Genomic DNA, 115,343 nt, shown 5'->3' with positions numbered 1-115,343 from the left:
ATTTCGATCTCGAAGCTGTCATCCACTTCTGGCGACACAAATACCGACGAAAACGAAGTATGGCGACGGTTGCCCGAATCAAAGGGTGACTTGCGAACCAGCCGGTGAACCCCGGTTTCGGTACGCAACCAGCCATAGGCGTAGTCGCCTTCAAAGTGAATGGTCGCACTCTTGATACCGGCGACTTCACCTTCCTGCAGTTCGACGATCTCGGCCTTGAAACCGCGCCGCTCGCCCCAGCGCAGGAACATGCGCAGCAACATATTCGCCCAGTCCTGGGCTTCTGTGCCGCCCGAGCCCGCCTGGATGTCGAGATAGGCGTTATTCTCATCCATTTCACCGGAGAACATGCGGCGAAACTCGAGTTTCTGCAGGTCCTGCTCAAGCCCGTCGAGCTCAGCACGGACATCATCGGCTGCCTGTTCGTCTTCTTCTTCGGCAGCCATTTCGATCAGTTCTTCGGCATCGTCCAGACCTTCTGTCAGCTTGTTGATGGTGCTGACAATCAATTCAAGGTTTGACCGTTCCTTACCCAAATTCTGAGCCCGCTCAGGGTCTTCCCAGACTTTCGGGTCTTCCATTTCACGCTCTACTTCGACCAGCCGCTCACTCCGCTGATCGTAGTCAAAGATACCCCCTAAGCGACTCAGTGCGCTCCCGGAGGTCTTTAATGGTGGTCATGATCGGGTTAATTTCCATGTTTCATCCGTTCTTTGGTGAGCAAAAATAAGAGTGTCTGGCGCGCGATCGTTCGCGGGCTCTGCAGGCGGAGCATTTTACCGGAGATTGCGTATGAAATCAGCTGGTGTCAGGCCGGTTCGATATAGTCAATCAACAGCTGTAACTGGGTCCGGCCCCGAAAGGTATTCGCATCAGGTTTGTAGACAACACGGGCACCAGTCAGCGTAAAGTCGCTAACCTCCGCGCCGGTGTTGAACGCAATGCCATCAATCACATCGCCACCGCTGCGGGATTTCAGAACCAGCTTGAGATGGCGCTCACCGACGATACGCTGGGAGATGACATCAAACTCGCCATCGAACGATGGCTCAGGAAAGTGCTGGCCCCAGGGCCCCGAGCGGCGCAGCACCAGCGCAGTGTCCAGCGTCAGCTCATCGGCCGCGAGTGGGCCATCAGTGGTAATAACCGCCTCCAGCGCCTCCTCGGTGATGCTCTCCCGGACAACCACATCAAAGGCATCGGCAAACGTCTGGAAATCCGCAGCTGAAATGGTCATACCGGCTGCCATCGCGTGACCACCGAACTTGTGGAGCAGTCCCGGGTGCCGGGCAGCCACTGCCGCCAGCACATCGCGGATGTGCAGACCGGGAATCGAGCGGGCTGAGCCCTTGAGCATTTCACCACCCTCATCCGGTGCAAAAGCGATGACCGGGCGATGGGTCTGCTCACGAATCCGGGCCGCAAGAATACCGATCACGCCCTGGTGCCAGTCTGCATCGAACAGTGCCAGCCCCCATGGCAATCCGGCCTGATCCAGCGAAAGTGATGCCAGGAGCTCCTGTGCCTGCTCCTTCATACCGGTTTCAATTGTTCGGCGTTCGCGGTTCATATGGTCGAGCTCGACAGCCAATCGGCGAGCCTCGTCGGGATTATCGGCCAGCAAACAGGCAATCCCGACACTCATATCATCCAGCCGGCCGGCAGCATTCAGGCGCGGCCCGACAACAAACCCGAGATCGGTCGCGCTGATACGGGTGTGGTCACGACCGGCAACATCCAGCAGGGCGAGAATACCAGGCCTGGCTTCGCCTTTGCGGATTCGGCGCAGTCCCTGTTCAACAAAGATTCGGTTGTTCTGATCCAGCGGCACCACGTCTGCAACGGTTCCCAACGCGACCAGATCCAGCAGGCAGCCGAGATTGGGCCCTTTGCCCTCAAACTTGCCCTGCTCCGAAAGGTAGCGCCTAAGCGCCGTCAAAACGTAGAACATCACACCAACGCCAGCCGCATTCTTGCTCAGAAACGGACAGCCGTTCTGGTTTGGATTCACAATCGCATCAGCGGCAGGCAGCGTCTCGCCGGGTAAGTGATGATCAGTGACCACAACCCGAATCCCCAGCCGCCGGGCGGCATCAACGCCCTCGTTCGCTGCAATCCCGTTGTCGACCGTGATCAGCAGGTCAGGTACCGCATCGTCTGCTTCGAGCCGGTCAATAATACCGGCCGTGAGGCCGTAACCGTCCGAGAAACGGCTTGGCACCCGAAAATCCAGATACCGTGCCCCCATCATCTGAAGCCCCAGCATGGCGACCGTCGTACTGGTTGCGCCGTCAGCATCAAAGTCACCGAGAATCAGAATTTTTTGCTGCTTTTCAATGGCGTCAGCGATCAGTTCAACTGCGCGATCAATCCCCCGCAGGTCGAACGGTGACGCAAGGTGTTGCAGGGTGTAGGCGAGTTCCGCGTCGGATTCAACGCCTCGGGCAGCGTACAAGCGGCGCAGCAGCGGCGGCAGGGATTGCCCCCAGTTGGCGGAGTTTGCCGACAAGGAACGCCGGATGATTTTTCGTGGCGTCATAAGCTATCAGCATTCAGGCAGGTGGTGAATCAATGCGGCCCGCACCATCCAATTCCGGTGCGGACCTGGTGCTTCATACTCTATTCAACGTCAGCTGTTTTTCCAGTGCGAGAGAATAAAGTTCTGGACAGTCGCAAGGTCATCATCAAGCACTGTGTAGCGCTCTTCACGGTCGAACAGATCCGCCAGGTGAAGCGGCAGCTCAGGCTCTACGCTGACCCCGGATTTTTTTACAGCATCAGGGAACTTTGCAGGATGAGCCGTGCCCAGCGTAATCATCGGCACTGTTTTGTCGCGACGGCAACTGCGGGCAGCGTTCACCCCAATCGCAGTGTGCGGATCCAACAGGTATTCGTTTTTCTCGAACACGTCACTGATCGTCTGACAGGTAGCGTCGTCATCTACCGCCGCGCTATCGAACAGCTTGCGCGCCGCCTTCCAGCGATAGTCTTCAATACTCACCGGCTCGTTTTGTGAGCGCTCCAGCAGATCACGCACCGCCGCACCGTCACGACCATGGAGATCGAACAACAGACGCTCGAAGTTACTGGAGACCATGATGTCCATACTCGGAGACAAGGTGTGCTCCAGCTTGTGCTGCTCGTAGCGATTGCCGCTCATAAAGCGGTGCAGAATGTCGTTGCGGTTGGTCGCAATGACCAGCTGACTGATCGGCAGCCCCATACCGCGGGCAAGGTAACCTGCAAAAATATCGCCGAAGTTGCCGGTCGGTACCGAGAACGCCATGCTGCGATCCGGACCGCCCAACGCCAGCGATGCGTGAAAATAATAAACGATCTGAGCCATGATCCGGGCCCAGTTTATAGAATTGACTGCTACCAGCTGCGTCTTGCCGTCAAGGAAGGACTGATCGCCAAAGCTGGCTTTGACCATCCGCTGACAATCATCAAAGTTACCCTTGATGGCGAGGTTGTGAATATTATCGCCCTGCACAGTCGTCATCTGGCGACGCTGCACCTCAGACACACGTTCATGAGGATGCAGTATAAAGATGTCAACGTGCTCGCACCGACGGCAGCCTTCGATCGCTGCCGACCCGGTATCACCTGAAGTGGCTCCCATGATGACAACATGCTGCTTGCGCTTCTCAAGCACATAGTCGAGCAGACGTCCCAGCAGTTGCAGCGCAAAGTCCTTGAACGCCAGCGTCGGGCCCCGAAACAACTCCATCACCCATTCGTTGCTGTCCAACTGCACCAGCGGCGCTACTGACTGATGAGCAAACTCGCTGTAGGTGTCTTCAAGCATCGCGCGGAAGTCATCAGCGGGGATCGCATCATCCACAAACGGGTACATGACGTTAAACGCGAGTTCGCTATAGGAAAGGCCGCGCCAGCTACGAATTTCTTCGAGACTGAACTTGGGAAGTGACTCGGGCACATAAAGGCCGCCGTCAGGCGCCAGGCCGGTCAGCAGTACATCCTCAAATCCCAATGAAGGCGCGTCACCCCGGGTGCTGATATATCTCACAATGATGTCCTGTCTGGGGTTTACCGGCAGAACCGGTCAAACCCTGTTTCGTTCAACCTACAGCAAAGAATGCTGTATCAATTAAAGTTTTCTGCCCGAATCCGCACAACTTTATTCTGGATATCAGACAATGCTTCAAGGTCTGCAATTGCACGGTTGATTTGCCGCTCCTGAACCGTATGAGTCAGGATAATGACGGGAATAGTGCCGCCTTCAAGCTCGGATTCTTTCTGCATGATGGATTCGATGTTAATGCCATGCTCGCTCATGATCGATGCAACCTTGGCCAAAACACCCGGGCGATCCAGCGCCTGAATGCGCAGGTAATAGGCAGACTGGATATCATCCATCGGCAATACGTTGAGGTCTTCCAGAGATGCCGGCTCAAAACCCAGATAGGGCACGCGCTGCAGGCTTTGATGGGCCACACTGCGGGCTACGTCAACAATATCCGCAATCACCGCAGATGCCGTCGCTTCATCACCTGCGCCAGGGCCGTAATACATGGTCTGACCCACTGCATCCCCGTCCACAAGCACCGCATTCAACACGCCATCGACCTGCGCGATCAAGTGGCTTCTGGGAACCAGCGTGGGATGGACCCGAAGCTCAATGCCACTCTCACGGCGACGGGCGATACCCAGATGCTTGATGCGGTAACCCAGAAGCTCGGCATGCGCGATATCGTAAGGCGTAATCTCGGAAATACCTTCAGTGTAAGCACGTTCAAACTGTAGCGGTACACCAAAGCTTGTAGACGCGAGAATCGTCAGCTTGTGCGCCGCATCGATACCTTCCACATCAAATGTAGGGTCCGCTTCCGCGTAACCCAGTTCCTGAGCTTCTTTGAGCACCTCGGCGAATTCCCGACCGGCACGCATCTCAGTCAATATATAGTTGCCGGTACCGTTGATGATGCCGGCAACACAGTCGATACGGTTAGCAGACATGCCTTCACGAATCGCTTTGATGACGGGAATACCGCCGGCAACACCTGCCTCAAATGCGACGATAACGCCCTTTTCTGCCGCCGCCTCAAAGATCTCGTTCCCGTGGACGGCAATCAGCGCCTTGTTGGCGGTCACGACATGTTTGCCGTTGTTGATCGCAGTCAGAACCAGCTCACGTGCTACGTCGTAGCCACCGATCAATTCAATAACGATATCAACTTCGGGATCATTGACGACATCGAAAACATCAAGTGAGAACGGAATATCACCCAGATCGATGTCATCACGCTGGCGCCGTGAGGCAATGCGGGCAATCTGAATCCGGCAACCAGCGCGACCGGCAATCATTTCACCATTGCGCATCAGTACGTTATAGGTGCCACCACCCACTGTTCCCAATCCGCAGATTCCGACTTTGACCTCTTTCAAGCTACCACCCCTGATCCTGATGAATTCCATGCGCGCCGCCACGAAGAAAACGGGCGCCAGCGCGGCATATTATAACGATTAGCCCCCGAAAAAAACGGCTCGGGGCCTATCCTGTGAAGTTCGGATAGTCCGCGAGCCGTTTTTATGGAAGCCACCCGCTTATTCCGGGCGGCAACTTGCTGAAATAAAAGACTGTTCTTTTGGCTTTACAATATACCCATGCCTTTAGCCAGATCATCCGCCGGGACATACCCTCTGACCATGTGGCCATCATCCAGAATAATGGCTGGCGTACCCGTCACACCCAAACGACCGCCCAGCGCAAACTGGTCAGCAATCGGGTTTTCACAACTCTTCGCAGGCACCTGAACCCCCTGCTTGGCGTTGTCCATTGCGCCCTGGCGATCATCGGAGCACCAAACCGCAATATACTTCTTGAACGAGGGAGTTCCCGGCCCGGAGCGCGGATAACCAAGGTAATTCACCTGGACACCCAACTCGTTCAGACGCGGTACATCTTCGTGAAGCTTGCGGCAGTAAGGGCAGTCGATGTCAGTAAATACATAGATCTGTGCCTTTACATCGCCCTCAGGTACATAGCTGATCATATCTTTGCGATCTACATCAGCGAGCGCCTTGACGCGCTGAGCGGCGCGATCAGATTCGGTGACATTGGCAACACCCTTATCCGAAATCTGATAGAGATCGCCCACCAGGAAAAACTCGCCACTCTGCGTGGTATAGATCATGTCTTTGTTGTTCGTCGTTACCTTGTAGAGCCCCGAGGTACCCGCAGGGCTGACATCCAAGATTTCCAATCCGGGGACAGAGCTTGTCAGACGCGACTTGATGGCCGAGACCGGATCCGCCTTGTCAGGCTCCGCAGCAGAGGCTCCAGCCGCAGCCATACTCATTAGCAGACAGGCCAGAACGCCCCTGACCCCAAAAGACTGATTGAACTTACTGAACATATTGACTAGATCCCTGGAAACGGTGGCTCATTAAGAACCCGATGGACAACAGATATGATTGACAACCATACCGACTCAAAGTTCAGCGAGCCAGTCACTTTCGACAAGCCGCTAATCGCCGCAGCAAACACCTATCCCCGCGGGTGGTGCTCTCCGTGCAATGACTGCAGACGCTGCCGGGCAACATGGGTATAAATCTGGGTAGTCGATAGGTCAGAGTGCCCCAGCAACATCTGCACGACCCTCAAATCTGCGCCATGATTCAGCAGATGCGTAGCAAACGCATGTCTCAGTGTATGAGGCGACAACTTTTTACGAATGCCTGCCCTCGAGGCGTAGAGCTTTATCCGGTACCAGAATGTCTGACGTGTCATTGGTAACGTGCGATTACCCGGAAAAAGCGCATCTGACGGCCGATTCTTCAACAACTCATTTCGCGCATCCTGCATGTACGCAATCAACCAGTCCAGCGCCTCCTCACCCATCGGCACCAGACGCTCCTTTCCACCCTTACCGGTAATGCGTACTACGCCCTGCCGCAAGTTAACCTGATCTACAGTCAACCCCACCAATTCCGACACCCGCAACCCACAACCATACACAATTTCGAGCATGGCGCGATCGCGCAGCTCGATTGGTAGCGCTGTATCCGGCTCTGCGAGCAACAAGTCGATATCCGACTCGGTCAAAGCGTCGGGAAGGCGACGGGGCTGGTTCGGGCTATCAATACGCAAGGTCGGATCTTCAGCAATTATGGCCTCACGCATCAGGTAACGATAAAACCGCCGCAGACCTGACAACCGGCGGGCTGCCGTAGACGCTTTTAGTCCGGTCGCCATGCCCTGAGATATCCAGCCCAGAATATCGGCCCGCTTCGCATGCTGAAGAAGCGGCTTATTCGGGCGCGCTTCCAGCCAGAGCGACAAATGCTTGAGATCGCTTTCATAAGCTGAACGAGTGCGATCACCCAAACCAAATTCAAGCCATAACGCGTCACTGAAACGACGCACAAGTATCTCATCCTGCTGCCGAAATGCCGCCATTTACGCCCGCCTCAACGCAGAAAGGCAGCCTGAAGAGGCTGCCTTTCCGAAGGTACTACTCATTACTTGACTGACCCTGCTGCGTGCAACAAACAACACGCTGCGGGCTTGTTCAGCCCAGTTTTTCCTTGATACGTGCTGCCTTACCGGACAGGTCACGCAGGTAGTACAGTTTGGCCTGACGCACATCACCGCGACGTTTCACAGCCAGGCTGTCGATCAGCTTGCTGTGAGTCTGGAATGTACGCTCAACGCCCACACCGTAAGATACTTTACGTACGGTGAAAGACGAGTTCATGCCACGGTTACGCTTACCAATTACAACGCCTTCGAACGCCTGCAGGCGCTCACGGTTGCCTTCAGTTACACGCACCTGAATTACTACGGTGTCACCTGGACCAAACTCCGGGATTTCCCGGGTCATTTGTTCCGATTCAATCTGACTGATGATGTTGTTCTTGCCGCTCATCGTTAGCTCCTGATACCCAATCTTTCAATGCCCTGTTGACCCAGAGGCACCCGGTTCATTCAAAATTTGGTCTAATAGCTCGCGCTCTTCGCCCGTTAAATCCCGCTTATCCAGCAGGTCGGGGCGCCGCTCCCAGGTTCGTCTCAACGACTGTTTTAGCCGCCAACGCCGGATCTGTTCGTGATGCCCACCTAAAAGGACGTCCGGTACTGTTTGCCCCTCGTAAACTTCGGGACGGGTGTAATGCGGACAGTCCAGTAATCCGTCAGCGAACGAGTCCTGCTCCGCTGACTGCGCGTGGCCCAGTGCACCTGGAATGAAACGTGTTACCGCATCAATCACAGCCATTGCAGCCAGCTCGCCTCCGGATAAAACAAAATCACCCAGAGACACTTCGCGATCAACTTCCGTAGAAATCAAACGCTCGTCTACCCCCTCATAACGACCGGCAACCAGCACCAACCGCTCTGACCCTGCGAGCTCTTCAACCAGATCCTGATTGAGTGGCTCTCCCTGGGGAGACAGGTAAACCACCGTAGCGACCCCTCCAGCAGCAGCCTTAGCTGCATGGATAGCATCGCGTAACGGTTGAATTTTCATCAACATGCCAGGGCCGCCACCGTAGGGGCGATCATCGACAGTGCGATGGCGGTCGTGCGTGAAATCCCGGGGATTCCAATGCTCAACCTTCAACAAACCATCCCGAACCGCTCTGCCGGTAACACCGTACTCAAGCACGGCATCAAACATGTCAGGAAAAAGGGAAATCGCTCCGATCCACACGAATCAGAACTCCAGATCCCAATCTGCCACGATCAAACCAGCATCCACATCGACCTTAGTGATAACTTCATCAGGGCGATACGGCAACAGACGCTCACGATCGTCCAGCGATCCAGCAACCGGTTTTACAACGAGCACGTCATTGGAGCCGGTTTCAAGCAGCTGCTTGACAACACCCAGAAGCTGTCCGTCCGGTGTTTCCACCCTCAGGCCTTCCAGCTGATGCCAGTAATACTCACCTTCAGGTAATTCAGGAAAGCTGTCCCGCGAAACCAGAATATCGAAGCCACAAAACGTTCGGGCCAGATCGCGATCATTCACCCCTTTCAGGCGAACCACAATCCCCGGACCATGACGACGACTTTCCTCTACTTCGACGCTGACCTGCTTACCATTCTGATTTATCCGCCAATGCGGATAATTCATAATACCTTCAATGGGGTCAGTAAAAGAGTAGACCTTGAGCCATCCCTTAACCCCAAAAACCGAGGTGATGCGGCCAATCACAGTTTCCTGCGAACTATCTGCCATACGATCGCCCCGGTCAGTGCAATACAGCTAACGCTGTGTTTACTTAGCCGCTTCTTGCAGCAGCTTAGCAACACGATCACTTGTTTGTGCGCCCTGGTTTACCCAGTGCTGCACGCGCTCCTGATCAACGCGCAGACGCTCTTCCTGACCACGGGCAACCGGGTTGAAAAAACCTACACGCTCAATAAAACGACCGTTACGAGCCTTGCGGCTGTCGGTGACTGTCATATGGTAGAACGGGCGCTTCTTGGAGCCACCACGAGCCAAACGGATTGTTACCATTTCGACTAATATCCTGTCTGTTGTACGAACTTTGTGTGACCCACGCCAACCACGTCTGCGGCTTGCGTGAAGACCCATACTCGAAAGGGGCGCTATTCTAGTCTAATTCCCCGCCAATGAAAACAGCAGTGACAGCTAATTATCACCAATAGCGATTGCGACTTTTACATACGGCCAAATGGTGGCATACCTCCGCCACCCCCGCCGGGAGGCATCATACCCTGCATGCCTCTCATCATGCCGGCCATTCCACCTTTTTTACCCAGCTTCTTCATCATCTTCTGCATTTGCTTGTGCTGCTTCAACAGACGATTTACATCCTGGATCTGGGTACCTGAACCGCCTGCTATCCGGCGCTTCCGGGCATTATTGATAACATCAGGGTAGCGACGTTCCTTCGGCGTCATCGAACAAATAATGGCCTCAAGCTGCCCCATGCTTTTGTCGTTGACCTGCTGCTGGGCGGCCTGTGCCATTTGCCCCATGCCAGGCAACTTGTCCATCAACCCACCAATACCGCCCATATTCTTCATCTGCTGAAGCTGGTCGCGGAAGTCTTCGAGATCAAAGCTTTTGCCTTTCTTGATCTTCTGGGTGAGTTTGTCTGCCTTCTTTTTATCAATGTTACGCTCAGCTTCCTCTATAAGAGAAAGCACGTCGCCCATACCAAGGATCCGCGATGCCAGTCGATCAGGATGGAATGACTCCAACGCATCGGTCTTCTCGCCCACCCCCATGAACTTGATCGGCTTCCCGGTGATGTGGCGCACAGAAAGCGCCGCACCGCCACGGGCATCACCGTCAGTCTTGGTGAGTACGACACCGGTCAACGTCAGCGCATCATTAAATGCCTTGGCGGTATTCGCCGCATCCTGCCCCGTCATGGCATCCACAACAAACAGGGTCTCGACCGGCTTGACTGCCGCCTGCAAACGGCCGATTTCGCCCATCATCTGCTCGTCAACATGCAAACGACCGGCGGTATCGAGGATCACGACATCAATATGCTTCTTGCGGGCCGCGTCGATCGCACCTTCAGCGATGGCAACCGGGTCCTGATCTGTCGAGCTGGGATGAAACAGAACACCGACATCTTCAGCCAGAGTCTCAAGCTGTCGTATCGCAGCCGGCCGATAAATATCAGCACTGACCACCATCACCGATTTTTTGCGACGCTCCTTCAGATGGCGCGCCAGTTTGGCTACGGTTGTCGTCTTACCCGCACCCTGCAGACCTGCCATCATCACAACGGCGGGTGGCTGCACGGCCAGGTTGAGCTCTTCATTTGCCGAGCCCATCACCCGGACCAACTCGTCCTGGACGACCTTCACAAACACCTGACCCGGTGTCAGGCTGCGCTTCACTTCCTGCCCTACGGCACGAACGCGAACGCTCTCGATAAACCCTTTCACTACCGGGAGCGCAACATCCGCTTCAAGTAGCGCCTTACGCACTTCGCGCAAAGTGTCTTTAATATTGTCATCCGTCAGCTTGGCCTGGCCCGAAATTTTGCGAAGGCTGCCGGAGAGTCGGTCGGTCAGATTCTCAAACATGGTGATCCGTCATTCTCTGTAGAAGATGCATGGATACGAACAGGGCCGCAAAACGGGTGCTCGCAGGCCCTCAAAGATTGATTCCGGTTGCACAATCCGCCCATTATAACCAGACTGTCGCTCTGACACGAACAACCGAACAATTATTGGACACACAGACGCTTCATGGGCACGCTCATCCTCGCGGTTACCACGCTTTTCCTTTATAGCCTCGGCACTGCGCTGCAGACACTGGTATTTCGCGGCAGGATCAAACAAAACCATAGTCTCACATCACTGATTGGCATTCTTGCTCTGGTATCACACGGCACATTGATCTGGACAATCATCCCAGAGCCGTCGACTTTGAACTTTGGTTTTTTCCCCGCGTCGCTGCTCATTTCCTGGTTCGTTGTCCTGTTCCTGGTTATTCTGAACAACTTCAAACCGATTCAATTTCTGTTCCTGGCAATTTACCCATTAGCCGCCATAACGGTCGTGTTTGTTCTCGCTTTTCACTCTCCCCCTCATTACGTGTCACAACACAATTGGGGGATGCTGGCTCACATTGCTCTATCCATCACAGCTTATAGCCTTTTTACGCTCGCCTCGGTGCAGGCACTGCTGGTTCACATGCAGAACAGACAACTCAAGCGAAACTACAACAGCATGGTGGTGCGTAACCTGCCGCCACTGCAAACAATGGAATCACTGCTGTTTGAGCTACTCTGGGCCGGCGTCATTGTCCTGACGCTCGCCATTATTACGGGCGCCGTTTTTGTACACGATCTTTTTGCCCAGGACCTGGCCCATAAAAGCCTGTTTTCAATCATGTCCTGGCTTGTGTTTTCCGGGCTTCTGGTCGGCCATTACACGCTGGGGTGGCGCGGACTCACCGCCAGTCGATGGACCCTTGCGGGCTGCGCCCTGCTGATGCTGGGCTACTACGGCAGCAAATTCGTACTCGAGCTGATTTTCCACCGGGTATGACGGAAACCGCCAAACTGTCATCCAGCGCTTGACAGGCCTGACCCCAACCCCCTATTTTCAGCACTCTAACCTAGGCAACACAAGGACACTCCTGCTTGAACGAAGCACCGCTTACGGCGCTTTTCATACTGCTCGCCATTCTGATTGTCATGTCAGCGTTTTTCTCCAGCTCGGAAACGGGCATGATGACCCTGAACCGATATCGGCTTAAGCACCTTGCCAAAACTGGCCACCGCGGAGCCAAACGGGCAAACGATCTCCTGCAGCGCACAGATCAGCTGATTGGCGTTATTCTGATTGGCAATAACTTTGTCAACATCCTCGCCTCATCAATCGCCACCGTCATCGCGATTCGCTTGTGGGGTGATGCCGGCATTGCTATAGCAACAGTGCTGCTCACCATTGTGATCCTGATTTTTGCCGAAGTAACACCAAAAACTCTGGCCGCCCTGTTCCCGGAGCGCATCGCATTTCCCGCCAGCTATATATTGCGCCCTCTTCTGAAACTGCTTTATCCGATGGTCTGGTTCGTCAACCTGTTTACCGGGATGATCCTCAAACTTCTGGGCATTTCCGCCAAAGACGCTGCCTCGGACCACCTCAGCCGGGAAGAGCTCCGCACACTGGTAAACGAAGCGGGCGCCCTGATTCCACGCAAGCACAAAGACATGCTGGTCAGCATTCTCGATCTGGAAAATGTCACGGTTAACGACATCATGGTGCCGCGCAATGAGGTCGTCGGGGTTGATCTAGACGATGATATGGAAACGATTATCCGCCAGATGCGCAGCAGCCAGCACACCCGGCTTCCGGTATTCAAAGGGGACATAAACAACATTCAGGGCATCCTTCACCTGCGCAACACGTCAAAGCTTCTAATGCAGGATGAAATCAATAAAGCCATGATCATGCAGCTCTGCCGCGAACCCTACTTTATCCCGGAAAGCACACCACTCCACCTGCAGCTGATCAACTTCCAGAAGGCCAAGCGCCGGATCGGCATTGTGGTAGACGAATACGGAGATGTACTGGGCATCGCTACTCTGGAAGACATTCTCGAAGAAATTGTTGGCGACTTTACAACCGATTATGCTGCGACCAGCCCCGATATTATTCCGCAGGAAGACGGAACCTATATTATCGATGGCTCGACACACATTCGCGCCATCAACAAACTGCTCGGCTGGAAGCTACCGACTGACGGCCCCAAGACCCTTAACGGGCTGATCACCGAGACACTTGAAACCATTCCCGAGAACAACGTCTGCCTCAAGGTCAAAGGCGTAAGAATCGAAGTTCTCCAGATCAAGGATAACGTTGTCAAAGCCGCGACAGTGCACCCACCCGCCAGGCGCCACATCCTCCGGACCGGCAACTGAGTGAGCACTACATCGTAGACGATATGGTTATATAAAAGACGCTTCTAGTTCGATCAAAATTTAACCGATTACTTGACCCTCCGGAGGCAATGCCACAACACTGAGCCTGATTTACAAAAACAATAATCAGGAGTTGTATCCATGAGTCTAGGCCACACGATGGGATTGTTTACCCGCCCCGATCAGGAGTGGGAAGCCATACGCAACGATTCAGAAACCTTGAGCAGGATTTATATCGGCCACATCTTTCTTCTGGCCCTCGTACCTGCATTAGCCGGCTTTTACGGCACCACTCAGGTCGGCTGGCAGGTTGGCGATGGGCAGATTATTCGCCTGACAACAGCAAGCGCCTTGCAACTCTGTGGGCTGTTCTACGCCGCAATGCTGGTTGGCATATACATCCTCGGGCGGTTCATTGATTTCTTCGCCGCCACTTATGGCGTTCAGGAAGACAACCCCAGAGGCGTTGTCCTCGCCGCCTATACAGCAACACCTATCTTTTTGCTGGGCGTCATCGCCGCCTATCCCAATATCTGGATCAACATGCTTGTTGGTCTGGTCGCCGTATCCTATGCCGTTTACCTGCTCTACGAAGGACTCCCCATTCTGATGAAAATCCCGGAAGATCGCGGATTCATGTTCGCATCGTCGGTATTAACTGTCGGTCTCGTGATGCTTGTAGCACTGTTTGCCATCAGCGTTGTAATCTGGAGCGCTGGGGTTGGCCCCGTCTATGTGAGCTGAATTGCACACCATTCCCTTCCAAAAGCCCGGCCAGGCTGCCTTCAGCGCACAACCTGGCCGGGCTTTACAATGCCAAACAGCCCCCCCGACCATCGACGCAAACTTCATCGAGTCGACGTTATATTTTGTTAATCTCGGGGCGATTTCATACCCTTTGGCATTAAAAATGTTTATGCTCAATTTATGAACGCCCCGAAACTTTTTTGGGCCGACAGTCCTTTGTATCCGTATAACGTTTTACGCTCTATAATCCTTGTAATACGCGATATTCAGAAATCAAAACGATAACCATAAAGAAATTCGCTCGGTCATGTATCCGGTTGAGGCGCAATAGGAGTCGGCCATGAACAAGCAGTCCGGCATACATTATCTCCACGAGCACAAAGGCTTGGGGAAGGGTGTGGCTGTGCCCAAGGAAATCAGCAAGATCAGGGATACTGTCGTTGCCGGATTGGGTGATCTGCTTCAGGGTGCCTTTGACGCCGTTGACGACTCGCTGTTCGAACTTGCCAACAATGCGCGCAGCAACAACGAACAAAACCGCTACTTCGAAGCAATGCGCGAAATCCGGATCAAGCGCAAAGGCATCGAAAAGCACTTTCAGACCTCTGTTGGCCACCTATTCGTAACACCACCGCGCTCAACCTCTCCCGAAGTCGTGGATCACAGCACAACTACCGCTGAAACGCTGTCGCTGATCCAGAACGATGAGCTTGAAGAGCAGGTTGCCCTCAATGCCATGATCACAAAGTCCCGCGCCTACTTTCAGGGACCGTTGATCCAGCTGCAGGCTCGCTTTAGTGCCATTTACCCCAATGCCAGCGACGAAGAACCAGTCAATCCGCTGGCGCCCGAGCATCTGTGCAGCGCCTTTGTTGAGGCTGCTCAGGCACTGGAAATCCAGATTCGCGAAAGACTGATTGTTCTCAAGCAGTTTGATCGCTACGTCGTGTCCAATCTTGGCATGCTGTTGGACGAAGCCAACCGCATCCTGATTCAGGCCGGCATCATTCCGAACTTCCGGTTCCATGGCAAAACGACGAGCGGCACGCCAGTCGCGGAGCCCGGGAGCGATAAAGCGAATACTCCGGCCTCGGAAGCACCGCTCCAAGAGAGCCCCGAGAGTGGAGCCAACCGCGACAACGCTATTTTCGAGCAAATCCGGAACATGCTCGCAGAGCAGCGTGGCGGTGGCGGCCAGCCGCGCTCCGCCAACCCCAATGTTCATATCGTTGGCGGTGCAGAGTTATTCCAGCTGCTGGCGAATATTCCCCATGAACCCCAACTTTCCGGCTCGGACAACCTCAGCAAAGGCGAGCCAATCGTTGTCGACCTTCATGAAGTTGTTGAGCACCTGCTTGCCCAGCGAAAGAACCAGGACGGAAAAACACCGGCATTGAACGAGGCGGATGAAGATCTGATCAACCTCGTATCGATGTTGTTTGAATTCATCCTTGACGACTACAACCTGTCGGCGCCGATTCAGGTGCTGATCAGCCGACTTCAGATACCGATTCTGAAAGTCGTTATCAAGGACAAGTCTTTCTTCAGTCGGGCCACCCATCCTGCCCGTAAGTTACTCAACGGGCTCGCCCGTGCCGGCATTGGCTGGAGTGAAAGCGACGAAAAATCCCGCGACAAGCTCTACGAGCAGATTCACAACATCGTGCTGAGAATTCTTAACGAGTTCGACGGTGACATTACGCTCTTTGAGCAGCTCAACGACGAGTTCGATCAGTTTCTGGCGCGGGAAAATCGGAAATCAACGTTGGTTGAACAACGCACCAGAGAATCGGAGCGCGGTCGTATTAAATCTCAGAAGGCGCAGGAAACCGTCGATAAACTCCTGCAGGAAAAACTCGCACGCCACAGCATTCCGGACACTATCCGCAACATCCTGATCAACGGGTGGAGTCGGGTCATGTTCCTGTCATACCTGCGCAACGACGTTGAACATCGGTGGAATCAATCCGTCCGCGTTGTCGATGACCTGATCTGGTGCCTCCACCCTCATCTTGAGGATGATGAACGAGATCAGTGGGTACGTGTTGTACCCGGGCTATTGAAAGCGCTGCGATCAGGCCTGGAGGAAGTGTCCTACAACTCCACAGGCCTGGACACGATGATGAGCGATCTCAAGCATGAGCTCACTGAAGCGTTCAGGGCTCACGCGCTGGCAGAGGCAAGGGAAACCCCTCGCGAGGAGCCACCCGCGCCTGCCACCCAGACCGATGAACAGATTCTGGCAGAACAAAGCCCGACAGCGGTCGAGCGCCAGCAGGAAATCGAGGATGCGGCGACTGCCGAGTACGTCAACAAGATTGATGGCATCGCAATCGGTCAGTGGGTTGAGTTCAACCTGGTCAACGGCTCACGTTTCCGCTGCAAGCTTTCGGCAATTATCGACGAGGCGGACTGCTTTGTTTTCGTTAACCGGATGGGCCTGAAAGTCATTGAGAAGGCCCGCATTGAACTGGCCCACGAAATGCGCAGAGGGCGACTGACAATCCTCGAACAGGGCGCATTAATTGACCGGGCTCTCGACGCTGTCGTCGGCAGCTTGCGGCGCAATACCGGATAAGCTAGCCTCAGTCACCGACTCAGATGTGACTTGGGAATTGCATGTCGTCCAACGGCTACACGAATGGTCAGCCGAAGTCCTACAGGCTGGCCGTTGCTTTTTCGTTCGCCCTACTCCTGCATACGCTTATTCTGGCCGGGATTATAGGCCTATTGCCCCGTATGCCGGAAAAGCCGACGACTGAAACCGTCAACTTCACCCTTGTGCGTCACGGCAACGCTATTGAAAGCGCTGCCAGCAGCCCCAGCAAGGCAGCCCCCACCTACACCCCCCAGCAGATTGACGAGATTTTAAAGCCTACCGGCGCCACTCCGGAATCGAATTCAGTCTCCGTGGTGACAAGACAAAGCCCCGACAAGCAGCCGACTCCCGCTCCCCGGAAGCCAACGCCGCCCCGTACCAACAAATCGGATACGGCGAATCGCGATAACAACACTGACGCTAACCATATCCCCCGTCAATCGGCCCAACCAGCGCCTGCCAGCACACCCAGCAAGCAGGCCATCGCGGCACAAGCTTCACGCAAAGGCAGCCCGGATGCTCCTGCAACCGCGGAGCACGATAAGAACGCCAACCAGGTCACCAAACCGGCACCTGATCCCTATATTGAAACCTTGTGGCGATACATCAGCAATGAAATACACAGCCGCCCGGTACGCTCGATCAGAGAGCTAAAAACCGTCAGAACTGTGCGACTTGAGTTGTATTTGATGGAAAGCGGTGTGCTGAGACAGGTCGACATAATCGAAAGCTCTGGCAAGCCTTCGCTGGACAGGGCCGCAACGCGTAGCGCCTTGGCCGCAAGCCCCTATCCCGAGCCACCGGAGTCCGCCAGGGATAAGGGGTATCGCTTTCAGGTTGAGCTGAGGTTTACTCCGCTCAACCTGAAATGATCGGGACGATCAGGAGTCGGCATTCTCCTGCTTGGGTGCCGCCGCCTTGATCATATCCGCCAGCTCACCGGATTCTGACATCTCGAGAACAATGTCGCATCCACCCACCAGCTCACCGTTGATATACAGCTGTGGATAGGTCGGCCAGTTTGAATAGGCCTTGAGCCCATCGCGCAATTCCTGATTATCCAGAATGTTGACGAAAGCAAACCGCTCGCCGCACGCCATAACAGCCTGCACTGTTTTCGCTGAAAAACCGCACTGAGGCGCCTGAGGCGACCCCTTCATGTACAGGATGATCGGATTGTCCTGCAACTGGCTTTTGATCGTTTCGTTGATATCCATACAGAGTCGTACCTCGCTATCAGGCCGATGATCACACCGGCGTATCGATTAACCGAATAGCGTTATTGTACACAGCAACCGGAAACCTGACCATGTCACTCAGGTATCTCGCCCCGGAATACCGCACCTCCACTGCCAACCCCTTCAAATTGGGCGTCATTGTCAATATCAGCGATTACCGATACTATGATCGACCTGCTTACTGCGGGCTCTATGACTCGATCCTGATTCGCTCACCTACCCGGTGTGGTCTGTTCCACGAACCGGATGTTGCTATTTTCTGAGCCGAACCAATCTGCCGACTCCGCTCCGCATACGCCCTGAATTATTTTAATGCACGGAAAAGCAACCATGCCTGTTAGACATTTCCTGACCCTCACAGATCTTTCTCCTGAAGAGCTTGATCAACTGATCGATAACGCCATTGCCCTGAAAAAGGGCTGGCGTGCTGGCGAAGTCCGGGATTCACTCAAGAATCGCGTTTTGGCGATGATCTTCGAAAAGTCTTCGACCCGCACTCGCGTATCGTTCGAAGCCGGGATGGCACAACTGGGCGGGGCCGCTCTCTTCCTGTCTCCCAAGGATACCCAGCTCGGTCGCGGTGAGCCCATCGAAGACACGTCACGCGTGATCTCCCGCATGGCAGATGCAGTGATGATCCGCACCTTCGATCACGAGACAGTGGAGCGATTCGCGAGCGTTGCTGCGACACCGGTTATTAATGCATTGACGGACGACTATCATCCCTGCCAGCTGCTGGCAGACATGCAGACCTTTCGCGAACATCGCGGCAGCATTCGCGGCGCGACCGTGACCTGGGTCGGCGATGGCAACAACATGTGCGCATCTTATATCAACGCTGCCCAGCAGTTTGATTTCAACCTGCGCATTGCCTGCCCGGAAGGTTACGAACCGGCCAAGGCGCTGCTGGACGACAACAGCGAGCGTGTAACCGTCATCAGAAGCCCCGAGGAGGCGGCTCGCGGCGCCGACATGCTGGTAACGGATGTCTGGGCATCGATGGGCCAGGAAGACGAACAGAAGGCACGAGCAAAGGATTTTGCTCCCTATCAGATCAATCCCGAACTCATGTCTTTGGCGCACGCAGACGCCTTGTTCATGCACTGCCTGCCGGCACACCGTGGTGAAGAAATTTCACAGCATATGCTTGAGCATGCAAGCTCTGTCGTCTGGGACGAGGCGGAAAACCGCCTGCATGCGCAGAAGGCCCTGCTCGAATTCCTGATCATCGGAGCATAGAAAGATGACTGTGACGCCGCCGATTTCCGAGAACGCATGGCTGCTCAACGTCAACAACCTGGAGTGCGGCTACGGTGGCGATCCGGTCATCAAAGGCGTCAGTTTCGCACTGGGCCAGGGTGACATTGGTTGCCTGCTGGGCCCGAGCGGCTGCGGCAAGAGCACGATTCTCAGGGCTATCGCCGGATTCCAGTCACTGCAGGGGGGCGACATCCAGCTCAATGGACACGTGGTCAGCGTACCCGGGCGAGCCGTGCCACCGGAGAAACGCAAAATCGGCATGGTCTTCCAGGACTATGCCCTTTTCCCGCACTTGAGCGTCGCCGACAACATCGGCTTCGGCCTGAAAGGCATGGACAAAGAGCAGCGCACCCAAAAGGTCGCCGACTTGCTTGATCTCGTACACCTGCAGGACCTCGCCAACCAGTATCCGCATGAACTGTCGGGCGGCCAGCAACAGCGCGTTGCGCTGGCTCGGGCCCTGGCCCCGGAACCCACGCTCATTCTGTTGGACGAACCCTTTTCGAACCTGGATGCTGATCTGAGAAGGCGATTGAGTCTTGACGTCAGGGACATTCTGAAGACGCTGGGCATTAGCGCGATTCTGGTGACGCACGATCAGCAGGAAGCCTTCGCGATGTGCGATCAGGTTGCCGTCTTACGCGACGGTACCGTCCAGCAATGGGATGAGCCGTATAATCTTTACCACGAACCGGCCAATCGCTTTGTCGCGGGATTCATTGGCCAGGGCGGGTTCGTGAAGGGCAAAACACTGGGTCCGGAAACGATTGAATCCGAACTTGGTGTCATTCGGGGTAATCGTGCCTACCCGTGGCCCGACGGCACACTGGTGGATGTCCTGATCCGGCCCGACGACGTTGTTCACGATGCAACATCATCCCTGCAACCCAAAGTCATCGAGAAAACCTTCGCCGGCACTTCGACACTCTACCGTTTTCGGCTCTCGTCCGAGACCGAGTTTGAGGCTCTTTTTAGAAGTCACCTGGATTTCAGGCTGGGAGAACAGGTGCCGGTTCGGATAGAAGCCGATCACCTGATAGCGTTCGAACGCAGCTGACACCCCCTATCAAGCCACCCTCGACCTAATTATGGCTAGTTGTGGCAAATGCGCTCCACTGCATCCAGCCAGCCCGCATAGAGCGATTCCCGCAGTGCGGGCGCCATCTCTGGAGAGAAGGCGCGCTCCCGCGCCCACAACTCGGCAATCTCACTGGTGCTTTCATAGATTCCCAACTGCAGGCCTGCGAGATAAGACGCGCCCAATGCCGTGGTTTCAGTCACTTTCGGGCGATCGACCCGCACACTCAGAATGTCTGCCAGAAACTGCATTACCCAGTCATTGACTGCCATGCCACCATCGACTCGCAACTCATTCAGCGGCGCACCATCGTTCTGGATAGCCCTCACCAGATCTTTGGTCTGATAACAGACCGACTGGAGACCGGCGGTGACGATTTCGGCGATGCCGGTGTCACGGGTCAAACCCAGGATTGCCCCGCGTGCATGAGGATCCCAGTGCGGCGCCCCCAAACCGGTAAAGGCAGGCACCAGATAGACCGCATTTTCAACACCAACCGTCTCGGCCAGCGACAGTGATTCGCTGGCGTGAGTGATCAGTTTCAAGCCATCCCGTAACCACTGCATCGCGGCACCCGCCACGAAGATGCTTCCTTCAATGGCATAGCAGGGCTTGCCGTTGAGTCGGTAAGCAACGGTGGTGAGCAATCTATTCTCTGAACGCAGCGGCGCATCACCAGTATTGAGAATCAGGAAGCAGCCCGTTCCGTAAGTGCTCTTGGCCATGCCGGGCTCGAAACACGCCTGACCGATGAGCGCCGCCTGCTGATCCCCCGCGATACCGGCAACAGGAAGCGGCGCCCCCAAAAGATCTGCGTCCACCTCGCCAAAATCGGCAGCCGAGTCGAGCACTTCTGGCAGCAAAGCAGGCGGAACCCGAAACAGCTTGAGCAGGTCGTCGTCCCATGTCTGGCTGTGTATATTGAACAGTGCCGTCCGCGATGCATTGGTGGCATCAGTACGATGAACTTTGCCGCCGGTAAGATGCCAGAGCAGCCAACTATCGACCGTACCAAATGCAAGCTCACCCGCTTCGGCCCGCTGCCGGGCCCCCTCAACCTGGTCCAGAATCCAGGCAATTTTGGTAGCGGAGAAATATGGATCAATCAGCAGACCGGTTTTTTCGACAACCGTGTTTTCCAGCCCCCGGTTTTTTAGCTGGGTACAGACAGGCGCTGTGCGACGGTCCTGCCAGACAATGGCCCGATGAATAGGTTTACCGGTTGCCCTATCCCAGATAATCGTGGTTTCACGCTGATTGGTAATACCCACGCCACTTATCTGCTCCGCCTTGAGGCCCGAATCAGCAATCACCCGACGACAGACTTCAAGGGTGCTCTCCCAGATTTCCTCCGGCTCATGCTCGACCCAGCCATCCTGGGGGAAGAACTGTCTGAACTCTTGCTGGGCAACCGCCACTACCTCGCCGGAGCGCCTGAATATCATAGCTCGAGAGCTGGTCGTTCCCTGATCAATAGCAAGCAAATAGACAGACATGTAACCCTCTTCCTTATTGTGACCGGTCTTGCGCGCCGTCGTTTATTTTCGTAAAGGAAAATTATAGTGATCCCGAACCACAAGTAAAACCGCTTATTCCAGTATTGTGATTAAAATTGCACCCGCCGCACTCCAAACACGCCCGCGATATAACTAATGCAGGCCTTCAAGGCCCCAGCACCCGTGCCCAGCCAAAGCCAACGACCTGACAGGGTTTGCGGCGGATGACTGAATATTCGCATGTGAACTACGCATTGAAAAATGTTCAAAAATAGCGCTAAAATTGCCCACATACTTTCGAGTTCGAACATAGAGGCCGCTTCAGCCATGGAATCCTCCCCGTTAACCAGTACACCCGCAACCGTCGATCTCATGATTATTGGCGGTGGAATAAACGGGACCGGTATTGCAGCCGACGCAGCGGGTCGCGGCTTGCGCGTCGCACTTTGCGAACAGGGCGACCTGGGTGGCGCAACGTCCTCGGCCAGCAGCAAACTGGTACACGGCGGCCTGCGCTACCTCGAACATTACGAGTTCCGGCTAGTGAAGGAGGCTCTGGCTGAGCGGGAGGTACTGCTAAGTCTGGCACCGCATCTGGTCAGGCCGCTGCGCTTTACCATGCCGCACCTGCGCCACCTGCGTCCTGGCTGGATGATCCGGACAGGATTGTTTCTATATGACCACCTTGCTGCTCGCGTGACGCTGCCTGGCGCATCAACCCGACGCTTTAACGTCAACAGCCCGCTAAAGCCCTCTATCAAGAAAGGCTACGCTTACTCGGACTGCTGGGTGGATGACGCCCGACTGGTCATTGCCAACGCCCAGCAAGCTCGCCTGAAAGGCGCAAAAATAATGCGCAGCACCCGCTGTATCTCGGCGGCTCGCTGTGATGACAACCGTCTCTGGAAAATCACGCTTGAATCAGCTCAGGGGCAGCAGGAAACCGTGTTCGCTCGCAGCCTCGTCAATGCATCAGGCCCATGGGCAGCGAAGATCTTCGGGCAGACAATCGACCAACCATCACCGCATGGCGTGCGCCTGATCAAGGGCAGCCACATGATCGTGCCCCGATTTCACGATGCGCCGGGGGCCTTCATTCTCCAGAATACGGATCGCCGCATCGTGTTCGTATTACCCTACGAGGACGACTTCCAACTGATTGGCACAACCGACAAGGAATTTAACGGCGATCCGGCAACTGTCGCGATTGATGATGACGAAATCGACTATCTGCTTGATGTAGTGAACAATCATTTTGTTCACCAGCTTCAACGTGATGATATTGTCAGCACCTATTCTGGTGTCAGACCGCTGCTGGACGATGAATCCACGGATCCCGCAGCGATAACCCGTGACTACACTATCAGCGTACTGGGAAGCGACCAGGAGGCACCGCTGATCAGTATTTTTGGCGGCAAGATCACAACCTACCGCAAACTTGCCGAAGCCGCCGTCAACAAACTCACGGACTGGTTCCCCTCAATGGGCTCGTCAACCACACGCCAGACGCCACTTCCCGGGGCAACCCGCGCTCTGACATCCCAGCCAGCCATAGCCGAGGTGCTCCAGAGCGCCTATCCGGCGTTGTCATCCAAGCTGAGGGATCGTTTGGCGCGCACTTATGGCATCAACGCCATACAGATGCTAGGAAGCTGTCGCACTGATGCAGATCTGGGCGTCCATTTCGGAGGTACCCTGCACGCAAGGGAAGTGGATTACCTGATAGCGGAAGAATGGGCGGAGTCGACAGACGATGTACTCTGGCGCAGAACCAAGCAGGGGCTGCGACTCTCGGCCAGACAGGTTGAGCAGCTGGCTGACTACATACGTGACCAACGGGCCGGCGCCACTGTGCCCGAAGCGATGAACCGTGCCGTAGCGTCCTGAATCGCACTCCCGGCTCAAACCAGTAGCTGAAAAAGCCATAAAAAAAGGGGCCCAAAAGCGGCCCCTCAAATATTGACGAATGAAACAAGGAAAGTTCGTAAGAACTACAACCTCTAAGTAGTCATCCCTTACGCTTTCGAGTATCGGCCAGCCACCGACGCTATTCAGTGGTGCTTCTGTACCAGTTTGTTACAACGCGTGAGGCCGGGGGAACGGGTTCACAAAAGCGGTCCGGGCTATTGCGGCTGCCGGCGCGGCCAGACCAGACTGAACTCTGCACCACCCAGCGCCTCACTGCGGGTCACAAAAGCCTGACCACCATGCCAGTACAGAATACGCCGTACGATAGAGAGCCCGAGACCATAGCCGCCTGAAGTGCGGGTTCGGCTGTCATCAAGTCGGGCAAACGCGGTAAACACCTTTTCCCAGTCGCCGTCGGGAATGCCCGGGCCGTCATCTTCAACATCAATGCGGCAGGTTTGCGCATCCAACTGGCACTTAACCCGCACCTGGCCATTGGCATAACGCCCCGCATTGCCGACCAGATTCTGGATTGCCCGGTGAATGTAACGCGGCTCGGCATCAGAAAGAGACCACTCTTCGTAGCCTTCACAAAACTGCGCCGAGAATGCCATATCCGGGCGTAATCGCTGCTGCTCCTCAACGACTTGCCGCACGATATCCGGCACGCTGATCTCCTGAAACGACATAATCGGACCGCCCTGCTCTAAACGGGCGTACGTCAGTATTTCATCGATCAGCTCATCCAGCTCCTGTATATCGCCGTCGATTCCGGCCAGTTGCTTGTTCATTGAGGCTTCATCCGGACAATCCTCAATCATCTGCACGCCAAAGCGAATGCGGGCGACAGGTGTTCTGAGTTCATGGGAGACAGCGTGTATCATTTCGCGCTGAATCTCGACCAGCCGCTGGATATGCTCTGCCATGCTGTTAAACGACTTGCCAAGCCTGCGCACCAGAGTGCCGCGACTGGTATCGACTCGCGCATCCAGTTCTCCGCGGGCAATCCGGATAGCGACTGACTCCACAGCCCTCAGGTTGCGATCGACGTCGCGCAACAACAGGAACAGGAAGAACCCGGCAATACTGGCTGCAAGCACAAACACCAGCAGGAGCACCGGCCAGGACAGGGGGTTAAATGGCGCCGGGTATCTCACCTCAACGACTGTGCCATCATTTAAACGCAGGTAAACCCGGGCTCGCTCGCCTGCATCCCTGTGAACGTAGGCCATGCCACGTTCGACCAGACGTTCGAGGGTGGGCGTTTCAAGTGACTCGGACCCTTCATCGACAAAACTGATAGTGGCGCCCAGCTCGCGACCGAGACTGTCCATACCGGCAGGTCGTTCATCAGGCAACAAAGGGTTCAGGTGGGTGAGAATGATCAGTGCCGAGACCTCGCCGATGTCCCGGTACAGATCCTGGAAGGTCACATCAATGATATTGCCTGTCTCGGAAAGACGCCGGACCCGGACGCCCAGCCCCTGAACCTCAGCCACAGCCTGACCATAGGCAAGACGCTCATGATCCACAGACTCAGGATCGTTGTGATCGCCGGGCCGTAGCTCCATATCGTAAAGAGCGCTCAACCAAGGATAGCTAACCAACGGGTTGGGGGCCGAGGCCAGCCAATCCATCAACGGCGTTGCGAACCGCTCATTCCAGTGGCGCTCACGAACAGCGTTCACCCCGGTAAACAGACCGGCACACAAAGCCAGAATGAGCAGCGTCACCAGTAACAGGCGACCAAACATTTTCAGGAAGGGAGTTAGCGGCATACGGCCTTTCCGGGAGGCATAAAGCGCCTGCCCGGATCACGCCCGGGGCAGGACACAAGATGCAGTTTACGCTTGCTCAGGCTTCCTTGACGAACAGGTAACCCTTGCTGCGCACAGTTTTGATGCGACGGGGGTGAACCGGATCATCACCGATTTTCGGTCGAATTCTGGATACCCGAACGTCGATCGAGCGATCCTGGCCATCATATTCAATGCCACGCAGTGCCGTGAAGATTTCCTCGCGGCTAAGCACCCGTCCGGCACTGGACGCCAGCAACCACAGCAAATCAAACTCGGCGCTGGTCAGATCAATGCTTGCCTCATTGAGCCAGGCTTCACGCATGGACCGGTCGACCACCAGATCATTGAATTGCAGACGAACCGGTTCCTCAGTCGGCCCTGATTCGGCATCGTCCTGACTCTTGTCGTTGACGCGTCGGAGCAGTGCGCGAATCCGTGCGAGAAGCACTCTCGGACGTACCGGCTTGGAAATATAATCATCGGCGCCCATCTCGAGCCCCAATACCTGATCCAGATCGTCAGTGCGTGCCGTCAGCATCAGGATCGGTCCCTGATAGAACGGGCGTGCCCGCCGACAGATCGAAAGACCGTCTTCGCCCGGTAACATAAGATCCAGCACGACAATATCGGGCTGTTCTTTACGAATGCGCTCTACAGCATGCGCCCCATTGGCTTCTACGGAGACAATAAGACCGTTGCTTTCAAGATATTCTCGCGTCAAATCTGCCAAACGCTCATCATCTTCAACAATCAGTACCCGGCAACTCTCATTTGTTGGTTCCACGCCGCTCATCTCTGCTTTTGTTATTTCCGTTTACAGCCAAACCGCCATCGGGTTCGCCTCGCCCAGTGTTGCTGCTGGCGTCTTTAAGGAAAGCAACCTTGCTTTCAACGCTCGCCAGATACCCCTACTAGATACCACAAGCTACGCCATGTAACAGCAAGTATACATGCTGTTCAGAAAAATACATGGAACCACCGCGATGTAACAAGTCGTGACACGCATTCAATTCGGCGAATGTGTCACAGGGACGTCACCTTTTGTTCATTCATCTGCAATGCCGGCTTCATAGGCTCGTCGGGAAAAGGTCATAAAGAGATACCCGACATGCCAGCTGAAAAAGCCCGTTCGTTGACTGCAAGCCGTCGCCTGAATGCGACGATCACACGTGACGCCAGCGCCGTTGAGGCCGCTCAAAAACTGCGTTATCAGGTATTTTCCGAAGAGTACGACTCCGACCTGGGCACCACCATTCCCGGTATCGACATCGACCACTACGACGCCCACTGCGATCACCTGATCGTGACAGACGAGGCGAGCGGAACACTTGTCGCCACCTCGCGGGTATTGCACCAACGTGACGCCGCGCGGGCCGGCGGCTTTTACTCAAAAAACGAATTTGATCTAAGGCTGCTTGAACAACTTCCAGGTCAGATCGCAGAGCTGGGGCGCACTTGCGTACACCCGGACTACCGCAATGGTGCGACTATCAGCTTCCTGTGGTCGTCAGTGGCGGAATATCTCGTGCGCGAGAAAGTCGACTACATGATCGGCTGCGCCAGCATCGGGATGGCCGATGGCGGACTGAAAGCCTGGCGAATTACCCAACAGTTGCAGCAGCGGTATCTCACTGACAGCGACCGCAGAGTTTTCCCCCGCAGAGCCCTTCCCCATCTGACTCACCTGTCGGCCGGCGCAGAATCATCGGTGGATATTCCGCCGCTGATCAAAGCGTATATGCGACTTGGTGCCGAGGTTTGCGGTGAGCCCTGTTGGGATCCGGAATTTCGATGCGCTGATTTGCTTGTCCTGCTTGAGGTCAAGCGACTGGCCCGCCGATACACTCGTCACTTCATGCGCCCCAACACCGCTGCAGCGACCGGGACCGCATCATGCTAATGCGTCAATGCCGTCTTATCAGCCGCCTGGCACTTTTCGGATTTGCCTTGTTGATCTGCAGCTTGATCGCCGGTGCAGTCTCGATTATCGAGTGGTTGATCCGACGGGATATCGACCGAACGCCCTTCGCCCGCTTCTGCTTCGCAACAGCCGCGCACTGCCTTGGATTCCGGGTGCATCAACAGGGTCGTGTGGAGCAAGGCCCTGTGTTGCTGGTCAGCAACCATATCTCCTGGTCGGATATCCCCATTCTGGGTGGCGTGGTGAAATTGCGCTTTCTGTCCAAAATCGAAGTCAGAAACTGGCCCGTCATCGGTTGGCTTGCCGCGCAGGCCGGCACCCTGTTTATCCGCAGGGGCGGAGGACAGGCCCGTATGACACGCGACACAATCGCTGAGACGCTGGCGTCAGGTCAGTCGGTACTGGTATTTCCGGAAGGTACCACCAGCGTTGGCATAACAGTGCTGCCATTTCATAGCAGGCTGCTGAGCGCTGCGCAGGAGGCAGGCGTGCCCATTCAGCCAATCAGCATCGGCTACCGCCGAAGTGGCCACCCCGACCATCTGGCCCCATTCATAGGCGACGATATTTTCCAGTCTCACCTGTTGCGCTTACTCAGGGAGCCAGCAGTTGAAGTGATTGTTACGATGCACGCCCCAGTCAGGATTCGCACAGAGGATGACCTGAGCAGCGTCACCTGCCGAATCCAGCAGACCATTCAACAGGGCCTGAGTGCAATTCATAGTTCGGCAGATGACCGGTCAGGCAAGCCTGCCGAACCTGCCGGCATTCATGTGGGCGACACCTGACCTGTCAGATTTGCAGCGGGCGGCCTTCGGCAATCTCGTCATCGGTTGCCGGACGCTTGTCGACAATCTCCAGATCAAAGTACAGGGTAAACCCTGCCAGCGGGTGGTTGGCATCCACTTTGACCAGGTTGCCATCAATCGAAACGACCTGCACAACCTGTGCTTCATCGCCACTGTTGGTCTGGAATTTCATGCCCGGTTTGAGATCTTCCACCTCGGCAAATGCCGATCGGGGCACTTTGCGGATCAATGCAGGGTCCGGTTCGCCGTAGGCCATCTCCGCCGGCACAGTCACTTCGAGGCAATCGCCGATTCCACGATTCCTGACCGCTTCTTCAATCCCCTGAATCACGTTGCCCGCGCCCTGGAGAAAGCACAGCGGCTCGCCGCCATCGGACGCGTCAACGACCTCTCCTGCACGATTTTTGAGGCGGTAATGTACGGTGTAAACCGATGAGCGTTCCATGTAATCAAACCTGTTCTAATGTGTTGATGCGGCATTCTTCAGGTGCGGCTTCCCCGCAATGCATGAACCAATAGCCGATGGTCCAGTTTTTCCCGTAAACCCTCGGGGTCTGCCAGCGACATACGCTCAAGCAAGGCGGTCTGATGGTCGTCAGCAGGCGCTTCTCGCAATGCTTTCCACACCGTCGCCAGTTTGCCTTGCCACGTGCTGGTTGCGGCCTTGAGGCCTTTCAGGGCTTTCGCCAGCACCAGCTCATCGTCTGTAAAATCACAACCAAACGGAAAAGAAGCAAAGGCATCAGCAGTGCCTGCAGACGCCAGCGCGGTGCGCACAGTATCCGGCGTATTCTGCTGCCATTGTGCCGGCAACCGGAAAGAGGCCGCCACTTTACCCGCTTTCTGCGCCTGTTTCAGCAGCCCCGGCTGGAAGCGCGCATCTGCAATGCGAATCAACGCCAGATACACTTCCTGGTCACTCTTGCCGCGAAGATCGGCGATGCCATACTCGGTAATCACCACGTCACGCAGATGCCGCGGAATCGTGCAGTGCCCATAGCTGAAAATAATATTCGACTCAGCCGCCTTCCCGGATTTGCGCGTACTGCGAAGCGCAATAATCGAGCGAGCCCGCGGCAACTCATGGGCCATGGCGACAAAATTGTATTGCCCCCCTACCCCGCTGACGACTCGCCCGTCGTCCAGACCGTCGGAGACTATCGAACCGTCCAGCGTGCACATCATCGCCGAATTAATGAAACGACTTTCCTTTCGCTGGGCAGCTTTGAGGCGCTGATTACCAAAACGGTGATCGTAGAGATCGTTGATAAAATTTACACTCGTCATGCAGATACGCGCAGCATCTTCTTGAGGCAGATTGCGCAACTGCTCATAAAAACTGTCAGGGCCGATGTAGAAGCCTCCGTGCAACACCACGCCACCGGTAAGCTGCTTACCCAAAGCGACAGTCGATATAGCGCTGCGGGCGTCTTCCTTGTCCAGGTCAGGGTCCAGCGAATAATCATTAATGGTCAGCCGCCCCCCCTTGAACTGCACGTTAGACCGGAGAATGCCGTATTGTTTGAGCCACTGGATGTCCCTCGCCCGCAGCGGAGAATCGATCAACTCCTGCTCCCGCAATACATCCAGCGTTTCGATGCTGACGTCCGACCCGATTCGCCCGGCATTGATCAACTCCTGCAAGTCGACATCGGCGAACACCTGACGCTTGAGCACTCCGCCATTAAGTAGATGAATGAAGCCATCCACCATCATTTCACTGCTGCCGTACAGTCCCTCGCTGAACGCTTCGGTCCCGCCCCATTCCGTGACTACCGGAAAGCGCTCGGCTACCTGCAAGTGGTCGAACACCGCCTTGTACTGGCGGTTCGCCCGATGCCGTAACAAGGTGCAATTGACCACTGCGGCTCCCAGGGAGCCAATTCCCACCTGAAGGGTACCGCCGTCCCTGATCAACGTACTGGCGTAAAACCCGATCAAGTGATCGGCGGCTGAAATAGGCTGCGATGGCACCGGGAACAACGGGTAATCATCTGCAGGCGATTGGAGCAGAATATCAAACGCCGTTGCCGGTACGACGGCATCATTCCCCATGTAAGGTAGCTGCCGGTTGAGCTCCCCCACCAAAGCAACCGGCACCCCTGAAGCCTCCAGTGCCTGCAGTTTGGGAACAAGATCCAGCGACAGGTCAGGGTTGCAGCTGAGACTGAAGGTTTCACCGGAACCTGAAGGATCCGGCGCCACCATCTGGGCGACAACATTGACACCCAGCGCCATCAGATCCCGAACCGCATGAGTGTAATTGGTGCAGACATAATGTTGCTGTTGCAGAGGGTTGTTGAGATAGGCACCCGCCTGAAAAAAGAATTCGGAAACTTTGACGTTCGGCGGCAATTTTCCGTTAACGGCATCCCGCGCATAGTTCAGCTCAGGTACATCCCCAAACACGCGCTCAGCAAACGGCTCCATAAAACGTCGCTCAAGAGACCCCTTACCTTGCGGTGCCAAGGGCGAGAGCGCCGTCACAATGTGCAGATTCAGACCGGGGTCTTGCTGAGCCCGGCGATAGAGCGCGTTGATGATCCGCACCGGCTTACCTAACCCCAGAGGCAGACCGAGGGTTATATCCTGGCCCACCCGTGCAATGATTGCGTCTATACAGGCATCCGTTTTGGAGAGCGTAATCGGGCTCTTCGCCATAGCATTGAACTCCTTGAATCAAGACCGGTATCCGGGATCAGTCAGCATCACCTGGCCGGAAATGATCACATGTGACGGTCAGCGGAACAACGGGAAAACAATGACGGTTGCAGCAAGGTGCTGTAGATGAGCCGGGTATTCTGGGGTTTTATAGGGGATACAGGGCTGTTAATGCAGGGTGGCGCGGAGAAATCAGGCAAAACGCGGCAGGATCAAAAATCCCATTTCAGGTTCAGGCATGCGCCATCTTCAATCAACGCGACACCGTGATCAGCACGAACAGTTTCATAGGCATAGCGCCTTTTGTCGTCCTGGTCTTCGCTCAGTTGCCAGCGAAGCAAGCGCGAGCCCACATCGGCGAGCGTATCAGCAGTATCCTGCTCAAAGTCACCGGACATGGCATTCTGCAGCGTATACAGGTCGGACGTTTCTTCAGTTGACCGGATCTCAGCATGTTCAGCTGCATCCGCCCGGACCACAAAAGCGATCGAGTTCAGCGCAAGCAGGATGAGGAAGATACGAACGACCATAACGGGAAACTCAAAACGTCGAAAAATTAATCACATTGGGTAGACGTTAGTCTATCAGCCGAAAATCGCAAGAATGTGAAGCAGGCCGCACTCTGCCGGCTTTCCGCCAAGAGTGCCTATGTTTTTTGTCAATAAACGGTCAACTTATGTTTCAGTTCTTATCTTTGATCTCCTGACGTTTTTCGCCAGAGCGCTGATCCAGCCAGTCAGCACTGATCCGCCAGGTATTCTCTGGTGCGCTGGCACCGGCAAAAACCCCCGCGTGACCACCCGGTACCACACAGAATTCCCGGTCTTCAGATGAGACGATATCCAACACTTTATGGGCAGACGGGATTCTTACAATCCTGTCCGTGTCACCGGCAAACGCCAGAATCGCGCAATGAATGTTATCAAAGGATGCATTCGAACCACCCAGTTTGAAATTGCCCCGCGCCATGCTGTTGTTGAGCGCCATGTGAACCACCATGCCCTTAATGGTTTCACCCGGGTAATCCACCATCTCGTTAAACCACTTTTGCATGGTGCTGTGCACCTTCACATACTCCCGATCCCACATATTGATCGCCAATTCCAGCGAGCTGACAGCACTGCCGATCGGGTTAGTCAGCTTGAACGCCAATGAGTTAAACCACCCCGGCACATGAAAATAGCGGGCCGGTAAATCCATCAATGAAAAATTGAGTACTTCCGACACCACCCTTGCCGGCCGGTAGATCGCAGACAAAAAGCCACCCGCGATGCCCATCTGATGCATATCCACAGGGCTGGCAACCGTTACCATATTGCGAATATGACGATCCTGGCTGACTGCGGCGTACATCAACGCCAGCAATCCCCCCATGCAGTACGCAAAAACTGACACATCCTGCTGGCCGCTGCGCTCCCTGACTGCAGTCAGGGCAGCAGGCATCCAGTCGAGCACGTAGGTTTCCAGTGAAAGATCACTATGGTCCGCAGTCACCTCTCCCCAATCGATCAGATAGACATCAAACCCCCGCGCCAGAAAATATCGCACGACCGATCGCTGGGGCAGCAGATCAAAGATCATCGACGTCGCGGCCAACGGCGGCACCAGAATCAGCGGCACAGGATGCCGGTCAGGTGCAACCGACATGGGTTCGGTGCCGACTGTGATTTCATCCACTTCCAACGGGTAATAGTGACGGACGCTCATAATGCCGTCGGCGTATATGACGTCGTAGGGCGAGCGATTGGAAACGTTGAAGTGATCCGAATACAGGCGCCGCTCCGCCGCGTTGATCGCTGCAGAAAAAAGCTTGCCAGTAAAACTGCCGGGGTTACGGGAACCGAACACCTTGGATGGCCTTTTATTGTTTGAACATTTAACCGACCGGACGCATTACGCCCGGAGCCGAGCCGCTATGGGCATGGGTATGTGAACTCACCATGCAAGGTTTCAATCGCCTTGAGCACGTCGTCCGACAAGGTAATTTCGGCCGACCCGATATTTTCTTCAAGTTGGGCTATGGAGGTCGCGCCAATGATATTACTGGTCACAAAGCCACGGCTATTGATGTACGCCAGCGCCATCTGAGCCAAAGACAATCCATTCTGCGCAGCAAGGTCTGCATACGCCTGGGTGGCGTCATCCGCACGTTGGGAATTATATCGCTGGAAGCGCTCGAACAATGTAATCCGGGCACCTTCGGGCCGTTTGCCTCCCAGATATTTGCCTGACAATACACCAAATGCCAGCGGCGAATATGCCAGCAGGCCGACCGCTTCGCGATGGGCTATCTCAGCCAGCCCGACTTCAAATGATCGATTCAGCAGATTATAGGGATTCTGGATGCTGGCAATCCGCGGCCAGCCACGCGCCTCGGCAAGCTGGAGATAACGCATGGTGCCCCAGGGAGTCTCATTGGACAGGCCGATGTGTCGAATCTTGCCCTCTTCTACCAGTTCCGCCAGAGCGGATAGTGTGTCTTCAATCGGGGTTGCGGCTTCGTTTTCATTGTGACGATAACCCAGCTGACCGAAGAAGTTGGTGCTCCGATCCGGCCAGTGAACCTGGTAGAGATCAATATAATCGGTTTGCAGACGCTTCAGGCTGCTCTCGACGGCTTCCCGGATATGCTCCCGCGTCAGTCTCGGCCCGTTGCGCAGATAAGTCAGGCCATTGCCCGGGCCGGCGACCTTTGATGCAATCACCAGATCATCACGGCGGCCCCTTCTGGCCAGCCAGTTGCCGAGGTAAGTTTCCGTCAGCCCCTGGGTCTCTGCCTTTGGCGGCACCGGATACATCTCCGCTGCATCAATAAAGTTGATCCCTGCCGACGTTGCGCAATCCAGCTGACTGAAGGCGTCTGACTCGCTGTTCTGCTGCCCCCAGGTCATGGTGCCGAGGCAAATAAGGCTGACATCGATATCCGTGCGACCCAACTTACGTTTTTGCATTACTTCGTCCTCATTCCATCGGAGCGCCTGGCGCATTGTTCAAGGGATTGTCACGGCACTGTCGTGCCACTTCTACTTTTGAATTTCATATTGAGCAACACAGTAATGCCCTCAACACCTGAAGGCCACAGCACATCAACGGGCACACCTGCCGGCCATAACGGCTTATGAGGCATCCATCCAGGCGCGATTACCTGTCTCCCGGGGAACCAACTGTAAGCTGCGCCAGAACTGTATCTCGGTAACCTCAGCATCATCTTTACCTCTGCCCTGACGCGCCTATGCAAGGCCCGTTGCGACAGCGGGGTTATGGCGTAGATACCCAAGTTTTACATCACGCTCATAACTTCCGGCAAACACTACCCTTTTGTTTTCATATAACACCTTCCTCGGCGCTATGTCTGTGCGGCGCGAGACCTGCAAACATCTGGGAGCTCCCGACCAAAGCTACTGCACAGACTGCCAGTCCCATCCAGATCACTTCACACAAGACTGCGGCGTATCGAAATGGATAACAACCAGCGAGGAATCATCGCCGGACTGATAGCCGCACTCGTCCTTTCCATACTGATGATCGTCACGGACATGATGCCGGATTTAAACCTTATAGCCCTGCTGGCCGACAAGCTCGGTTCTGGACGCTGTCTTTGCCAGACCAGTCACCGTTGGCGAGTGGTCTCACATTCCAACAAATCTTTCCAACGGCTGAGGGTGGTTTGAGCGTCCGCATGGACGCCACAAAAGTGAGCCTGCCTATCAAGAGCCCTAAAACGTAAGATAGCGCTGGAGGGAATACTCCAGGCTGCATGCGTTAATCACTGCGCTGTTGGGCCGATCGCAGCGTTTTGGGTAGAGCCAGTCCCTACTCTTCTCCTGATTTCCTCCTCGATAACCCAGAGCCGGTCCTGTCCCCAGCAGCTGACAGGGCCGTAACGGAAGCTGGGAACGCCCCAAAGACCACACTCGTACATTGCCCTGCGATTGCCTTCTGCCCATTCGCGCCAGCTATCATCATTCAGCAGGGTTTTCGCTTTCTGCCAGTCAAGGCCGGCCCGCTCAACAATCACCTTCAGGCCGGCATCGGTCTCTGAACGAATGCCTTCGGCGTTGACTGCCCGAGCATAATGGATCATGTAGTCAACCTCACGGTCCATTGAACGGGCATATTCGAACAATGCGTAGCAACGCTCTACGCCGGGCCCCAGAGGGTCAGCAACAAACCCGTAGGGAATGCCCAGTTTGTCAGCTTCTCTTTTTGTGTCGTGAAAGATGTACCATTTCTTGGCGTCAGGCACGGATTGCCCGCGCATCAGCATCGGTAGAACCGGCCGAAGCCGAAGAGGGATATTCCAGGCATCGGCCAGCTGGGCCGCACGCTCCAGACCGAGATACGAATAAGGACTGCGGATCGAGAAAAACACCTCCAGAGAGGTCGCGGTGCCCGGGTGATTACCGGGAAGCTCGATGACATTGCGGGCCAGATCCGCCCAGGTACGGGTGAAGACGATGGCACCAGCAGCATCTTGTTTCAGCCCCTGACGGATAAGGTTTCTCTCGAGATGGTCCAGTCGATCCACGCCCCAGAACCACTCGCCCAGGTGCCAGACCATGCTGCCCTGATAGTGCCCAAGCTGTCGGAGCAATACCTCATTCCAGGACAATGCAGCGTCATCAGGCGTACCGGCCTCTGTTTCACCGGTTGCTGAGTGCCAGAGCTGTTCAAACACGCCAAGCGCAGTTGTCAGTGCATCTGGAGCTTTCTCAGCAGACAGTAGCCGCGCGGCAGCCGATGCCAGCTCAGTTTCAGAGGGCGCCGTTGACCGGTCGGGGGGCGTGAACTCATAGAGGTTTGCAAGCCTTGTGGCATCCTGCTGGGCCCAGGCTCGCCAGAGTGCCGGCTCAGGAAACATGTCATCATCCAATCGCAACACCGTATGGAGTCGAAACCGCACCCGGTAGCTTTTCTGAAGTTCGATGAGAGCTCGCAACAGGGGAAGACCGAAAGGATCGCGAGGGTTAATGAAAACCAGTGCCAGGTCCTGCTCTCCCCTGATCCTGGCGCGAGCGTTGTGGATGGCGTATTGCAGAGCATATCGAGGTGCACTGGACAGGGCGCGGGCGAACCATGGCATAAGGTCCGCTTTTTCCGGGCGACGCATGACAGCATCCTTTTGTTGTTATCGATTCAATTGAAGCCAACGGGCCAGCCGTGAACCAGGGTGGCGGCTGATTGACCAGGGCAACCATATCATGGCGACAAGAACCGCTACGCCCGCCAGTACTGTCAGCACTGGATTCAGTTTGAATGTGTGGCCCAGACCTGCAAACACCAGGGTCATCGGCAACATACCGATCAGGGTTGCGATGGCAAAACGCCAAGCTTTTATGGCAGTCACGCCGGCGGCGTAACTGATCAGGGCGAATGAAAAGACAGGAATCAATCGAGTCAGCAGAACCGCTATGGTCAGAAAGCGCTGAGAGCCGTCTCTGGCCAGTACGGGGTTGTCCGGGAACCGGTTGCAGATGGCCTCCCTGCCCAGGCATCGTGCAATCCAGAAGGCGGACATGGCTCCCAGCAGCGCGCCGGTAGCAGCGATAGCTGTGCCCCAGAGAATACCGAATGCAAGCCCTGCCGTTGCGCTGACGGGTAAGGTGGGAATGGGTCCCACCACCACGGCAATCATCATCAACAGCATTAGCAGGAGCGGGCCGGTCGCGCCCTGGCTCCCGAGCCATTCAGACAGCGTGTCTGGCGAGAGGTCCGCAGGCATACCCAGGCTATGCAACAGCCACCAGGCCCCGGCAAGGGCGCCGATCACTAATGCAAGTACCGCAATCCGGAAAGTCATCCACCAATCCCTTTTCTACTGCCAGCGATCTGCTCTTGCCTGCCGCCAGTCTTCCGGTGCGCAGCCTTCGTGTAAAAAACAACCGGGTTCAATGCCGGGGTAAAACTGTGCATAGTTCATCACCAGACTTGGATTAACACGCCGGTTCAGATGACGTGGCTGCAGGTCTTCCAGGCGGTCGATGCCAGAAATGCCGAGCAGCCCTGCCTGCGCCTCAACCGAGGAATGCTGATCGCTTGCCACAGGCCCCCTTTGTCAGTGACGTCCAGCTGCTTGCAGCCTGCCGGGCTCCGGGTAGCAACGCCGATCGGGCATTTTGCACAAATTGCAGCCCATCCCTGGGCGGCATGCCGACCGACTGGTCAATTCCACCCGGGCAACATGTACTATTCTTGGTTCCGTGTCTGTTGTTATTGATAGCACAGCCAGGCAACCGGCAAGATTATTACAGGTCGCTTCAGCGGATCAGGCGATTGCCGGGGCCGGCCGACGGGAGAGCGTCAGTGTATCGTAGTCCCGCAACAGGAATAGCGCAGCGCAGGCAGCAAGCATCGGCCAGGCAGCAAAGAACAGAAGATTATCGAAAGGCTGGAGGTATTTGCCAAATGCGGACAGAGTAGACACTCCGTGGAAGATCAGGATGGCACCATAGGTCCATGTTTTCGCTACACCCGCCAAAAACGCCAAGATAAGCACGAGCTGGGCAGCCCCGATAATATAAAAGACGGATTCACCGAGGCCTCCGATGCCATAGAACGCCCCGAAGACTTTGGCTGCGTGATCTGGCTGCACCAGTTTGTCCAGGGTCCAGAACAGAAACACGGTAAATATACTGATCCTGAGTAGCAACAAGGCAAGGGGTAACTGTTTAGGCATTCTTTTTTTCCTTCTGTGGTTTTTGAGTAATCGCTCCAAGGACAGGGAGATATCCGGAGAGTTCCGGAAATGCTCATAAGGCCTGTAACCCTATCAGCTGGTCTCGTGGCGATGCGGAAGCGAAGGCGCAGGAAGCTCTTCCGGAACTCGTCGACCGGGAAGGACCAACCGGCAATGAAATCGGCGGTAAGCAGGTATTTCTGAGCTTCACTCCGGAAGTATCTCGGCTGAGCTCAGGACTGAGGACGGAATTCTATTACCGGCAACCCGGGCTTTCTGGTTTACCCAGGGCACCCAGAATATTAGCCAGCCCCGGTTGCCAGATAGTTTCAGTATAGAGCGTTTAAAACGCCGATTTACCCCACTGCATCCCTGAAGCTGTCGGCAATGATTTTCTGTCGTCAAACCGCCTTTCGTTTCTGTATTACTCCTTCCTCACTCCATCGGCGCGTCTGGCGCATTGTTCAAGGGATTGTCACCGTGCTGTCGTGTCACTGTCATATGCAAATCCCATATTGAGAATCATAGCGGGAGTCGTCGGGATTCCCTCGACACATGAAGCCGACAGCAGCAGGAACGGGCGAACCGGCAGGTCAGCCTAACGGCTTATGAGGTATCCATTCAGTCGCAAGTGACAGTGTTCCGGGGAGCCAACTTGAATCAGCGCCAACATCACATCTCGGTGGTTACCGAAACCTTTCCTCCCGAGATCAACGGCGTCGCCAACACCCTGAGCCGACTCTGCACTGGCCTGAGTTCCCGCGGGCACACGATTTCCGTTATCCGGCCTCGCCAAAAAAGCGAATCGAGCCACTCGCTATCCGCAGCCCCAAACGGCCAGTCTCTGGCCAATCAGCTTCATACCGTTCCGGGCCTGCCAATTCCGGGCTATCCGGAGCTGCGCTTCGGGCTGGCCTCCTCCCGTCGACTGGCCGCTATCTGGCACAAGCAAATGCCGGATGCCGTCTATATCGCAACAGAAGGCCCTCTCGGGCTGGCCGCACTTAATGCAGCCCGCAGGCTCGGGATTCCGGTATGTTCCGGCTTCCACACCCAATTTCACGCCTACAGCCGGCACTACGGCGCCGGTTTTCTGGAGAAAGCAATTGTCCAGTATCTGCGCTGGTTTCATAACCGCTGCCACCTGACCCTCGCCCCCACGTCCAAATGCAGGGAGACGCTTGTTGATCTGGGAATGCACAACGTGTCTGTCTGGAGCCGAGGGGTCGATTGCGAACGGTTTGGCCCCTGCAAGCGCAGCAAAACCCTGCGTGCGCGGTGGGGACTGGATGATCGTGATCTGGCTGTAATCTACGTGGGCCGGATCGCACCTGAGAAAAACATTCAGCTTGCGGTGACAGCCTTTGAGCGACTCAGAAATATCCACCCCCGCGCCAAGTTCATTCTGGTCGGCGACGGGCCACTGACAAGCAAGCTACAGCAACGACATCCGGACTATGTGTTCTGTGGCATGCAACAGGGTGAAGCGCTTGCCCGCCACTTTGCATCAGGCGATCTGTTTCTTTTTCCGAGCAAAACCGAAACCTTTGGCAATGTCGTGACCGAAGCGATGGCCAGCGGGCTTGCCGTGGTGGCGTTTGATGACGGGGCCGCCAGCGAGCATATCCGCAATGAAGAAAACGGGATGAAAGTATCCCTGAATGATCACCCCGGGTTCATCGAAACCGTTCTGCGACTTGCTGATCAGCCCTCGCTTGTCAGCCACCTGCGCAGCAAGGCCCGGCTGGATGCCCTGGAAATCCACTGGCCTGGGCTTATAGAACAGTTCGAGCAACTGATTTTCAGTCTGCCCAAAAAGGAGAATCGCCATGCCAGCAAGCAAAGCATCTCGCTTCTTTGACCGCGTGGACCGGCAGGAGCTGATGATCTGCCAGACGATTAATGGCTACCTTCGGTTCCGGTTCGTTCTACCCTTCTTCAAGATTGCCAGCAGGCTGGGCGACGGCTGGTTCTGGTATGCGCTGATTCTGCTGATGCCGCTGCTGCACCCCGAAGCGGGGCTGGCGCTGGCATTATTAATGACAACGACAGGTCTCATCTGCACGCTCACCTACAAGCTACTCAAGCGGAACCTGGTCAGAGAGCGACCGTTTATCTCATTCCCGGTCATCAATTGCGCCACACCGCCTTTGGATCGCTACAGTTTCCCCTCCGGTCACACCCTGCATGCGGTCTGCTTTAATACCTTGCTGGCGCTTACCCTGCCGGAACTGGCCTGGGCCATCCTGCCGTTTACTCTGAGCGTGGCAATTTCACGGGTCGTACTCGGGCTGCACTATCCCAGCGACGTGCTGGCCGGGGGCATCATTGGCGGAACGATGGGCGCGCTGGCAGCAAGCGGCCTACCAGCATTCAAATTGCTGGCACTCGCCTGACGCCCCTTCTATAGCTCTACTCAAACAGCCGGAGTTGCCGGGTCGGCGCTGACTCCTCCCGGAAACGCACACCGAGCCCCAACAGCCGCACCGGGCGCGTGGCATCTTTGTAGAGCTCATCCAGCAACGGCACATAATCGTCAACGCCGGGCAACCGCACGTTATCGCGAATGCGCTCGAGAGTATGGGTCGAAAAATCGCTGTAACGGATTTTGACGAACAGCTTGTGGATGGGCTTGGATTCACCATGACGGGAAAGCCGCTTTTCAAGGTCCCGTAGCAGATCATCCATTACCCGGTTGCAGGCTTCCCGATTGGGCAGGTCCTGCGAAAATGTGCGCTCCACACTGACGGACTTGGCATTGCGCGTCACCACCACCGGCCGGTCATCATGCCCTCGCGCCATATGGAACAGACGCATCCCGTGACGACCAAACCGGTCCACCAACTGGTCCATGCTGAAGGTTTGCAAATCACCACAGGTCGTGATGCCCATGTCGTGCAACTTGCCAGCGGTGACCTTGCCGACACCAAACAACTTCTCCACGGCCAGGGTCTGAACAAATGCGGGTATATCATCCGGCCGGATCACAAACAGGCCATCGGGCTTTTCCCAGTCACTGGCGATCTTTGCCAGAAACTTATTCGGCGCCACGCCTGCCGAGACGGTAATCCCGACTTCGCGCTGCACCCGTTCACGCAGGTGTCGGGCCATCAAGGTCCCGCTGCCATGAAATTCCTCGATGCCGGTAACGTCGAGAAACGCCTCATCCAGCGACAAAGGCTCCAGGCGATCCGTCAAATCCCGGAAAATATCCATTACCTGTCGGGACACCGCTCGGTAGCGCGCCATATCGACTGGCACCGTCACCAGATCCGGGCACAGACGACGCGCTTCGCCGCCTGGCATCGCCGAGCGTATCCCATACTCGCGAGCAAGATAGTTGCAAGTGGTGACGACACCCCGCCCTTCCTGGCCGCCAACTGCCAGCGGCACTTTACGGAGCGAGGGATCATCCCGCATCTCAACAGCGGCATAAAAACAGTCGCAATCCAGATGAATAATTTTGCGTTCAGCCATGGGACGCGGACTCATTTCGGGAATCAAACGGTGCACTGTACATCCATACAGACTTGTATCTTACGACAACATGCCGAGAATGTCAGGATTCCGAAACAGGAGACAGACCCGCAATGTCCGATCAACCACTACCGACTGCGGTGCAAACCGAAATAGAAGCGGCTGCCTTCCGCCGCCTGGTGGATCACCTGCGCACTCATACTGACGTACAGAACATTGATTTGATGAATCTTGCGGGTTTCTGCCGCAATTGCCTGTCCAAATGGTACAGGGCGGAAGCTGAAGAGCGCGGCCATGCACTCTCGGATCCCGAGGCACGAGAGGCTATTTACGGTATGCCCTATGACGAGTGGAAAGCAAAATACCAGACCGGCTCAAAGCAAACGCCCGAAAAGCCCGCGTCATGATGGCGTTTAATGAAGCTTTGCGCATTCACCTTGCGGCCCTGGATGCCGGTCGATCAGACTTTGATGACACGTTGGCGCTGATTGACCGTTATTTCGAGTTCACGCCGACAGCCTTTCGCAACGGTTCGGTAAATAACGGTATTGGCGAGAACGAAGGCTCATGCCGCATTTTTGCACTGGGACAACTGGCTGGATTGAGCGAAAAGGACACGCTGAGCTGCTTCGGCCGGCATTACCGTAACGTAATGGATGACCCCGCGGGCAACAGTCACGGTAACATTCGTCAATTCATGACAACTGGCTGGTCTGGCATCCATTTTGATGGTCGCCCAATGCGCTTCCGCACTGCGACGTTGGACGTACCAGCCGCTGCTGACACCACAATACAACCGACGACCGATGGAGATTCTCGCTGATGCCGGATGCGGACGCCACGCAAACCACTCAGTGCTTCCAGCTCAAGGGGGCGACAGTGCCCCTGACAGCACTGGAACTGCGATTTTTTGAGCCGGATGCTTTTGAAGAAACTCTGCGTGACAAGATTCGGCAAGCGCCCGGCTTCTTCCGTGACATCCCACTGGTCGTCAGCCTGGAAAAGTACGAAGGCCCCAGCAGCGAGCTCGATTTTTTCCAGATGATCGGCATTTGCCGCCGCCACAACATTCACATTGTGGCCGTGCGCGGCGGCGACGACGATCAGCGCCGGCTTGCCCGCAACGCATCTCTGGCGCTGCTGCCTGCCGGCAGCCAGAAAGACACTCAACCGCAGCAGCCGGCGCCGGAAAGCGAGCCAGAGCCCGCTGCAGAAGCGCCAGCAGTGGTAGTGCCCGAGACTCACAATACACCAGCCCCGGCAAAAATCGTGACTCAGCCCGTTCGCTCGGGCCAGCAGGTTTATGCACCGGATGGCGACCTGATCGTGCTGGCACCGGTTCAGGCCGGCGCGGAAGTGCTGGCAGCAGGTAATATTCACGTATATGGCCCCTTGCGGGGACGCGCGCTGGCCGGCGTGCATGGCCTGGCCAGTGCCCGGGTTTTCTGCCAATCACTTGAAGCAGAGCTTGTGTCCATTGCCGGACACTATAAAATTTCGGAAGATCTGCAGGAACAGGGCTGGAAAACGCCCGTACAGATGCAGCTCAAGGACGATATGCTGGTGGTCACACCGCTCGACAAGGCGTAAAAACATGGGGACGCCCCGCACAACTGCGCCTTCGCTCCTTATCCATTTCACTTTCAGCAAACAGGACTGCAACCTTGGCTAAGATAATTGTCGTTACCTCAGGTAAAGGTGGTGTGGGCAAGACCACTACCAGCGCATCAATCAGCACTGGCCTGGCCCGTCGCGGCAACAAGACCGTGGTTATTGATTTTGACGTGGGCCTGCGAAATCTTGACCTGATCATGAACTGCGAGCGCCGTGTGGTGTATGACTTCGTCAACGTCATTCAGGGCGAAGCCACGCTCAATCAGGCATTGATAAAGGATAAACGGGTCGAAACGCTCTACATCCTGCCTGCATCCCAGACCCGGGAGAAAGAAGCGCTCACGCCAGAAGGCGTTGAAAAGGTGATAAACGAACTGTCAGAACGGTTCGACTATATTGTCTGCGACTCGCCTGCCGGCATCGAGCATGGTGCGATGATGGCACTTTACTATGCTGACGAAGCGGTGGTGGTGACCAACCCTGAAGTATCTTCAGTGCGCGACTCCGACCGCATTCTCGGCATCCTGCAAAGCAAATCCCGCAGGGCAGAACAAGGCCTCGATCCAGTCAAGGAGCACCTGCTGGTAACGCGCTATAACCCTGACCGGGTAGAGCGCGGCGAAATGCTGTCAGTTACCGATGTGCAGGATATCCTCGCGATTCCGCTGCTTGGCGTCATTCCGGAATCCCAGGTCGTTCTCAACTCCTCGAACCAGGGGCTGCCAGTCATTCTTGAAGATGACAGTGACGCCGGACAAGCTTATGAGGATGCCGTCGCGCGGCTGCTGGGAGAAGAGCGTGAACACCGCTTTCTGACCTCGGTCAAAAAAGGATTTTTCTCACGCATGTTCAAGGGGTGAGGACTGATGAGCTTTTTCGATTATTTCAAAAGCAAGAAAACCAATTCTGCGAATGTCGCTAAAGAGCGACTGCAGATAATCGTCGCCCATGAAAGGGGGCGCCGTGATCAGCCGGACTACCTGCCACAGTTGCAGCAGGAGCTGGTGGCGGTAATTCGCAAATATGTGCAGATCGATGACGACATGGTACAGGTCGAACTGGACCGCAATGACGACTGCTCGGTACTGGAGCTAAACGTCACCCTGCCCGAAAACCGCTGAGAGCCTGCAGGCCGGCGCCGATTCTGCATAAAGGCAGTTGGCGCTGGCCTGCATCGCCCGGGCAATTACCAGCGGGCGAAATGATCCTCCATCAAGCCCCGCAAGCCGTCCACCCGGACCACCTGACCATCCCCACCGGTCACAGTGCCCGAAAAAGTCCCGGCAAACTGCCTGAAATTCGATGCCAAAACCCAGGCGTTCCGGCGTTCCTGGCGCACGCCTTCGGGCTTGAATCTCAGCGCCACACGTCCATCGCTGGTGGTAACGCGCCAGTCAGCCGAAGGGTTATAGCGATCAAACTCAAATCGCGCCATATCCAGCTTTATACAGACGCCATCAAGCCACAGCGCATTCTCCGTCACCCCCGTTTCATTCACCCCTGAAGCCAGATTCAGCCCGAGGCTGCAGCCATCAGCTGTAACGCCGGCCAGACAGGCCCAGTTCCAGGCGGTCTCCCGCCTCATGAACCCGCAGCTCCAGTCAATCGAACCTCGCATCGCGGCATCGATAGAAAGATCCAGATCATCCCAACGCAGGTGACCATCCACCGCCAATCCCGCCGACTTGCGGGTATACACCCAGCCATTGTATCCGGCTGGACTGCAGACTCTCAGAGGATCCCGATCCTCTGTCAGCCTTAACGACAATGACAATCCGTCTTTGGCGGCCACATCGACCTGCCGACTATCACCCTGCCCGGTGATTGAAATGGCCGTCGCGCCATTTCGAAAGTGACACCCGCCTGTTTCGGGCAATGGCTCGATCCCGGTTCCAGCGGCCAATGGGCGAAGCCAGCTCGCTTCTCGCATTACCCCCGTCCGAAAATCAAAGACGTAAATAAACGCACTACTGACAATTTTCAGATCAACCACCGCCAACCCCAACAACCAGTCCGGCCCCGCTGCGCTGATAAACTGGAACTGGTTAAACCGCCAGCGCCGGGCCAGTTTTGACCGGGGCTTGTCCATGACAGAACGCAGATCAAAATCCATAAAATTGACCTGCTCGACCGGCTGATCCATTACACCGAATCGGGGCTGACCTTTTTCATCAATCAACTGCATGATGCTCCAACTCCTGAAATTTTGGCCTGATGTCACTAACCGGCCTGGATTAGCGGTGCTAAATTGCAGCGCAGGTAACATTTTGGGGTTGTGGGCTCATGCTAGACTTCTTTGGCAGATAACAGGTACCAGCTGTATCACACACAGATTTCCGCATTGCGCTTTCACCACCTACGCAAATCTTCAGCATCCTATCGCCACTTATTGCGACTGAGAAGGACAACATCTTGACACTGACAACCCGAACACGCCTTCTGGTTTGCATCACGGCCCTGTTGATGGCCGCAGGCACCGCAAGCGGCGAAGGGCTTCCCCCTGAAGATGGTCCCTGGGAGTTGCGCAAGGAAAGCGACGGCATACAGATTTACACCACAGAGTACGCCGGTTCCGATTTCGAGGCTTTCAAGGCCGTGACGGTGCTGGACGCCTCCATCGAGCAATTGATGGCCGTCATGATCGATCCGAAATCCTGTCTGGAGTGGGTCCACAACTGCATCGTATCCCGGGCCTTCGGTGAGGGCGACTTCTACGATCGCTATGCCTATTCCGTAAACGATATGCCCTGGCCGGTGGCAGACAGGGACTATGTTCTGCACATCAACACCCGCGGCGACAAAGCCAGTAATCAGGTGATCATGCGACTCAATGCGGTACCCGGTGCGCGAAAGGAAAATGACGACTACCAGCGGGTCGAAGTATCCGACACCCTGTATCGTTTTGAACCCGTAAGCGCCAACAAGACACGATTGGTCTGGGTTCAGCATACTGAGCCCAATGGCGCGATTCCGAGCTGGCTTGTGAACTCGCTGGTTGTCGACATCCCCCTTAAATCAATAAAAAATCTGGAACAGGTCGCACAGCAGGACAAGTACAATGGTTATGAATTGATCTATGACAAAGAAGGTCAGCTAAGCGGTATAGCAAAAGCAATCAACAAAACCGGGCAAACGAGGGGTGACGACGAATAAAAGAGCGTATAAGCTTCAGGAAGACACTGATCAGTGACTTCCAAGAAACGGTATCGCCAAGCTCGGATTTGAGCCTGGAGTCGAAGCAGGAAAGCGATAATGACGGTTCTCGCACGCGAGATCATGACACCCAGTGTAAAAGCCGTACCCCAGTCCTGGACAATGGACCAGTTCACACGGTTCCTAACCGACCACGAAATTACCGGCAGCCCTGTTTCAGATGACAACGGGCTGATCGTCGGTATCGCCACCCTGAAAGATGTCGCCGAGTTCCGTTGGTCGTCGTCCCGCGCGTCTGATCATGACGTGCAGCTGACCCCGGAAGAACAGCAGGAAGCACGGCGGCTGCGCATGTTCATTTTTGAGGAGATGAGCAAACTTCCCGTAGAAGTACGCGACATCATGACGCCGATTGTCGTATCGGTCACCGAAGATACACCGGTACGCGATATTGCAGAGCTCATGATGGAAGAGCATTTGCACCGCATTTTTGTTGTCCACGAAGGAGAGGTAACCGGCATCATAACGACCTATGACATGCTGAAACTCATCTCCAACGACGCGCTGGCCAGGCGCTGTCTGGCATGACTGAAACCGGTGCGTCATCAGACTCACCGGTACGCACGTCGGCTCAGGAGCATGACCCCATCATCCATTGTGAGGTATCGAACCCTATGCCATCAGCACCGCAAGCGCGGAAAAAGATGTACGTCCTCGACACCAACGTCCTCATTCACGATCCCAACGCCCTGCTGAACTTTGAAGAACACGATGTCATTCTGCCGATGACCGTGCTCGAAGAACTGGACAGCCTGAAGTCGGGCAAGCAGTCCGTTGCTGCCGACTGTCGTCAAGCGATCCGCAATATCGATAAACTGCTGGGCGATGCCAGCCCCAAGGATATCGAGCGTGGCGTCCCCATCGTCCGCGCCAGGATGGCGGAGCCACTGGGGACACTGTCGATTCTGATGACCACGGAAACCAGCGGGCATCATTCGCTTCCGGAGCACCTTAACGACAACAAGATCATTAACACCCTGGCCGCTCTGCAGGCGCGCCACACCTCGCGAGACATCATACTGGTAAGCAAAGACATCAACATGCGACTGAAAGCGCGTGGTTTTGGTGTTGAAGCACAGGATTACCACAACGACCAGCTACTGGATGATATTGACCTTCTGCCCAAGGGCTACATGGAGTTCAGCAACTCGTTCTGGGATAACATTCAGAAAGTAGAGACCATTCAGCGTGAAGGCGTCACCGAGCACATACTGAAACGCGAGGGCGATCTCGCCAAACTCAATATCAACGAGTTTGTTGTTGATGAGCAAGGTTTTATAGGCAAAGTCGTCGATATCGATGATGAGCGCATGGTGCTGCAAGACCTGCATCAGCATGACCTGCTGGCTGCAGAGGTCTGGGGTCTGACGCCGCGGGACATCTATCAGGCCATGGCGCTCAACCTGCTGATGGATCCGGACGTTCATCTGGTCAACCTCACCGGTTCGGCCGGTTCGGGCAAAACCATCCTGGCACTGGCTGCCTGCATCGAAATGACCGTTGCCAGCAAGGAATACAAGCGCATCATCGCGACCCGCAGCACCCAAGGGCTGGATGAAGATATCGGCTTCCTGCCGGGTACCGAGGCGGAGAAGATGGAGCCCTGGCTAGGCGCGATCGTGGACAACCTTGAAGCCCTCCACGAGGACGACGAGAACATGACCGCCAGCGTCGACTACATCCTGTCGAAGGTTCCGCTGCACTTCAAATCACTGAACTACATCCGGGGCCGAAGCTTCCAGCACAGCCTGATCATCATCGATGAGTCCCAGAACCTGACACCGCATCAGATCAAAACCATTATTACCCGGGCAGGCAATGGGTCGAAGGTGATCTGTCTGGGGAACCTGGCTCAGATCGATACGCCTTACCTGAGCGGCCTCAGTTCCGGCCTTACCTACATGACCGAAAGGTTCAAGAAATTCCGTCATGGGGGGCACATTCACCTGCAGGGCGTACCGCGCTCGGTGTTGGCGGAATTTGCAGAAGCCAATCTCTGACACACGAAACAAAAACGCCGGTTGGAATAACTTCCAACCGGCGTTTTGCCGCTATCGGTACGGGCTTTTAGCTCGTCACTTGTCCTGCTCATCCCACGGATGGACCGGCATGACAGCCTCTGTGGCTTCCGGATCCATCTTCGAACGGAAGTAGTCCATCGCCTTCTCGGCCTCGGCAATCTCGTCAAACCGGGCAATGTTGTAGATTGCCTCACCTTCGTTGACCAGCGGCAGGTTGTTCATCCCCACTACAATGCCCGAGACCGACGCCACCAGCGCCGTTTCAGTCTCACCAAACGGGTCGGCTATCACCGCCAACTTCTGGCCTTTTCTGACCCGCTGCCCCAGCCGGACAATCGGGCGCATGATGCCGTCGATTTCCGCCCGCACCCAGGCCGAACTGGCCGCAATTTCAGAGCGCTTGGTCACTTTGATGCGTGATGCTTTCTGCGGCAGCATATCCAGTGACCGCATCACGCGGATAATACCGCGCACACCGCTGGAGATGACGACATCGTCAAAGCGCAGCGCTTCACCTCCCTCGAAAGTGATAACCGGAATATCCAGCGAGTCCGCATAGGCGCGCAAGGTGCCCTCACGCAAACTGGCATTGAGGATAACCGGCGCACCAAAGGCTTCCGCTATCTGGATGGTTTCCGGGTTTTTCAGCTCCGCACGGATCTGGGGCAGATTGAAGCGGTGAATTGCCCCAGTGTGCAGGTCGATGATGTGACTCACGTTCTCCATGATCTGCGTGCGGAACAAATAGGCAATCCGGCCACCCAGCGAGCCCGACTCAGAGCCGGGAAAACACCGGTTCAGATCCCGCCGGTCCGGCAGGTAACGGCTGCGCTGGACGAAGCCGAAGATATTCACGATCGGCACCGCAACCAGCGTTCCTTTCAGGTGACGCAATGCGCCATAGCGCAACAGGCGGCGAATGATCTCGACCCCGTTGATCTCGTCACCGTGAATTGCGGCACACACCAGCAGCACAGGCCCGTCACGGCGACCGTGTACGACCTCGACCGGAATGTGTAACGGCGTATGGGTGTAGAGCTTGGCTACCGGTACTTCTACCGTTTTTCGGGTACCTGCCGGAATTTCGGTACCCGCAATCCTGAAAGGGGCTCTCGCCATCTTACCCTCTCCCTTTGGTGCGGGTTTTCCAGGGTTTCTGGTTTCTTTCTGTCCAGTCGATAATCATGCCGGCCACGTTCTTGCCGGTTGCGGTCTCGATCCCCTCGAGGCCCGGCGAAGAATTCACTTCCATCACCAGCGGTCCACGAGTTGAGCGCAGCAGATCCACACCCGCCACATTCAGGCCCATGGCCTTGGCCGCGGCGATAGCGGTGCGTCGCTCTTCAGGTGTAATACGCACAAGGGAGGCGGTGCCGCCACGGTGCAGGTTGGAACGAAACTCACCTTCACCGGCCTGCCGTTTCATGGCGGCAATCACCTTGTCACCAATCACAAAGCAGCGAATATCTGCGCCACCGGCTTCCTTGATGAACTCCTGCACCAGGATGTCCGCCTTGAGCCCCATAAAGGCTTCGATCACACTTTCCGCTGCCTTACGCGTTTCCGCCAGGACCACGCCTATACCCTGAGTGCCTTGCAGCAGCTTGATCACCACCGGTGAACCACCCACCATGCGGATCAGCTCCGGCACATCATCCGGCTTATTGGCAAAGCCGGTTACCGGCATGCCCACGCCTTTGCGCGCCAGCAGTTGTAATGATCGCAGCTTGTCTCTGGAACGGCTGATCGCCACCGATTCGTTAACCGGGAAAACCCCCATCATTTCGAACTGGCGCAGCACCGCCGTGCCGTAAAATGTAACCGAGGCGCCAATCCGCGGAATCACGACATCGAAATCGTCGAGAATTTCTTTTCGGTAATGGATCTCTGGCTTGGCCGAGGTAATGTTCATATAACAATGGAGGCAATCAATCACACGCACTTCGTGACCACGATTAAGCCCTTCCTCGACAAGCCGACGTGTTGAATACAGTGATTTGTTTCGGGACAACACTCCGATTTTCATACCTTGCTCCCAAGGGCTGGTGCTCCAGCCAGATAAGAATGTTCAGGTTCGACGATAGCCCGTTTAGCCATAGCCGTGCGGCCCAACAGCATGCGAAAACGCATGGAATCCCGGTTGGTCAGCGTCATTTCAATAGGCCACGAGTGGCCCCCTATCAACACCGTCGTCATAATCACCAAACGTTGCTCTCGATGCCCTCCCGAGTCGGACACCATGCGTTCGTCCAGCACCTGCGCGTCACACTCCAGAACGGTCTGCAGGTTATTCTGTTCAGGGTGAACCCAGAAACGAACCCGGCGCTCACCCTTCTCGGTATAGGGCTCCATCCGAAAGGTATGCAGGCAGGATGTACGCGCGCCGGTATCAACCTTGGCCTTGATGCGGTCGATACCCAGCTCGGGCAATGCCAGCCATTCCCGCCAGCCCAGGCGAATAATGCCGCCAGTGTCGTCGGTCGATGGGTCCCGGGGCTTCGAGTCAGTCATGAGGCTTGTCCTGTTGTATCAGTGTCCTGTGACGGATTTTCTTTCAGCAACTGCACTTTGAAAGGAGCCGACTCGCTGCCCGCATAAAGGCTGGTATGCGGGTAGGGTATTTCGATGTGCTCCCTGTCGAAGGCTTCTTTTATATCAGCCAGCATCTGGCTTCGGCCTTCCAGCAGGCTATCGGCTGCCACCCAGTACGAAAACTGAAGATCGACAGACGAGGCGCCAAAGCCCGACATAATGACAAAGGCCTTGGGCTCTTCCAGACAACAGCTGTTTGAAGCGGCCAGCGCCAGCAGCAGCTGTTCAACCTTGCGCACGTCCTCCTTGTAGGCAATCCCCAATGTCAGATCAATACGCCGGATGGGAAACCGGGAACGGTTAATCACTCGTGTTTTGATCAGGGTTTCATTGGGTATGCGCACATAGAGATTGTCGGTCGTGCGCAGTTTCACGCTCAGCATATCAATACCAATGACTTCACCGATGGTGCCATCAACTTCGATGAAGTTGCCAATTTCAAAGGGTTTCTCCACCAGCAGAAACAAGCCGCTGATCATATTGGAGGCCGACGTCTGGGAGGCAAAGCCAATGGCCACCGTCAGGATACCCGCTGCACCCAGCAGTACATCCGGTGCGAAACCGGCTTCCCGCAGCGCGGCAACAATGAAGATCGCAAAAACAATGTAGAACACCAACCGGCGAAACAGCGCCGCCACATGGCGCGATGATCGGGGCGTCAGAAAGCCGTTCACACTGCGTGAACTCAATGAAGCCAGCGTGAATCCAAGTAACAGCAATACCGCAACCCGGAGCCACAACCCCCAGTTCACACCGGTAAATTCCCACAATAAATTCTGTTCCACGTCACCCAAAATGCGGGTTCTCCCTCAGCCGAATATGCGGTCTAACGCTCTGGTCAGACTCACTCTTTGAGACCCCATCCGGGGTGCCGCCAGCATCTCACAATTTCCAGCCTCTGCCGGCAGTGAGCGCGACACCCGCAATCGGGCCGCGCTGATATCCGTTTCGCACACTACCGTTACCTTGGGCGTCCACAGTGAGCCCGCATCATTACGGTAGAGCGGAAGCATTGGCGTCGGCAGACTGAAACGCTCCAGCATCAACGGCTCTGGACGCCGGTTGCATATCCGCACCGGCGTTATCGCACGCCAGGGTCGCCGCGGCACGGCTTCAAGTACCAGCCGGGCAACGGTAGGCGCGGTGTAGCACAGATCGCCATCCATAGTGGACCGCCCCACCCAGGTCATCGAAGGCTCAACCAGCGGCATTTCCATCAGCTGACTGCGGGTATTGCCCACCAACACACGCAACCAGACGGTCGTCGCTACATAGATGGTGCACTCGCGGCCGGCAGGAATCGTCAGCGGCTGGAAAGGTCGGATCATCGTCGGCCGATCTGCCAGTGCGGGCAAATACAGCACATCGTTGCCGGGGTCTGGGCGGATAAAACGCTGGATAGTGACATCAGAGCCAGGCGCCACAAAACTGATGTTCTGCTTCCAGTCCGTGCGACTGGTGTCGGAAACCAGAGCCTGTCGGCACACTTGCCATTCGTGATCGAGCAGCGTGACCCATAAACGGGTTTCGCTCAACTCATGTTGCTGGGTCTGGCCCGATGCCAGTGGATAGGGCTGATTCCATTGCCCGGGCGTAGCAGACACATCCTCCATTATCGTCAACACTGTCTCACTTTTATTGTTGCTTGCTGAAACCGGTCCGCGGGGCGCGGCGGGAGCACTATTTAGACCTGAAAGCCCCTGCACTCAATAGGCATAAATCCCCACAACCCCAAAAAAATGTTACTCACACTATAATCCAAAGCCGAAACTGCCGCGAATACACAGGTTCTTTCAGGACTGTCGTAACCCCAAGAAAAAAGAGGGACTTTTATGAACCAGCTGGTTTGGTTCCGGAACGACCTGCGTTGTGCAGATAACCCCGCGCTCACCGCTGCCTGCGAGGCCGTAAAACAGGGTGACGGCGAGGTCAGCGCCTGCTTTCTTATAACACCGGGGCAGTGGCAACAGCACGACTGGTCGCCCGCTCGAGTCGCCTTGGTGCTTGATCACCTTGAGGCGTTGGGCCGGAATCTCGCCCGAAGCGGCATCAAGCTGGAGATTCTGACGCATTCAACCTTTGACGACAGCACTGATGCCCTGCTCACGCTCGCGCGCCGCCTCGACATCCACACGCTGCATTTTAACGAAGAGTACGGTGTCAACGAGCGACGCCGTGATCGTGCCGTGCGCAACGCGCTGGCCGCACAGGATGTTCGGGTGTGCAAATACCGGGATCAGACCGTCGCCCCGGTGGGTAGCGTAATGACGCAGCAGGACCAGCCCTACTCGGTGTTCACGCCCTTCTCTCGCCGCTGGTGGGAATGGGTCAACGTGGAACATCCCATGCCGCTGGCAGCGCCGCAATATAAGGGCAAGGCACTGCAACCGCCCGAAATCCCCGCCACACCCGATGCTTTCAGCAATCCGCCACCGGCGCTGGTAAAAACCGGTGAAGCAGCGGCTCACAGCGCCCTGAATGAATTTCTGGATTCCCGTGGCGTTGACTACAAAAAAAACCGCGACTTTCCAGCCTTCAACGGCACCAGTCTGATTTCGCCCTATCTCGCCAGCGGTATTTTATCCGGACGCCAGTGTCTGCAGGCCGGGCTCGAAGCGCTGCGAGCCGAGCCCTCTTCAGAATCCGACGGCATCCGGACATGGATTAACGAGATTTGCTGGCGGGATTTCTATATCCAGATCCTCTACCACTATCCCCGTGTGAGCATGCACCGGGCCTATAAGCCGGAAACCGAGCAATTGAAATGGAATACGCCGGGAACTGATTTTGAAGCCTGGAAAAACGGCAATACCGGTATCCCGATTGTTGATGCGGCCATGCGACAACTCAATCAGACCGGCTGGATGCATAATCGCCTGAGAATGATTACGGCGATGTTCCTGACAAAAAACCTGTTTGTGGACTGGCGGCTGGGTGAGGCCTATTTCATGTCGAAACTGGCCGACGGCTTTCTCGCGTCCAATAATGGCGGCTGGCAATGGAGCGCATCCACCGGCACAGACGCAGCGCCTTACTTTCGGGTATTCAACCCGGTCACACAAAGCGAGCGGTTTGATCCCAAGGGCACGTTTCTTCGCCAGTATCTGCCGGAGCTGAGGGATCTGGATAACAAGCGCATTCACAACCCGGCCGCAGGCGGTACTGTTCCCAAGGGGTACACGCGTCCTATTGCCGACCTGAAAGAAAGCCGCAAAGCTGCGATTGCTCACTTCCAGGCCTTGAAGGACTGATGCAAATGATCATCCGCCCAGAAACAGTATCCAGGCCAGCAAGAAACTGTTGAGCAACAGCGACAGCAACGCAATGAATGGCCAGTTTTCAGTTGGCACCCGGTCGACCAGTGGCTTTTGGCCTGAAGGCAACAGTCCGGGATTGGGATGTTCCAGATCATGCAGAAACTCGGACAGCGCCGGATAGCGGTCCTGCTCCTTCAACGACACCGCCTTCTGGAGACAGGCATCCACCCAGGCCGGCAGATCCGGTGCAGACTCCCGGGCACTGCGATAACGTAACCGGTTCCGCACCGAACGCGTTGGCGGTTTACTGTAAGGCAGCTCGCCGGTCAGCATTTCATAGGCGATCACGCCCAGCGCATAACGATCTGCCGAAGGGCTCGAGCGCTCCCCGTCCAGGCATTCTGGCGCGGCGTAGCTGGCAGTGCCCATGTAGCCATTGCGATCCCAGGGCACATCAATCTGTTCGATGCCGCGAATACGCACCGCCCCCAGATCGATAATTTTCACGGTGCCGTCCTGATCGATCACGATGTTCTCGGGCTTGAGATCCTGATGAACCATTTCCAGCCGATGCAAGGCCCGCAGCCCTGAAGCGATCTGCCTTACGATGTCGCGCACCTTTGCCGGTTCGGGCTGTGGGTGATCGTTCATCCATTCCCGCAGCGTCGGGCCGTTCACGTATTCGGTGACACAGTAAAGGCACTGGCGGTTCTCCGGTGGATCAAGAAACTTCACCACATGCGGATTGTTTATCCGCCTGGCAACCCAGGCTTCGGTGAGAAACTGGTCGATATACGCCGGATCATCCCGATAGTTCGGTGACGGAGTTTTGAGAATCACCGGGTCATTCCCCGAATCATGGATCGCCATGTAGACCTGAGTGCGGGTACTGGAGTGGATTTCCCGCACAATACGGAACCCGTCAAGCTTTTGTCCGGCTTCCAGCGGCGGCGGAAATGGCAGTGCAGTCAGCCGCTCGTAATGCGCTTCAAGATCTTCTGCCGGCAAATGATCAATCGCGATCACCTGCGCACTCAGGTTATCCGGGCTTCCGTTTTCGTGTGCCAGAGTAACCAGCAACTCGGCCGCGGCTTCCGGGTCGTCTGCTCTGGCAGCATCAATGATCTCCCGGCTGTCGAGATAACCGTGGACGCCGTCTGTCGTCAGTATCAGCCGGTCACCTGCTTCAAGGCCGCTGCGGCAAACATCGATTTCAACATTGATCTCCACACCCATGGCCCGGGCCAGCGCCTGTTTACCCGCCCCCACCAGCACGTGATGATCCCGGGTCAGGCACTCGAGCTGCTCTGCGCGAAGCAAATACACGCGACTGTCGCCGACATGAAAAACGTAGGCACGGTTGTTCTTGATGACCAGCCCACTAAATGTGCAGACCATCCCCTGCGCACCACCATGCTGGTTGTGCCCGCGCCCATGCAGCCAGCGATTCAAAGCACCCAGCACCCGACTGGCGGAGGTTTCGACGCTCCAGGAGTCGGGCGTGCTGTAATAGTCGTGCAGGAAACCCTTCACGCATGCTTCGGCTGCTTCACGGCCGGCCTGGGAGGCGCTCACACCGTCGGCAATAACCGCACTGACACCCTTGAGCGTCAGCGCCTCCCCCTCGGGGTAGCGCACCCCGATACTGTCCTGATTTTCCGGCTTTCGCCCAGCACTGCTGTACTGACCGACGCGCAACAGCAAGCGTCCGCTCATGACACTTCGATCATCCTGACCGATCCGTCGGGCATGACTTCACTGGTTTGGGGCTCCGGCTCATCCATAAAAATCGACACCAGAATCAGAATTAAAATGGCCACACCGCTCAGTACCACAAAGAACATGGCGGGCGTCACCATCGCCAGCACGACAAGAAACACAACGCCCCCCACATTGCCATAAGCACCGGTCATACCCGCCACCTGCCCCGTAAGGCGACGCTTGACCAGAGGCACTGACGCGTAAACGGCACCGCATCCCCCCTGAACAAAAATTGAGCAAAACATGACCAGCGCAACCGCCAGCGGCAACGGCCAGGTGCTGTCGATCTGCCCCATCAAGAGATAACCGATAGCGATACCTGCCAGCATGATCAGCGTTGTCAGCTTCCGGCCAATCCTGTCCGCCACATAACCACCGCCCGGACGGCCAAACAGATTCATCAGCGCGAAGCTGCCGCCGAGCATACCCGCAAGCAATGGCGAGATATCAAAAGTATCGAGGAAGTACAAAGGCAACATGGACACCACCGCCAGCTCAGACCCGAAACTCGCCATATAGACCAGATTCAGCAGCGCGACCTGTTTGAACGGGTAGCGATCAAACTTTGGTACAGGTGCGCGGAACACATGGCCGTTGATTTGCCAGATCCGAAACAGTTGCACCCCTAACATCACGGCAACTACCGCATAAAGCAGCAGCGACGTGGTGTCACCGAGCATGCCCAGCTTTGCCGGGCCTAGCTGCCAGATAATCAAAAACAACGCGAAGAACAACGGCAGATTCATGACCGCATACAGAACGAAATCTCCTTTGCTGGTGACCTCCATGGCGCCACCGCGCTTGGGTTTGAAGTATGTCGAGCCTTTAGGTGTGTCCCGTACCTGGATATAAAACACAATCGCGTAGAGCATGGCCAACACGCCAGTGGTAGCCACCGCGTATCGCCAGCCATCCTCGCCACCGAAAGCCAGCGCCAGAGCGGGCAGAGAGAGCCCGGCAAACGCCGCTCCGAAGTTGCCCCATCCGCCGTAAATGCCCTCCGCAAGCCCCAGCTCCTTTGCCGGGAACCACTCGCTGATCAGGCGGATCCCCACCACAAAGCCGGCGCCTACGAAGCCCAACAGAAAACGGCTGATAGCCAGTTGGTTATAGGTGGTCGAGAACGCAAAGCAGAGACAGAAAATACCGGAGAGCACCAGCACCAGCGAATAGACCTTCCTCGGGCCAAAGGCGTCCACCAGCATGCCAATCAGAATACGGGCGGGAATGGTCAGCGCCACGTTGAGCAATAGCAGCGTGTTCACCTCCGCGGTGCTCAGCCCAAACTGCTCCCGAATCGCGACCATCAGCGGCGCATGGTTAAACCACACCAGAAAGCTGATAAAGAACGCCATCCAGCTGAGGTGAAGTATTTTGGTTTTGCCCTGAAACGATAGAAAGCGGAAGGATTGATCCGTCATACACCTGCCCTTTGCGATGAATACATTTTATCCGCAAAGGGTGCTGGCGCGGCTCCGGGAAGAGCGAGTGGCGTGGTACGACGTCAGTGTGCTGGTCAGCTTCGTTCTTCCCATAGCAGCGACGCCATTGCCAGCAGCCTTCCCGGATACGAAAGATATGCCCTATTACAAAGCAAACGACATACCAGATGGGCTGATTTGCGCAGTTGTTGGGACTCAGGAACGGAGCGGACACTCCATGCGCTATCTATCGCACCGTTTTGGCGCTAGCGGTACACAGGACAGGACGGGTTAGCCCCAGTACAGGGCAAAAATGATATCGCTGCGCCTCACGGCAGATCAGTTGCGAGCACAAACGTGCTATCAGATAGCGCGCGGACCACTACACACAGGACAGTGCGGATCACGCGAGAGATTCATGGTGCGCCACTCCATATTCCAGACATCCAGCAACAGCAACTTTCCACTCAATGGTTGCCCGATGCCCGCAAGCACTTTGATAGTTTCCATCGCCTGACAGGCACCGATCAGTCCGACGACCGGGCCGATAACACCGGCTTCAGAACAGCCCAATGCCTCTTCCCCGTCGTCCGGGTAGAGGCATTGATAGCAGGGATTGCCCGGCATCCGGGAATCATAGACTGCCACCTGCCCCTCACCGCGAATGGCAGCACCCGATACCAGCGCGACACCAGCGCTGACACAAGCCCGGTTAATCGCAAAGCGGGTTTCAAAGTTGTCGGTACAGTCCACAACCAGGTCAACGTGACTGACCTGCCCAGCCAGCGCTTCACCGTCCAGCCGGTCGGTTATCGCCTTTACCTCTATCCCGGAATTGATCTCACCGAGCCGGCGCACAAGCACTGTCGCCTTGGACTGGCCGATATCCGATTCACCGAATGCGATCTGGCGCTGGAGGTTTGGCAACTCAACGGCGTCATCATCGGCTATGATCAGCTCTCCAACGCCCGCCCCGGCAAGATAAAGCGCAACCGGGCAACCCAACCCGCCAGCACCGACAATCAGCACCCGGCTCTGCTTCAGTTTCAGCTGCCCGGCAACGTCCAGTTGGGGCAACAGCAACTGGCGGCTATAGCGCATCAGTTCATTATCAGTCAGCACTGGTTTGCACCTCCCGCTTTTTAGCTGACCATTGCCCCGTTGTCAGACGATCGTTATCGCCGTAATCGCGATGGGACGCCACAGCAACAAACCCCTGCTGCATAAAAAGAGCGCGAACGGATTCAGCCTGGTCATATCCGTGCTCGACAACCAGCCAGCCATCCTCATTCAGCCACTCTGGCGCTTGCGCAATGATTTCCCGCAGATCATCGAGGCCATCTGCCCCGGCGACCAAAGCCGAATGCGGCTCAAAACGCACGTCACCTTCTTCAAGGTGATGATCACCAGCGACAATATAAGGTGGATTGCTGACGATCAGGTCATAGCCTCCAGGCGCCAGATCCCGAAACCAGTCACTTTGCTGAACATCCACTGCCAGCCCCAGCATTTCAACATTCTTGCGGGCCAGCTCAACCGCTTCGGCGATGGCATCGGTCGCCCGGACCGTCCAGTCCTGTCGCTCGCTGGCCAACGCCAGCGCAATGGCTCCAGTTCCGGTACCCAGATCAAGCACGCGGGCCCCATCAGGAACCGGTAAAGACAATGCCGTTTCAACCAGGCACTCGGTATCTGGCCGAGGGATCAGGGTGTGTTCGTTAACTTTAAGGTCCAGGGACCAAAATCCACGCTCACCTACCAGGTGGGCAACAGGACGTCCTTGAAGGCGCGCGCTGATCAACTGTTCAAACCGCTCATACTGCTCATCGGCAATACGATGTTCGGGCCACGTTCGGAACCAGGTTCGCCCCTTATTCACCACATGTTCCAACAGGACTTCAGCATCCAGTCGTGCCGAATCCCCGCCGATCCTTAGGGCTGCATCATTCAGCAACGCTTCAACGGTCTGGTCGGTTTCACTCATCCGACATGCCAGCCAGCAGTTCGGCCTGGCGTTCCTGTTGTAAGGGTTCGATCACGGAGGACAGGTCACCGCCAATAATCTCGTCCAGCTTGTAGAGCGTCAGGTTGATACGGTGATCCGTGACACGGCCCTGCGGAAAATTATAGGTGCGAATGCGCTCTGACCGGTCACCGGAACCGACCAGACTTTTACGCTGCGCCGCTTCGGACTGTTGCTGCTTCTCGGTTTCAGCATCCTGGAGCCGCGCCAGTAACAGGTTCATGGCTTTAGCGCGGTTTTTGTGCTGTGAACGTTCGTCCTGACATTCCACCACTATGCCGCTGGGCAGATGCGTCAGACGGATTGCTGAATCCGTCTTATTGACGTGCTGGCCACCAGCACCTGAGGCGCGGAAGGTATCAACCCGCAAATCCGCCTTGTTGATTTCAACCGCTTCCGATTCATCTGCTTCCGGCATAACGGCAACAGTGCACGCCGACGTATGAATCCGCCCCTGAGACTCGGTTTCCGGCACCCGTTGGACGCGGTGAGCGCCAGATTCAAACTTGAGCGCGCCATAAACCTGAGTTCCGGTGACCAGCGCGATGATTTCCTTGTATCCGCCGTGTTCGCCCTGATTTTCACTCAGGACTTCTATTCGCCAGCCACGCGTCTCGGCATAGCGACTGTACATGCGAAACAGATCCCCTGCGAAAAGTGCGGCTTCATCACCGCCCGTGCCTGCCCGGACTTCCAGAAAAGCGTTCTTGCCGTCATTGGGATCCTTCGGCATCATCAATCGTTGCAGTTCATCATCCAGCCCCTGCTGACGCTCGGTAGCGGCGTCTCGCTCGTCCTGCGCCATCGCCCGCATATCGGGGTCGCCATCTCGCGCAAGCTCTTCAGCTTCGGTGACATCGTCACAGGCTTTCAGGTAGTCGCGATAACACAGCACTACCGGTTCGATCTCTGCAAATTCACGTGACAACCCACGAAATTTTTCCTGATCGCCGATCACGCCCTGATCGCTCAGAAGCGCGCTGACTTCTTCGAACCGGTCATTCAGCCGATCAAGTTTGTTCTGAATCGATGGTTTCATGGGGTTTCCGAATCGTGATGTACGGTATAAAAAATGGTGTGAGGCAAACAATCAGGCCTTGTTATCGTGGGAATCCCAGTCCGTCAGGCTTTCTGTCAGCGCTGCAGTATCATCGACTGGTTTGAGCGCGCCAGCGGCATCGGCAGAGCTGATCTGATGGAGCTCTCGCAACCATTCGGTCACCTCGGCACGGCCTTCCGCCGTTGCCTTGCGGACCTGCACTGAGGGCTCGTGCAGCAGCTTGTTGGTCAGACCACGCCCCAGGCTACGCAGCAATGTTTCAGGATCACCGCCATTACGAAGCGCCTTCAGAGCCCGTTCGACCTCCTGATCCCGCAACGCTTCGGCCCGGTTCCGGAACTGCTTCAGCGTGGACACGGCATCCAGCGCACGCAGCTGGGACATAAAGTCCGATGCGCCGGATTCAATCAGGCGCTCAGCTTCCAGCGCCGCACCCTCTCTCGATCTGATGTTCTCTTCAACCACCTGGCGCAAATCGTCGACAGTATAGAGGTATACGTCATTGAGACGTGCGACTTCGGGTTCGATATCTCGTGGCACAGCAATATCCACCATAAAATACGGGCGATGTTTGCGGGACTTGATCGCTCGCTCCACAGCGCCCTTGCCCAATACCGGCAGCTGACTGGCAGTGGATGAAATCACAATATCAACCTGGGAGAGATAATCAGGCATATCAGCAAGCACAATGCCTCTGCCGCCATACTGGCGCGCGAGCTCTTCCGCCCGCTCCAGCGTGCGGTTCGCCACGATGATATCCGGCACGCCGGCATCTCGCAGGTGCCGGGCGACCAGATCAATGGTCTGGCCGGCGCCAATCAACAATGCCTTGTTCTTGCGAAGATCGGAAAAAATGTGTCGGGCCATGCTGACAGCCGCATAGGCTACCGAGACCGGGTTCTCGCCTATAGCCGTCTCCGTCCGCACCCGCTTTGCAACAGAAAAGCTCTGCTCGAAGAGCCTCGACAGAAGCGGGCCGCTCGCATTGGATGAGCGCGCCAGCGCATAGGTATCCTTGAGCTGGCCAAAGATCTGGGGCTCTCCCAACACCATGGAATCGAGACCGGAGGCAACCCGCATCATGTGACGCACGGCCTCTTCATTGCGGTGTATATAGAAACTGTTGCGGAACTCGCTGACATCAAACTCATGAAAGCCGGCCACCCAATGAAGCACGGCTGCTGCAGAGTCTTCGTCGGCCACCAGATAGAGCTCGGTCCTGTTGCAGGTCGACAGGATCGCCACTTCTTCCACACCAACGGCCACTTTCAGCGCGGCAAACGCATCGCCCATATGCTCAGGCGTAAAGGCGACCCGTTCACGCAACTCAAGCGGTGCGGTTTTGTGGTTAATGCCTAGCGTCAGTAGTGCCATGAAAATGCCATGAAATCGGAAATCAGCCTTTTACCCAGAGCGAACCGGAGTGCACGCCATAATCCGCCATTTTAGCGACGGGAGCCACTCGGTGCCACCCGTGGAGAGTTCGTACTCGCTTCAATACCGGTTAATTTCACTAAATACAGCCCAGGATGTAAAAACCAATGGATACCTGCACCCGTTTCGGGTTATCTGAATGGGCGGTCTGGTGCTACCTCTGCGCAGCACTCAGGCGTTACCCCAAAAGATGAGGGAACGGTCATTGGGCAAGGCAATTTCCTTGTGCCATTATAGGCTCGCGCAACAAGTCAATCGCCACTGGACGTATCATGTACAGACCTGTTTTATCTGTCATTACCGGCCTTCTGGGCCTCAGCCTGGTGGGCTGTGCCCATCTTTCCGATAGCCAATCAGCCGCTGACGCGAGCGATGCCGCGCCGGAAGCCGCAGCATCAGAGCCGAAGCAAGCGCCACTGGATTATGCGAGCTTTGACCAGGACACCCTCTACAGTCTGCTGAGCGCCGAAGTGGCTGCCCAGCGCGGGCGCTACGACGTTACGCTGGTGAACTATATCGAAGCCGCAAAGTCATCCCGCGATGTGGGCGTTATCCAGCGTGCCATGCGCATCGCCCAGTCACTGAATGGCGACAATGCCCAGCTCCAGCTCGCCAACCTCTGGTTGGAAGTCCAGCCAGATAACCTGGAAGCCCACCGGGTCGCCGCCATCCAGTACGTGCGCCAGAAAGATTTCGATCTCGCGCTTTATCATATGGAGAAAATCCTGGCCCAGGGCCAGGATGCCGACTTCGATGACCTGGCCGCACTGGCCAGCACCCTGCCAGATGAAGACAAACAGCACCTGCTGGACCTTTACCGTGATCTGGAAGAACGGCACCCGGATAATTCTGAAATAAAATACGGTATTGCCCTTTTGCTGCGGGCCAACGGTGATACCGCGGGCGCCATGAAGCAACTTGACCCACTACTGGACGATTCGGAATCGTCACCCTTCCAGCCGGCACTTGTCCTCAAAGGTGAGTTGCTTTATCAAGCCGGCAAGAAGGACGAGGCCATTGAATTTCTTCGCTATCAGTCCCGCCGCTTCCCGGAGAATCGCAAACTGGGCACGCTTTATGGCCGGATGCTGATCGAAGACAAACAAATGCAGACCGCTGAGGACCAGTTCGAGGCGCTGCACGAACGATTCCCTGATGTGCCGGGGCTGCAATTATCTTACGCATTGATTGCACTCGAAAATGGCCAGCATGATGTTGCAAGGGAAAACCTGATCGCGCTCATCGAAAACGACCAGCATGCCGATGAAGCACACTATTACCTCGGTCGCCTGGAAGACGATGCCGGCAACACCCAAACCGCCATCGACGAGTATGGCCAGGTCAGCGAGGGCAATCACTATCTGCCAGCAATCGCCCGTGCGACTTACCTCCGCGGCCAGCAAGGCGAACTTGACAGCGCCCTTGCTGATCTTCGAATGCTGCGCCAGCAAGCTCCAGACATCTCGGAAAGCCTGTGGCTGATTGAAGTCAACACATTGCTTGACCTTGACCAGAACGACGATGCGCTCGGTGCCGCCACTGAAGCCCTGGTGGATTTCCCTGAAAACACCCGCATTCGCTACGCCCGCGCCATGCTGTTCGATCAGATGGACCGTGACGCCGAGGCTGAAGCTGATCTTCGCTATATCGTTGAGGCGCAGCCCGAAAACGCCGTCGCCCTCAATGCGCTTGGCTACATACTGACGTCCGACGACAGCCGTCTCGACGAAGCCATGACGCTGCTGGAAAAGGCTCACCAACTGGAGCCCGAGAACCCGGCCATCCTCGACAGCATTGGCTGGGCACACTTCAAGCTCGGCAATATGGAAAAGGCGCTGAAGTATCTACGTCAGGCCTACGCAGCCTTCCCCGATCCGGAAGTCGCTGCCCACTTCGGGGAAGCCCTCTACGTCAATGGCGAGCAGGATCAGGCAGAGGTCATATGGAATCGCGGCCAGGAAGACAACCCTGACGACACGCTGATCGAAGAAACCCGGCAAAGGCTTGGCGCAGGATCTTGACCGTGCAACCTATCCGACTCTTATCAGCGTTAACCCTGTCGCTGCTGCTTGCAGCCTGCGCCAGCGTGCCCGACACACCACTACCCGACAGCCTCACGAACCAGCCGCCGGCCGACTGGACCAAACGTCAGGCGATGCTGGAAGACCTCAATCACTGGGTGCTGCAAGGCAAGCTTGCCGTCCGTCAGCCTGACGACAGCGGCTCAGCGGTCATTAACCGCTGGCAACAGGATAACGACCAGTACAGCCTGATGCTCTCCTCTGCGTTTCTTGGCATGGGGCGCACAGAACTGGAGGGCATGCCGGGGTTTATCACCCTGACACTGTCAGACGGCAAGGTATATCGCTCAAACGATCCGCAAGAGCTCATCAAGGCGGCGACCGGCTGGCAATTTCCCATCCACAGCCTGAGCTGGTGGATCAAAGGTGTGCCGGCGCCTGACGGCGACTATGAATTGCTGTTTGATCAGCAAGGCGTGCTAGCAGCTATAAGGCAGCAGGGATGGGACATACGTATCGACCGGCGCAACGCCTTTATCGACGGTTACCCGCCCCTGCCATCGCGTATCACGGCATTCAAGGAGGACCGGCGCATTCGCCTGGTTGTAACTGACTGGCAGACCACTCAGACAGCGCCATGACGTTCACCCTCCCCGCTCCCGCCAAACTGAATCTGTTTCTGCACATCAATAGCCGTCGTGAAGACGGCTTCCATGAATTACAGACCCTGTTCCAGTTTCTGGAGTACGGCGACGACATTGAGTTTACCCCCATCAGCGGCAGCGATATCGTTCTGGAACCGGCTCTGGCTGACGTTCGTTCAGAGGACAACCTGATCATGCGTGCAGCCCGATTACTCCAGCGCGAAGCCAACAGCCCCCTTCCCGGCGTCAGGATGACGCTGACCAAACGTCTGCCAATGGGGGGTGGCGTCGGAGGCGGCTCTTCCGATGCCGCAACAACACTGCTGGGCCTGAATTATTTCTGGGGGTTGAACCTTTCGATCGACAAACTGGCCACCCTGGGGCTGACCCTTGGTGCCGATGTACCGGTTTTTGTGCGTGGCTTTGCTGCTTTTGCCGAAGGCGTCGGGGAAAAACTGACGCGCGCAAACCCGCCTGAGGACTGGTTTGTGGTGCTAAAACCAGATTGCAACATCAATACCGGACTGATTTTTTCCCAGGAAGGGTTGACAAGAAATACCCCTAGAATCACAATAGCGCCCGCTTTTGAGGGAGACGCCTCGAGGTACCGAAACGACTGTGAAGATATGGTCTGTGGACTGTATCCTGAGGTCGGTAAAAGCCTGGAATGGCTGAAACAATTCGGACCTGCAAGATTAACCGGAACCGGGGCTTGCATTTTTGGACGTTTCCCAACAGAATCCGACGCCCAAGCAGTTTGGGCAAGGAAACCCTCCGGCATTAACGGGTTCGTCACAAGAGGGGTGAATCATTCACCGCTTCACACAAAGCTGACGGAGCTAGACTGATGCCGAAAAAGCACGATACTGGGGTGTCGCCAAGTGGTAAGGCAACGGGTTTTGATCCCGTCATTCGCAGGTTCGAGTCCTGCCACCCCAGCCACCTTTCTTCCGATTCTTCTGAACTGAACGCTGAAACCGAGAAGGATTCCGTCGTGTCCAAGTTAATGATCTTTGCCGGTAACGCTCACCCGGACCTCGCCCGCAGTATTGCCCAAAAGCTTCATATCCCCCTGGGGGAAGCCACTGTCGGTCGATTCAGTGACGGCGAAACCACCGTTGAAATCGACGAAAACGTGCGTGGCCATGACGTTTTTATCATTCAGCCTACATGCTATCCGACTAACGATAACCTCATGGAGCTTATCGTGATGGCCGACGCCCTGCGCCGCGCCTCTGCTACCCGGATCACGGCTGTAATCCCCTATTACGGTTATGCCCGCCAGGATCGTCGCGTACGTTCCACCCGTGTCGCCATCAGCGCCAAGGTTGTTGCGGACATGATCAGCAGTATCGGTATTGACCGCGTATTGACGGTCGACCTTCACGCCGACCAGATTCAGGGTTTCTTCGATATCCCGGTAGACAACATCTACGCAACACCGGTGTTGCTGGAAGACATCGAAGCCCAGAATTTCGAGAACATCATTGTTGTATCACCAGATGTTGGCGGCGTCGTCCGGGCCCGCGCAATCGCGAAGCGCCTGAACGATGCTGACCTTGCCATCATCGACAAACGTCGCCCGAAAGCCAATGTCTCGCAGGTTATGCACATCATCGGTGATGTCACCGATAAGACCTGCATTCTGGTTGACGACATTGTCGATACTGCCGGCACGCTGTGCAAGGCCGCAAAAGCCCTGAAAGAACACGGTGCTGCGCGCGTTATTGCCTATATCACGCACCCTGTTCTATCCGGCCCGGCGATCGAGAACATCAACGACTCTGATCTGGACGAACTGGTGGTCTGTGACACCATCCCTCTGGGTGACAAAGCCCGTGAGTGTGATAGAATCCGCCCCCTCGGAATGGCGGAGCTACTCGCCGAATCGATCCGTCGCGTCAGCAACGAAGAATCGATCAGCGCGATGTTCGAATAAGTCCGCGTTTTTCCAAAGAAATTCAGACATGGGGCCTTTATTGGCTCCATGTTTGTTTAAACACCCGGGAAATGGTTGCGCACAGGTGCGGCTGATTTTCGGGACATTTGAAACCACCAGGCCATCAACTTGGTCGCGAGTCGGCACTGGTGTTTATTGAGGTATTGACCATGTCTAACGAATTCCTACTCGAAGCATTCCTTCGCGATGACCAGGGGAAAGGTGCGAGCCGCCGCCTGCGTCGTGAAGAGCGTAAAATCCCGGCAGTCATCTACGGTGGCGGCAAGGATGCGCAATCCATTTCCATGTGGCACAACGACCTGAAAAAGGCTCTGGAAAACGAAGCTTTCTACTCTCACATTCTGACCCTGAGTGTTGATGGCAAGAAAGAAACCGTTATCCTGAAAGACCTGCAGCGTCACCCGTACAAGCCGACTCTGTTCCACGCTGACTTCCTGCGCGTTGATAACAAGCACGAGATCCACGTTAACGTGCCTCTGCACTTCATCAACGAATCCACAGCACCTGCAATCAAACTGCAGGGTGGCGCTGTGAACCACCAGTTGAACGAAGTGGAAGTCATCTGTCTGCCGAAGGATCTGCCAGAGTTTATCGAAGTCGATATGACCGACATCGAAATGGACCAGACCCTGCACCTGAGCGATCTGAAAATGCCTAAGGGCGTTCGCGTTGCAGCCCTGCTGCAGGGTGAAGATCACGATCAGGCTGTTGTTTCGGTTCACCTGCCGAAGGGCACCAAGGCAGACGAAGCGGAAGACGCAGCTGAAGACGAAGAAGGCGAAGCGAAGGAATAATTCTCGCTTCGGGGGCAAAGGCGCATGTCACAACAAATTGTCATGGTGGTGGGACTGGGTAACCCCGGTGCAGAGTATGAAAACACCCGCCACAACGCCGGTGCCCTTTTTGTTGAAGCTCTGGCCCGCGACGCGGGTCAGAGCCTTCGACCTGAAAAGAAATACCATGGCCTGTACGCCAAAGTGCAACTTGACGGCCATGACCTGCACCTACTGAATCCAATGACCTTCATGAATCGCAGTGGCCAGTCTGTTAAGGCGCTTGCCGATTTCTTCAAGATCAGCCCAGACCAGATTCTCGTCGCCCACGACGAGCTCGACCTGCCTCCCGGTACTGCCAAACTGAAAAAAGGCGGCGGCCATGGCGGTCACAATGGTTTGCGCGACATTATTGCCCACCTCGGCACCAATGATTTTCACCGCTTGCGGATTGGCATTGGCCATCCCGGCGACAGCCGTCAGGTTACCGGCTATGTACTCGGTCGTCTGACCAAAAGCGAAACCGGGCTGTTTAATGACATCTGCATGGACATCATGCGTGTACTGCCCGACGCGATCGACGGCCACCTGGCGCGCGCCATGAATGCGCTGCACAGTGTTAAGCCAGCTAACTGACCGCTAACATTCGCACCGGCTCAACCACACCGGTATAATTCCGCTTTCAATTTTGCATCCAGCAGAGGCTTTCCATGGGTTTCAACTGCGGTATCGTCGGCCTACCCAACGTCGGCAAATCCACTCTATTCAACGCCCTGACCAAAGCCGGTATCGGCGCTGAAAACTTTCCGTTCTGCACCATCGAGCCCAATGCCGGCGTCGTTGGTATGCCGGATCCCCGCCTGAACAAACTGGCCGAGATCGTAAAGCCAGAGCGGGTGGTACCCACAACCATGGAATTCGTCGATATTGCAGGCCTCGTCGCCGGCGCCTCGAAAGGCGAAGGTCTGGGCAACCAGTTTCTGGCGAACATCCGCCAGACAGACGCCATTGCCCAGGTCGTGCGCTGCTTTGAAGATGACAACGTGATCCACGTTGCCAACAAGGTTGACCCCGCTGCTGATATCGATGTCATTAACACCGAACTGGCGCTGGCTGACATGGATACCGTAGAGAAAGCCATCAAGCGGGTGCAGCGGGTTGCCAAAAGCGGCGACAAGTTCGCCAAAGCCCAGGAAGAAGTCTTCGAAACCCTGCTGCCTGTGCTCAACGAAGGCAAACCCGTGCGCAGCATGAACCTCGATGCCGAAAAGATGGCGCTGGTGCGCGAGCTTTGCCTGCTGACCGTTAAACCGGTCATGTACATCGCCAACGTCAATGAAGAAGGTTTCGAGAACAACCCGCATCTTGATGTTGTCCGCGCCATTGCGGCCGAAGAAAACGCGGTTGTTGTGCCCATCTGCAACAAAATGGAAGCTGAAATCGCGGAACTGGAAGACGAAGAGAAATCTATCTTCCTCGAGGAAATGGGCATGGAAGAGCCTGGTCTGGATCGCGTTATTCGCGCAGGCTACAAGTTACTCAACCTGCAGACCTATTTCACCGCGGGCGTTAAGGAAGTTCGGGCCTGGACCGTTCGGGTCGGCGCCTCCGCCCCGCAAGCAGCTGGCGTTATCCACACTGACTTCGAGAAAGGCTTTATCCGTGCCGAAGTCGTCGGCTACGATGACTTCGTGGCCAATAACGGTGAACAGGGCGCAAAAGAAGCCGGAAAATGGCGCCTTGAGGGCAAGGATTACATCGTTAAAGACGGTGATGTCGTGCATTTCCGCTTCAACGTGTGATGCATCGGGCGGAGAGCCTGATTCCCAGTTACTCTCCGCCCCGCTATGACACCGGAGTACCTTCTTGAATCTGCCACGCTGCTGCTCACCCTTCCAGACCCAATGGCCAGGTCATCAGACCCCGGCCAAAACCGCCTTTGTCAGCACCCTCTTCAATGCCGCCGCTTTCCACGACGACGAATTTGATACCTGCAACATTCCCAGACCGGCGATGTTTGAGCGGGCGGTTAACAAGCGCAAGGCGGAATATGTGGCCGGACGCGCCTGCGCCCGGGAAGCCCTCGAGCTGGAAACCGGCATTTCCAGCGTACCTGAAATCGGTGAAGACCGGGCCCCGATCTGGCCAGCCGAGGCCGTGGGCACCATTACCCACAGCGACGGCTGGGCAGCAGCACTGGTTGCGTCACGGCAGCACTATCAGGGGCTCGGTATCGATGTGGAAACCGTAATGTCCGCTGACCGTGCCCACCGCCTGATTCAGGAGATTTTAACCCCTGACGAACAGCGTCGTCATGCCAGCGCTTTGGAAGCTGATCCCGGTCAACTGCTGACCATTATCTTCTCTCTGAAAGAGAGCCTTTTCAAAGCGCTCTACCCGATTGTTAAACGGCGCTTCTATTTCCAGCACGCAGAGCTGGTCGGCTTTGATAACCAGGGGCAGGCAACCCTGCGCTTGCTCACCGAGCTTTCACCCGAATGGCATCATGGTCGTGAAGTGGACGCTCAGTTTACCGTTTTCGATAATCGTATCCTGAGTCTCGTCACCATCCCCTCCTGACGGTGCCCACCTGCCTCAAGCCTGATTGATAATAATTAGCATTTAGCCTACCATTCCAGATCCCTGCCAGCCCGCTGGCTCTGTTCGTTGCCCGGAGTTTCCATGTTTTCGCTGGATGGCGTCACTTACCAGTTACCTGACCGTACCCTGCTTCACCCACTCGACCTGCAGATTCACCACGGCAAGATGGTTGGATTGATCGGGCATAACGGTTCGGGTAAATCGACGCTGATCAAGCTGTTAGCCCGCCAGCAGGCGCCCAGCAAGGGCACGCTGTCACTGGAAGGAAAACCGCTGGAATCCTGGGGCGACCGGGCTCTGGCGCGCCAGATTGCGTATCTGCCCCAGCATCTGCCTTCTACCGAAGGCCTGACGGCGCTCGATCTTGTGCGTTTTGGCCGCTATCCATGGCATGGCGCCCTGGGCCGTTTCAGCGCGGATGACCAGCACGAAGTCGAAAAGGCGCTGGCTCTCACCCATACCGAAGTGTTCGCAAAGCGCCCCATTGATGAACTTTCTGGCGGCGAGCGTCAGCGCGTCTGGCTTGCCATGTTGCTGGCACAGAATGCGCGCTACCTGCTGCTGGACGAACCCACCTCGGCGCTCGATATCGCCCACCAGATCGACGTACTTGCGTTAGTGAGGGACTTGTGTGACCGGTTGGATATTGGTGTGGTGGTAGTGCTGCACGATATCAATATGGCAGCGCGTTATTGCGACCACCTAATTGCCTTACACAGTGGTCGGCTGCTGACCCAGGGGTCGCCTTCTGAACTGATGGACAGCGACACCCTCAAAGCCATTTACGGCGTTCCGATGACCGTCATGCCCCACCCTCATGCCGAAGGCAACACGATCGCCATCGCGCACTGAGGCTTTCAGGCGTCAAACAGTTTCCGGCAAGCGCGCGCCTGCAGGCGGGCGATCAATGTGCGGACAATTCTCGCACAGTGCCAGCTCTGGCAGCAGATAACGGACGCAGCAATGACGGCGTTGTCTCAGCGGTGACGGCCCGCTCTGCCTCTCGACATAACGCACGGGTTGGTACATCGGATTGCGGGAGCCGTCTGGTCGGCACGCGGTTTCGATCAATGCCTGACCATCCTCAATCATGGCGGCAGGCAACGGCACCTTGGCCATCATCGATACCAACCATTCAAAGTAGTTACCCGCGTTACTCCAGAGCACCTTCCGGGAGACCTTCACCTGCCCGACTACGCCCTCAATAAACGGCGTAAAATTACCGTCCAGCAAATCGCTGAAACGCTCGAACGGCCCGTCCGGCGCAGCATTCCAGCGCTCCCCCGCATGAGGCAATTTAAAACCTTCGGGTAAACCATCATCACCGATAATGATCTGCAGGGTTTCGAACGCTACCGGCAGCCGCCACCCCAGCACCAGACTGGCCGCCACTGTCGGCACTGTCAGTCGCAGGAAATAGGTTCGGGACCACTGGGAAACCAGCGCCCGCCGGTCACCATCGGCACAATCAGGCGCATAGGCCATCAGACGTGCCTCAAGCCCGTCAGGCGTGACAACATCAGTCGCGGGAATGGCAGGCCGGGGATCATCCGGCAGCGCCATGATATCGCGATAATGAGCAAATTCGCCGGTAAATAAAGGCGCCAGTTCAGCAATCATAGTGAATCAACACAGATCACACCGATCAAAAAAACCTTCACGGGTCATCGCCATCAATGCCGCGCGCTTGTGTGGAAAATCGAACTCCTTCAGACGGCAAAAACCGACACGCTGCAGGTGAGCGATCATCCGGTCGTTATCAGCCCGGGGCTCGGACACCAGCGTTTGAGTCCGGGGTTCATCAAGCAACAGGTAATGGGACAGCGCTGAAAGCCAGCTCCGCACCTTGTGAGGACCGCGACGATGCGCCTCCCCCACCAGCATGTGAATGCCCCGGTCATAATGACCCGCATCGTAATAGCGGCCGAGACGATCTTCCTGTGCCCAATAGACTTCAAAGTAGGCAAATGGTTCATCGTCGAAGCAGCCGATCAACATCAGGGAATGCGGATCCTCATCCAGCTTTTGCAAATGGGCACGGTGTTCTTCAAGCGATCCGGTTTCTTCCCAGAAGGCACTGACTCGCGGGTCATTCTGCCAGCGATTGAATCTTTCCAAGTCGGTATCAACATCCAGAGTGCGTAGCGAGATCCATTGCCCCAGGCGGTTGTCAAAACGCCGGTAGACTTCACCTTTCGGCGTCGGCGGCCGCTGCGGATAGCGAACACCGCCGGCAACAGCGAAGAGTTGCGGATACCCGGCACTGGCCGGCGCCCGAAGCCATTGTTCCGGCAATTGCCAGAACAGACTCCTCAAACTGGCGCCTTGGGCATTGGCGATCAAACCACTGCGAAGCAGTTCGGCATCGATATCGAGATCACGCCAGTGCAAGGCGTGACAATCCGGGTAGAGTGCGAAATGCCAGTAACAAGCAGCCCAGATAGCCTCAAGGCGCCGCTCACCATCACACTCCACCAATTGTAGATGCCAGTCTCTGGCGCTATCCCGGGTGCCTTTTTTGTCGCCAGACTCGCTGGCGCGTTCGCCCTGAAGCTGAGTCAGTGGCTGATCACCCAGAGCTAGCGTCAATACGCTGCCATTGATGCGGGCCTGCAGGCTGCGACCGTCGGGTAACGCCACCGAGGCGGATGTGTTGGACATAAAAACTCCAGAATATTCAGATCAGTCGTGGCTGCCGTTCAGAGCATGACCTTCTGCCATCGCCACCACCACTTTTCGCGCCCCTTCAAACGGCTGTCTTGAATGAGCCGCCAGCATGTTGTCGAGCATCAGTACATCACCGGTCTGCCAGGGGAAAACGATCCTGCAGTCGTCGAGTACGCCGCGAACTTCATCCAGCGCAGACACTTCAATGGGCGAGCCATCTCCGTAATAGACATTGCGTGGCAGACTCTCTTCACCCACGGTTTCGAGCAGTATCTCCTGCATTTCGTCATCAAGCGCGGAGACATGGAAGAGGTGTGCCTGATTGAACCAGACCCAATCACGGGTGCGCGGGTGTCGGGCGGTTGCCTGACAGCGCTGGGCTGTTCTCAGGCTGCCATCCGGTTGCCACAGAACATCAATATCGCGATTGCGGCAATAGGATTCGACCTTTGCCACGTCGTCGGTGTTGAATACCTGCTGCCAGTCCACGTCGAGCCCGTTGCCGTAATTGCGTACATAGCGCAGGCCCTTGTCCTCAAAACGCTGTCGCAATACCGGGTCGATGCGTCTATAGATCTCACGACTGTCAGCAATCGGTGTCTCCCCTCCCGATTGCGCCGCCTGGGCACAGTAAAACCAGATGCGCATCGGCCAGTCGGTGGTGTACGCCTGTTCGTTGTGCAGCGGAATCGAGCGATGAGCAGGGTATTCAGTCGAGGTATACACCCCCCCACCGGTTACCTGACTGCGCGGTGTGGAACCAAATTCGTAGCTCAGTAATGGATGACCGAACCCCGATGCAAAGGACTGAAACACCTCGATGCCCGGATCTTCGAAGCCACTGAACAAAATGCCGCCGGAAGTTTCCAGACATTCAGCAACCAGACTCGCGATATCAGAGGACAGCGCTTTGAGACTTGTGCCGTCAGCGATTGGGCTGACCCGCAGCGGGAAGCCGTCTTCGAGCTGCAGGGTGTCGCCCCACTGACGTATCTGACGGTTACTCGGAGACGCGAAGCCCATGACAAATCAGGCTCCGGCCAGATGCTGACGCAGGCTCAAAGGTCGCATATCTGTCCAGACCTCTTCAATGTGAGACAGGCAGGTCTGCTTGTTGCCCTTGACGCCCACGGCCTTCCAGCCATCGGGCAGCGCCTTGTAATCCGGCCAGATGGAATATTGCTCCTCAGGATTGATCACAACCTGAAATAGGGTGTCGTCATTATCGAAACTCATGCCTTGCCTCTCTGTATCGGATCAGGCGAGCGACCCATCAGATAAGCCATACTCGCTGTGCATTTACCTTAAAGACGAACCAGCGACATAAAAGTTTAGGGGCTGTTTGAAACTTACCGCTCAGTAGATCAACGCATTAACCAAGCGGGGCACTAACGCGTCATTCCGGACAACTCGTCCGTCATTTTCTTCATGAGAACGGTGGCGGTCTCCGCCCCACCAAAGGACCAGTATGGTGTTTCCAGAAAGCCGTACTGGCCATGCTGCGCAACAGGAAGCGCCTGCCATAAGGGAGATCTGAATAAGGCAGACGCTTTGAAATTACCGATAAACAGCACATGGAGATCGTCTTCTGCAGCCAGGGCCTGAACGTCAATCCGGCGGTGGAGATTTCTCGCCTCTCGCAAGGGCCATGGATTGGTGCCCCCCAACCTGTTCGCCAGACTGACAACAAGGGTTTGCTCATTGGAAACGATAAACCGCCCCTGAATCGACAACGGATAAAGCACTGCCAGCGGCTGTCCGGCCAACCCCAGATTTTGCGCCGTCTGCTGGCCTTCACGAATGGCTTCGTACATGCGGTTCAACACTGCATCCGCTTGACTCTGTCTACCCGTCAGTCCGGCCAGATGGCGCAACATGGCGTCTGCTGCATCTATCGCGTCGTCCGATGATGGCGCCATGGATACCCGGTATATCAGCGTGGGTGCCAGCGCATCGAGTCGACCAAACAGTCCCGTATGCAGGCTGGAGATCCCCAGCACAAGATCAGGCTTAAGCAGTACTAACTGTTCAAGGTTCGGTTGCTGGGGCGACCCCAGTGATACGGTATTCTCAAGCTGCTCAGCATTCGGCTTGCCCTGTCTTCGGTAGGCATCAGGGTTCGCAGCGCCAACCGGCTCGATGCCCAGCGATAACAGCATTTCAGTTGTGAGATCATCAAGGCTGACAATGCGCAACGGATGGTCGGGCAGTGTTGATGATTGCATCGCCACAACGTCAGAAACAGCAGACGCCAGGAGCGGCGCACCCATGCACCAGATTGCGAATATCACCTGAATGGTGGTTTTGAATCGGATAGCCATGATCGCCCCTCAGGAACGCCGAAAGTAAGTGCGGCTGAGTAATACCAGAAACACGGGCCCGCCGATGGCGGCCGTCATCACACCCAGCGGAATATCCAGCGGAGCCAACAGACGCTGCCCCAGAACATCGGCAACTACCAGCAAACCAGCCCCCATTAATGGCGTCACAATCAACCGATCCCGGTAACCGTGAAATCCCAATAACCGGACGGCATGAGGTACCAGCAAGCCGACAAAGGCCACGGGTCCAAGCACACTGACGCTCGCAGCGATCATCACGCTGGCCAGCGTCAGCAGTAGTAAGCGTTTACGTGGGGCGCCGACACCCAGACTGTTGGCAACGCCATCACCCAGCGCGAGCAAATCCATCCATCGGCGGGCCAGAATCGCCAGCGACAGACCGATAACCAGCCAGGGCAACAGGGTCCAGACTTCGGTCCATGTGGCCCCGTAACTACTACCGGACATCCAGATCAGTGCCAGTGCCACATTGAGACTGTAATAGCCGATCAGCAAGCTGGTCACGCCTGCCGCCATGCCGGTGATCGCAAATCCTGTCAGAATCAGACGCAGCGGATCCAGGCCGTGGCGGATGTTGAGCAGGATCACCAGACCCAGCGCCAGTGCCGCGCCGATCCAGGCAAATGGCAATCGCCAGGCTGGCGCCATATCCGGCAGCAGAACCAAACCGGCCAAGACCACCAAGGCCGAGGTCTGACTGACACCCAGTACGCTTGGACTGGCAAGCGGATTGCGGGTAACGGCCTGAAGTATCAACCCGCTTGTCGCAAACAGCGCACCACCAAGGGCGTCTACCAGCAAACGAGGCAGCCGCAGATCAAACAGGGTCCAGGACAGATGGCCGCCCTCAAACAACGAAGCCAGCGTAATCGGCGTCGCACCACCCAATACACCGATCCAAAGGCCGGCTGCCAGTACCAGCAACAATATTCCAATGGTCAGTGAAAGCGGAAGCCGGACGTTAACCGGCCCCCCCATCATTGACGAACTTTGCGCCGGCACCCCGGATCGGCTAGTCAGGCGAAGCAGAAGAATGACGGCAAGACCACCAATGATGGCCGAGAAGGTCGCCAACGGGAGCTCGATCAGAAACTCCAGCTCCGTGACCAGAACATCGGCAGCGAGCGTCAGAACAGCGCCCCACAACGCCGCGAGCGGCAACAAGCTGGCCGGCCAGCGCACACCAAATCCGTAGCGCACCAGGTTCGGTGCCACCAGACCAATAAAGCCAAGGGGCCCTGCCACGTGAATTGCAAGCGCGGTAATGACGGTACCAATCAGTATCACAATGGCTTTCAGGAGACGCGGGGACAACCCCAGCATTCGCATCTGGGCATCGCCCAGAAGCGCCATATTGAGCGGTCGACGCAACAGCAATAGCGCCAGCAACAGAGGCGGCATCAGCCAGAACGCCGGCTCAAGCCTCTCCCAGCCCAGCTGGCTCAAAGAGCCGGTATCCCAGATGGAGACCACCAGCGCGGCATGTTCGTTCAGGGTAAGCAAAAGCGTAATCAGCGCGTAGAGTATTTGCGCCATCGCCATACCGGCGAGCACCAACCTCAGGGGCGTAGTGCGACTGCCTCCTGCCAACGCAAAGGTCAGCATAGCGGCAAGAATGCCACCGATAAAAATCAGCGGCAGGCCGAAACTGGCGGGCAACATGAGCCCGAGAATCACGCCAAACTGGGCGCCTGCCGTAATCCCCAGCAAGTCGGGCGACACCAGCGGATTGCGGGTAATCAGCTGCATCAACGCACCGGCGATACCAAGGCCGGCACCCACAAGGACGCCGGCCACCGCACGGGGAATCTGGGACCACCAGAGCAACAGGCCATCAATACCGGGAGAGGCCTGCCACGGCGCCAACCAGGCATCCATTGAAGGGAGCGGATAGCGGGAAAGACTCAACCACAACAGAACCGCCAAAACCAATGCACCCCACCCGGCGACCCGAAGGGCCCGGCGACCGTAACCATGGCCCGAGGCTTCATCCATGTTGAGTGTAGCGCTCACACCCTGATCCTTATGCCGACAAATGCTGTGATGATACAAACGACAAAAACGGCGAAGCCAATGCTCCGCCGTTTTTGGTACTGCCCCCGGTACTTACCAGTTGTAAGTCAAGGTTCCCTGTATCGTGCGTTCAGAACCCCAGTAGCAGCGACCGGCATTGTTACATTCGGCCACGTACCGCTTGTCGAACAGGTTCTGGACATTGCCCTGCACCCGCCAGTTTTCGGTCATCGCATAGCCGATGGCGAAATCAAACAGGGTGACATTCTTGGTTTTCAAAGTGCCGTACGCGAGCGTCGGAGAAGGATATGCGTAGGAGCTTCCCAGATAACGTGCACCTACCCCGGTTTCCAGTCCATTCAGCATGTCACCGAAGAACTCGTAGTTGGCCCAGAGCGATGCCTGATGACGGGGCACGCCAACAACCTGGTTGCCTTCATAGCGGGAGCCGCCATCTTCGGTGATCTCGGCATCGGTATAGGTGTACGACGCCACCATGCTCAGGCTTTCGGTCAGATCACTCCTGACCTCCACTTCCGCCCCTCGGGATACCGATTCGCCAATTTGACGGTATCCGGCAATGGTCGAGTCGTAGAACAGATCACCATCCTTGTTGATTCTGTAGGCTGCAACCGTTGCCGTCGTGTTCCACCCGATCGGCTCGTACTTGATACCGGCTTCATACTGGTCACCAGTGATCGGATCAAATGGCGCCTGTCCCGGATTCTGAAGCTGCTGCACCGGCACGAATGACGTGGCATAACTGATGTATGGCGATATTCCACTATCAAACTGATACATCAGACCCGTTTGCCAGCTGAAATCATCATCTTCGGTGCTGATGTCATTGCCGCCAGCAAGGCGGTTATCAACTTCGCTTTTTGCCCAGTCATAACGACCGCCTATCAAACCGATCAAACCACCAATCTTGCCTTGCCACTGCGTGTAAATACCGGCCAGGTCCTGTTTGGTGTCATCATCACTGGACAGGTTGGAGGTCTGCGGTTCACTCGGCCATTGAGGATCGAACACATCAAGAGGGGTGTATTCATTTGGCGCCTGACTGACATACTGGACCTGATCGAACGAGGTCTTATCAAAGCTGGCACCGACTAATACCGTATTATCAAGATCGCCAGTCCGGAATTTACCGACCAGCCGGTTATCAATCGAAAACGCGGTCGACTCATTTTCGCGATCGCGACCGTAGGCAACGACAAACGGATCGTAACCGTCACCAGCCGCGCCCCCGAAGCCAGCAGGCGGGAAACTCCACCACACTTCATTGCGCTGAATCTTGGACTTCATGTAACGCGCGTTCTGGCTAAAGGCCCAGTCGCTGTTGAACCTGTGCTCGTATTCGTAGCCGAGCGTCCAGAACTCACGATCAAAGGTATCCCAGGTAGGATGACCAAGAGACGCGTCAGTGCTCTGAGTCTGGCCGCTCGGGTGATCCAGCAAGGTGCCCGCCGCGGGCAACCCCAGCTGAATCTCTGTCTTGTCTCGCTGATACAGGCTGAGTAGCGTCAAGGTGTCCTGCTCGGTCAGCTTGAACGTAAGTGAAGGCGCAATAAAAATACGATCATCTTCGACGTTTTCAGTCTGGGTATCTGCATCACGACCGAGAAACACCAATCGGCCCAGAACGTTGCCGCTTTCGGTCAGTGGTCCCGAGACATCGACTGAACCTTCTGCCCGGCTGTGGGTGCCGTAGCTGAGATTGACCTCTCCCTGCGGTGTTTCAGTGGGACGCTTGCTGACCAGATTAACCAGGCCACCTGGAACGTTTTCTCCGTAGAGCACTGACGTTGGGCCCTTGAAGACTTCGACGCGCTCAAGGCCATAAGGCTCGGCAGACGTCGAATAGGCATTCGATTGCACCCGCAGGCCGTCACGGTAAGTGCCGTAGCCGTAATCCCGCTGGTTCATACCGCGAATATAAAAGATATCGCCGGCCAGGCTGTCACCTACCGGGAAACTTGGCGCAGAGATACCGGGAACGTAGCCCAGGATGTCACTCAGCGTTCGGGAGTTCTGGTCTTCAATCTGGTTGCGTGTGACCACAGAAACGGATCGCGGTGTCTCAGAAAGCGGCGTATCGGTTTTGGTCGCCGTCAGGCTGCGCTCTGCTTTGTAGCCATAATCAGGGCCAACCGGACCCTGACGGTCGTCAGAAACGACAATTTCATCCAGTTCTACCGCTTCCTCATCCTGAGCCATCGCGTGCAATGGCAGTGCACCGGCCACTAGCGCGGCCAGCATGCTGATGCGGAAGGCCTGCGAGTTATTGTCGGAACGTTTCATACCTGTATTCCCTAACATGTTGATCCTTTGGAGCAGCGTGTTCCCGCGGCCCGCTGAAAAAGCCCTAGCACCTTAATTAAACTTAACCTTAATGTAAATGTTAGTGATTCCTATTTGTGATTGTTAGTCATTACAATTTACCAGGTGCTAGCCGGAGACATTATTGGCTTCCGTGACCATTGAGCCGCTGATGAGGCCAAGCCGTGCCTTCAGATCGGCCATGAAAGACGCATCGCGGACAATGCCAAGATGGTCTGCGTTGATCCAGGCTGACAGGCCAAGAGGGTGCCCTATCGCCGCCGTCAAAAGCGCTTCGGCATCCTGATTGTTTTCCGGCGATTGCGACGCCCACCAGGCATAGACTGGCGCCTTCAGCGGACGCACTTCAGTATGCTCACGGGCAAGGCTGCGCATGTGGCGCTCCAACGCCAACAGCTGTTGCCATTGATCGTCACTGACCCCGTCGGGCGATGCCGGGTTGTCGGCATCATTGCGAGGCTTGCCCGCGCCAGGCACGTAGCCGTCAATCAATCCGACAAACGCGACGGACTTGCCCAGGCGCTCCAGCAGGCGCGCCATTTCAAGCGCCAATGCGCCGCCCATCGACCAGCCCAGCAAGTGATATGGCCCGTGTGGCTGTTGCTGCAGCAAATCGCGAACATAATCACGGGCCATGGCGACCAGCGAAGTATCCCGCCAACGGGCATCGAGTAACTGTCGATTCTGGAAGCCCCACACATCCCAATGATGGGATAACCGGGCAGCGAGCGGGTAGTAACCCACAACGGTGCCGCTAACGGGATGCGGACAATACAGCCGGGGTTTGCCGCTTTCACCACTTCCCAGACGAATGAGTGGGTTCACCGTTTGCGCAGGTGCGTCTTCCGCTTGCGCCTCGACCACCGGCACCGAATGGGCTATCAGGGACTCCAACGCTGATCCGACTGCGGCCAACAAGCGCTGGACAGTGCGTTGCCGATAGCGCTGACGGCTGTAGCGACAACTCAGGGTCAGTTGTCCGCCGTGGATCTGGCCGTTGATTTCGAGTTCCCGCAGCAGCGGCTCGTGTGGGCCCACTAACTCGCTGGCATCAACCGGCAAGGGTTTAAAGCGTCCGTCTCCCAGATCAGTATTGAACTGCCCGAGATAGTTGAACGCGACTTTGGGTTCCGCGATAGCTGCCAATGCCGCACGGCAGTCGCTGGTGCCCAGGTAGCGCAACAGACCAAAGCCCACACCTTTGGCGGGCAGGTCAGCGCGCGCGCCGGCAACCGCTTCAAACGTTTTATCGATATCACCTGTAGCATTCAGACGCATGGGATACAGGCTGGTGAACCAGCCGACCGTGCGCCCGGCATCGGGCCCGTTTTCCAGTTGTTCGCGACCATGTCCTTCCACCGCGACCAGTGGCTGAGTGAGGCAACCCCATTCCCGCAGACCTTCAGCCAATGCAGTCAGCAGCAGATCATCCATACCGGCATTGCGGGCAGCCAGTGTCTCCCTCAGCAATTGCTGAGTGTGCTCTGCTGGCAAGGACCAGTCGCTATGGGCGGCATCACCATGAGTCGCACGACCATCGGGATTATCAACGGGCCAGGGTTCCTGGGTGCCTTGCAACTGGAGCCAGTAATTCTTCTCGACAGTCCAATCGTCCCGAGTCACCGTTGCCTGTAAATACTCAGCCCATTGCTGATAACTCGCGCTGCGCATTCCGGGGTCAGGCGTATGGCCCGCTTCAAGTTGCTGATAGATCCGCACCAGATCGTCCAGCAGTATCCGCCAGGACACACCGTCCACAATCAGGTGATGGAATGCCAGCAGCATCCGTTGCTCACCACCGGGCATGGATCCGAGCAGAACAGCCCCGAGTGGCCCACTCTTGAGATCAAAACTCCGTTGCGCCTGCGCGCAAAGCGTGTCGAAATGCTCCGCGTTATCGCACTCAAAAACATGCAGAACACGATCTGCGCTTTCGTTGTTGCGATAAAAGCCTTGCCACTGTCCTGATGCCAAATCCTGTTCAAAACCAAGTCGCAGGCTATCGTGCTGATTGATCAGCGCCGTAATCGCTCGGTGCAGGTAATCGACATTTAACGGGCGCGCGACTTCAAGCATCAGCGCCTGATTCCAGTGTGCCGGCTGACGCCAGGGTTGGCTGAAGAAGTGCGCCTGAATTGGCGTGAGGGGCACACTCCCTTCTGCTCTGGGCGCGGCTACCTCATCAGTAATGGCTTCAACCAACGCGGCCGCCATATCAGCCAGATGAGGTTTCAGAAACACCTGCTTGGGTGTGAGCTGCCAGCCTTGCTGACGCAGGCGGGTAATCAGCCCCAACGACTGGATCGAGTCTCCGCCCAGTTCAAAGAAGCTGTCCTGCCTGCCAACATCGTCGATGCCCAAGGTGCTTTGCCACAACGACGCCAGCATGCATTCACGCTCGCCTTTTGGCGCTTCACGCTCGCGGACAATGGTTTCGGGCTCTGGCAAGGCATTGCGATCCAGCTTGCCATTGGGCAATTGTGGTAACCGCTCCAGAATCACCACATGGGTGGGGATCATGTAGTCCGGCAGCTGTTGTTTGAGCGTGGCCTTGATGGTGGCTTCGTCCAGTTCATCGCCGGCCACATAACCCACCAGCCGCTGACCAGCAGCAGTGGTTCTCACCATTGCCAGGGTTTCTCTGACTCCGGCGCAGCCCTTGAGGCCCGCTTCCACTTCTCCAATCTCGATGCGGAAGCCCCGCAACTTGACCTGCTGGTCCATCCGGCCCTGGTATTCCAGCTGTCCGTCCCGGTTCAGTTTGACCCGATCGCCGGTGCGGTATAGGCGTTCGCCGGCCCGGAATGGGTTGGGCACAAAGCGTTCAGCGGTGATGCCGGGGCGATCGAGATAGCCCCTTGCCAATGCACCGCCCAGATAGAGCTCACCGGCAATACCGGGAGGTAGCAGGTTAAGGTCTGCATCCAGCACATAGCCTTGTCGATCCCCGACCAGATCGCCGATGGGCGCGTAGGCGCTGGTGAAATCGGCGGTATCTGCCGCCTGTCGCCAGAGTGTGGGCGTGACCACGGTTTCAGTGGGGCCGTAGCCGTTGATGATCCAGTCCGGCTGCAGATGCGTGATGGCGTGGTGCATCATCTGGCGGCTGAAGGCTTCGCCGGCGAAGCAGTAGATACGCACGCCCGGTGGCTGGCCTTTCAGTTCCGCCCATTCCGCCAGTTGTCGCAGGTAGCTGGGCGGGAAGGCCGCGACCGTGATGCCTTCTTCGATCAGGCAATCGTAGGTCTGTTGCACGCTCCACAGGGCCTGGTCCCGAAGGACCACGCGGGCGCCCTGGCTGAGTGGCGTCAGCCAGCGTTCGTGGGCGCCATCAAAACTGATGGAGAGGAAGTGCAGTTCCCGGTCGTCTTCAGTCAGGCCATAGCGATCGGCAATGGTCTGGCAATGCATGGACATGGCACCGTGCGGGACGGCGACGCCTTTGGGCTTACCGGTAGAACCGGAGGTGTAGATCAGGTAGGCCAGTTGTTCGGGGTGTACGATCACCTCGGGTACCTGATCCGGACTACCGCTCAAATCCAGCGTATCGAGGTTAATCGTCGTCACGCCGTCTACATCTGGCAGGCGATCCTGCGAGGCCTCATGACTCAACAGCAATTGAGCCCCCGAGTCGGCCAGCATGTAGCGCACCCGCTCCGCCGGGTAATCCGGGTCCAGTGGCACATAGGCGGCACCGGCTTTATGCACGGCATACAGCGCCACCAGCATCTCGACGCCCCGTTCGAGAGCGACCCCGATACGGCTTTCCGCGCCCACACCCTGCCCGATCAGCCAGTGGGCCAGGCGATTGGCACGGCGGTCGAAGTCGGCAAACGTCACACGTTCCGCGCCGTGAATCACGGCCATTGCATCCGGGCGGCGCTGGGCCTGTTCTGCAATCAAGGCAGGCAGCGGTCTTGGATCAACGGGTGGATGGGCCGGATGGTTCCAGTCCTGCCAGACCGCTTGTTCCGCTTCTGTGAGGAGCGGTAATTCAGAAAGACGCATTGTGGGCTCGGCCGTCGCGGCATCCAGCAATGTGATCAACTGTTCGGTCAGCCGCAACACCGTGCTGACGTCAAAGATATCCGTCGCAAAGTCGAGGTAGCCGTCGATCACGTCGTGATCGGGCTGCTCGATGGTGCCGAGCACCAGATCGAAATGGGCGTTTTCAGATGGACAAACCAGCGGTTCGCAGGTTAATCCGTCAAGGTTGCCGAGCGATGAGGAATCGATCACCTGATGGTTGTAGCTCACCTGGAACAACGGGTTATGACTGAGGCTCCGTTCGGGCTGTAACGCCTCTACCAGTTGTTCAAATGGCAAATCAGCATGCGCTTGAGCCCCCAGAACCCGCTCCCGGGTCTGCTGCAGCAATCCGGCAAAATCCGCTGCGGCATCAATGTCTGCGCGAATCACCAGCGTATTGATAAAGAAGCCGATCAGCGATTCAGTGGCCGGTTGATGTCGGCCGGCTACCGGGACACCGATTCTCAGGTCCTGCTGGCCGGTCAGCCGGTAAAGCAAGGCTTCAAAACCGGTGAGCATCACCATAAACAGCGAAGACTGATGGTCACGCGCCAACCGGCGCAAGCGCCGAGACTGATCAGCCGTCAGACTGAACCCATGCCGCGCTCCCCGGCCATCTCGCTGTGAGGGACGTGGACGATCTGATGGCAAATCCAGCGTGGGGTGTTCGTCCCCGAGATGGTCCCGCCACCATGCCAGTTGTCTATCATGGGTGCCGGCCAGCCACTTCCGCTGCCAGATGGCGTAGTCCGGATACTGAATCGGCAGCGGTGCCAGTTCAGGCGCTTCACCTCGAACCGCTGCCTGGTAGCGGCCCACAAGCTCATCAACAAACACCTGCATCGACCAGCCATCGGACATAATGTGATGCATGCAGATCAGCAAGCGCCATTCATCCGTTGCCATCCGGACCAGTGCGACTCGCCAGGGCGCCGCCGCTTCAAGATCAAAAGGCAACTGATTAAAGCGCTGAAAAAGCTCTGAGAAATGATCCTGTCTGTCGCGCAGATCGTGGTGCTGCAGCGTGACCGCTTGATCGACGCAGATAACCTGCTGAGGTACACCGTCATCGCCATGAGCAAATCGGGTACGCAGGCTTTCGTGACGCTGGGTCAGGCCTTCGAGTGCGGTTTGCAGCGCAGCTTCATCTAATTCCCCGGTCAGGCGCAGGCCAGCGGGCAGATGATAAGCACAGCTTTCCGGCTCCAGTTGTGCCAGGAACCAGAGGCGTTGCTGGGCAAAGGACTGGGGTGAATGCTCTCCCCGTGTTTGCGGCTCCAGCATTAGCGTTTGTAACTCATCGGACTCAGACTGCAATTGCTGCGCAAACTCGGCAAACGTATGGGTATCGAAAATAGCGCTGAGCGGCAGCGTTCGATTCAACTCTCGCTGAATGCGGTGCACCAGTTGCACCCCGAGCAGCGAATGCCCACCCAAAGCAAAGAAGTTGTCGTTTCGCCCTACGCGTTCGATATTGAGCACGTCCTGCCAGATCGAGGCCAGGGTCTGTTCGGTCTCACCTTGCGGTGCTTCGTAGGTGGCGGTTTCGATCTCAGGATCTGGCAGTGCTTTGCGGTCCAGTTTGCCGTTCGCGGATAGCGGGAAACGGTCAAGCAGCATCAAGTGAGCCGGCACCATGTAATCCGGCAGATGCTGTTTGAGCGTTACGCGAATCGCATCCGTGTCCGCCTCTTGGCTTTGCAGATAACCCACCAATTGTTCGCTGTCGCCAATTTTGCGGGCGACAACTACAGCATCACTGACGCTGGGTTGCTCACGTAGCAAGGTTTCAATTTCACCCAGTTCGATTCGCAAACCCCGCAGTTTGATTTGGTGATCGAGGCGGCCCAGGTATTCCAGCGAGCCATCCTTGCACCAGCGGGCCAGGTCGCCGCTGCGATACAGTCGCTCACCTGCAGTGAACGGGCTCGGGATAAAGCTCGCGGCGGTGAGATCGGGCCTGCCGTGATAGCCCTGGGCCAGTCCGGCACCACCGATATAGAGTTCACCGGGGACACCGATCGGCTGTTCGTTCAGTCGGGCATCCAGAATATGGATCTGCAGATTGGCAATGGGCTGACCGATCGGCACCGTGTGGCGCTCATCGGTTCTGCATGCCCAATGGGTGACGTCGATGGCCGCTTCGGTTGGGCCGTAGAGGTTGTAGAGCTGGGCGTTTGGCAAGCGATCCAGCACCTGATCCTGCAAAGCTTTTGGCAGCGCTTCGCCGCTGCAGATAATTCGACGCAAACTATTGGCGAACAGGTTTTCCTGACTCATGAATGCCGCCAACATCGACGGCACAAAGTGCAGCGTGGTGATGGTTTGCTCTTTGATGATTTGAGAGAGCTGTACTGGATCTTTGTGCGCACCGGGCTCAGCAATGACCAAACGCGCACCGGTCATCAGCGGCCAGAAGAATTCCCAGACCGAGACGTCGAAGCTGTATGGGGTTTTCTGAAGGACGGCGTCGCTGAAATCTAATTCGTACTCCGCCTGCATCCACTGCAAGCGATTAAAAAGAGCGCCGTGAGTGTTAGTGACGCCCTTGGGCTTGCCGGTGGAGCCGGACGTGTAGATGACATACGCCGGCTGATTCGGGTGGAAGACTAACTCGGCCGCAGAAATCGGCTGATCGCTCAGATCCTGCTGGTCCAGATTCCAGACGGTCACATTCGCCATGTCCGGCAGGCGATCCGTGGCTGCATTGTGAGTCAGCAGCAGATCAATCCCCGCATCCTGCAGTACCTGCTGCTTGCGGGCCTGTGGATGATCCGGATCGATAGGTACATAGGCTGCGCCGGCTTTGACGATGCCATACAGCGCGACTACCAGTTCGATGGAGCGTTCGGCACTCACGCCCACGCGGCTGTTGCTACCGATGCCCGACGTTCGAAGTGCATGGGCCAGTTGGTTGGCTCGCTGATCCAGTTCGGCATAGGTCAGGGTCTGATCAGCGAACACCAGAGCAACACGATCCGGATAAGTCAGAGCCTGCTTTTCAAACAGTTGGTGAACCGGGATCGGCTGACCGAAATCCGCAGACGTTGAATTCCAGTCAGACAACGCTTCCCGATCGGTCTCATCCAGCAGGTCGTAATCATCAATCGCCCTGTCCGGCTGCGCCACTATCTGACTCAGCAACGATTCGAAGCGGGTGTGCATCTGCTCGATGGTGCTGCGGTCAAACAGATCGGTAGCGTAGTTCCAGTTGCCTGACAATTGCCCGCTCTGGTCTTCCAGCGTGTTCAGCGCCAAATCAAACTGGGTACTGGCATATTCAAACGGCAGCACCTTTGCCTCAATACCCGGCAGGCCGGTGAGCGCACTATCGATTTTCTGCTGATGATCGTAAGCCACCTGAAATAGCGGATTGTAGCTCAGGCTTCGCTCGGGTTGCAGCGCCTCCACCAATTGTTCGAACGGCAGATCCTGATTTTCCTGAGCACCCAGTGCCGCTTCTTTTACTGTGCGCAGCACTTGCCCGAAGGTGTGGGCTGACGTCAGTTCCGAACGCAGCACCTGAGTGTTGACGAAGAAGCCGATCAGCTCCTGAACCTCCGGGCGGGTGCGGCCGGCAATCGGCACGCCGACGCGAATATCGTCTTGCCCACTCAACCGATGCAGCAATGTCTGCCAGGCACCAAGGAGCACCATAAAGGGCGTCACGCCCTGCCCACTCGCCAGCGCGCGGACCTTGTCAGCCAATGAGGCGTTCAGTGCAAAGTGATACCGCGCGCCGTTGAAACTCTGCCGTGCCGGCCGTGGATAATCCGTCGGCAATTCCAGTACCGGCTGATCACCCCCGAGCTGGGCACGCCAGTATGTCAATTGCCGTTCGCCCTCACCGCCGTCGAGCCATTGCCGTTGCCAGATGGCATAGTCGGCATACTGGACGGGTAGTGGCTGCCAGTCAGGAGTCCGTCCGGCAAGCGCGGCGCGATAGCCCGCGGCAATATCCCGCAGCAGTACCTGCACCGATCCGCCATCCGAGATGGCATGATGCATACACAGCAACAACCGCCATTCGTCGCCGGCGATGCGCACCAGCTCTACCCGCCACAATGGCGCGTCCGCCATCGCAAACGGCGCGTTCATAAAGGCTTTGGCATGCTGTTCAAACACAATATTCGGATTGCTATTGTCCGACAGGTCCGTCACCGTCAGTTCAACAGATGCCGTGTCAATGCATTGCTGGGGCAAGGATTCGCAGTCCTGCGCGCCCACCAGTCGAGTGCGCAGCACCTCATGGCGTTCAGCCAACAGTGTCACAGCGCTCTGCATGGCATTGGCATCCACCGCACCCCGCAATTCGAGAATGCCGGGCAAGTGATAAGCAGTTGAACCCGGCTCCAGTTGATCCAGAAACCACAACCGCTGCTGAGCAAACGATTGCGGCGCCCGGGTCAAGCCCAGTCGGGACAACTCAGAGACGTCGGTTTGTGTGTCTCCTGTCGAGGTCTCGTTCTCCTCCAGCAGCGTTGCCAGATCGGCCAGCACCGGCGCTTCAAAAATGGAGCGCAGCGGCACATCCAGCCCCTGCTCATGGCGCAGAGTTGAGATCAGCTGAGTGGCAAGCAACGAATGCCCGCCCAGCTCAAAGAAATTGTCATAACGACCGATGCGCTCTGACTTCAGCAGCGATTGCCAGAGTGTCGCCAGCCGTTGCTCCATCGCGGTTACGGGTGCTTCGTAGGCATCACTGCCCACCGTGGGCTCCGGCAAGCCATTGCGATCCAGCTTGCCATTCGGCAATTGCGGCAACCGCTCCAGAATCACCACATGGGTGGGGATCATGTAGTCCGGCAGCTGCTGTTTCAGTGTCGCCTTGATGGTGGCTTCGTCCAGTTCATCGCCGGCCACATAACCCACCAGCCGCTGACCAGCAGCAGTGGTTCTCACCATTGCCAGGGTTTCTCTGACTCCGGCGCAGCCCTTGAGGCCCGCTTCCACTTCTCCAATCTCGATGCGGAAGCCCCGCAACTTGACCTGCTGGTCCATCCGGCCCTGGTATTCCAGCTGTCCGTCCCGGTTCAGTTTGACCCGATCGCCGGTGCGGTATAGGCGTTCGCCGGCCCGGAATGGGTTGGGCACAAAGCGTTCAGCGGTGATGCCGGGGCGATCGAGATAGCCCCTTGCCAATGCACCGCCCAGATAGAGCTCACCGGCAATACCGGGAGGTAGCAGGTTAAGGTCTGCATCCAGCACATAGCCTTGTCGATCCCCGACCAGATCGCCGATGGGCGCGTAGGCGCTGGTGAAATCGGCGGTATCTGCCGCCTGTCGCCAGAGTGTGGGCGTGACCACGGTTTCAGTGGGGCCGTAGCCGTTGATGATCCAGTCCGGCTGCAGATGCGTGATGGCGTGGTGCATCATCTGGCGGCTGAAGGCTTCGCCGGCGAAGCAGTAGATACGCACGCCCGGTGGCTGGCCTTTCAGTTCCGCCCATTCCGCCAGTTGTCGCAGGTAGCTGGGCGGGAAGGCCGCGACCGTGATGCCTTCTTCGATCAGGCAATCGTAGGTCTGTTGTACGCTCCACAGGGCCTGGTCCCGAAGGACCACGCGGGCGCCCTGGCTGAGTGGCGTCAGCCAGCGTTCGTGGGCGCCATCAAAACTGATGGAGAGGAAGTGCAGTTCCCGGTCGTCTTCAGTCAGGCCATAGCGATCGGCAATGGTCTGGCAATGCATGGACATGGCACCGTGCGGGACGGCGACGCCTTTGGGCTTACCGGTAGAACCGGAGGTGTAGATCAGGTAGGCCAGTTGTTCGGGGTGTACGATCACCTCGGGTACCTGATCCGGACTACCGCTCAAATCCAGCGTATCGAGGTTAATCGTCGTCACGCCGTCTACATCTGGCAGGCGATCCTGCGAGGCCTCATGACTCAACAGCAATTGAGCCCCCGAGTCGGCCAGCATGTAGCGCACCCGCTCCGCCGGGTAATCCGGGTCCAGTGGCACATAGGCGGCACCGGCTTTATGCACGGCATACAGCGCCACCAGCATCTCGACGCCCCGTTCGAGAGCGACCCCGATACGGCTTTCAGCGCCCACACCCTGCCCGACCAGCCAGTGGGCCAGGCGATTGGCACGGCGGTCGAAGTCGGCAAACGTCACACGTTCCGCGCCGTGGATCACGGCCATCGCGTCCGGGCGGCGCTGGGCCTGTTCTGCAATCAGTGCTGGGAGCGGTCTTGGATCGACCGGTGGATGGGCCGGATGGTTCCAGGCCTGCCAGACCGCTTGTTCCGCTTCTTTGAGCAGTGGCAAATCAGCCAGATGAGCCGCCGGCTGACTGACCATCGCATTGAGCAGTTGTCCGGCGTGATGGGCCAGTATCTGAACCTGCGATCGGGAGACCTGATCGCCTTTGTAGTGGAAATGCAGCGATAGTTGCTCGCCCACCTGCACCGCAACGCTCAGGGGATAATGGGTTTTCTCGCTGATTGATACGTTGCCGAACTGAAGTCCCTGAGCACTGCCCCGAAGTGCCTGATCCACCGGAAAGTTTTCGAACACCAGCAAAGTATCGAACAGTTCACGGCCGGCCTGACCGGCCCATTGCTGGATGTCATAAAGCGGCGTGAACTCATGTTCCCGCAGGGCCATGTTGTGGGCCTGCAGCTCACTGAGCCAGTCAACGAGAGTGCGTTCCGGTGCAGGCGCCTGAATGACCGGTAGCGTGTTGATAAACAGGCCCATCAAACGATCAGCGTTGGCAACCTGCGCCGGGCGACCTGATACAGTAGCGCCAAAAATGACCTGCCGCTGGCCGGTGTATCGCTGCAACAGGAGTGTCCATGCGGCCTGAACCAGTGTATTCAGTGTCAGATGATGTTGGCGGGCAAACGTATCCAGCGCTGATCGCTCAAGGGTCAGTACAACTTCGCCGTCATCGGCCTGCGCATTCTGATCACTGCGAATGAACTGCATCAGGCGGGTGGGATCGCCCATCTCAGCCAGCTGACCTCGCCAGAAATAGGCGTTCTGTTCGGCATCCTGACGCGCCAGCCACCTGAAGTAATCACCGTAGGCCGCAGGTGCAGTCGTCGGTTCGCCCATTGCGCTCTTCAGCACTTCGCTCATTAATGCGGCGCTGCTCCAGCCATCCAGCAGGATATGATGCAGTGTCCAGACCATTTGCCAGCGGCTGTCGGTCAGCCGTACCAGCACCAGTCGCATCAGTGGCGGCGCTTCAAAATCGAAAGGCGGCTGCTTTTCCGACCGGCACAGCGCCTCAAGTTTCCGTTCGGCATCCGCCGCATTGCGCCAGTCCAGCTCCCGCACAGACAGTGCGGCATTGCGACGAATAACCTGCAGCGGCGCCTGCGTTCCCGGCGCGTGTATAAAGGCCGCGCGAAGCACAGGGTGTCGGCTAACCGCTTCCTGCCATGCGGACTTGAAGGCTTCAGCGGGGAGATCATCGATCGCCACCGACACCTGATTAACATACAGGTCGTCGGCACCGCCCAGCTCACTGTGGAACAACAAGCCCTGCTGCATCGGCGTCAGCGGCAGGATGTCGCCGATATCGGCAGCCGAAACCGGTAGTGCATCCAGCGCGGCCTGATCAAGCACAACTGCCGGGAAATCAGACGGTGTCACGCCGTTACCCCGAGCGCAGATCCCGTCGCAAAGTTCGACCAGATCCCCGAGCGCACGGGCGTAGTAATCCAGCAAAGCCTGGACCGACGAGGCCTGATGCCGGGCGCCACTGTAGCTGCAGGCAATTTCGAAGCGGCCCTGCCGAACCTGGCCGTCCAGCGCCATTGCAAACCCAAGCGGTGCCTCAATATTGCGCTGCTGACCACTGAGTTCATCGGCCAGCGTCAGCAAGCCGGCGTTGCCACTATCAGTTTGCCCCAAATAATTGAATGCAATCATCCCGGCCAGATCAGGCAGATTCGTTTCACCAGTCTGATAGCGCAGCAGGCCATAGCCAATGCCACCATCGGGAACCTGACGCAGATATTCCTTGTTGCGTTTGAGGTCGTCCTCGGGGTTTCCACCACCGGCGAGCTGCACCGGATACAGACTGGTAAACCAGCCAACCGTGCGACTCAGGTCCATGCCTTCAAACAGGTCTTCCCGACCGTGGCCTTCAAGCGCGATCACATGGCGCGATTCGCCGGTCCACTGATGCAATGCCTGCCCCAATGCAGTGAGCAGCAATTCGTTAATGCGGGTGCGATAGGCTTTGGGGGCGTCGGTCAGCAACCGCTGTGTCAGTGACGTATCCAGCTGGAACGTCTGGATTTGCCTGTCGGCCATCCGGTTGCTGCCCGCCAGATCCGTGTCGGGCAACGGCACAGGCTCAGGCAGGTTCTGCCAGTATTCGCGCTGCTCTTTGAGGCGTTCGCTCCGGGCCAACTCTGAGAGCCGTTCAGCCCAGACCTGAAAAGGAATCCCTTTGGCGCCCAGCACGGGCACCTCACCGCCCCGCGCCTGTTCGTAAGCTGACTGCAAATCATCAAGCAGGATACGCCAGGAAACACCATCTACCGCCAGGTGGTGAATGACCAGCAACAGCCGCTCACCGTCTTCGGCCAGCCGCACATGCAATGCGCGCAACAGTTCTCCGCGTTCGATATCGAGGCTGGCCTGCGCCTCATCACAACAGTCCTGCAATGACGACAAAGCCACGTTTCGCGACCACACCCGATCATCCGCCAATTGTTCGGTTTGATAGTGTTGCTGCCATTGCCCTTCGGCGTCGCGGGTAAACGCCAGGCGAAGGGTATCGTGCTGTTTGACGACTGCGGTGATGGCGGTTGTCAGGGCTGTCAGATCCAGCGGCTCGGCAGGCGTCAGCAACAGCGACTGGTTCCAGTGGGAACGCTCGGGGATCGCCTGTTCTAAGAACCAATGCTGGATCGGTGTCAGCGGCAACGAACGTGAGGCATCGATAGCGTAAACAGCCGTATCCGGATTCGCCCGTTCGGCGGCCTGCGCCAACTCAGCCACCGTCTGGCGCTCGAACAGATCACGTGGTGTCAGCTGAATATCATGGCTGCGAGCCTTGGCGATAATCCGCAAACTGAGAATGGAGTCGCCACCCAAAGCAAAGAAGTTATCGTGTCGCCCTACCCGCTCGATATTGAGCACGTCCTGCCAAATCGCGGCCAGGGTCTGTTCGATCTCACCTTGCGGTGCTTCGTAGGTGGCGGTTTCAATCTCAGGATCGGGCAGTGCTTTGCGATCCAGTTTGCCGTTCGCGGATAGCGGGAAACGGTCAAGCAGCATCAGATGGGCCGGCACCATGTAATCCGGCAGATGCTGTTTGAGTGCGGTACGAACCGCATCCGTGTCCGCCTCTTGGCTTTGCAGATAACCCACCAATTGTTCACTGTCGCCAATTCTGCGAACAACAACTACAGCATCACTGACGTTGGGTTGATCTCGCAGCAAGGTCTCAATTTCACCCAGTTCGATTCGCAAACCCCGCAGTTTGATCTGGTGATCGAGGCGACCCAGGTATTCCAGCGAGCCATCCTTGCACCAACGGGCCCGATCGCCGCTGCGATACAGTCGTTCACCTGCAGTGAACGGGCTCGGGATAAAGCTCGCCGCCGTCAGGTCCGCTCGGCCATGATAGCCCAGGGCCAGTCCGGCTCCGCCGATATAAAGCTCACCGGGAACCCCAATCGGTTGTTCGTTCAGTTGGGCATCCAGAATATGGATCTGCAGATTGGCAATGGGCTGGCCGATCGGCACCGTGTGGCGCTCATCGGAACGGCAGGCCCAATGGGTGACGTCGATGGCCGCTTCGGTTGGGCCGTAGAGGTTGTAGAGTTGCACTGTTGGCAAGCGATCCAGCACCTGATCCTGCAAGGCTTTTGGTAGCGCTTCGCCGCTGCAGATAATTCGACGCAAACTATTGGCGAACAGGTTTTCCTGACTCATAAATGCCGCCAACATCGACGGCACAAAGTGCAGCGTGGTGATGGTTTGCTCTTTGATGATTTGAGAGAGCTGTACTGGATCTTTGTGAGCACCGGGCTCAGCAATCACCAAACGCGCACCGGTCATCAGCGGCCAGAAGAATTCCCAGACCGAGACGTCGAAGCTGTACGGGGTTTTCTGGAGGACCGCGTCGCTGGCGTCTAATTCGTACTCCGCCTGCATCCACTGCAAGCGATTAAAAAGAGCGCCGTGAGTGTTAGTGACGCCCTTGGGCTTGCCGGTGGAGCCGGAGGTGTAGATGACATACGCCGGCTGATTCGGGTGGAAAACAAGATTGGGTGCCGTGATCAGTTGGTCGCTCAGATCCTTCTGATCGAGATTCCAGACGGTCACATTCGCCATGTCCGGCAGGCGATCCGTGGCTGCATCGTGAGTCAGCAGCAGATCAATCCCCGCATCCTGCAGTACCTGCTGTTTGCGGGCCTGCGGATGATCCGGATCGATAGGTACATAGGCTGCACCGGCTTTGACGATGCCATACAGCGACACCACCAATTCGATTGAACGCTCAGTGCTCACACCGACTCGACTGTTAGCGCCGATGCCTGCGGCTCGAAGTGCATGGGCCAGTTGGTTGGCACGTTGATCCAGTTCGGCATAGGTCAGGGTCTGATCGCCAAATACCAGCGCGATGCGTTCCGGATAAGTCAGAGCCTGTTGTTCAAATAGCTGGTGAACCGGGATCGGCTGCCCGTAATCCGCAGACGTTGAATTCCAGTCAGATAACGCTCCCCGATCACTTTCATTCAGCAGATCATAATCACCAATCGCCCTGTCCGGCTGCGCCACCATCTGACTCAGCAAGGACTCGAAGCGGGTGTGCATCTGCTCGATGGTGCTCCGATCAAACAGATCGGTGGCGTAGTTCCAGTTGCCGGTGATCGCACCGTCGCGGCTTTCCCAGGTGTGTAACGCCAGGTCGAATTGAGCGGCGCCGCTATCCTGTGGCATCAGTTCGCAGCTGAGTTCCGGCGTCAGTTCAAAGTGCTCGCCTTCACGCTGCTGGTGGTTATAGAGCACCTGAAATAGCGGATTGTGGCTAAGGCTGCGTTCCGGCTGGAGCACATCAACCAGTTGTTCGAACGGCAAGCCCTGATGGGCCTGCGCTTCCTGTGAAAGCTGTCGCACCGAGGCCAGCACTTGATCAAATGTCTGCGTCCCTGCCATGTCACTGCGCAGGATCTGGGTATTCACAAACAAGCCGATAACCGATTCGGTTTCAGGACGGGTACGGCCCGCAATCGGCACCCCGACACACAGGTCGGTTTGTCCACTCAGACGGAAAAGCTGCACCTTGTATGCCGCCAGCAATACCGTAAACAGTGTCAGCCCCCGGTCCCGGGCAAAGCTTGTAAGTGCGGTTGCCAGCGATGTTTCAAGGGCGAAGCTGTGACGCTCGCCCCGGAAACTCTGCTGGGCCGGACGGGAATGATCCGATGGCAATTCCAGCACCGGAGGTTGTTCCTGCAGTTTAGAAACCCAGTAATCCAGATCCACCTGCCCGGCACCCGCTTCCTGCGTTTTGCGCTGCCATAGCGAGTAATCTTCATACTGAACCTGCAACGGCGTCAGCGATGGCATTTCGCCCTTAATCGACGCGCGATAGCAATGCACGAACTCCGACAGCAATAGCTGGATTGACCAGCCGTCAGCGATGATGTGATGCAGGCACAACAACAAACGCGACTCGGTAACGCCGTCGGCACGGTCGATCGTTACCAGCGCAACACGCCACAGCGGCCCGGTTTCAAGGTCAAATGCCCGACGTGAAAACTCACGAGACCGTTGTTTAAAATCCGCTTCATCGACTGCATGCATTGATTCGACAGTGATCGCCTGCGCCGGCTGGACGCACTGCAACGGCTCGCCCTGATCGTCAGCCTGGAAGACAGTTCGCAGGCTGTGATGGCGCTCGGCCAACACATTAAACGCCGCCTGAATAGCCGATTCATCCACCCGCCCCAACAAACGCAGGGCGCCAGGCAGATGGTAGGCGCTGTTGCCGGGCTCAAGCTGATCGATAAACCAGAGGCGTTGCTGGGCACTGGACGCAGGGCTACTATCCCCCGCCGCACCGACCGGGATGGGCAACGCGGACAGCGATAACCCCTGCGCTTCCAGCTTGCCGAGGAATACACGCCGCTTGGCCGGTTCCAGCTCAATAAAACGACGCGACAGCGCCAACGCGTTGCCCTGCATTATTCGATCTCCTCCAGTTCACTCATTAACGCATCAAGACTGTCGAGTTTTTCCTCATCCAGCGTATTGGCCTGCAGACGCGCAATTACCTGCGCCATGCTCGCCACGGTTGTGGCTTCAAAGGCTTCAGCCAGCGGCACGTTGACATCAAATCGTTCGCGGATACGGGATAACAGGCGGGTTGCTAGCAGCGAATGCCCACCCAGTTCGAAGAAGTGGTCATGGCGACCTACCCTTTCGACTTTGAGCAGGTGCTGCCAGACCTCAGCAAGCGATTGTTCTAGGTCGCCCAGTGGCGCTTCAAAAGACCGGGCCTGCCAGTCCGGCGACGGCAGGGCCTTGCGGTCGAGCTTGCCGTTAGCATTGAGCGGCAGCTGGTCCAGCAGCATCAGATGACTGGGCACCATTACCGCCGGCAGCGCCGCTGATAGCCTGTCCCGGACAGATTCGATATCGATAGTCGCGCCACTCTCCGCGACCATATAACCCACCAGTTGAACCCCGTGTGGTGTAGGTTGCGCGGCCACCACGGCATGCCTGACTCCGGCGCATTGCTGAAGGCAGGATTCGATTTCGCCTGGCTCGATGCGTTGGCCACGGATTTTTAACTGGAAGTCGGCACGACCGGCATATTCAAGCATGCCTTCTTCGTTCCAACGGGCAAGGTCGCCGGTGCGATACAGGCGATCACCAGGGTTGCCAAACGGGTCGGGTACAAACCGCTCTGCAGTGAGTCCGGGGCGCCCGGCATAGCCGCGACCGACGCCGGTGCCACCGACATACAACTCGCCGATCACGCCCTGAGGCGCCAGCGCCAGGGTGTCATCCAACACATATAAACGGTTGTTATCGGTCGGAAGACCAATAGGTACGCTGGCCGTATCGGCGGACCGCAGGGTGTGCAACGCCACGTCATCGGCACACTCGGCTGGACCGTAGGCATTGACCAAAGGAATACCTGGGTACCGGGCGAACCAGCGTTCGACCAGTACCTTCTGCAATGCTTCGCCAGTCGGTAGCAGCCAGCGCAGGCCCGGCAGAGGCCGGTCAGGCGAGGCCAGCATCCCATCAATTACCGCCGGCACGCTCTCCAGCACACTGACGCCGTTTTCGGCCACATGAGCCAGCAAACGCTGGGGGTCGTGAGTGATCGCATCGGGAATAATCTCGACCCGGCCACCGAAAAGCGGCGCGGTGAGGAATTGCCAAACCGAAATATCAAAGCCGGTCGCAGCGGTTTGCGCCACCACATCGCCCTCGCCCAGTTCCAGATAGGGCACTTTGGAGAGCTGGTTATTGAGCATGCCCTGTTGGTTCACCATCACGCCCTTGGGCTCGCCAGTGGAACCGGATGTGAAGATGACATAGGCCAGTTGATCCATACCGGCATAAATACCGGGATTCGACAGCTCTCCGCAGGCCAGCAGGGATTCGACCGTCAATACCTGAGGCGCATAATCGGTTTCGGCCAGTATCGCCGCCACCTCTTCCCGGCAAGCCTCGGGCATCAACAACACCGGCGCCTTGCTATTTGCCATCATCCTCGCACTGCGGGCCGGTGGGTGGCGGTCATCCAGCGCCAGATAGGCCGCGCCCGCCTTGAACGTGCCGATCATCATCGACAACAGCGCCAGACCCCGCGGTGCATAGAGTGCTACCACCTGATCCGTTTTCACACCGGCAGCGATAAGGCCATGGCCAAGTTGATTGGCCTGACCGTTCAGTTCGACGTAGCTAAGGCTCTGACCCATGCAACGTGCGACTTCGCGCTGGGGATCTGCCAGGGTCCAGGCTTCGAAACGTTCAAGATAGCTGAGCGATGTCCAGTCAGGCCGCACTGGCCCCTGCCCCAGCGTCATCAGATGCCGCACGTCGTCGCTGGCATTCAGCTCGATGTCAGCAATGGCCTGATCCGTCGAGGCCACCAGCTGCAGCAGAACATGCCGGAACTGCTCAAGCAGAACCGCCATATCGCCAGACCGGAAGCGTTGCTGGTCATAGCTGAACTGCAACTGATAGGTGTCACCCGGCAGGATGACCACCGTCAGCGGATAGTTGGTATGGGTTCGGTTGGCCAGCGGGGTGATCCGGTATTCACTCGCGGCAGCCATGACTTCAGCCCCCATCGGGACGTTCTCGAATACAAACAGGCTGTCGAACAGCGCATCGCCGCGGGCGGTCTCTGCTAGGTGCTGCACTTCAGCCAGCGACAGGTGCTCATGCTGGCGCATGTCGGCGTTAACCGCCTGCATCGCGCTCAGCAGTTCACCGGTGGTCATCCGAGCACCCGCACCCTGCACCCGCAACGGCAGCGTATTGATGAACAGTCCCAGGGTTTCTTCAATGCCGTCCAACTCCGCCGGCCGGCCCGCGACGGTGACACCAAATACCACATCGCTGCGGCCGCTATGGCGCATCAGCAGCAACGCCCAGGCCGCTTGCATGAAGGTGTTAACGGTCAACTTCAGACTGCGGGCGCGAGCCGCAAGCTGTTCGGTCTGGTGCTGATCCAGCATCAAGGTGACATCACTGATACCACTCTCGCCCACCGGACTATGCTGATACGGTAAAGGCGTGACTTCGTCGAAGCCGGCCAGTGTGCTTTGCCAGTATCGGCGCGACAGTTCGTCATCCTGCGACTGCAGCCAGGCAATAAAATCCCGGTATGGACGTGCCGGCGGCAGGGATCTCAGACGCCCGCCAAGGCTTGCCTGATAGTTGGAGAAGAACTCCGCCAGCATCAGCCCCCGGCACCAGGCATCAATCAACGCATGATGGTGGCTCTGAATGATCCGATTATCCTGCGGGCCGAAATGCACGAGTCGCAGTCGCAGCAATGGCGGTTTGGCAAAATCAAAGCCTTCCCGACGCTCCTGCGCCAGCAAGGCTTCCAGCTCCTGCTCAGCGTTATCCCGGTCAAGGTGGCTCAGATCGATGTATTGGGTAGGCGATGGCACCTTGCGATAGACAATTTGGCGCTGCTCACCACCATCAAGGCCACAGAAGCCGGTGCGCAGCATCGGATGTCGCTGAACCACCGCATTCCATGCTTTGGTAAAGGCGTCAAAATCCACATCCGCGTCGACCTGATAGTGATCCTGCATCAGGTAAATGCCGGTGCCCTGCTCCAGCAGACTGTGGAGCAGAATACCTTCCTGCATGGCTGCCAGCGGCAGCACATCCTCGATATTGCGGGCATCCGGGAGTTGATCGAGCCACACCTGATCGACCGACGCCAGCGGCACATCCGAAGGCGTCAATCCGCCCGCACTCTCAGCACAACCTTCGATCAGATCCGTCAACGCATCCCGATAGAGCACCATCAACTGTTCGATGGATTCCGCACGGAAACGGGCGCGACTGAACTGCCAGTCAAAGCGCAGCTGGCCGTCACGGATCAAACCGTCCACCACCAGCGCATTGGCCATAAAGCCATTGCTTGAACGAGTAGCGCCGGTATCCCCGGCAGTCAGCACCAGCGACGCACGTTCATCAGCGCCGTCAAAGCGCCCGAGATAATTGAAGGTCAGCCCGGTGCCCTGACCGGTGTCCAGCGTTACCTGACTGAGATGCTTGAGCACGCCAAAACCGAGCCCGCCGGAGGGCAATTCGCGCAGGTGTTCTTTGGTGGCTTTTAGAGTCGATGTCAGATCGGCACCCGCCTCCAGAGCGACCGGATACAACCGGGTAAACCAGCCCAGTGTGCGGCTGAGGTCCAGGGTCTGATCCGGCAGATCACGGCCGTGTCCTTCAAGGGTGATCACGTTACGGGAGCGGCCGGTCCAGCGTGCAAGCGCATCCGCCAATGCCGCCAGCAGGATGTCGTTAATACGGGTGCGGTAGGCTGCGGGCACGTCGTTGAGCAGGCGTGTGGTGAGCTTTGCATCAAGTGCCATGCCAAGCGATTCAGCGTCGGAGATGAGCGCGCTGCCCTCCGGCTTGTCGCAGGGCAAAGCGGTATCCGATGCCAGTATCGATTCCCAGAAAGGCAGCTCACTTTCGAAAGATCCGCCGGCCGCGGCTGACTGAAGATGTCGTGACCAATCCGCGAAGTCAGCGCTTACGTTGTCCAGTGATACCGCTTGACCAGACGCAAGCTGACGATAAGCCAACTGCAGATCTTCCAGCAGAATCCGCCAGGACACGCCATCAACCGCCAAGTGGTGAACCGCCAGCAGCATGTGCTGCCCGCCCGATTCAAGATTGACCAGTACCGCCCGAATGAGCGGCCCCTGCGCCAGATCGAGACTGCGCTGGGCCTCATTGAAATAGCCGACGATGTCGGCTTCGTTCATCGCGTGGCGAAGCCACAGCACACTGTCCCCGGAATGACGGGACGCAGCTTCGAACCGCTGGCGCCACTGGCCAGCGTCATTCCGGGAAAAGCGCAACCGCAGGCTGCTGTGCTGCGCCACAATCGCTGCAAGCGCCTGCTGCAAACACTCCGCATCAAGGGGTTCGCGGGCACTCAGGCGGACCGACTGGTTCCAGTGATCCATGCCCTCAAAAGGCCGATCAAAAAAGGCCAGCTGGATCGGGCTTAGCGGGAAATCTGAAACGCTTTCCTTCGCTTGCGCAGCCAAGGGTGCAGACTCTGCAGCGGGCATATCGGTGTCCGCCACCTGCGCCAGTTCGGCAATGGTCTGCTTCTCGAACAGTTGCTTCGGCATCAGCCGGATGCCCTGTTTACGGGCGCGGGCAATCACCTGGAGGCTGATAATCGAGTCGCCGCCCAGGGTGAAGAAGTTATCGTGCCGCCCGATCTGTTCAATCTTCAGCAGTTGCTGCCACAACCCGGCCAGCACTTCTTCTACCGGACCCTGAGGCGCATCGAAATCAGCAGACTGGCGATCCGGCGCGGGCAACGCCTGCCGGTCGAGTTTGCCATTGGCGGTGAGCGGGAAGGCCGCCAGCGGCACAATGTGTGCGGGCACCATGTAGTCCGGAAGCTGTTCTGTGAGCACACCGCGCAACGCCTCTACATCGAAAGATTCGACACCCTTCACCAACGGATAGGCGATCAGCTGCCCATCGTCGCCCACCTGAACATGGACATCGGAAATTCCCGGATAACCACGCAGCCGATGCCCGATTTCCCCCAGCGATACACGATAGCCCCGCACATTGATCTGATCATCGGTACGCCCGTGGAACGTCATTCGGCCATCGGCCAGCATCAATGCCCGGTCGCCGGTCGCATACAGACGCTCGCCGGAGTGGAAGGGATCAGGCAGAAACTGCGACGCCGTCTGACCAGTCCGCTGCAGATAACCGCGAGCAAGACCCGCTCCACCAAGATACAACTCGCCGACTGCTCCTTGCGGCAACGCCAGCCCTTCATCACTCAGCACCAGGGCCCGAATATTCGGCAGTGGATAGCCCAGCGGCACAGCGCCAGCAGGCGCATCATTTGGCAACTCATTCAACAACACGCCCACGGTGGATTCAGAGGGGCCGTAGTGGTTAAACACCCGGCATTGCGGGCGCAGTTGCTGCACTTGGCGCACCAGTTCAGGCGCAAGGGTTTCACCCCCAATGATCAACGCTTCGGTTGGTAGCGCCCGGGCCGGGTTATCGGCCTGCAACAGACCAGCGAGATGAGTCGGTACTATCTTGAGAACACCCACTTGGTGAGCGTCCATATAGGCTGCGAAACCTTCCGCATCCATCACCCGATCAGCGCTCAGCAAGTGCAATGTGCGGCCAGAGCACAGGGCACCGAACAAGGTGGTATGCCCAAGATCTGCCGCCACTGTCGAGACCATCGCCATGCTGGCGCCTGGTGTCAGCTTCAGGGTCTGCAGCAGCCCCTGCACATAATTGGCGAGCGCGCCGTGGCTGACCACAACGCCTTTTGGCGTGCCGCTGGTGCCCGAGGTGTAGATCAGATAAGCCGCCTGCGACGGATGAATAGCCGCATTCAAAGGCTGATCAACAGACTGGCGCCAGTCCGCACTGGCAGAGAAATCCATTACGGGCCCGTCGAAACCAGCGACCGCATTATCGGCGAGTAATGCAGTCGCATCGCAATCACCCAACACAAACGCCTGCCGCTCCGCCGGCCATTTGGGGTCCAGCGGCACAAAAGCCGCTCCGGCTTTAAGCGTCGCCAGCATCGCCACCACGAAAGCGGGAGAACGATCGAGGCACAGTCCCACCCGGCTCTCGCAGTCCACACCCTTTGCCCTCAATGCATGACTCAAGCGATTGGATTCAGACTCAAGCCAGGCAAAATCAAGGGCTTCATCATCATATTGAAGGGCGATACGGTTCTGGCAGGTGGGCAACTGATCACGCCAGAGCGCCAATACATCGGCGCGCGGCAAGCCCGCAAGCGGGCCAGTCTGCAGGGAGGGCAAGGCTCGCAGCGCGAGTTCACCCAGCCGAATGGCCGGCTTCTCCACCACTTGGGCCGCGAGCGATGTCAACTCGTCAGCGAATGCCTCAATCCGGGACTCATCAAACAGATCGCAGGCGTAGGTCAGTACCGCCTCGATACCATTCGGCTGGTCGGTAATATCCAGCCCCAGATCGAAGTGGGCGGTATCGTCATCCCGTTGATGCATCGACAGACGCAGCCCCGGCAGTTCGACATTTTCCGGTAACGGCAGTTGCTGGGTGAACTTCACCTGACACAGCGGGTTATGGCGCAAATTGCGCTCCGGCTGCAGTGCGTCAACCAACTGGTCGAACGGCAATATCTGATGGGCTTGTGCCCCCAGTGTGCGGGTCTTGACCTGCTCCAGAAAATCGCTGAACGTCGCACCTGCTGCCGGTTCACTGCGCAATACCAGCGTGTTGACGAACAGGCCAACCAGACGTTCGGTCTCCTGCCTTGTCCGGCCCGCAACAGGCACTGCGACACGCAGATCACGCTGTCCCGAGTAGCGATAGAGCTGGGTCTTGTACAACGCCAGCATCAACATAAACAGCGTGACGCCACGATCTTGTGCCAGCGCCCGTAAACGCTCACTCAGTTCGGGCGAGAAATTGAACGCGAAGCGGGCACCACGATGACTCTGCTGGTCGGGTCGCGGGCGATCGGCAGGCAATTCAAGTACCGGCTGCTCGTCGCCCAGTTCCGCTTTCCACCAGGCCAGCAAGGCCTCGTTTTCCTTGGCCAACTGCTGGCGCTGCCACTGAGCCACATCGGCATAATTAACAGTCAGGTCCGCTAGCTGAGCGGGACGCTGCCCGACATGGGCCCGATACAGTTCGGCGAAATCCTCAACCAGCACCTGTGCCGACCAGCCATCGGCAATAATATGATGGATTACCAGCAGAACCCGAAAATCGCCCTCACCCATTTGCACCAGATGCGCCTGCCAGAGCGGGCCCTTCGTCAAATCCATCGGCTGACCCACCAGCTCGCGGGATAAAGCGTCAAGTGCTGCCTTATTCTGAATGCTGTGCTGATGAATCCTAACCGGTGCCGCTGGCTGAATGACCTGCAGCGGACGATTATCCGCGTCTGCGGTGAACACCGTTCGCAGGCTGTCATGCCGTGCCGCCAGCGCGTCAAAACTGGCCTGCAACGCAGCCCTGTCCGGCTCGCCGGTCAGCATCCACTCGCCACATAAATGGTAAGCCGTTGAGCCCGCCTCAAGCCTATCCAGAAACCACAGCCGTTGCTGGGCATGAGATTGCAGTAGCGGTGCATCAAGTGGTGCTGGCGCAATCGCACCCTGCGGGTTTGCAGCTTTGGCCTGAGCCATAACCCAGTCAGAGAAGGCCCCCAACCGGGTATGCTCAAACAGACCGGCGGGTTCCAGTTGAATGCCCAGCGCAGTGCTGACACGGGAGAGCACTTGCATGGCGGCAACGGAATTGCCCCCGAGGCTGAAGAAATGCGACTGCGCATCCAGCTGATCGCATTTCAGGGCATCACGCCATGCAGCGACAACCTCCGGATGCAATAACGATGCTGCATCAGCAGAGGCTCCCTCCTCCGCTACATCATCAAGCAACCGACCGCCGCGCCAGGCGGCAAATACCGACAACGATTGCTGCTCCCAACCCGGCAGGCAGGCTGAGCGCTGCAGCTTGCCACTGGTGGTGCGGGGCAAGGTGCCGGGCTCCAGCAACAAGATCAGGTGTGGCGCCACATGTAAGGCATCGCTCAGGGTTTCGGCGATAGTGCTGCAGATCATCTCGGGGCGAATAAGCCGGCGGACGTTACGGCTGATTTCCAGCGCCAGACCGATGGCTTCGGCACCTACTTCATCGGCAACAGGGAACGCTGAAATCCGGCCCTGCCGCAGTAATTCGATTTCCTGCTCCAGCAGATGCTCAATATCCTGCGGATAGAGATTCTGGCCATTGAGGATAATCACGTCTTTCTGGCGACCGGCAATGTAAAGATCACCCTCATGCACAAGCCCCAGATCGCCAGTACGGGTCCAGCGCACACCATCCTCTTCGGCAAACGCAGCGGCTGTTGCTTCGGGATTTTGCCAATAGCCCTGAGTCACGCTGGGGCCGCCCACCCAGATCTCACCGACCTGCCCGTTACCTACCGACTCGCCAGTGACAGGATCGAGTAATTTCAGGGGATGGTCCTGATCGCTCAGACCACAACCCACCAGTGTGCTGGTGCGGAGCGCATTTTCTCCGTCTTCGGTCGCCAGCTGACGCGCGTCGAAGGTGTTGATGCGATAGCGACTGTCACGATCGAGGCCATGTGAGCAGACAAAAAGCGTGGCCTCCGCCAGCCCGTAGCTTGGGGCCAGCGATCGTTCATCGAAGCGGCCGATCGCCATATTTCCGGCAAACAGACGCAGGGTTTCGGGCCTTATGGGCTCGGAACCGGTAAATGCCAATCGCCAGTGGGACAAATCCAGTTTTTCAATTTCGCTTGCAGGAATACGCTCGGCGCAAAGCCGGTAGGCAAAATCCGGCCCACCAGAAAAGGTGCCCTTGTGCTTGCTTATCGCTTCCAGCCAGCGGGCTGGCCGCTGAAGGAAGAACTGCGGCGTCATCAGATGCACGCAATGGCCGTGGTAAATCGGCAGCAGCAGCCCCGCCATCAGGCCCATGTCGTGAAACAGCGGCAACCAGTTCACCCAGACTTCATCTTCCGTCGCGTTGAAGCCCTGAGCCATGGCCCGTTCGTTGGCCATCAGATTGGCATGGGACACCATCACCCCTTTGGGCGCCGACGTGGAACCGGAGGTGTACTGCAGAAAAGCCAGATCCTGCGGCGCTATCGCATGAGGCTGTAGCGCATCCGCCAGCGACCGGTCAACGCTATCAACAGCCAGCAGTTGCCCGCCTTCGGGTAGCAGCGGTGTCAATTGCGCTTCGTAGTGTTCCAGATCAGCTGCCAACCCGAGTACAGCCTTTGGTTTAGCGTCACGCATGATGCCCGCAAGCCGGTCGAAATAGGCCTGCCGGTTGTTCTCAGGCGGGAAAGCAGGAACCGCGATAACCCCCGCGTGAAAGCAACCAAAGAAAGCCGCCGCAAAGTCCGCCCCGCTCGGCAGCATCAACAGGCAGCGCTCACCGGCTGCTGGCGCCAGTTGATCTTGCAGCATTGCAGCCACCGCCCGGGCATGCCGGTCCAGTTCGCCATAACGGGTGACCCGTGGAGGCGCATCATCGCTGACGATATGTCGGATCACATCACCCTCAGGGCAATGCCGGGCGTGAAAACTCAGGACGTCTGCAAAGTTCTCGAACCGTTCTGGTTTAAAGCTCATTTTTTCACCTGCATAAAATCAGTGGACGCACAGTCACGCGCCGCGAGACGGCGCAGATCGTTATGACGGCGCAGCGCCGTCGAGGCAGCGGGATTTTGGAAGCGCAGCTACAAGGCTGAGGTCAGTCGCACACGTTGTTCCTCGCCAGCCGCCGCATCGCCTACGGGCTGACCGAACACAGATTCGACTACCTCCTGGGAGCGCACCGCCAGCACTGACAACAAGGTGTCACTGAGGCCGTGGCTGTTCTCGCAACATCCCTGCAGATAGATTTTCGAGTCGCTGTTGGTGAGGTTGAGTCGGTAGTGGCGGTCCGGGCTGAGGCTTTCCAGGTGATCCCCCAGGCCCGCCAGCAAAGGATGATGCTGATCACGGCTATAGCCGGTCGCCAGCACAACGGCATCAACCTTGTGCACCTGCGTTGAACCATCAGCGCGGTTGCGCAGTACCAACTCAATGCCGGTATCACTGGTGTTCACTTCAGCCACTTCACTGTGGGCGAACATCTTGTGGCGTTCGTTTTTGCGCAGCTTCTGCAGGTAGAACATCTGGTAAATCCGCTCGATCAGTTCCAGATCGACGACCGAATAGTTGGTGTTGCGGAATTCGGACAGCAGCTGGGCCCGCTGCTCATCGCTCTGGGCAAAGATCCGGTCGATAAAGGACGGGTTGAAAATTTCGTTAACGAAGGGGCTGTCATCGGAGGGTTTGAGTGCAATCCCGCGCAACACCATTGCGGCATCAACCTGGGGAAAGCGCGACGTGACGTCTTCAAAGATCTCGGCTGCGCTCTGACCGCCGCCGATCACGGCAACCCGCGCCTTGCGACCGCGATCGGCCAGCAGGGTTTCAATGCGCCCGCGATATTGGGACGAATGCAGAATCCGGGGATCATCAATACCGTCAAACGCCGCCGGCACCTGCGGTTTGCCACCCATGCCCAACACCAGGTTGCGCGCCTTGCGGCGGTGAGTCTGGCCCGCACCATCCTGGGAAATCACTTCTACCCCCGTGAGCTTGCCGTCTTCCAGCAGCGGCTCCACTGCCTGCACATCTTCGCCGTAGAAGGTTTGATCCCGGAAATCGGCCGCCGCCCAGCTCAGGTAATCGTTGTACTCTTCACGCGCCGGGAAGAAGGTCTGGATATTGATGAAATCCTCCAGTCGCCCCTGCTCCTTCAGATAGTTCACAAACGTGTAACGGCTGGCCGGGTTACGCAGCGTTGCCAGATCCTTGAGAAACGAAATCTGCATGGTAGAGCCATCAATGAGCATGCCTTCATGCCAGTTGAATGCCGGCTTCTTCTCCAGAAAGCAGACTCTGGGCTGTGCGCCGCCAAGTTCGGAGTGTTCCTGTGTTGCTATTGCCAGGGCCAGATTCGACGGGCCAAACCCGACACCAAGATAGTCATAAACAAGGCTCATCACCTTCCTCCCGTACGCGTGAATGTAGTGAGAACGCCTTGCTTTCCTGCCCGGCACAATAGCCACTCAAAGGGCGCCAGACTAAAAAGCAAATGATTCTCATTAACAGACGAGTGCGGGAACGCTTTGTTTAAGAAAATGTCGAAAACAGCACAACCGGGAAGGGAAAACTCCGGAGCATGAAACCCCGGAGGGGCACTCAAATCAAAGAAACCTCAGATCAATGCCTACTGGAAAGTCGGCGACTCCTAATGCTGCACAGAGGCTTCAGGCGAAGGAACGCGGGCGTCACCACCAATGGCTTTAATCGCATCACTACTCACCTGGCGACGCATGTCACCGGTCAGCTCAGTCAGCTGGCCGTTGTCCATTTTGAACAACCGATCGGCCTGATCGAAATAATGATCATCGTGACTGATCGCAAATACTGTTTTGCCGGATGCTTTCAGCAATGGCAACAACTCGCGGTAGAACAATTGCCGGAACAGCGGATCCTGATCCGCAGCCCACTCATCCAGCAACAGAATATCCCGCTTTTCCAACACCGCCAGCAGCAAGGCCAGGCGCTTTCGTTGACCTTGTGACAGTTTGGTATCCTGAATCCGACCTTCAGCGATTTGGGCCTTGTGCTGCATATGCAGCTTGTCCAGCCAGTACTCGACCTCTTCGCCCTCAGCATCAACACCTTCCGGCCCGATCAACTGGTCAAACAGGTAGAAGTCGGTGAACACCGACGCGAAGAGCCCCTGATAGTTGCTGGCAACCGGCGATTGCGAGGATTGCACTACTGCCCCATCCAACAACACCTCGCCGGATCGAGGCTGGTATAGACCGGTCAACAGACGCGCCAGTGTCGACTTTCCGCTGCCATTGCCACCCACCAGGAACACCACTTCGCCACGGCGCAGCGTGAGATCAACCGGCCCGATATCAAAACCAATGCCACCATCTTCGCCGACGTAGTGATAGGCCACCTGCCGAAGTTCCAGCGTATCCCACTTGCCCGCAATACCTTCGCTATCCTGCGGATCAAAGCCAGGCGCGTGATCTGCCAGCGCCAGGGAATCAAGCTTGTTCAGCGAGACCTTCGCCGCGATCATTGACGGCAGAGCGGCAACAGCCGCCACCAGCGGCGTGCGCATAAACAGGATGGTCAGCGCATAAGTCGCAGCAACCGACGTGCTGGCCCAGCCCAGACCGTTTGCCATATAAAACGCAAGACCAATCGTGCCCAGCACCATGATATTGGCCCAGTTACTGGCAATACCGTGGTATCGATCTGCCAGCGTCACATGATTGCGATAGGCTTCGGCGCTGGCATCAAATTCATCATCATAGTAACGCCGCGCCCGGTCCCGATTCAGAGCAAGCTCCTTACGTCCCTCGATGGCCGCCTGATAATCCTGATAGAGACGGTCCTCGGACTCCCGCAACAGCTGCAGGTGCAGATTCAGCCGGCTGATTAGCGCCCAACCCACGACCAACGTTGCCACCATCCAGATTAATGTGATCGCAAAAAGCGACAGCGATAGCCATGCCAGGTAGCTAAAGGCAGCCAGACTAAGCGCCAGTCCGTAAACCAGTTCGGGCAGATGAATAAAAGCCATCGTAATATTGCGAATATCGCTGGAGAGGCTGGCGAGAATATTCGCGCCCCCGATCGCCTCCAGCCTTTCAATTCCCGTATCCAATACTCGCTTAACCATCGAGCGGCGCATGGAATAGACAAACCGGTGGCCAATGGCCGTCAAAGCCAACTGGGCGCCGGACGCCATTACCAGCAATACAACAAGCAGCCCCACAAACTGCCAGAGCGTACCCTCAAGGTTGTCCGCAGGTTGCAACATATTCTGGTTGATAAACGCAATAACCCCCACACTAAGCAGCGCGGCGCAGACACTGAGTATCAGCGCCCCGGCCAGGGATGACGGGCTGTGACTGAAGATTAGACGGAGTAATCGCATGCAGAACGCTCTGTATTAAAGGAATTCGGAAACAGGACCTCGGCGCTTAATCTGCCAACAGTCCGACACCAGCCGAACCAAGGCAGCGGCGACAGTGCGCCAGTGTATCGCGCAGCAGAAAATTGACCAGCGTCGGGGAAGCCCCGATTGACGTCGCGATATCTCGCTGGGTCCAGCCTTCAAGACGACTGAGGAGCAGCACTCGCCGCATGCGGGGCGTCAGCTCACCAAGCGCGGACATAAGATGCTGAAGCGCCTCCCTGCCAATCAGTCGCTGCTCGGGAGACGATGATGGCGGCGCAGGCTCCTGCTCCATCAGCGCCGCATCGGCACCATACCGCTGCTCAAGTGCCAGACGCCGCAAGCGATCGATCGCCTGGTTACGCACCACCCGGAACAGGTACTTACCATCGTCCCGAACCGGCTGACGGGTGCCACTCTCCCATAAACGCAGGAACGCATCCTGAACCACATCTTCCGAGCGGGAGCGGCACCCCACCAATGATTGAGCCGACAGCAGCAGTGAATTGTAGTGGTACTGGTAGGCTTCTGTTAAACGCTGTCTGAAAGCGTCCAGTGCAGCCGCTTCGACGTCGTCTGGCGGTGTCTCCACCCCTTGCAGGTCCGCCAGTTCACTGCGGTACGCACCCATAAAGATCATCCTTGATAATGAGAATCACATTTAAATAGCAATTATTCGCATTTAACAAGAATTTGCAACCTGTCGTTTTGATAGTCGTACCAAAACAGGGCCAAACATGATCCAAAAGGGTTGACAGTCTTCGGCAAAATCAAGAGAATACGCGCCTCGTTTAGAGGGCGTTTTTCGAATTAGCCCTGAACGATTTGGCAAGGTAGCTCAGTTGGTTAGAGCACAGCACTCATAATGCTGGGGTCGCGAGTTCGAATCTCGCCCTTGCTACCAAAATTCAAAGGCTTACGATTCACGTCGTAGGCCTTTTTTGTTGGTTGTCCCCTTTTTGTCCCCCAGCATGCTCACCGGGGACAATTTCATAGCAGATTCCAGATGGTCGGGTGACAGGTGCGCATAGCGCATGGTCATCATTATATTTCCGTGCCCTAAAATTTTTTGAAGCGTGAGAATATCGCCGCCGTTCATCATGTAGTGACTGGCGAAGGTGTGACGGAGAATATGCGTTAGCTGTTGAGGCGTTGAATAGCCACAGCGCTCATAAGCTGACCTGAAAGCAGACCTGCATGAACCGAATAAACGCCCTGGACCAGGTAATGCCGATTCCAGTATTTGCTTCTGGATTTCCGGATCAATCGGAACCGCCCTACTCTTTCCGTTTTTTGTATCCAGGAAGATAATTTTTCCTGACACAAATCCCGACTGCATGAGGGTTTCTGCTTCTACCCAGCGGGCTCCGGTAGCCAGGCAAATCATCGCGACAGACCAGACATATTCGTTAGAGCTTTGCCGACATTCACGCAAAAGCTGTTTGCACTGGTCGATGGTAAGAAACGACATTTCCCGCTCTTTCACACGCACTTGTCGCACCGGTCCAATTGGGTTTGTTTTCAGGTGCCCTATCCTGACCATTTCCGAAAAGACTGAAGACAGGTATCGCTGTTCGTGATTGCATGTTCCAGGACTGACGTCCTTCAGGCGTTGGGCCCGGTATTCCATCCAGTCGGTCGCCGTAAAGTCTTTTACCCGTGGGTTCCCCAACCGGTCGCAGATGGCATTTGTCCTGGACAAGCGATACTTCGAATCCTTCAGGGTGTGACCGTGGTAGTCATACCATTTTTTGACCAGGTCTTTCAGACGCTCAGAAGGCACACGTTCTTTCCGACCGTAATCACGCACAAACTGAAGCGCATCCAGCCGGGTTTTGAAGCCTTGTTTACGGACACGAGGGCCAGTCTTTTTGCCGAACGGATAGAAATCCACTCGCCAACCATTGTCCGTCTTCTCGATCACGCGGCCACCTTGGTCAGTAATCGGCGTTTTATCAGCCCATCCTGGACGAGCTGGTACAACTCGTTTTCATATATTTCCCTGCGCCTGTAGTAATTGCAGAGATCTTCCCAAAGACCACTTCTCTTAAGACAATCCCAAGCCTGACGAGCGTTAAACCGGTTGCGAGCATAAATGCTTAGGAGATTGCCGAAGGCAAGCGACACGTTTTTTTCGTTGCCGCAACCGGGTTCCTTTTTTGCGCGTTTGTACAGTAGGTTCGGGGCTGAATGACCGAAGCCGATATCGTCTCGGAGCTTTGTCCAGACGGGGTGTACCCAGTCCCTTTTGGACTCGTAACGGTTTCCCTGAAGCGCATAGCGCCAAAGGCCGGTCAGGTGGGGCACTGCATCCATAAAGGTATAGATGGGCTTCATGTTCGAAGTGCCTTGGGAAATTTCGCTAACGATGCGGTGATGAAATCGAATCTCCAACCGCCAAACAGGCTTGTCCGGGTCATAGCAGGTTTCAGGGAAAGACTGCTCACTTACAGCGCATTCCCAGATGCCTTCCATGAAAGCGCGTTTGTCGGAAACGTCAATCTCTTTGGATTTGTCGTAAAGGCACACCTGCAGGCTGTTAGCCTTGCCGAAGGTGTAGGTTTCACCACGTCCATTGATGGTCGTCCCCTGTAAGCCCTGGAAGTGAAAATCACTTAGCCCGTTGTGCACGGTGACGGTTTTAGCACGGGTAACGAAGTGTTGGGCGAAGTCTTCAGGTGGTGCCCAGCCTTGGAAATCAACAGCGAGGTGTAATGCGATCCCTACCGGCTTAATCGCTTTCAGGAAATGCATGCCCCACGCGGCCAGTTCATCGTGAATTGCTTCGCTGGACCGTTCGTAGAGCCAACGAGGTGAGGTCTCTATCTTGACGTGCGTGCCCTGGGTATCCGCTTCAGCGTAAAAGTTCTGCACCAATATCGTGATACCGTATTCCCGGTTTTGAAGCAGGTATTTGAAACCACCACGTCGTCCGGAATGGACACGAAACAGAACGTCTCGGATTTCTACCGAGGCATCAAAGCTTTCTTCGTATGCGGTGGCAATTTCAGCAAGGATTTCAGGCTTCAATCGACCTTCAAAGAGTTGCCGGACGGTATCAACACCGGTCCAAAGTACGTTCATCTGGCTTAAATCGATCTGGTGACCGTCAGGACCGATGAACAGGTCTCCTTTGCCTACTTCACCTGTCTGGACGTTAAAGCGCTCGAAATCGTTAATCATATGTTGTGTTCCTTAGTGTCCATTTTTGATCCGATAAATCGGTATCTATGAGACGTGTTACAGGGACGTCTCCGGGGGCCGCCGCCCCTCCGCTGCGCTACACGTACGCTCCTCGCCATCGTCGCTAGCGCTCCGCTTGCTCCGGGGCGGCGGCCGCTTTCATAAAGGGGTTGTTCAGGGTCTCGCCGATGGTCACCGGCGTGATGTGCGGCCGGGGGTCCGGTGCCTGGATGCGGTCACGCTGGCAGTAGATATCCTGGACCTTTTCCCCGTCCCACCAGAGTTGGGCATAGCAGGGTTTGAGATAGAGCACCCGGTAGCCGTAGCTGAACAGGTCCCGTTGGGTCAGGGAGAAGTCACCCTGTCGATCCTGTCCGTGGAACAGGTAGGCGTGGTTGAAGTTGCCGGCGATTCTGAGGGCGGCATCCTGCAGGGGGTGATTCGCTACGCTACTGCGGTTCTGAGGATCAGCTTGAGCACCGCGGACATCACGACCATCAGGCCCAGCATCAGCCCTACCCGTATCGATACTTTCCACACTCGACGGATCAGGCGGGCTAAAAGTCCTTTCCCTTTCGAAGATGCGGACCGCCAATATGGCAAACACCAGTAGAGAAATGACTGACAACGAAAGATAGCCCACAACGCGTTTATCTTTAAAAACGCTCTGGGGGCCTTGATTGGACTGATGGTCGCCGGTTTTGGTGCTCTGGTAGGTTTTGAAGACCTGGGGGTCCGCTTTGTATTCTTTCGGGACACCGTATGCATGGCTTTTGGATTTGCCGTTGTTTTCAGGGTCATGTTCAACTTCCCTCCATTTGCCCTTCTTCCAGGGTAAGAGTTCCCCCATGGAGTAATGCCGGAAGGCCACTTGTGCGGCCTGCCGGATATCCATGTGGACTTTGGATATGTTGGGGGTGCACAGGAACACGTCCCAGTTGTAATGCCGGTGCATGTCGTAGGCTTCGAACATGTCAGCGGGGCGTTCGTCCTGTTTGGCTTGGTCGGCACCGCCAGGGTAATCGAGGTGTTCCGGGCGGAAGTCCTTTCGCCGGGCCGGGTAGATGGCCTGGGCTTCATCGATAATGATCAGTGCCCCCTGGGGAGCCCAATGGAACCAGCGGGCCATGTAGTCCTTTTCGTCGCGGCCTTCGGTGTTCACGTTGAGGATTTCGGCTTCCTCAGGGAGGGGTTCCTGGAGGGTGGCCTGGACCTTTTCGATTGAGTCGAAGCCCCGGATATTGGTAACTACCGTACGGCCTGCCTGCAGGGCCGGGATGGCATGGCGCTGTAAGACACCGAAGGACTTATAGGAACCGGGGTGGCCGTGATGGATAACGATGCTCATCGGTGGCGCTCCTTAGCCGATCACGTCCATGACGTAGCGGGTGACCCGGGCATTGATGATCATGTTGAAGGCCTCCGGGAGTTTGAGGTAGGTGGCGACGCCCAGCACCTGGCTGTCGAGCTGGCCCCAATAGGTTTCGATAGTGCTGGAGACGTTAAGCTGGCTGAGGACTTCCTGGGCCACGGCCCAGCTGTAGCCAATGAAGGCAATCTTGGCTTTGGTGAGGGCAATGACGATCCACGCCCCGACCTTGATCAGCATGTCGTCAAACAGCCCCGGGATGCTGGTGAAGAACGCCCAGATGGCGTCGAAGAAATCTGCAATGAATTCCATGGTGTTACCCCCTTCCAGAGAACAGGATGCCGGCGGATATGAACGCCGCGCAGAACAGGACAATGGCCCCGAGGATGTCGAGGCCCGGTAAGAAGCGGTTGAGGGAGAAGTTAATCTCAACGCCCATAATGGTTTTGGTGTTGTCGTCCACGGAGCCACCACCGGTCAGGTTGGTGCTGAACATGGCCTGGACGTCGCCTTTGATCTCGTTGATCTTGGCCTGGTAGTCGGCCATGACCTGGTCGTACTGTTCGGTGGGGTCGGTCAGTTCGGTGTCGATGGGTTCGCCGGACCAGGTGATGGGGTCTTCGGTTTCGCCTTCCCCGTCACCATCACCGTTGCCACCTCCACCGCCGGGGATTTTGCCGATCGCGTCGGTGATGGCGTCGGTGCCACTTTTAACGGCACTGGTGAGGCCTTCGAGTTTGTTCTTGATGTTGGTGGTTTCGGTGTTGCCCTGTTCCATCAGTTTCTTGATGTCAGAGAGTTGGTTGGTGATGCCGGTGGTATCCCCTTCCCCATCGCCGTCACTGTCACCGTTGCTGTCGGGGTTCGGGCCTTCTTTGACGATGCCTTCGCACTGGAAGGCGTAGCCTTGTTTGCCGAGGATCAGGGCCGCGCCGTCATTGCATTGCGGGGGTTTGGAATCCGCCGGGAAGCAGGAGGCGGTGTAGCTGCCATCATCCTGTTCCTTGAAGCCGAAGGTGCCGCCCTCCGGGCAACTGTTATCGCCGCAGACGGATTTTTGGTTGCCGCCAAAACCAATGGCGCCGATGTAGTCGGACGCACCTTTTGCGCATTCTTGCTGGGGGTTTTCCAGGCAGACGCTGTCGAGGGCGGAACCGGAGCTGCAGACGGTGACGCAGTAACCGGCCTGTTCATAGAACTGGCCATTCTCGACGCACTCTTCCGGTTCCTGCGGCGCGATGCATTGCTGGGTTTCCGGATGGATTAGATTCGGCGGCACGCAGGGTTGAGGGACGTTTTCGTTGCATCCGGTTGCACTCGCCGGGCACTCCGCAGGCTCGCCACCGCCCACCCATCGATAAACCGTATAGCGCGCACAAATACTGTTGCCGGTACACAGCGACATATCGATCCACAGCGTGTAGTAGGCATAGGTCGCGATGTTTTTATGGTAGGTGTTCCACTGCTCGATTTTGACCTGATCCCAGTTATCAAACTGCCAGGACTTCTGCGAAAAATATGAAGTCGTGTACTGAGACCATTCGGCAGAGGCCTGAATGCCATAACCCATTGTCAGTAGGAATAAGATCGCCAGTTTGAGTCGAGTGTTCTTCATCTTTCAGGCTCTGCATTAAAAAGGGCCGGAAGTCCGGCCCTCTGGGTGTGCATCAGTTGCCGTTGTAGCCGAGGGCGAACATCGAGGCCCATAGGGCCCCGATGAGGACACCGGTGAACATTTAACGGCGCAGGATGCTGACGATCATGCCCAGGCCGGTCACGATGGCGACCAGGGCAATCACACCGGTCACCGCTGTGGTGACGTTGGTGGAGCCGTCAGTGAAGGCGCCGTCGATCGCGGATGAGTGATCCACTGCAGCGGCAGTGCCTGCAGCCAGACCCGCGACCAGGGCGGTGCCGATTTTGGCGCTGCGACGAGCCCAGACGCCGTTCTTTGCTTTTTTCATTTCGATAACTTCAGACATGGTGATTTCTCCTTTGGTTTAAGTGACCTTTCGCATGACCTGGACGAGGCGGCTGAGTCCGATTCCGATGGCCCAGAAGACCAGGCCGGAACCCATGACAAGGCCGATCATTTCAGGATCGGGCGAAAGGTATTCAGCAAACACCGTTTCGATGTCTTGTTGCTGAATCTGTTGCACTGTCCAGGTGCCGCCGTTGCAGGCCATGACGGCGTGGCCGTTGAGGCTTTCGCTGGTCAGGGTGCCGGTGCATTGGTAGTTCTGGACGGTGCTCACCAGTCCTCTCCTTTGACGGGGCAGCCGTTGGCTTCAATGAGAAGCAACAGGCTGACCCAGCGGTAGCGGAGGACGGTGAGAATGCGGTTCATAGGTCAGCCCTTATGCCGCCGGTTTCTTAATGGCGTCCTGGGGCTTGAGCTCCAGGGCCTTGAAGGTGACTTTGCCCCCTGCCCCGGCTTTCATCTGGGCTTTGACGACGAACATGGCCGGGAGCTTGTCGGCGTGGTTGCGCAGTTGGTCGATGTGTTTGTAGTCGCAGGCGATCTTCATCACTTCGTTGCCGACGCGGTGTTCTTCGTTAGCGTCGGCTGGTGAGTAGGCCCAGACAGAGCCGCCTCGATTGCCGTCAATGTCGTAGCGGGTGGCGCCGATGATCATCAGGTTCAGGTAGTTTTCCATTGTCGTGTTCCTCGTTTT

Annotated in this window: 90 protein-coding genes and 2 tRNA genes (1 of these 92 only partly in view); 34 read left to right on the top strand and 58 right to left on the bottom strand. The window is 56.7% G+C overall.

The window, feature by feature from the left end; translation table 11 throughout:
* The 11 genes from prfB to ffh all read right to left on the bottom strand — a co-directional run.
* A protein-coding gene (prfB, locus tag ACUN9X_RS14860) for a peptide chain release factor 2 (RefSeq protein ID WP_260034402.1) occupies positions 1–699 on the bottom strand; the annotation gives its coding sequence in 2 pieces (ribosomal slippage) (positions 1–626 and positions 628–699; 1,095 coding nt in all) (it extends 397 nt beyond the left edge of the window).
* 109 nt (positions 700–808) lie between these two features.
* Positions 809–2,539, bottom strand: coding sequence for a single-stranded-DNA-specific exonuclease RecJ (gene recJ / locus ACUN9X_RS14855; RefSeq protein WP_445473596.1), 1,731 nt, complete (start codon positions 2,537–2,539; stop codon positions 809–811).
* Between the two features lie 90 nt (positions 2,540–2,629).
* Positions 2,630–4,030: a threonine synthase gene (gene thrC, locus ACUN9X_RS14850; protein ID WP_445473595.1), complete on the bottom strand. Its 1,401-nt coding sequence runs from the start codon at positions 4,028–4,030 to the stop codon at positions 2,630–2,632.
* A gap of 77 nt (positions 4,031–4,107) precedes the next feature.
* Entirely contained in the window at positions 4,108–5,409 is a 1,302-nt protein-coding gene (locus tag ACUN9X_RS14845; protein ID WP_445473727.1) for a homoserine dehydrogenase, read from the bottom strand.
* Positions 5,410–5,615: 206 nt separating this feature from the next.
* Entirely contained in the window at positions 5,616–6,380 is a 765-nt protein-coding gene (locus ACUN9X_RS14840; RefSeq protein WP_445473594.1) for a DsbC family protein, read from the bottom strand.
* Positions 6,381–6,511: 131 nt separating this feature from the next.
* A complete protein-coding gene (gene xerD / locus ACUN9X_RS14835) occupies positions 6,512–7,423 on the bottom strand; it encodes a site-specific tyrosine recombinase XerD (RefSeq protein ID WP_445473593.1) in 912 nt (303 codons plus the stop codon).
* Positions 7,424–7,535: 112 nt separating this feature from the next.
* The gene (rplS, locus tag ACUN9X_RS14830) at positions 7,536–7,892 is read right to left on the bottom strand and encodes a 50S ribosomal protein L19 (RefSeq protein ID WP_260034395.1); all 357 of its coding nucleotides are present in this window, start codon (positions 7,890–7,892) and stop codon (positions 7,536–7,538) included.
* Between the two features lie 24 nt (positions 7,893–7,916).
* Entirely contained in the window at positions 7,917–8,675 is a 759-nt protein-coding gene (gene trmD, locus ACUN9X_RS14825) for a tRNA (guanosine(37)-N1)-methyltransferase TrmD (RefSeq protein ID WP_260034394.1), read from the bottom strand.
* Positions 8,676–8,678: 3 nt separating this feature from the next.
* On the bottom strand, positions 8,679–9,206 hold the full coding sequence (gene rimM / locus ACUN9X_RS14820) for a ribosome maturation factor RimM (RefSeq protein ID WP_260034392.1): 528 nt from the start codon (positions 9,204–9,206) through the stop codon (positions 8,679–8,681).
* 39 nt (positions 9,207–9,245) lie between these two features.
* Entirely contained in the window at positions 9,246–9,488 is a 243-nt protein-coding gene (gene rpsP / locus ACUN9X_RS14815) for a 30S ribosomal protein S16 (RefSeq protein ID WP_260034391.1), read from the bottom strand.
* A gap of 164 nt (positions 9,489–9,652) precedes the next feature.
* A complete protein-coding gene (ffh, locus tag ACUN9X_RS14810) occupies positions 9,653–11,041 on the bottom strand; it encodes a signal recognition particle protein (protein ID WP_260034389.1) in 1,389 nt (462 codons plus the stop codon).
* 165 nt (positions 11,042–11,206) lie between these two features.
* Here ffh and ACUN9X_RS14805 point away from each other — a divergent pair, with 165 nt between their 5' ends.
* From ACUN9X_RS14805 to ACUN9X_RS14785, 5 genes are all read left to right on the top strand, one after another.
* Entirely contained in the window at positions 11,207–12,010 is an 804-nt protein-coding gene (locus ACUN9X_RS14805; RefSeq protein ID WP_445473592.1) for a cytochrome C assembly family protein, read from the top strand.
* Between the two features lie 95 nt (positions 12,011–12,105).
* Positions 12,106–13,389, top strand: a complete 1,284-nt coding sequence (locus ACUN9X_RS14800) for an HlyC/CorC family transporter (protein ID WP_260034386.1) — start codon at positions 12,106–12,108, stop codon at positions 13,387–13,389.
* A 141-nt stretch (positions 13,390–13,530) separates the two neighbouring features.
* Positions 13,531–14,133 carry a Yip1 family protein gene (locus ACUN9X_RS14795; protein ID WP_445473591.1) on the top strand — a complete coding sequence of 201 codons (603 nt, stop codon included), beginning with the start codon at positions 13,531–13,533 and terminating at the stop codon, positions 14,131–14,133.
* 343 nt (positions 14,134–14,476) lie between these two features.
* The gene (locus tag ACUN9X_RS14790; RefSeq protein WP_445473590.1) at positions 14,477–16,714 is read left to right on the top strand and encodes a DUF1631 domain-containing protein; all 2,238 of its coding nucleotides are present in this window, start codon (positions 14,477–14,479) and stop codon (positions 16,712–16,714) included.
* A gap of 41 nt (positions 16,715–16,755) precedes the next feature.
* The gene (locus ACUN9X_RS14785; protein ID WP_445473589.1) at positions 16,756–17,607 is read left to right on the top strand and encodes a TonB family protein; all 852 of its coding nucleotides are present in this window, start codon (positions 16,756–16,758) and stop codon (positions 17,605–17,607) included.
* Positions 17,608–17,616: 9 nt separating this feature from the next.
* Here the strand turns inward: ACUN9X_RS14785 and grxD are convergent, their stop codons facing one another.
* Entirely contained in the window at positions 17,617–17,952 is a 336-nt protein-coding gene (gene grxD, locus ACUN9X_RS14780) for a Grx4 family monothiol glutaredoxin (RefSeq protein WP_260034381.1), read from the bottom strand.
* 92 nt (positions 17,953–18,044) lie between these two features.
* On the opposite strand from grxD, the gene ACUN9X_RS14775 reads away from it, so the two are divergent.
* From ACUN9X_RS14775 to ACUN9X_RS14765, 3 genes are all read left to right on the top strand, one after another.
* Positions 18,045–18,236, top strand: a complete 192-nt coding sequence (locus tag ACUN9X_RS14775; RefSeq protein WP_445473588.1) for a hypothetical protein — start codon at positions 18,045–18,047, stop codon at positions 18,234–18,236.
* 67 nt (positions 18,237–18,303) lie between these two features.
* Complete coding sequence (gene argF / locus ACUN9X_RS14770) at positions 18,304–19,212, top strand: ornithine carbamoyltransferase (RefSeq protein WP_445473587.1); 909 nt, start codon at positions 18,304–18,306, stop codon at positions 19,210–19,212.
* A 4-nt stretch (positions 19,213–19,216) separates the two neighbouring features.
* Positions 19,217–20,290, top strand: a complete 1,074-nt coding sequence (locus ACUN9X_RS14765) for an ABC transporter ATP-binding protein (RefSeq protein WP_260034377.1) — start codon at positions 19,217–19,219, stop codon at positions 20,288–20,290.
* 35 nt (positions 20,291–20,325) lie between these two features.
* Here the strand turns inward: ACUN9X_RS14765 and glpK are convergent, their stop codons facing one another.
* Positions 20,326–21,807, bottom strand: a complete 1,482-nt coding sequence (glpK, locus tag ACUN9X_RS14760) for a glycerol kinase GlpK (protein WP_445473586.1) — start codon at positions 21,805–21,807, stop codon at positions 20,326–20,328.
* Between the two features lie 110 nt (positions 21,808–21,917).
* Positions 21,918–22,136 (bottom strand): hypothetical protein, encoded by a 219-nt coding sequence (locus ACUN9X_RS14755; protein WP_445473585.1) that lies wholly within the window; start codon positions 22,134–22,136, stop codon positions 21,918–21,920.
* Between ACUN9X_RS14755 and glpD the strand changes: the two genes are divergently transcribed.
* Positions 22,135–23,694, top strand: a complete 1,560-nt coding sequence (glpD, locus tag ACUN9X_RS14750) for a glycerol-3-phosphate dehydrogenase (protein ID WP_445473584.1) — start codon at positions 22,135–22,137, stop codon at positions 23,692–23,694. The genes ACUN9X_RS14755 and glpD overlap by 2 nt on opposite strands.
* Positions 23,695–23,930: 236 nt before the next feature.
* On the opposite strand, the gene ACUN9X_RS14745 is transcribed toward glpD, so the two are convergent.
* Together ACUN9X_RS14745 and ACUN9X_RS14740 are read right to left on the bottom strand one after the other, a co-directional pair.
* The gene (locus tag ACUN9X_RS14745; RefSeq protein ID WP_445473583.1) at positions 23,931–25,493 is read right to left on the bottom strand and encodes an ATP-binding protein; all 1,563 of its coding nucleotides are present in this window, start codon (positions 25,491–25,493) and stop codon (positions 23,931–23,933) included.
* A gap of 76 nt (positions 25,494–25,569) precedes the next feature.
* On the bottom strand, positions 25,570–26,307 hold the full coding sequence (locus tag ACUN9X_RS14740; RefSeq protein ID WP_260034372.1) for a response regulator: 738 nt from the start codon (positions 26,305–26,307) through the stop codon (positions 25,570–25,572).
* A 315-nt stretch (positions 26,308–26,622) separates the two neighbouring features.
* Here ACUN9X_RS14740 and ACUN9X_RS14735 point away from each other — a divergent pair, with 315 nt between their 5' ends.
* Together ACUN9X_RS14735 and ACUN9X_RS14730 are read left to right on the top strand one after the other, a co-directional pair.
* Positions 26,623–27,414, top strand: coding sequence for a GNAT family N-acetyltransferase (locus tag ACUN9X_RS14735; RefSeq protein ID WP_445473582.1), 792 nt, complete (start codon positions 26,623–26,625; stop codon positions 27,412–27,414).
* A complete protein-coding gene (locus ACUN9X_RS14730; RefSeq protein WP_445473581.1) occupies positions 27,408–28,223 on the top strand; it encodes a lysophospholipid acyltransferase family protein in 816 nt (271 codons plus the stop codon). Before ACUN9X_RS14735 ends, ACUN9X_RS14730 begins: the two co-directional genes overlap by 7 nt.
* A gap of 4 nt (positions 28,224–28,227) precedes the next feature.
* Here the strand turns inward: ACUN9X_RS14730 and ACUN9X_RS14725 are convergent, their stop codons facing one another.
* The 5 genes from ACUN9X_RS14725 to ACUN9X_RS14705 form a co-directional block, all read right to left on the bottom strand.
* Positions 28,228–28,689 (bottom strand): FKBP-type peptidyl-prolyl cis-trans isomerase, encoded by a 462-nt coding sequence (locus ACUN9X_RS14725; RefSeq protein WP_260034367.1) that lies wholly within the window; start codon positions 28,687–28,689, stop codon positions 28,228–28,230.
* A gap of 38 nt (positions 28,690–28,727) precedes the next feature.
* The gene (locus ACUN9X_RS14720; protein WP_445473580.1) at positions 28,728–30,905 is read right to left on the bottom strand and encodes an acetyl-CoA hydrolase/transferase C-terminal domain-containing protein; all 2,178 of its coding nucleotides are present in this window, start codon (positions 30,903–30,905) and stop codon (positions 28,728–28,730) included.
* 212 nt (positions 30,906–31,117) lie between these two features.
* Positions 31,118–31,435, bottom strand: a complete 318-nt coding sequence (locus ACUN9X_RS14715; protein ID WP_445473579.1) for a hypothetical protein — start codon at positions 31,433–31,435, stop codon at positions 31,118–31,120.
* Positions 31,436–31,586: 151 nt separating this feature from the next.
* Positions 31,587–32,753, bottom strand: coding sequence for an alpha/beta fold hydrolase (locus tag ACUN9X_RS14710; RefSeq protein WP_445473578.1), 1,167 nt, complete (start codon positions 32,751–32,753; stop codon positions 31,587–31,589).
* A 65-nt stretch (positions 32,754–32,818) separates the two neighbouring features.
* The gene (locus ACUN9X_RS14705; protein WP_445473577.1) at positions 32,819–33,856 is read right to left on the bottom strand and encodes an NADP(H)-dependent aldo-keto reductase; all 1,038 of its coding nucleotides are present in this window, start codon (positions 33,854–33,856) and stop codon (positions 32,819–32,821) included.
* A gap of 507 nt (positions 33,857–34,363) precedes the next feature.
* On the opposite strand from ACUN9X_RS14705, the gene ACUN9X_RS14700 reads away from it, so the two are divergent.
* Positions 34,364–34,576 carry a hypothetical protein gene (locus ACUN9X_RS14700; protein WP_445473576.1) on the top strand — a complete coding sequence of 71 codons (213 nt, stop codon included), beginning with the start codon at positions 34,364–34,366 and terminating at the stop codon, positions 34,574–34,576.
* A gap of 95 nt (positions 34,577–34,671) precedes the next feature.
* Here ACUN9X_RS14700 and ACUN9X_RS14695 read toward each other — a convergent pair whose 3' ends face one another.
* The 4 genes from ACUN9X_RS14695 to ACUN9X_RS14680 form a co-directional block, all read right to left on the bottom strand.
* Positions 34,672–36,015, bottom strand: a complete 1,344-nt coding sequence (locus tag ACUN9X_RS14695; protein WP_445473575.1) for a DsbA family protein — start codon at positions 36,013–36,015, stop codon at positions 34,672–34,674.
* 18 nt (positions 36,016–36,033) lie between these two features.
* Positions 36,034–36,705, bottom strand: coding sequence for a TVP38/TMEM64 family protein (locus tag ACUN9X_RS14690; protein WP_445473574.1), 672 nt, complete (start codon positions 36,703–36,705; stop codon positions 36,034–36,036).
* Between the two features lie 15 nt (positions 36,706–36,720).
* Positions 36,721–36,948, bottom strand: coding sequence for a hypothetical protein (locus ACUN9X_RS14685; protein ID WP_445473573.1), 228 nt, complete (start codon positions 36,946–36,948; stop codon positions 36,721–36,723).
* Positions 36,949–37,170: 222 nt separating this feature from the next.
* Positions 37,171–37,581 carry a hypothetical protein gene (locus ACUN9X_RS14680; protein ID WP_445473572.1) on the bottom strand — a complete coding sequence of 137 codons (411 nt, stop codon included), beginning with the start codon at positions 37,579–37,581 and terminating at the stop codon, positions 37,171–37,173.
* Positions 37,582–38,236: 655 nt separating this feature from the next.
* On the opposite strand from ACUN9X_RS14680, the gene ACUN9X_RS14675 reads away from it, so the two are divergent.
* Both ACUN9X_RS14675 and ACUN9X_RS14670 read left to right on the top strand, forming a co-directional pair.
* Positions 38,237–39,442, top strand: coding sequence for a glycosyltransferase family 4 protein (locus ACUN9X_RS14675; RefSeq protein WP_445473571.1), 1,206 nt, complete (start codon positions 38,237–38,239; stop codon positions 39,440–39,442).
* The gene (locus ACUN9X_RS14670; protein WP_445473570.1) at positions 39,411–39,977 is read left to right on the top strand and encodes a phosphatase PAP2 family protein; all 567 of its coding nucleotides are present in this window, start codon (positions 39,411–39,413) and stop codon (positions 39,975–39,977) included. Before ACUN9X_RS14675 ends, ACUN9X_RS14670 begins: the two co-directional genes overlap by 32 nt.
* 16 nt (positions 39,978–39,993) lie before the next feature.
* On the opposite strand, the gene dinB is transcribed toward ACUN9X_RS14670, so the two are convergent.
* On the bottom strand, positions 39,994–41,058 hold the full coding sequence (gene dinB, locus ACUN9X_RS14665; protein WP_445473569.1) for a DNA polymerase IV: 1,065 nt from the start codon (positions 41,056–41,058) through the stop codon (positions 39,994–39,996).
* 113 nt (positions 41,059–41,171) lie between these two features.
* Between dinB and ACUN9X_RS14660 the strand changes: the two genes are divergently transcribed.
* The 5 genes from ACUN9X_RS14660 to minE all read left to right on the top strand — a co-directional run bounded on the left by ACUN9X_RS14660 (position 41,172) and on the right by minE (position 43,793).
* Positions 41,172–41,465, top strand: coding sequence for a DUF1244 domain-containing protein (locus ACUN9X_RS14660; RefSeq protein WP_260034358.1), 294 nt, complete (start codon positions 41,172–41,174; stop codon positions 41,463–41,465).
* Positions 41,462–41,881: a HopJ type III effector protein gene (locus ACUN9X_RS14655; protein WP_260034357.1), complete on the top strand. Its 420-nt coding sequence runs from the start codon at positions 41,462–41,464 to the stop codon at positions 41,879–41,881. The genes ACUN9X_RS14660 and ACUN9X_RS14655 overlap by 4 nt, the downstream gene beginning before the upstream one ends.
* Positions 41,881–42,648, top strand: coding sequence for a septum site-determining protein MinC (gene minC / locus ACUN9X_RS14650; RefSeq protein ID WP_260034356.1), 768 nt, complete (start codon positions 41,881–41,883; stop codon positions 42,646–42,648). The genes ACUN9X_RS14655 and minC overlap by 1 nt, the downstream gene beginning before the upstream one ends.
* Before the next feature lie 74 nt (positions 42,649–42,722).
* Positions 42,723–43,532 carry a septum site-determining protein MinD gene (minD, locus tag ACUN9X_RS14645; RefSeq protein ID WP_260034354.1) on the top strand — a complete coding sequence of 270 codons (810 nt, stop codon included), beginning with the start codon at positions 42,723–42,725 and terminating at the stop codon, positions 43,530–43,532.
* 6 nt (positions 43,533–43,538) lie between these two features.
* A complete protein-coding gene (gene minE / locus ACUN9X_RS14640) occupies positions 43,539–43,793 on the top strand; it encodes a cell division topological specificity factor MinE (RefSeq protein ID WP_260034353.1) in 255 nt (84 codons plus the stop codon).
* 65 nt (positions 43,794–43,858) lie between these two features.
* On the opposite strand, the gene ACUN9X_RS14635 is transcribed toward minE, so the two are convergent.
* A complete protein-coding gene (locus tag ACUN9X_RS14635) occupies positions 43,859–44,857 on the bottom strand; it encodes a DUF2804 domain-containing protein (RefSeq protein ID WP_445473568.1) in 999 nt (332 codons plus the stop codon).
* Positions 44,858–45,084: 227 nt separating this feature from the next.
* Here ACUN9X_RS14635 and ACUN9X_RS14630 point away from each other — a divergent pair, with 227 nt between their 5' ends.
* The 3 genes from ACUN9X_RS14630 to ACUN9X_RS14620 all read left to right on the top strand — a co-directional run bounded on the left by ACUN9X_RS14630 (position 45,085) and on the right by ACUN9X_RS14620 (position 47,885).
* On the top strand, positions 45,085–45,825 hold the full coding sequence (locus ACUN9X_RS14630; RefSeq protein WP_445473567.1) for an START domain-containing protein: 741 nt from the start codon (positions 45,085–45,087) through the stop codon (positions 45,823–45,825).
* A gap of 99 nt (positions 45,826–45,924) precedes the next feature.
* Positions 45,925–46,413 (top strand): CBS domain-containing protein, encoded by a 489-nt coding sequence (locus ACUN9X_RS14625; protein WP_260034349.1) that lies wholly within the window; start codon positions 45,925–45,927, stop codon positions 46,411–46,413.
* A gap of 116 nt (positions 46,414–46,529) precedes the next feature.
* The gene (locus tag ACUN9X_RS14620) at positions 46,530–47,885 is read left to right on the top strand and encodes a PhoH family protein (protein WP_260034976.1); all 1,356 of its coding nucleotides are present in this window, start codon (positions 46,530–46,532) and stop codon (positions 47,883–47,885) included.
* A gap of 75 nt (positions 47,886–47,960) precedes the next feature.
* Here ACUN9X_RS14620 and ACUN9X_RS14615 read toward each other — a convergent pair whose 3' ends face one another.
* From ACUN9X_RS14615 to ACUN9X_RS14595, 5 genes are read right to left on the bottom strand one after another with little or no spacing between them, the layout of a single operon-like run.
* Positions 47,961–49,025: a succinylglutamate desuccinylase/aspartoacylase family protein gene (locus tag ACUN9X_RS14615; RefSeq protein ID WP_260034348.1), complete on the bottom strand. Its 1,065-nt coding sequence runs from the start codon at positions 49,023–49,025 to the stop codon at positions 47,961–47,963.
* Position 49,026: 1 nt separating this feature from the next.
* Positions 49,027–49,932: a 30S ribosomal protein S6--L-glutamate ligase gene (gene rimK, locus ACUN9X_RS14610; RefSeq protein ID WP_260034347.1), complete on the bottom strand. Its 906-nt coding sequence runs from the start codon at positions 49,930–49,932 to the stop codon at positions 49,027–49,029.
* The gene (locus tag ACUN9X_RS14605) at positions 49,929–50,417 is read right to left on the bottom strand and encodes an ATP-dependent zinc protease family protein (RefSeq protein ID WP_260034346.1); all 489 of its coding nucleotides are present in this window, start codon (positions 50,415–50,417) and stop codon (positions 49,929–49,931) included. The genes rimK and ACUN9X_RS14605 overlap by 4 nt, the downstream gene beginning before the upstream one ends.
* Positions 50,414–51,295 carry a mechanosensitive ion channel family protein gene (locus ACUN9X_RS14600; RefSeq protein WP_445473726.1) on the bottom strand — a complete coding sequence of 294 codons (882 nt, stop codon included), beginning with the start codon at positions 51,293–51,295 and terminating at the stop codon, positions 50,414–50,416. The genes ACUN9X_RS14605 and ACUN9X_RS14600 overlap by 4 nt, the downstream gene beginning before the upstream one ends.
* Before the next feature lie 12 nt (positions 51,296–51,307).
* Positions 51,308–52,111 carry a hypothetical protein gene (locus ACUN9X_RS14595; RefSeq protein WP_260034974.1) on the bottom strand — a complete coding sequence of 268 codons (804 nt, stop codon included), beginning with the start codon at positions 52,109–52,111 and terminating at the stop codon, positions 51,308–51,310.
* A 219-nt stretch (positions 52,112–52,330) separates the two neighbouring features.
* Here ACUN9X_RS14595 and ACUN9X_RS14590 point away from each other — a divergent pair, with 219 nt between their 5' ends.
* Positions 52,331–53,749 carry a cryptochrome/photolyase family protein gene (locus tag ACUN9X_RS14590; protein WP_445473566.1) on the top strand — a complete coding sequence of 473 codons (1,419 nt, stop codon included), beginning with the start codon at positions 52,331–52,333 and terminating at the stop codon, positions 53,747–53,749.
* 9 nt (positions 53,750–53,758) lie between these two features.
* Here ACUN9X_RS14590 and ACUN9X_RS14585 read toward each other — a convergent pair whose 3' ends face one another.
* The 6 genes from ACUN9X_RS14585 to hemA form a co-directional block, all read right to left on the bottom strand.
* Positions 53,759–55,471 carry a protein kinase domain-containing protein gene (locus ACUN9X_RS14585; protein WP_445473565.1) on the bottom strand — a complete coding sequence of 571 codons (1,713 nt, stop codon included), beginning with the start codon at positions 55,469–55,471 and terminating at the stop codon, positions 53,759–53,761.
* Entirely contained in the window at positions 55,468–56,937 is a 1,470-nt protein-coding gene (locus ACUN9X_RS14580; protein ID WP_445473564.1) for a NarK family nitrate/nitrite MFS transporter, read from the bottom strand. The genes ACUN9X_RS14585 and ACUN9X_RS14580 overlap by 4 nt, the downstream gene beginning before the upstream one ends.
* Positions 56,938–57,300: 363 nt before the next feature.
* Complete coding sequence (locus ACUN9X_RS14575; RefSeq protein ID WP_445473563.1) at positions 57,301–58,059, bottom strand: HesA/MoeB/ThiF family protein; 759 nt, start codon at positions 58,057–58,059, stop codon at positions 57,301–57,303.
* Positions 58,049–58,921 (bottom strand): peptide chain release factor N(5)-glutamine methyltransferase, encoded by an 873-nt coding sequence (gene prmC / locus ACUN9X_RS14570; protein WP_260034341.1) that lies wholly within the window; start codon positions 58,919–58,921, stop codon positions 58,049–58,051. Before prmC ends, ACUN9X_RS14575 begins: the two co-directional genes overlap by 11 nt.
* Positions 58,914–59,999 (bottom strand): peptide chain release factor 1, encoded by a 1,086-nt coding sequence (gene prfA / locus ACUN9X_RS14565; protein ID WP_445473562.1) that lies wholly within the window; start codon positions 59,997–59,999, stop codon positions 58,914–58,916. Before prfA ends, prmC begins: the two co-directional genes overlap by 8 nt.
* A gap of 51 nt (positions 60,000–60,050) precedes the next feature.
* Positions 60,051–61,394 carry a glutamyl-tRNA reductase gene (gene hemA, locus ACUN9X_RS14560; RefSeq protein WP_260034339.1) on the bottom strand — a complete coding sequence of 448 codons (1,344 nt, stop codon included), beginning with the start codon at positions 61,392–61,394 and terminating at the stop codon, positions 60,051–60,053.
* A gap of 332 nt (positions 61,395–61,726) precedes the next feature.
* Here hemA and ACUN9X_RS14555 point away from each other — a divergent pair, with 332 nt between their 5' ends.
* From ACUN9X_RS14555 to ACUN9X_RS14510, 10 genes are all read left to right on the top strand, one after another.
* Complete coding sequence (locus tag ACUN9X_RS14555; protein WP_445473561.1) at positions 61,727–63,475, top strand: tetratricopeptide repeat protein; 1,749 nt, start codon at positions 61,727–61,729, stop codon at positions 63,473–63,475.
* A 2-nt stretch (positions 63,476–63,477) separates the two neighbouring features.
* Complete coding sequence (gene lolB, locus ACUN9X_RS14550; protein WP_445473560.1) at positions 63,478–64,116, top strand: lipoprotein insertase outer membrane protein LolB; 639 nt, start codon at positions 63,478–63,480, stop codon at positions 64,114–64,116.
* Positions 64,113–64,967, top strand: coding sequence for a 4-(cytidine 5'-diphospho)-2-C-methyl-D-erythritol kinase (gene ispE, locus ACUN9X_RS14545; RefSeq protein WP_445473559.1), 855 nt, complete (start codon positions 64,113–64,115; stop codon positions 64,965–64,967). Before lolB ends, ispE begins: the two co-directional genes overlap by 4 nt.
* 19 nt (positions 64,968–64,986) lie before the next feature.
* A tRNA-Gln gene (locus ACUN9X_RS14540) sits at positions 64,987–65,061 on the top strand.
* Between the two features lie 52 nt (positions 65,062–65,113).
* A complete protein-coding gene (locus tag ACUN9X_RS14535) occupies positions 65,114–66,058 on the top strand; it encodes a ribose-phosphate pyrophosphokinase (RefSeq protein ID WP_445473558.1) in 945 nt (314 codons plus the stop codon).
* Between the two features lie 170 nt (positions 66,059–66,228).
* Entirely contained in the window at positions 66,229–66,873 is a 645-nt protein-coding gene (locus ACUN9X_RS14530) for a 50S ribosomal protein L25/general stress protein Ctc (RefSeq protein ID WP_260034333.1), read from the top strand.
* Between the two features lie 24 nt (positions 66,874–66,897).
* Entirely contained in the window at positions 66,898–67,488 is a 591-nt protein-coding gene (gene pth / locus ACUN9X_RS14525) for an aminoacyl-tRNA hydrolase (protein WP_445473557.1), read from the top strand.
* 74 nt (positions 67,489–67,562) lie between these two features.
* A complete protein-coding gene (gene ychF / locus ACUN9X_RS14520; RefSeq protein ID WP_260034330.1) occupies positions 67,563–68,654 on the top strand; it encodes a redox-regulated ATPase YchF in 1,092 nt (363 codons plus the stop codon).
* A 64-nt stretch (positions 68,655–68,718) separates the two neighbouring features.
* The gene (locus ACUN9X_RS14515) at positions 68,719–69,432 is read left to right on the top strand and encodes a 4'-phosphopantetheinyl transferase family protein (RefSeq protein WP_445473556.1); all 714 of its coding nucleotides are present in this window, start codon (positions 68,719–68,721) and stop codon (positions 69,430–69,432) included.
* A gap of 102 nt (positions 69,433–69,534) precedes the next feature.
* Positions 69,535–70,305: an ABC transporter ATP-binding protein gene (locus ACUN9X_RS14510; RefSeq protein ID WP_445473555.1), complete on the top strand. Its 771-nt coding sequence runs from the start codon at positions 69,535–69,537 to the stop codon at positions 70,303–70,305.
* 12 nt (positions 70,306–70,317) lie between these two features.
* Here the strand turns inward: ACUN9X_RS14510 and fhuF are convergent, their stop codons facing one another.
* The 12 genes from fhuF to ACUN9X_RS14450 form a co-directional block, all read right to left on the bottom strand.
* The gene (gene fhuF / locus ACUN9X_RS14505) at positions 70,318–71,073 is read right to left on the bottom strand and encodes a siderophore-iron reductase FhuF (protein ID WP_445473554.1); all 756 of its coding nucleotides are present in this window, start codon (positions 71,071–71,073) and stop codon (positions 70,318–70,320) included.
* Between the two features lie 6 nt (positions 71,074–71,079).
* Positions 71,080–72,114 carry a GNAT family N-acetyltransferase gene (locus ACUN9X_RS14500; RefSeq protein WP_445473553.1) on the bottom strand — a complete coding sequence of 345 codons (1,035 nt, stop codon included), beginning with the start codon at positions 72,112–72,114 and terminating at the stop codon, positions 71,080–71,082.
* A 21-nt stretch (positions 72,115–72,135) separates the two neighbouring features.
* Entirely contained in the window at positions 72,136–73,143 is a 1,008-nt protein-coding gene (locus tag ACUN9X_RS14495) for a TauD/TfdA family dioxygenase (RefSeq protein WP_445473552.1), read from the bottom strand.
* Between the two features lie 6 nt (positions 73,144–73,149).
* The gene (locus tag ACUN9X_RS14490; RefSeq protein WP_260034320.1) at positions 73,150–73,356 is read right to left on the bottom strand and encodes an MbtH family protein; all 207 of its coding nucleotides are present in this window, start codon (positions 73,354–73,356) and stop codon (positions 73,150–73,152) included.
* 152 nt (positions 73,357–73,508) lie between these two features.
* Complete coding sequence (locus ACUN9X_RS14485; RefSeq protein ID WP_260034319.1) at positions 73,509–74,441, bottom strand: iron-siderophore ABC transporter substrate-binding protein; 933 nt, start codon at positions 74,439–74,441, stop codon at positions 73,509–73,511.
* A gap of 9 nt (positions 74,442–74,450) precedes the next feature.
* Positions 74,451–76,475 carry an iron ABC transporter permease gene (locus tag ACUN9X_RS14480; protein WP_445473551.1) on the bottom strand — a complete coding sequence of 675 codons (2,025 nt, stop codon included), beginning with the start codon at positions 76,473–76,475 and terminating at the stop codon, positions 74,451–74,453.
* Positions 76,476–76,568: 93 nt separating this feature from the next.
* Complete coding sequence (locus ACUN9X_RS14475) at positions 76,569–78,779, bottom strand: TonB-dependent siderophore receptor (RefSeq protein WP_445473550.1); 2,211 nt, start codon at positions 78,777–78,779, stop codon at positions 76,569–76,571.
* A gap of 147 nt (positions 78,780–78,926) precedes the next feature.
* A complete protein-coding gene (locus ACUN9X_RS14470; protein ID WP_445473549.1) occupies positions 78,927–95,009 on the bottom strand; it encodes a non-ribosomal peptide synthase/polyketide synthase in 16,083 nt (5,360 codons plus the stop codon).
* Positions 95,009–104,707, bottom strand: coding sequence for an amino acid adenylation domain-containing protein (locus tag ACUN9X_RS14465; protein ID WP_445473548.1), 9,699 nt, complete (start codon positions 104,705–104,707; stop codon positions 95,009–95,011). The genes ACUN9X_RS14470 and ACUN9X_RS14465 overlap by 1 nt, the downstream gene beginning before the upstream one ends.
* A gap of 107 nt (positions 104,708–104,814) precedes the next feature.
* Positions 104,815–106,131, bottom strand: a complete 1,317-nt coding sequence (locus tag ACUN9X_RS14460; RefSeq protein WP_260034314.1) for a lysine N(6)-hydroxylase/L-ornithine N(5)-oxygenase family protein — start codon at positions 106,129–106,131, stop codon at positions 104,815–104,817.
* A 248-nt stretch (positions 106,132–106,379) separates the two neighbouring features.
* On the bottom strand, positions 106,380–108,095 hold the full coding sequence (locus ACUN9X_RS14455; RefSeq protein WP_445473547.1) for a multidrug ABC transporter permease/ATP-binding protein: 1,716 nt from the start codon (positions 108,093–108,095) through the stop codon (positions 106,380–106,382).
* A 46-nt stretch (positions 108,096–108,141) separates the two neighbouring features.
* On the bottom strand, positions 108,142–108,747 hold the full coding sequence (locus ACUN9X_RS14450; RefSeq protein WP_445473546.1) for a sigma-70 family RNA polymerase sigma factor: 606 nt from the start codon (positions 108,745–108,747) through the stop codon (positions 108,142–108,144).
* Positions 108,748–108,943: 196 nt separating this feature from the next.
* On the opposite strand from ACUN9X_RS14450, the gene ACUN9X_RS14445 reads away from it, so the two are divergent.
* Positions 108,944–109,020 (top strand) — tRNA-Met (locus ACUN9X_RS14445).
* A gap of 12 nt (positions 109,021–109,032) precedes the next feature.
* On the opposite strand, the gene ACUN9X_RS14440 is transcribed toward ACUN9X_RS14445, so the two are convergent.
* From ACUN9X_RS14440 to ACUN9X_RS14405, 8 genes are all read right to left on the bottom strand, one after another.
* Positions 109,033–110,040 carry a phage integrase gene (locus ACUN9X_RS14440; protein WP_445473545.1) on the bottom strand — a complete coding sequence of 336 codons (1,008 nt, stop codon included), beginning with the start codon at positions 110,038–110,040 and terminating at the stop codon, positions 109,033–109,035.
* The gene (locus tag ACUN9X_RS14435; RefSeq protein WP_445473544.1) at positions 110,037–111,299 is read right to left on the bottom strand and encodes a hypothetical protein; all 1,263 of its coding nucleotides are present in this window, start codon (positions 111,297–111,299) and stop codon (positions 110,037–110,039) included. The genes ACUN9X_RS14440 and ACUN9X_RS14435 overlap by 4 nt, the downstream gene beginning before the upstream one ends.
* Before the next feature lie 124 nt (positions 111,300–111,423).
* Positions 111,424–112,647: a zonular occludens toxin family protein gene (locus ACUN9X_RS14430; RefSeq protein ID WP_445473543.1), complete on the bottom strand. Its 1,224-nt coding sequence runs from the start codon at positions 112,645–112,647 to the stop codon at positions 111,424–111,426.
* 12 nt (positions 112,648–112,659) lie between these two features.
* Positions 112,660–112,980, bottom strand: a complete 321-nt coding sequence (locus ACUN9X_RS14425) for a DUF2523 family protein (RefSeq protein ID WP_445473542.1) — start codon at positions 112,978–112,980, stop codon at positions 112,660–112,662.
* Between the two features lie 4 nt (positions 112,981–112,984).
* Entirely contained in the window at positions 112,985–114,283 is a 1,299-nt protein-coding gene (locus ACUN9X_RS14420; protein WP_445473541.1) for a hypothetical protein, read from the bottom strand.
* A 121-nt stretch (positions 114,284–114,404) separates the two neighbouring features.
* A complete protein-coding gene (locus tag ACUN9X_RS14415) occupies positions 114,405–114,650 on the bottom strand; it encodes a hypothetical protein (protein WP_445473540.1) in 246 nt (81 codons plus the stop codon).
* An 18-nt stretch (positions 114,651–114,668) separates the two neighbouring features.
* A complete protein-coding gene (locus ACUN9X_RS14410) occupies positions 114,669–114,923 on the bottom strand; it encodes a hypothetical protein (protein ID WP_445473539.1) in 255 nt (84 codons plus the stop codon).
* Positions 114,924–115,025: 102 nt separating this feature from the next.
* Positions 115,026–115,325, bottom strand: a complete 300-nt coding sequence (locus ACUN9X_RS14405) for a hypothetical protein (protein WP_445473538.1) — start codon at positions 115,323–115,325, stop codon at positions 115,026–115,028.
* Between the last annotated feature and the right edge of the window lie 18 nt (positions 115,326–115,343).

It is taken from the genome of Marinobacter sp. V032, from assembly GCF_052645435.1.
The sequence above is the reverse complement of the archived record's forward strand: the minus strand, read 5'-3'. Positions and strand labels throughout refer to the sequence as shown.

Excerpts from the sequence above, each read along its gene's own strand:
- recJ (WP_445473596.1), bottom strand. The coding sequence starts at position 2,539 with ATGACGCCACGAAAAATCATCCGGCGTTCCTTGTCGGCAAACTCCGCC.
- ACUN9X_RS14840 (WP_445473594.1), bottom strand. The coding sequence starts at position 6,380 with ATGTTCAGTAAGTTCAATCAGTCTTTTGGGGTCAGGGGCGTTCTGGCC.
- xerD (WP_445473593.1), bottom strand. The coding sequence starts at position 7,423 with ATGGCGGCATTTCGGCAGCAGGATGAGATACTTGTGCGTCGTTTCAGT.
- rplS (WP_260034395.1), bottom strand. The coding sequence starts at position 7,892 with ATGAGCGGCAAGAACAACATCATCAGTCAGATTGAATCGGAACAAATG.
- rimM (WP_260034392.1), bottom strand. The coding sequence starts at position 9,206 with ATGGCAGATAGTTCGCAGGAAACTGTGATTGGCCGCATCACCTCGGTT.
- rpsP (WP_260034391.1), bottom strand. The coding sequence starts at position 9,488 with ATGGTAACAATCCGTTTGGCTCGTGGTGGCTCCAAGAAGCGCCCGTTC.
- ffh (WP_260034389.1), bottom strand. The coding sequence starts at position 11,041 with ATGTTTGAGAATCTGACCGACCGACTCTCCGGCAGCCTTCGCAAAATT.
- ACUN9X_RS14805 (WP_445473592.1), top strand. The coding sequence starts at position 11,207 with ATGGGCACGCTCATCCTCGCGGTTACCACGCTTTTCCTTTATAGCCTC.
- ACUN9X_RS14795 (WP_445473591.1), top strand. The coding sequence starts at position 13,531 with ATGAGTCTAGGCCACACGATGGGATTGTTTACCCGCCCCGATCAGGAG.
- ACUN9X_RS14790 (WP_445473590.1), top strand. The coding sequence starts at position 14,477 with ATGAACAAGCAGTCCGGCATACATTATCTCCACGAGCACAAAGGCTTG.
- ACUN9X_RS14785 (WP_445473589.1), top strand. The coding sequence starts at position 16,756 with ATGTCGTCCAACGGCTACACGAATGGTCAGCCGAAGTCCTACAGGCTG.
- grxD (WP_260034381.1), bottom strand. The coding sequence starts at position 17,952 with ATGGATATCAACGAAACGATCAAAAGCCAGTTGCAGGACAATCCGATC.
- ACUN9X_RS14775 (WP_445473588.1), top strand. The coding sequence starts at position 18,045 with ATGTCACTCAGGTATCTCGCCCCGGAATACCGCACCTCCACTGCCAAC.
- argF (WP_445473587.1), top strand. The coding sequence starts at position 18,304 with ATGCCTGTTAGACATTTCCTGACCCTCACAGATCTTTCTCCTGAAGAG.
- ACUN9X_RS14765 (WP_260034377.1), top strand. The coding sequence starts at position 19,217 with ATGACTGTGACGCCGCCGATTTCCGAGAACGCATGGCTGCTCAACGTC.
- glpK (WP_445473586.1), bottom strand. The coding sequence starts at position 21,807 with ATGTCTGTCTATTTGCTTGCTATTGATCAGGGAACGACCAGCTCTCGA.
- glpD (WP_445473584.1), top strand. The coding sequence starts at position 22,135 with ATGGAATCCTCCCCGTTAACCAGTACACCCGCAACCGTCGATCTCATG.
- ACUN9X_RS14755 (WP_445473585.1), bottom strand. The coding sequence starts at position 22,136 with ATGGCTGAAGCGGCCTCTATGTTCGAACTCGAAAGTATGTGGGCAATT.
- ACUN9X_RS14745 (WP_445473583.1), bottom strand. The coding sequence starts at position 25,493 with ATGCCGCTAACTCCCTTCCTGAAAATGTTTGGTCGCCTGTTACTGGTG.
- ACUN9X_RS14740 (WP_260034372.1), bottom strand. The coding sequence starts at position 26,307 with ATGAGCGGCGTGGAACCAACAAATGAGAGTTGCCGGGTACTGATTGTT.
- ACUN9X_RS14735 (WP_445473582.1), top strand. The coding sequence starts at position 26,623 with ATGCCAGCTGAAAAAGCCCGTTCGTTGACTGCAAGCCGTCGCCTGAAT.
- ACUN9X_RS14730 (WP_445473581.1), top strand. The coding sequence starts at position 27,408 with ATGCTAATGCGTCAATGCCGTCTTATCAGCCGCCTGGCACTTTTCGGA.
- ACUN9X_RS14725 (WP_260034367.1), bottom strand. The coding sequence starts at position 28,689 with ATGGAACGCTCATCGGTTTACACCGTACATTACCGCCTCAAAAATCGT.
- ACUN9X_RS14720 (WP_445473580.1), bottom strand. The coding sequence starts at position 30,905 with ATGGCGAAGAGCCCGATTACGCTCTCCAAAACGGATGCCTGTATAGAC.
- ACUN9X_RS14715 (WP_445473579.1), bottom strand. The coding sequence starts at position 31,435 with ATGGTCGTTCGTATCTTCCTCATCCTGCTTGCGCTGAACTCGATCGCT.
- ACUN9X_RS14705 (WP_445473577.1), bottom strand. The coding sequence starts at position 33,856 with ATGCAAAAACGTAAGTTGGGTCGCACGGATATCGATGTCAGCCTTATT.
- ACUN9X_RS14700 (WP_445473576.1), top strand. The coding sequence starts at position 34,364 with ATGGATAACAACCAGCGAGGAATCATCGCCGGACTGATAGCCGCACTC.
- ACUN9X_RS14695 (WP_445473575.1), bottom strand. The coding sequence starts at position 36,015 with ATGCGTCGCCCGGAAAAAGCGGACCTTATGCCATGGTTCGCCCGCGCC.
- ACUN9X_RS14690 (WP_445473574.1), bottom strand. The coding sequence starts at position 36,705 with ATGACTTTCCGGATTGCGGTACTTGCATTAGTGATCGGCGCCCTTGCC.
- ACUN9X_RS14680 (WP_445473572.1), bottom strand. The coding sequence starts at position 37,581 with ATGCCTAAACAGTTACCCCTTGCCTTGTTGCTACTCAGGATCAGTATA.
- ACUN9X_RS14670 (WP_445473570.1), top strand. The coding sequence starts at position 39,411 with ATGCCAGCAAGCAAAGCATCTCGCTTCTTTGACCGCGTGGACCGGCAG.
- dinB (WP_445473569.1), bottom strand. The coding sequence starts at position 41,058 with ATGGCTGAACGCAAAATTATTCATCTGGATTGCGACTGTTTTTATGCC.
- ACUN9X_RS14660 (WP_260034358.1), top strand. The coding sequence starts at position 41,172 with ATGTCCGATCAACCACTACCGACTGCGGTGCAAACCGAAATAGAAGCG.
- ACUN9X_RS14655 (WP_260034357.1), top strand. The coding sequence starts at position 41,462 with ATGATGGCGTTTAATGAAGCTTTGCGCATTCACCTTGCGGCCCTGGAT.
- minC (WP_260034356.1), top strand. The coding sequence starts at position 41,881 with ATGCCGGATGCGGACGCCACGCAAACCACTCAGTGCTTCCAGCTCAAG.
- minE (WP_260034353.1), top strand. The coding sequence starts at position 43,539 with ATGAGCTTTTTCGATTATTTCAAAAGCAAGAAAACCAATTCTGCGAAT.
- ACUN9X_RS14635 (WP_445473568.1), bottom strand. The coding sequence starts at position 44,857 with ATGCAGTTGATTGATGAAAAAGGTCAGCCCCGATTCGGTGTAATGGAT.
- ACUN9X_RS14625 (WP_260034349.1), top strand. The coding sequence starts at position 45,925 with ATGACGGTTCTCGCACGCGAGATCATGACACCCAGTGTAAAAGCCGTA.
- ACUN9X_RS14620 (WP_260034976.1), top strand. The coding sequence starts at position 46,530 with ATGTACGTCCTCGACACCAACGTCCTCATTCACGATCCCAACGCCCTG.
- ACUN9X_RS14615 (WP_260034348.1), bottom strand. The coding sequence starts at position 49,025 with ATGGCGAGAGCCCCTTTCAGGATTGCGGGTACCGAAATTCCGGCAGGT.
- rimK (WP_260034347.1), bottom strand. The coding sequence starts at position 49,932 with ATGAAAATCGGAGTGTTGTCCCGAAACAAATCACTGTATTCAACACGT.
- ACUN9X_RS14605 (WP_260034346.1), bottom strand. The coding sequence starts at position 50,417 with ATGACTGACTCGAAGCCCCGGGACCCATCGACCGACGACACTGGCGGC.
- ACUN9X_RS14595 (WP_260034974.1), bottom strand. The coding sequence starts at position 52,111 with ATGGAGGATGTGTCTGCTACGCCCGGGCAATGGAATCAGCCCTATCCA.
- ACUN9X_RS14590 (WP_445473566.1), top strand. The coding sequence starts at position 52,331 with ATGAACCAGCTGGTTTGGTTCCGGAACGACCTGCGTTGTGCAGATAAC.
- ACUN9X_RS14585 (WP_445473565.1), bottom strand. The coding sequence starts at position 55,471 with ATGAGCGGACGCTTGCTGTTGCGCGTCGGTCAGTACAGCAGTGCTGGG.
- ACUN9X_RS14580 (WP_445473564.1), bottom strand. The coding sequence starts at position 56,937 with ATGACGGATCAATCCTTCCGCTTTCTATCGTTTCAGGGCAAAACCAAA.
- prmC (WP_260034341.1), bottom strand. The coding sequence starts at position 58,921 with ATGAGTGAAACCGACCAGACCGTTGAAGCGTTGCTGAATGATGCAGCC.
- prfA (WP_445473562.1), bottom strand. The coding sequence starts at position 59,999 with ATGAAACCATCGATTCAGAACAAACTTGATCGGCTGAATGACCGGTTC.
- hemA (WP_260034339.1), bottom strand. The coding sequence starts at position 61,394 with ATGGCACTACTGACGCTAGGCATTAACCACAAAACCGCACCGCTTGAG.
- ACUN9X_RS14555 (WP_445473561.1), top strand. The coding sequence starts at position 61,727 with ATGTACAGACCTGTTTTATCTGTCATTACCGGCCTTCTGGGCCTCAGC.
- ispE (WP_445473559.1), top strand. The coding sequence starts at position 64,113 with ATGACGTTCACCCTCCCCGCTCCCGCCAAACTGAATCTGTTTCTGCAC.
- ACUN9X_RS14530 (WP_260034333.1), top strand. The coding sequence starts at position 66,229 with ATGTCTAACGAATTCCTACTCGAAGCATTCCTTCGCGATGACCAGGGG.
- pth (WP_445473557.1), top strand. The coding sequence starts at position 66,898 with ATGTCACAACAAATTGTCATGGTGGTGGGACTGGGTAACCCCGGTGCA.
- ychF (WP_260034330.1), top strand. The coding sequence starts at position 67,563 with ATGGGTTTCAACTGCGGTATCGTCGGCCTACCCAACGTCGGCAAATCC.
- ACUN9X_RS14510 (WP_445473555.1), top strand. The coding sequence starts at position 69,535 with ATGTTTTCGCTGGATGGCGTCACTTACCAGTTACCTGACCGTACCCTG.
- fhuF (WP_445473554.1), bottom strand. The coding sequence starts at position 71,073 with ATGATTGCTGAACTGGCGCCTTTATTTACCGGCGAATTTGCTCATTAT.
- ACUN9X_RS14500 (WP_445473553.1), bottom strand. The coding sequence starts at position 72,114 with ATGTCCAACACATCCGCCTCGGTGGCGTTACCCGACGGTCGCAGCCTG.
- ACUN9X_RS14495 (WP_445473552.1), bottom strand. The coding sequence starts at position 73,143 with ATGGGCTTCGCGTCTCCGAGTAACCGTCAGATACGTCAGTGGGGCGAC.
- ACUN9X_RS14490 (WP_260034320.1), bottom strand. The coding sequence starts at position 73,356 with ATGAGTTTCGATAATGACGACACCCTATTTCAGGTTGTGATCAATCCT.
- ACUN9X_RS14485 (WP_260034319.1), bottom strand. The coding sequence starts at position 74,441 with ATGGCTATCCGATTCAAAACCACCATTCAGGTGATATTCGCAATCTGG.
- ACUN9X_RS14475 (WP_445473550.1), bottom strand. The coding sequence starts at position 78,779 with ATGAAACGTTCCGACAATAACTCGCAGGCCTTCCGCATCAGCATGCTG.
- ACUN9X_RS14470 (WP_445473549.1), bottom strand. The coding sequence starts at position 95,009 with ATGCAGGGCAACGCGTTGGCGCTGTCGCGTCGTTTTATTGAGCTGGAA.
- ACUN9X_RS14465 (WP_445473548.1), bottom strand. The coding sequence starts at position 104,707 with ATGAGCTTTAAACCAGAACGGTTCGAGAACTTTGCAGACGTCCTGAGT.
- ACUN9X_RS14460 (WP_260034314.1), bottom strand. The coding sequence starts at position 106,131 with ATGAGCCTTGTTTATGACTATCTTGGTGTCGGGTTTGGCCCGTCGAAT.
- ACUN9X_RS14455 (WP_445473547.1), bottom strand. The coding sequence starts at position 108,095 with ATGCGATTACTCCGTCTAATCTTCAGTCACAGCCCGTCATCCCTGGCC.
- ACUN9X_RS14450 (WP_445473546.1), bottom strand. The coding sequence starts at position 108,747 with ATGGGTGCGTACCGCAGTGAACTGGCGGACCTGCAAGGGGTGGAGACA.
- ACUN9X_RS14435 (WP_445473544.1), bottom strand. The coding sequence starts at position 111,299 with ATGATTAACGATTTCGAGCGCTTTAACGTCCAGACAGGTGAAGTAGGC.
- ACUN9X_RS14430 (WP_445473543.1), bottom strand. The coding sequence starts at position 112,647 with ATGAGCATCGTTATCCATCACGGCCACCCCGGTTCCTATAAGTCCTTC.
- ACUN9X_RS14425 (WP_445473542.1), bottom strand. The coding sequence starts at position 112,980 with ATGGAATTCATTGCAGATTTCTTCGACGCCATCTGGGCGTTCTTCACC.
- ACUN9X_RS14420 (WP_445473541.1), bottom strand. The coding sequence starts at position 114,283 with ATGAAGAACACTCGACTCAAACTGGCGATCTTATTCCTACTGACAATG.
- ACUN9X_RS14415 (WP_445473540.1), bottom strand. The coding sequence starts at position 114,650 with ATGTCTGAAGTTATCGAAATGAAAAAAGCAAAGAACGGCGTCTGGGCT.
- ACUN9X_RS14405 (WP_445473538.1), bottom strand. The coding sequence starts at position 115,325 with ATGGAAAACTACCTGAACCTGATGATCATCGGCGCCACCCGCTACGAC.